Origin of the sequence: Klebsiella africana (assembly GCF_020526085.1) — a bacterium.
Lineage (GTDB): Bacteria > Pseudomonadota > Gammaproteobacteria > Enterobacterales > Enterobacteriaceae > Klebsiella > Klebsiella africana.
Genome location: NZ_CP084874.1, coordinates 624,058 through 735,718 on the forward strand (window position 1 = coordinate 624,058; position 111,661 = coordinate 735,718).

Sequence of the window (111,661 nt, forward strand, 5' to 3'; positions counted from 1 at the left end):
ATCGTCAACGGGCTGAATATCATTCGCTTCCGCCGGATGCAAAAGCGCGGTATCGATCCGTTTAAGGTTGAAAACGCAGTACAGGAAGAGAGCCCCTCCGCCCGATAGCGGAGGGGAAAGGCATTAGCTACGCAGGGCGTTCTTCGCCAGCTGTTCGTCTTCCGCCATGCAGGCCGCGGCGGTAAACAGGGCGTCGGTAGAGGAGTTCAGCGCGGTTTCGCAGGAGTCCTGCAGTACGCCGATAATAAACCCGACGGCAACCACCTGCATCGCCACATCGTTCGGGATCCCAAACATATTACAGGCCAGCGGGATCAGCAACAGTGAACCGCCCGCCACGCCGGAGGCGCCGCAGGCGCACAGCGAAGCGACCACGCTCAGCAGCAGCGCCGTCGGCAGATCCACCGGAATATTCAGCGTATGCACCGCCGCCAGCGTCAGCACGGTGATGGTGATTGCCGCGCCAGCCATATTGATCGTCGCTCCCAGTGGAATAGAGACCGAATAGGTATCGCGATCCAGATTTAGCTTTTCACACAGCGCCATATTTACCGGAATGTTGGCGGCGGAGCTGCGGGTGAAGAACGCGTAGACGCCGCTTTCGCGCAGGCAGGTCAGCACCAGCGGATAGGGGTTGCGGCGGATCTTCCAGAACACCAGCAGCGGGTTAATCACCAGCGCCACCAGCAGCATACAGCCCACCAGCACCAGCAGCAGTTGGGCGTAGCCCCACAGGGTTTCGAAACCGGTGGTCGCCAGGGTGGAAGAGACCAGGCCGAAGATCCCCAGCGGTGCAAAGCGGATCACTACTTTAACGATAAAGGTCACTGCGTGGGAGACATCGTTGATCAGGTTTTTGGTGGTGTCGTTACCATGACGCAGGGCGAAGCCAAGCCCCACCGCCCACACCAGAATGCCGATATAGTTGGCGTTCAGCAACGCGTCGATCGGGTTGGACACCATGCTCATCAGCAGGCCGCGCAGCACCTCAACAATCCCTGACGGCGGCGTGATGCTGTCGGCGGCGGTGGTCAAATGCAGTGATGAGGGAAAGACAAAACTGAACAACACTGCGGTCAGCGCCGCGCTAAAGGTGCCCAGCAGATAAAGAACCAGAATAGGCCGGATGCTGGTTTTTTGGCCATGCTGGTGGTTGGCGATCGAGGCCATGACAAGCATCAATACCAGCACCGGTGCCACCGCTTTTAACGCGCCGACGAACAGGGTTCCCAGCAGGCCGACGGCGATAGCCGCTGGCTTAGAGACCAGCGCCAACAGTACGCCAAGCACCAGGCCGATTAAAATTTGTTTTACCAGGCTGCCTTGCGCCAGGCGGGATAACCACCCCGATGGGGGAGTGCGTGTTGTCATAATTCATTCCTTCCAGTGATGTAGCAAGCCATCCCAGCCACGTATTATTTGTTACGTTTATGTCAGGATGTAAGTAGATGTTTGCATGGTCGAGTATACGGAAAGAATGGCGGTCGGGAAGCGCAAAATACTGCGATTTTAATCTGGATCTTGTTTTTTAACTATGTAGTAACATAACTGTGACATGAGCAGAAGTTGCCGTCGGCGATGGCCGACGGCGTGTGATGCAGATTACTCAGGCAGTTTACGCTGCTTGTCGTGCTGCTTGTTGACCCAGGCGTTAATTACCAGCGTGACGGCCAGGATACCCCCCACCACGCCCAGCGAGATGGCAACCGGGATATGGTAGAAGTCGACGATCAGCATCTTCACGCCAATAAACACCAGGATCACCGACAGACCGTATTTGAGCATCGAGAAGCGCTCAGCGACCCCCGCCAGCAGGAAGTACATGGCGCGCAGGCCGAGGATAGCGAACAGGTTCGAGGTCAGGACGATAAACGGATCGGTGGTCACCGCGAAGATTGCCGGGATACTGTCGACGGCGAAAATCACGTCGCTCAGTTCCACCAGAATCAGCACCAGCAGCAGCGGGGTGGCGAACAACACCCCGTTTTTACGGGTGAAGAAGCGCTCGCTCTCGATTTTATCGGTCATCCGCAGATGGCTGCGGATCCAGCGCACCAGCGGTTTATCGCCGATGCCGGAGTCATCTTCTTTCGCCAGCGCCATCTTCACGCCGGTAAACAGCAGGAAGGCGCCGAAGACATACAGCAGCCAGTCGAACTGCGAAATCAGCCAGCTGCCGGCGAAGATCATGATGGTACGCAGAACGATCGCGCCCAGCACGCCATACACCAGCACCCGGCGCTGCAGAGCAGGCGGTACGGCGAAATAGCTGAACAGCATCAACCAGACGAAGACGTTATCGACCGCTAGCGCTTTTTCAATTAAATAACCAGTGAGGAAAGCCAGCGCCTGCGGGTCAGCAACGGCCCGGCCCTGGGTTTGTACCAGATACCACCAGAAGGCGGCGTTGAACAGCAGAGAAAGCGTGACCCAGAGGATTGACCAGCCAGCGGCCTGTTTCATGGTCATGCTATGCGAACCGCGTCGTCCCTGAAGCAGCAGATCGATTGCCAACATGATCGCGACCACGACAGCGAATCCACCCCATAGCAACGGCGTGCCGACAGTATTCATTTGATATTCCTTACATAAAAACAAAACGGCTGACGTCGGAAGACGGCAGCCGCTGCGCTTTTATGCATAGACCTCGCCTTCCGGCAAGGTCTCACTTACAACAACCAAAGTACATCGCGATGGGCTTTGGTTATTGCCCGGCGACCGGATGCGGTATTGCACGCATCGTAATGACGATCAACCGGCAAGGAAGTTACTCCCCTTTGCAGGTAACAAAATATGTCACAGGGCGGTTTTCGTCAATGGCGGCCGGTCGGGCCTTTACACTCTTTTACGCCAGCGGCTGCGTATCGGCCGGGAAGATCACTCCGGTCTGGCGACGAATTTCGCTCGACAGTTTGGCGGTGATCCGGCTCACCGCCAGGCCCGGGTGATCCACATCCTGTGTCTCCACCAGCCGCGCAAAGGTCTCCGCCTCATACAGCATGGTATTAATGTGCTGGGGCTGCGTCAGGTCCTGGGCTTTACCGCCGCGCGGCACAAACGCCAGCTTCTGACATTCGGAGATTTTTTCGATCACTAACGCACCGTCTTCACCCTGAATTTCACTGGGGATCGCGGAATCGCTAACTTTGGAGTGATGCAGCGTCACGTCGAAGTCGCCATAGCTCAGCACCACGGTGCCCTGGGCGTCTACGCCGCTGTCCAGCAGGCTGGCGGTGGCAAGAACGGCCCGCGGCTCGCCCCACAGCGCCACAGCGGACGCCAGGCAATAGAAGCCGATATCCATAATTGAACCGTTAGAGAACGCTGGGTTAAAGGTGTTGGGGTTTTCGCCGTCGAGGTAGCGCTGATAGCGCGAGGAGTACTGACAGTAGTTGATGAAGGCTTTGCGTAGTTTGCCCACTTTAGCGAGCGTTTCTTTCAGTAGCAGAAAGTTAGGCAGACTGGCGGTTTTAAAGGCTTCAAACAGCACAACGTTATTTTCTTTCGCCAGCGCTATCGCCGCTTCGACTTCCTGCAGGTTCGACGCCAGCGGCTTTTCGCAAATGACATGCTTCTTGTGGCTCAGGAACAGCCGGGTCTGCGGGAAGTGCAGCGAGTTCGGGCTGGCAATATAGACCGCGTCAACGTCAGGGCTCTGTGCCAGTTCATCGAGTGAGGTAAACAGATGCTCGACCGGATAGTCATTGGCGAAGGCTTGCGCCTGTTCGAGGCTGCGGGAGTAGATGGCGGTAAGTTTATATTTGCCGGTTTCATGGGCGGCATCGACAAACTGCTTGGTGATCCAGTTTGTGCCAACAACTGCGAAACGTATCATAAACGTTGACGAACTCCATTAAAGGGAACCTGTCGTCACTCTATCATGCCGTCATGACAAAACCAGTGCGTCACTACGCAGAACGATTTAACGAAAGGTGCGTCAGCCACAGGCGGGTGTCGAACTCCAGCTGGTGGTATTGCGGCTCCATATGACAGCACAGCTGATAGAAGGCTTTGTTGTGATCCTTCTCTTTTAAATGCGCCAGTTCATGAACCACGATCATTCGCAGAAAGGCCTCCGGCGCGTCGCGAAACACCGTCGCTACGCGAATTTCCGCTTTAGCTTTCAGCTTGCCGCCCTGAACGCGGGAAATGGCGGTGTGCAGGCCGAGCGCATTGTTCAGCACGTGGATCTTACTGTCGTACATCACTTTATTGATCGGCGCCGCTCCGCGCAGAAAGCGGGCCTTCAGATCCTGAGTGTACTGATACAGCGCTTTATCGCTGTTAACGTCATGGCCCTGAGGATAACGCTTTTGCAGCACCTCGCCGAGGCGGTCTTGCTCGATTAAGGTCGTCACCTGCGACAACAGCGATTCAGGATAGCCATGGAGATAAGGTAATGTGCTCATGTAGCCCGTTTGCGTAATTAAGCGACAACAGCCGGGGATTCTAGCACCCTGTGCGGACAGGATGCCAGAAAGGCATCGTTACTCGATTATCGCGTCTTCATCCGCCCGGTAGCAGAAGAAATCAAACAGCGCCTCTTTGCGATGCAGCATACTATCCACGCAGGCCATGCCGACAAACGCCCCGGTAAACTCGCCGTAGCGGCTGTATTCATCGGAGAAATGCGATGTGTCGTAGACCGCTCCGATGGGGTGATAGTGCTCACCGTCGACAGACCATGAACACTGTACCTCTCGGCCATTAATAGCAATCGCGAGATAGATTTCTCCCTCGGCAAGGCGAATTTTCTGTGGATCGTCGTGACGCTCACCGTTATCCATGTAAATAATAGCCAGTTGCGCCGCGCCAGAGGTTTCATCCCAGGTTTTATGTAAAAACAGATAGTTCATGTTGTCGTAATAGAGCACCAGTCCAGCGCTGTGCTGATAAATCTCCGGGTTAAAATCCATCTTCGTACTGATGTTGGCGTATACCGAGGTCAGCTTTTTCGCCAGCAGACTGACTTTATTGAGCGAGCTCAGCGACTCCTGACCGCGTAGAGCAAGATAGCCTGCTTTACGCGTCAGGCTGGTAAAACGCTGGAAATGGATCCTCGGCGCATAAAACGCGTTATCCACCCTTGGCTCATCAAAATCATCAAGGTCCGCTTTTAGTGGAAACGGGTGCGGCGGCAGACGGGATCCTTCTACCTGATGCTGTGCGAGATGACCCCCAGCGGCCAGGCGCAGCCAGCCATCCTCGCTCCATTCCATCCTTTGGAGCGCCGTTTCGCGACCCAGAGGGCAGCGTAGCTCCTGGCGAAACGGACGACTGCAAAGGTGGGTTAGCCAGACTTCACCCGTTGGGGTCTCGACATAGCTACCGTGCCCGGCCTTTTGCAGGTAGGTTTCCGGATTGAAATAGTGGGGCTTGAGATGGCCTGTATCTTTGCGTTCGTTAAAATTCTCTGGCCAGGATGTGACGATTGGATTGAGCGGATCGCCTTGATAGGGGCCAGCGACCTCGGTGGCACGGGCCATGGTGACAGAATGCCCGTAACCGGTGCCGCCTTCGGCGACCATCAGGTAGTAATAGTCGCCGCGTCTCGTCAGATGCGGCGCTTCAATGCAGCCGCGGTCGGTACCGCCGTGCCAGATGCGCTGCGGGTAGCCGATGACGCTGTGCGTCTGCGGCGAATATTCCACCAGGCAGATCGCTCCCGGTTTTTCATAGCCTTCGCGAGTTTCCCACTCCAGTGAGACGATCCATTTTCTGCCATCGTGGTCGTGCAAAATTGAGGCATCGAATCCAGCTGAATGGAGATAAACGGGGGCGCTCCACGGGCCAGTGATCTCCTCGGCGGTAATAAGATAATTATCAACGTCAAAATAACGGGAGTTCATTGAATTCATAACGCCATAAATGACATAAAACAGCTTTTCTTCTTCGCACCAGGTCAGGCTTGGGGCCCAAATACCTTTGGCAGAAGGCAGTTTTTTTAAGTCTGGGTTATTATCATCGGTAAGCACATGGGTGAGCAATTGCCAATGTTTAAGATCCCTTGAATGATAAACCGGTAGTCCGGGAAACCATTCAAATGATGATACCGCCACATAATAATCATCGCCGCGGCGGCATATACAGGGGTCAGGATTAAAACCTCTAAAGACAGGATTCTGAATCATCGTATTTATCCTTAATGTTCAAAATATAGCAATAATTTTAAGTGGAGGATGACTCAGGAGATATATAGACTGTTTCTATTTATATAATAAACGTCCACTTATCTGGTGATGCTGCTCACAAAAAACGATTTATTTCTCCGCCCGACTGCCTACGGCATCGGTGCTTCTGATTTTGTGGCGGAAAGATTGCGGAGTATCGTTCATCATCTCTTTAAACTTGAGGCAGAAGTAGGCGCTGTCAGTGAAGCCGGCACTTTGCGAGATATCGCTGATCTTCAGGTCGGTGTTTGTCAGCAGATTGACAGCGATATTGAGTTTGCGCAGCAGCATGAATTTCTTAAAGCTGATGCCAAAGGCGGATTTAAAGGTGCGGGAAAACCAGGATTTTGACCACTGACAGCGTCGGGCGGCTTCCTCTGTTGTCATTTCAAAATTTTCATTGGCATTAATGACTTGTAGTAGTTCGATAAGTTCGCTCAGGTAGCGATGATGGGTTCGTTCGGTAACAGGAACGGAATCTTTAAGGCGATTAAAAGCATGCAGTAGTACGCTTTGCATCAGGGAACGGAACAGCGAATCGGAGAAGTCGCTGAACTCACTGCACCAGCTCAGCAGCAGCTCAAGGCGCTCAGCCTCCTCGCCGGAAAGATAAACTACCGCGCCGCAGTGGGCCGCAGGTAGCGACAGATCATATCCTTCCAGCCACTCTTTTTCGAATTGCATAAGATAACGCTTGTGGCTGGCAGCGGGCGGTAACGTCATTTCATGAATGAGTAGGGCAGGGACATATACCAGCGTGTTGTTTTTAATGGTAAATTTTTCGTCGCCAATGGAATAGCTTCCCCCTGATTCTCTGAACCACATCAGTTCGTCCATCATATGGAAATGTGGAACTACATTTATCCCATTGAAATCATTTATGTTATCTGCTCGCAGCGTAAAGAGTTCACCTGCGCCAACGGGGATCTTTTCGAAAACGGGAGATTCGTCACTCATCGGGTACACTCTTCTTATATTTAACAGGATAATTTATACATAACCGGATTGCCCTTAGCAATAACGTATGCATATCAAATCTACCAGTGCTCTTATTGCGGAGGCGCGATGAATACTGCCCGTATTAGTATCAAAGAAAAATTCAGCTATGGCTTAGGCGACACCGGTTGTAATTTAGTATGGCAAACAGTGATGTTGTTCATGGCCTGGTTTTATACTGACGTATTTGGTTTAAGCCCCGCGCATATGGGAACCATGTTTTTAGCCGTCAGAGTATTAGATGCGGTGACCGATGTATTAATGGGGGCGGTGGCTGATAGAACCCGCACTAAATATGGTCAATTCCGGCCCTATATTTTATGGTTTGCCATTCCGTTTGGCGTATTGTGCTGCTTAACGTTTTATACCCCGGATTTAGGTTATAGCGGTAAGTTAATTTATGCCTATGTTTCTTATACTTTATTATCGTTAGTGTATACCGCTATTAACGTCCCGTACTGCGCGATGATTAATAATATTTCCAATGACTCCCGCGAGCGAGTATCGCTGCAGTCGTGGCGGTTTGCGCTAAGTACCTTAGGCGGCCTGATTGTGTCGCTGACTGCGCTACCGTTGGTGGCCTGGCTGGGGAAAGGCAATCTGCAAAACGGGTATTTCTACACCATGATGCTGATGGGCGCCTTGAGCATCGTGCTGTTCTTTATCTGTTTTGGCCTGACTAAAGAGCGCTACTCTACAGACATTACGGCCAATAATCAGAGCAGCATCCTTGATGACCTGAAAACCCTGCTGGCGAACAAAGACTGGCGCATTTTATTTACGCTGAACGTGGTGAACCTGATCGCCGTGCTGTTCAAAGGCGGTACCACGCTCTACTACGTCAATAACATTATGGGGCGCGCGGATCTTGGCAGCTTGTTGCTGACCACCACGCTGGCTTCCGGAGTGGTGGGAGCCATGCTGTCGCCGTTCATATTTAAGAACATCGATAAAGTGAAGGGCTTCAAGCTGTCAATGGCGCTGGAGGCGGTGCTGTTAATCGCGATGTATTTCGTCCCGGCGGGCAACGTCGCCGCCATCTTCACGTTGGTGATAATCATCAATATCATTCAGCTGGCGGCAACACCGCTACAGTGGAGCATGCTCTCAGATATCATTGATGCGGAAGAAAAGCGCAGCGGCAAGAAGCTCAGCGGAATTGTCTTCTCAACCAACCTGTTTGCAATCAAATTAGGGATTGCCATCGGCGGCGCGCTGGTGGGTTATCTGCTGGCGTGGGGGGACTACGTCGGCGCCGCCTCCCAGCAATCGGCTTCAGCGCTGCAGATGATTAAATTGTTGTTCACTCTCTTCCCGGGCGTGCTGGTGGCGCTGTTGATAGTGATAATGAATCGCTACAGTCTGGATGATAAACGTCTGTCGCATATGGCGCAGGAAAGCGGGAGATAATCGACCGATCTCTATTCAACTGGGCGAAGTTTGCGTATAAACTCGCGGGTTTTAGTATTCCGGAGGCGGAGAGGCGATGAGCCAGGTAGAGTTAAACGGTGAGTTATTCACATTAGAGCGGTTCCCACCTAACGCTGAAGAAGAAGCGCTACAGGCATGGGAAGCGGCGGATGAATATCTGCTGCAACAGGTGAATGACGTCGACGGCCTGACGCTCATCTTCAATGACGGCTTCGGCGCGCTCGCCTGCGCGCTGGCGGCGCGCAACCCGGTCAGCATCAACGACTCCTTTATTTCTGAGCTGGCAACCCGCCACAACCTGCGGATGAACGGTATCGATGAAGAGAGCGTGCGCTTTCAGGATAGCCTGAGCCCGCTGCCGGCCTCGCCGGCGCTGGTGCTGATTAAGGTGCCAAAACAGCTGGCGCTGCTGGAACAGCAGCTGCGCGCGCTGCGCGAAGTGGTGACGCCGGAAACCCGCATTATCGCCGCGGCGAAAGCCCGTGACGTGCACAACTCGACGCTGGCGCTGTTTGAAAAAATCCTCGGCACCACCACCACCTCGCTGGCGTGGAAAAAAGCGCGTCTGATCCACTGCGTTTTCACCGCCCCTAAGCTTGCCGATGCACCGCAAACCTACAGCTGGAAGCTGGACGGTACGCCGTGGACCATCCATAACCACGCCAACGTTTTTGCCCGCAGCGGCCTGGATATCGGCGCGCGTTTCTTCCTGCAGCATTTACCGTCTAATTTAGAAGGCGAGATCGCCGATCTCGGCTGCGGCAACGGGGTGATTGGCCTGCAGGCGCTGGCGCAGAACCCGAACGCACGGGTCATGTTTACCGATGAGTCGCATATGGCGGTGGCTTCCAGCCGGTTGAACGTCGAGCGCAACCTGCCGGACGATATCGCACGCTGCGAATTTATGGTCAACAATTCGCTCTCCGGCATTGAGCCGGATCGCTTTACGGCGATCCTCTGCAATCCGCCGTTCCATCAGCAGCACGCCATTACCGACCATATTGCCTGGCAGATGTTTAACGATGCCCGCCGCAGCCTGAAATATGGTGGCGAGCTGTACGTCGTTGGCAATCGCCACCTCGACTACTTCCGTAAGCTGAAGCGCGCGTTTGGTAACTGCACGACGATTGCGACGAACAATAAGTTTGTCATTTTGAAAGCAACCAAGGTGCGTAAGCAGCGCTGATTCTTGTTGCTGTCTCCCCCGGCTCGCGGCTGTCGCCTTAGCCGGGCTACCGATGGTCTCGGCTCCCGGAAATAGTCAGAGAGATATCGCTAAATCGCCAGCGCCAGTTTTGTGCCCTGGGCAATCGCCCGGCGCGCATCCAGCTCTGCCGCCACGTCGCACCCGCCGATGAGATGCACCGTTTTCCCCGCCGCGCGCAGCGGATCCGCCAGCTCGCGGCGCGGCTCCTGACCGGCGCAGACAACCACATGATCCACCGCCAACAGCTGGCGCTCGCCACCGATCGTCACGTGTAACCCTTCATCATCGATCTTTTCATAGCTGATCGCCGGGATCATTTTCACGCCGCGCGCCAGCAGCGTCGCGCGGTGGATCCAACCGGTGGTTTTGCCGAGCCCTTCGCCCGGTTTGCTGGCTTTGCGCTGCAGCATCACAATCTGTCGTGGGCTTTTACTCAACTGCGGGCCTTCAGGACTCAACCCTCCCGCCGTTTGCAGGCTGGTATCGATACCCCATTCGCGGCAGAACTCGCCGATATCCTGGCTGGTGGCCACGCCCGACTGGCTTAAATACATCGCGGTGTCGAAGCCGATACCGCCGCAGCCGATAATCGCCACCTTCGCGCCAACCGGCGCTTTGTCGCGCAAGACATCCAGGTAGCTCAGCACCTTAGGATGATCGATCCCGGCGATCGCCGGCAGGCGCGGGGCGATACCGGTGGCGAGGATCGTCTCATCGAACGTCAGCAGATCGTCTGCCGTGACGCGGGTGTTCAGGCGCAGATCGACACCATGAAGATCGAGCATGGTGCGGTAGTAACGCAGCGCCTCGTGAAACTCCTCTTTGCCGGGGATCTGTTTGGCGATATTAAACTGTCCGCCGATCTCCGGGAGCGCATCGAACAGCGTGACCTGATGGCCGCGGGCGGCGGCGTTAACGGCGAAGGCCAGACCGGCTGGCCCGGCGCCGACCACCGCCAGCCGTTTAGGCGCGTTGGCAGGCAGGACCGGCATCAGGGTTTCATGACAGGCACGCGGGTTGACCAGACAGGAAGTGACTTTGCCGACGAAGATCCGATCGAGACACGCCTGATTGCAACCGATGCAGGTATTGATCTCCCCGGCGCGATCGCGCTGCGCTTTCGACATAAATTCGGCGTCGGCGAGGAACGGGCGGGCCATCGATACCATATCGGCATCGCCGCGGGCGAGAATATCCTCCGCGACCTGCGGATCGTTGATGCGGTTGGTGGTGATCAGCGGGATCGACACCGCGCCTTTCAGTTTGCGGGTGACCCAGCTAAAGGCGCCGCGCGGTACCGGCGTGGCGATGGTCGGAATGCGCGCTTCGTGCCAGCCGATCCCGGTGTTGATGATGGTCGCTCCCGCCGCTTCGATGGCTTGGGCCAGTTCGGTGACCTCCGCCAGCGTGCTGCCGCCGTTGACCAGATCGAGCATCGACAGGCGGTAGATGATAATGAAATCGTGGCCGGCGCGCTGGCGCACCGCCTTAACCACTTCAATGGCGAAACGCATGCGCCTGGCATAATCGCCGCCCCACTGGTCGTCGCGCTGGTTGGTGCGCGCGGCGAGAAATTCGTTAATCAGATAGCCCTCAGAGCCCATCACTTCGACACCGTCATAGCCCGCTTCGCGCGCCAGCTGGGCGCAGTGGGCAAAATCATCGATCAGCGTAAGGATCTCATCGTGGCTCAGTTCATGGGGCGTAAAACGGTTGATCGGCGCCTGTAGCGCCGAGGGGGCAACCAGCGCGGGCTGATAGCTGTAGCGCCCGGTATGGAGGATCTGCAGGGCGATTTTGCCGCCTTCCTGATGTACCGCGTCGGTGATCTGGCGATGATGCGCCAGATGGCTGGCATCGTTGAGCACTGCGCCGCCGGCCATGGTGACGCCAGAGGGTGCCGGGGCGATGCCGCCGGTGACGATAAGCGCCACGCCGTGGCGGGCGCGCTCGGCGTAAAAGGCCGCTAACCGCTGCGCGCCGTCGGGTAACTCTTCAAGACCGGTATGCATGGAGCCCATCAACACGCGGTTTTTGAGCGTTGTGAAGCCCAGCTCAAGCGGGGCGAAAAGCGACGGATAGCGGCTCATAGTGGCTTCCAATGTAAAATTATTGTTATGTGGTCGGATGAGTTACTAATTTAGCCGTCGCGAAGAAAAAGGGAAAAGGGGAGTGCGGTGATTGTGATGGGATTCAAAGAACAGTGCAGCATTGACCCTCACCCCGGCCCTCTCCCAAAGGGAGAGGGGGAAAGGCGGACCGGCACCGGTATGCAAGGCCAGCGCCGGGCGGTTCCCTCTCCCGCCGGGATAGGGTGAGGGAGAAGACGGGCCCCGATATTCAGGCCAGCGCCGGACGGTTCCCTCTCCCGCCGGGAGAGGGTGAGGGTGAGGGAGAAGACGGGCACCGATATTCAGGCCAGCGCCGGGCGGTTCCCTCTCCCGCCGGGATAGGGTGAGGGAGAAGACGGGCGCCGATATTCAGGCCAGCACCGAACGGTTCCCTCTCCCGCCGGGAGAGGGTGAGGGTGAGGGAGAAGACGGGCGCCGATATTCAGGCCAGCACCGGGCGGTTCCCTCTCCCGCCGGGAGAGGGTTAGGGTGAGGGAGAAGAAGGGCACCGATATTCAGGCCAGCGCCGAACGGTTCCCTCTCCCACCGGGAGAGGGTTAGGGTGAGGGGACTACGCGCTGGCGGCGCTCCAGGCCCGGCGCTTGCCACATCGACGTTGTCAGCCCGCTATCGACAAGGCCAAGCTGATCGGCGTACACCGTCTGCCATTTGCTCATCATCTCCTGATACAGCTCGCGATGCTGCGGATTAGGAGTGAACTCGCGGTGCCAGCTCACTAACCGTTCTCCGGTACTGGCCATATCGCCATACAGTCCGGCGCCGGTTCCGGCGGCGATGGCGCAGCCCAGCGCGGTGGCTTCGCGGACCAGCGGCACCCGCACCGGCAGGCCGGTGACGTCGCTGAGGATCTGGCTCCACAGCGCGCCTTTAGAGCCGCCGCCGGCAAACACCAGGCTGTCGAATGCCACGCCGGAGAACTGCGAGATCTGCGCCAGGTTGCAGGCGGAGACAATCGCCGCGTTCTCCTCCAGCGCGCGGAACAGGGTCGCTTTATTGCACTTTTCCGGATCGATGGAGAGGTTAATAAACGACGGCGCGGCGTGGTACCACTGCTTAAAGTGCATAGCGTCGGAAAAAATAGGCATCACGCCGTGGGAACCGGCGGGCACGCGGCTGGCCATCTCCTCCAGCAGCGAATAGGCATCGACGCCGAGCCGCTCGGCAATCAGTTTTTCTTCAGCGCAGAAGGCGTCGCGAAACCAGCGCATGGTCAGGCCGGTAAAGAAGCTGATCGATTCCGCCTGCGCCATGCCGGGAATGACATGAGGATTAACGCGAATGTTCATCTGCGGATCGGTACGCACCTGCGGCAGGTTGACCACCTGCTGCCAGAAAGTGCCGCCGAGTACCGCGGTTTGCCCGGCACGCACCACCCCAAGGCCCAGGCAGCCGAGCTGGACGTCGCCGCCGCCCATCACCACCGGCGTCCCGGCGCGCAGGCCGCTTTGCTGCGCCGCCGCTTCGGTGACGGCGCCCAGCAGGGTCCCGGTCTCTTTGACCGGCGACAGCATATCGGCGCGCAGCCCGGCCATATCCAGCAGCGCCGGGCGCCAGTCGCGGCTGAACAGATCGAGCATGCCGGTGGTGCCGGCGTTTGACGGGTCGACCGCCAGCTCGCCGGAAAGCTTCGCCGCCAGCCAGTCGCTGATCATGGTGATGGTTGCCGCTTTGCGGTAGATATCGGGGCGGTGGTGCGCCAGCCACAGCAGGCGCGGCATGGCGCTAAGCGCCAGGGTTTGTCCCGAGACCTCGTATACCTCGGATTCAAAACGATAGTCGTGGATCTCCTTAAGCTCCGCCACTTCGCGGCTGGCGCGGGCATCGACGTTGGCGCAGGCCCAAATGGCTTCGCCGTTGCGGTCATAGAGGACGATCCCTTCGCGCATCGAACAGCAGGCGACGGATTGAATATCGGCGGCAGAGAGCCGGGCGGCGTCGAGCGCCTGGCGAATGCACTGGCAGGCCAGCTGCCAGTTGGTGGTAAGGTCGAACTCCATCGAGCCGGGGACGTTATCGACGCTCAGGTGTTTCCATTCGGCCTGGCCTACCGCCAGCTGACGGCCATTAAGATCGAAAATGACCGCCCGAATGCTGCCGGTCCCGGCATCTAACGCTAACAGGTAACTCATGACATGCGCCTCGCTGTGGTCGCGCGGCGCCTGGCCGTCAGGAGGCCAGCGCGAGTACCGCGCGTGCTGTTGTCTCTTCCGTTACCAGGCCATTAATGCGCTTGCCAATCAGAGCGGCATAAATCGCCTGCGCTTTTTCTTCTCCCCCGGCGACGCCAACGATGGTCGGCAGCTGCGCCAGCTCATCAAGGGTCACGCCGAGGAGTTCCCGATGGATCTCCAGTCCTTCTACCGGCCTGCCGTCGGCCTGCAGGAAATAACCTAAAATGTCGCCGACCGCGCCTTTGCGGGCGTACATCAGCTGTTCGCCCTCGCTGATATAGCCGGAGCGCAGAATGGTCGCGTCGCGCCGCTGATCGATAGCGCCAATGCCGACTACCGCCGCGTCCGCCGCCGTCGCCGCGAGGATCACGTCGCGCACGCTCGACTCGCGGCGCAGGATCTCGGCGACCTCCGCCGAAGAAACCCGCAGCGGCGCCGGGATAATGCTGACGCTGCAGGCGGCATCCAGCTGGCCGATACCGGTCATATACGGGCCGACGCCGCCAGAGAGCGTCACCAGCCGCACCTGCTGCGAGCCGATAAAGCCGCTGAGATGCTGCAGGCAGCTCATGGTGGCTTCGCCGAAGCCGACCGCCAGTAGTTGACCCGGCTGCAGAATACCCATCAGCGACTGCGCCGCGCCGATCCCCAGCCGGGTATTCATCGGCGGGGTGTTGAGCGCCGGCAGCACGCGGGCAATCTTGAGGCCAAAGCGCTGCTGAAGTTCACTTTCCAGTGCCAGACAGCCCTCATAGCGCGAGTTGATCTGCACGCGGATCACCCCCGACTGACGGCCTTTCTCCAGCAGGCGGGAAATCTTCAGCCGTGGCAGCCCCAAACGCTCGCCGATGTCATTTTGCGTCAGGCCGTCGTGGTAGTAGCACCACGCCACCCGCGCCACCAGCTCTTCCTCGGCTAACGCCAGCCCGGCGTAGCGGTTCTCTTCCGTAATGCGTTTTTCGCTCATAAATTGAACTCTTATAAAAATTTAGATCATATGTTCGCTATTGCGCGGCCGGAAAGTGTGAGCCGACTGGCAAAACGGATCTTTCATCGCTGGCCTCTTTTTTCCTGAGGATCTAAAGCGCCAAACTGTGATCTTCGCACGGTTGTAAATATAGTTCACCGTCTACGCTTTTGAACATTATTAAATTCAAAAATCATTTGTTCAAACGAGGCGCGACGATGAAGCCACTGCTTGAAGCTCGCCACATCTGCAAACAGTTCTCCGGCGTTGCGGTGCTGAAGGGCATTGACTTCACGCTGCATGCGGGCCAGGTGCATGCCCTGATGGGGGGCAACGGCGCGGGTAAATCGACGCTGATGAAGATCATCGCCGGCGTTGAAACGCCGGACAGCGGTGAACTGACGCTTGGCGACCGCGCGTATGCGCGCCTCAGCCCGGCGCTGGCGCACCAGCTGGGCATCTATCTGGTGCCGCAGGAGCCGATGCTGTTTCCCAACCTCAGCGTGCGCGAGAACATTCTCTTTCGTCTGCCAAAGCGGGCAGATACCGCCGCGCGGTTGCAGGACAAACTGCAGCAGCTGAACTGCCAGATCAACCTCGATGCCAGCGCCAGCACGCTCGAAGTGGCCGATCAACAGATGGTCGAGATCCTGCGCGGGCTGATGCGCGAGGCGCGGATCCTGATCCTGGATGAACCCACCGCCTCCTTAACACCGGGTGAAACCGAGAGGCTCTTTAGCCAGATCCGCGCGTTACAGGCGCTGGACGTTGGGATCGTCTTTATCTCACACAAATTGCCCGAAATCCGCCAGCTTGCCAGCCATATTTCGGTGATGCGCGACGGCGCGGTGGTGCTGAGCGGCGAGACCGCGGCATACCGCGACGAGCAACTGATTAACGCGATGACGCCGGTCAGCCGCGACCATGCGCTGAGCGACACGCAAAAGCTGTGGCTGTCGCTACCGGGCAACCGCCGTACGCAACCGCAGGACTTTCCCGTGCTGCGGGTGGAAGATCTTACCGGCGAAGGTTTTATCGATCTCAATCTGGAGATCCGCGCCGGAGAGATCGTCGGTCTGGCCGGGCTGGTGGGATCCGGGCGTACCGAATTTGCCGAAACCTTATACGGCCTGCGTCCACCGCGCGCCGGGCGGATCTGGCTGGAGAATCGCGAGATCAGCCGCGATAGTACCCGCGCCAGGCTGGCCAGCGGGCTGGTCTATCTGCCGGAAGACCGCCAGGTCTCGGGACTGTTTCTTGATGCGCCGGTGCGCTGGAACACGGTGATGTTCAATCAGCCGTCGTGGTGGCAGCAGGGGAAACGGGAGGCGGCGGTGGTTGAGCGCTATCACCGGGCGCTGGGGATCAAGCTGGCCGATGGCGATCAGCCGGTGCGCACGCTCTCTGGCGGCAACCAGCAGAAGGTGCTGCTGGCGCGCTGTCTGGAAGCTAATCCGCTGCTGCTGATTGTCGATGAGCCGACGCGCGGCGTGGATGTCTCCGCCCGCGCCGATATCTATCAACTGCTAAAAAGCGTGGCCGCGCAAAACGTGGCGGTGCTGATGATCTCCAGCGATCTGGATGAGTTCGTCGATCTTGCCGACCGGGTGCTGGTGATGCATCAGGGCCGCTACAGCGGCGAACTGGCGCGGCAGGCGGTGACCGTCGATCGCATGATGACCCTGGCCTTCGGAGGACAGGCATGAAAACGTTACTCAAGAATCGCGAACTGAGCGCCTTCTTCGCCATCGTGGCGCTCTTTGTTGTGCTGGTGGCGCTCAATCCGGCCTATTTCAGCTTGCAGACCCTGGCGATGATTTTCGCCAGCTCGCAAATCCTCTGCCTGCTGGCATTGGGCGCGACGCTGGTGATGCTGACCCGCAATATTGACGTGTCGGTAGGTTCGACCGTCGGGCTGTGCGCCATCGCCGTCGGCGTGGCGCTGAACAACGGTTACGGGCTGGCGACGGCTATCGCCTTCGCGCTGGCGATTGGCGTGCTGGCCGGGGCGTTTAACGGCCTGCTGGTGGTGGGGCTGCGCATTCCGGCGATCGTCGCGACGCTCGGTACGCTGGGATTGTATCGCGGGGTGATGCTGCTGTGGACCGGCGGGAAATGGATCGAGGGTTTGCCCGACAGCCTGAAATCGCTCTCGGAGCCCGCGTTTATTGGCGTGTCGCCGCTGGGCTGGCTGGTGCTGGCGCTGCTGCTGGCGGGCGCCTGGTTGCTGTCGCGTACCGCCTTTGGTCGTGATTTTTACGCCGTTGGCGATAATCTCGCCGCCGCGCGCCAGCTGGGCGTGGCGGTCAACCGCACGCGGATGCTGGCCTTTACCCTTAACGGTATGCTGGCGGCCTGCGCCGGGATCGTCTTCGCCGCGCAGATTGGTTTTGTGCCTAATCAGACCGGCAGCGGCTTGGAGATGAAAGCCATCGCCGCCTGCGTACTGGGCGGGATCTCGCTGCTCGGCGGCACCGGTACGCTGCTCGGCGCGTTTCTCGGCGCCTTTTTCCTTACCCAAATCGACACCGTACTGGTGCTGTTCCGCCTTCCCGCCTGGTGGAATGACTTTATCGCCGGCCTGGTGCTGCTTGGCGTGCTGGTGCTCGATGGCCGCCTGCGTCAGGCGCTGGCCCGCCATCAGCGGGCGCTGAAGTACAGCCGTTTCCAGCCCGGTAACAAAGGAAGCAAACAGATTGCCCGCTTTCCCGAACGCAAAAGCAAAGAGGTGGCTTAAATGAAACTGAAGCTTAACTGGGAAAGCGCGCTGCTGGCGTTGCTGATCGTGGAGATCCTGCTGTTCGGCGCCTTGAATCCGCGCATGCTGGATCTCAATATGCTGCTCTTTAGCACCAGCGACTTTATCTGCATCGGCATCGTCGCGCTGCCGCTGACGCTGGTGATCATCAGCGGCGGGATCGATATTTCGCTGGGCTCGACCATCGGCCTGTGCGCCATCGCCCTCGGGGTGATGACCCAGGCGGGCTGGCCGCTGTGGCTGGCGGTATCGCTGACGTTGCTCTTGGGGCTGCTGTGCGGGTTATTCAACGCCGCGCTGATCCACTACACCGGCATCAGCCCACTGGTGATCACCCTCGGGACGCTGTATCTGTACGGCGGCGGCGCGCTGCTGCTTTCCGGTATGGCCGGCGCGACCGGTTACGAGGGGATTGGCGGTTTTCCCGATAGCTTCACCGCCTTCGCCAATTTAACCCTCGCCGGACTGCCGCTACCGCTGGTGCTGTTCGCGATTATCACCTTTTTCTTCTGGCTACTGGCCCATCGCGGGCGCTTTGGCCGCCACCTCTTTTTACTCGGGCAAAATCCGCGCGCCGCGCGCTATGCCGCGCTGTCGGTGAACGGCATCCCGTACGTGCTGTATGGCCTGGTTGGCGTCGCCTCGGCGGTCGCGGCGCTGGTGATGGTCTCCTATTTCGGCTCGGCGCGTTCGGATTTAGGCCGCGACCTGCTGATGCCAGCGCTGACCGCGGCGGTGCTCGGCGGGGCCAATATTTACGGCGGCTCGGGATCGATACTGGGTACCGCGCTGGCGGCATTGCTGGTGGGGTATCTGCAACAGGGTTTACAGATGGTCGGCATCCCCAACCAGGTGTCGAGCGCGCTGTCAGGGGCGCTGTTGGTTGTGGTGGTGATGGGGCGTTCGCTGAGCCTGCACCGTGAATGGGTGCGCGCGACCTGGCAGCGTCTTTTCTCGCATAAAACAATCGGAGCATAAAATGAAATTAAAACTGATCGTGCTGGCGCTGGCGATGAGCGTAGTCACCGCACAGGCGGCGGACCGCATCGCCTTTATTCCTAAGCTGGTCGGCGTCGGCTTCTTTACCAGCGGCGGCAACGGCGCGAAAGAGGCGGGGAAAGCGCTGGGCGTGGATGTTACCTATGACGGCCCGACCGAGCCCAGCGTCTCCGGCCAGGTGCAGCTTATCAACAACTTCGTCAACCAGGGCTACAACGCGATTATCGTCTCCGCCGTTTCGCCGGACGGCCTGTGTCCGGCGCTGAAGCGGGCGATGCAGCGCGGGGTGAAAGTCCTGACCTGGGATTCCGATACCAAGCCGGAGTGCCGCAGCATCTATATCAACCAGGGTACGCCGCAGCAGCTCGGCGGCCTGCTGGTCGAGATGGCGGAAAAGCAGGTCAGCAAACCTGCCGCCAAAGTGGCGTTTTTCTACTCCAGCCCGACGGTGACCGACCAGAACCAGTGGGTGAAGGAAGCCAAAGCCAAAATCGAAAAAGAACATCCGCAGTGGCAAATCGTCACCACCCAGTTTGGCTATAACGATGCCACCAAATCGCTGCAAACCGCCGAGGGGATCTTAAAAGCGTATCCGGATCTCGACGCCATTATCGCGCCGGATGCCAATGCGCTGCCGGCGGCGGCGCAGGCGGCGGAGAACCTCAAGCGTCAGGGCGTGGCGATCGTCGGCTTTAGTACACCGAACGTGATGCGCCCGTACGTTGAGCGCGGCACGGTAAAAGCGTTCGGCCTGTGGGATGTGGTTCAGCAGGGCAAAATTGCGGTTAACGTCGCCGATCGATTGTTGAAAAAGGGCGATCTTAACGTCGGCGATAGCGTTGAGGTGAAAGATATCGGCTCGCTGAAGGTTGAACCGAATAGCGTGCAGGGCTACCAGTATGAGGCGAAGGGCAACGGTATCGTGCTGCTGCCGGAGCGCGTGGTGTTCAGCAAAGAGAACATCAACAACTACGACTTCTGACGGAGGAAAAGATGGCTGATTTAGACGATATCAAAGAGGGTAAGGACTTCGGCATCGACCGCCCGCAGCAGAATACGCTGTATACCCTGAAAGGCTGCGGCTCGCTGGATTGGGGCATGCAGTCGCGGCTGGCGCGCATCTTTAATCCGCACAGCAACCGCACGGTGATGCTGGCCTTCGATCACGGTTACTTCCAGGGACCAACGACCGGGCTGGAGCGTATCGACCTGTCGATTGCGCCGCTGTTTGAGGAGACCGACGTGCTGATGTGTACCCGCGGCGTATTGCGCAGTCAGGTACCGGCGGCCACCAATAAACCGGTGGTGCTGCGCGCCTCCGGCGGCAATTCGATTTTGAGCGAACTCTCCAACGAATGCGTGGCGGTGGCGATGGAGGACGCCCTGCGTCTCAACGTATGCGCGGTGGCGGCGCAGGTCTATATCGGCAGCGAATACGAACATCAGTCGATCAATAACATCATCAAACTGGTGGATGCCGGCAATCGCTACGGTATGCCGGTCCTGGCGGTCACTGGCGTCGGCAAAGAGATGGCCCGCGACGCCCGCTACTTCTTGCTGGCCAGCCGGATTGCCGCCGAAATGGGGGCGCAGTTTGTGAAGACCTATTTCGTCGAGGAAGGCTTTGAAAAAGTCACCGCCAGCTGTCCGGTGCCGATCGTGATTGCCGGCGGTAAAAAACTGCCGGAGCAGGAGGCGCTGGACATGTGCTGGCGGGCGATCGACCAGGGGGCGTCAGGGGTGGATATGGGGCGCAATATCTTCCAGTCCAGCGCCCCGCGCGCGATGCTGAAGGCGGTGAAAAAGGTGGTGCATGAGAATCTGAACGCGCGCGAAGCGTATCAGTTCTGGCAGGAAGAAAAACAGGGAGAGCTGAAATGAACGTGACGCTGGTGGAGATCAATATTAAACCCGAGCGGGTGGATGAGTTTCTCGAGGTGTTTCGCGCCAACCACGAGGGCGCGCTGCGGGAGCCGGGCAATCTGCGCTTTGATGTCCTGCAGGACCCTGAGGTGAAGACCCGCTTTTTTATCTACGAAGCCTATAAAGACGATGAGGCAGTGCTGGCGCATAAGAAGACGCCGCACTATTTAGCCTGCGTCGAAAAGCTGGAGGAGATGATGTCGCAGCCGCGGCTGAAGCGCAGCTTTATCGGCCTGTTACCGCAGGTGTGAGGGTTTTCCTTCACCCTCTCAGAGGGAGAGGGTGAAGGACACTTTATTACGCTTCTTCGACCGAAACGCGCAGGGCCGCCAGCGCCTTACGCGCCGCCTTCAGCACCTGCTCACACTGCTCCAGGGTGAGGGTCAGCGGCGGTTCAACACGGATCGTCTTGGCGTTGTTTAACGTCCCGGCGACCAGCACCCGCTGTCTGAACATCTCGCTGGCAAAGTCGTAGCCAATCTCGTTATCGACAAACTCGATGGCCATCAGCATGCCTTTCCCGCGCACTTCATTCACCAGGTCAGGATACTCCTGCGCCAGCAGGCGGAACCCGTCCAGCAGCATATCGCCTTTCTGCGCCGCCTGCGCCGGCAGGTTTTGCGTCAACAGCACGTTGATCGTCGCCAGCGCCGCCGCACAGGCCAACGGGTTGCCGCCGAAGGTGGTGGTGTGCAGGAACGGGTTATCGAACAGCACCGAGAAGACCTCTTCTGTCGCCACCGTCGCGCCGATCGGCATCACACCGCCGCCGAGCGCTTTCGCCAGACACAGAATATCGGGCTGAACGTTCTCATGCTCGCAGGCGAACATTTTGCCGGTGCGACCCATGCCGGTCTGCACTTCGTCGAGGATCAGCAATGCGCCAAACTCGTCGCACAGCTTACGCACCGCCGGCAAATACCCCTGCGGCGGGAGGATCACGCCCCCTTCGCCCTGAATCGGCTCGAGGATCACTGCCGCCACGTCGTCGCCGGTTTTCTTGCACTCGCTCAGCATGGTGCGCATGGCGTTGATATCGCCGAACGGCACGTGGCGGAAGCCCGGCAGCAGCGGCATAAAGGGTTTGCGGAAGGTCGACTTGGCGGTGGCCGACAGCGCGCCCAGCGATTTACCGTGGAAGGCGCCGCTGGTGGCAATGAAGGTAAATTTACCGCGCGGCGACTGATAGGCTTTCGCCAGCTTGATGGCCGCCTCTACCGATTCGGTACCGCTATTGCAAAAGAAACTGTACTTTAGTTTGCCAGGCGTTAAGGCTGCCAGGGTTTTCGCCAGCATCGCGCGTAGCGGATCCAGCAGTTCCTGACTGTGAAGCGGTTGTTTCGCGAGTTGATTCTCGACGGCGGATACCACAACTGGATTACGGTGCCCTACATTGAAGATGCCAAACCCACCAAGGCAGTCGATAAATTCCTGTCCCTGGGTGTCGACAAGCGTATTTAACCCTCCCGCTTGCCACTCTACGGCTCCGTAATCCCCGCCGGCTGTAACCGATTTTCGATACTCTAAAAACCCCGGATTCACATGCTCTTTAAAGTATTCCCTGACCTCCTGGTTAAGTGCTTTCATTTCCTCATGATCAAGCGTGCGCTTTTCAATGAGATTCAGTGCGTGTGCGCTGCAGGCCAGAGCCGATGCGCTGGAAGGTAACCTGTTCAAAATGTGCTCCTGGGGCGGACGTATCACACGATACTGGATTAAGTATTGCAGGGATTACGCCAGTTCGGCAGAAGCGGTGAAAATCGGGATAAATGCAAAGCAAAAGACGAATTGTGTAAAATTTAATCTCATTGCGCCACTATTGGCACGTTTTATTCCTGAGCTGACGAGATTTTCTGCCTGGCAGCAATGAACGGGACGATCCGCCGTGGTGCGGGCTGCCCCAGCGCGGGGCAGCCGATGGTGAAAAAAGAGGCTTAGTCGAGCTGGGAGATCTCCATCGCTGCCCGGTCGATAATGCCGATGATCTGCTTGAGCTGGGCGGCACTGCTGGCCTGTTGGTTCACTTTCAGGTCGAGAACCGCTTTGAAATTCTCCAGCGCGCGCTTCATCTGCGGATCGCGGCGCAGCTCGCAGCCGACCATCCGCGCCTGCAGACGCTCCTGGATATGGGCCAGGTGCTCCTGGTTCTCCGCGTGCAGCTGTTTCCCTTCCTCGCTGATAACGATTTTTTTACGTCCGTTGTCATCTTCCACGCTGATAAGGCCCTGGTCCTGGAGCAGATCCAGCGTTGGGTAGATTACCCCCGGGCTGGGGCTGTAGTTCCCCTGGGTAAGCGTTTCGATCTCTTTGATCAGCTCATAGCCATGGCTGGCGTTGCGACTGAGGATATCCAGAATGATCAGCCGCAGTTCGCCGTGGCCAAAGAAACGCTGGCGACGTCCGCCGCCGCGGCGGCCATGGTCGCCGTGTTCGCTGGGGTCACCGTGGCGCCCGCGTGGCCCACGCCCCTCTTCATGATGATGTCGCATGGTTACCTCCTGCTGTTTTTGATATATCTAATTTATATCTAAAAAATGAATGTTCGCAATGCTGGTTGCTATTTATTTTTTAATATATTGATATATATGTAATTATTTTCTGGTTGTGGATTTTGATGCGGTTTGTTTTGACTATATCAAAAAAAGACTTGCATTCTTTTTAGTTGGCAATCATTATCATTTGCAGCAAGTTTAGATATATCTATTTACCGTTCACGAAGGCAATCGATGATGACAAAAACCAAAGCAGGCAAGTACCCGCAGCGTGTCCGCAATGAGCTGCGTTTCCGTGAGCTGACGGTGCTGCGCGTGGAGCGCGCAGGCGCGGCGTTCCAGCGTATCGTGCTGGGAGGCGAGGCGCTGGAAGGCTTCGCTTCTCACGGCTTTGACGACCATACGAAGCTTTTTTTCCCCGAGCCGGGCGCGGCATTTACCCCGCCGCAGGTGACCGAGGAGGGGATTGACTGGGGGGAAGGCGTGCGGCCTGCCACCCGCGACTATACGCCGCTGTACGATGCCGAACGCCACGAGCTGGCTTACGATTTCTATATCCACGATGGCGGTATCGCCAGCCGCTGGGCACTGGAAGCAAAAGTGGGCGATAAGCTGGTGATCGGCGGCCCGCGCGGCTCGCTGGTGGTACCGGAAGATTATGCCTGGCAGCTGTATGTTTGCGATGAGTCCGGGATGCCGGCGCTGCGCCGTCGTCTGCTGGGATTACGCCAGCTGCCGGCGAGGCCGCAGGTGACGGCCATCGTTACTATCGCCGATGCGTCGTATAAAGATTATCTGGCGGATCTCGACGGCTTTAACATCGAGTGGGTAGTGGGCCACAATCCGACCTTCGTCGCCGAGCGTCTGGCGCAGGTGAAGGTGCCGGCGGAGGATTATTTCATTTGGCTGACCGGCGAAGGCGCGGTGGTGAAATCGCTGCTGGCGCGCTTTGAAGACGAGAGCATCGATCAGCAGCTGGTGCGTTCCCAGGCGTACTGGCACAGCAAGTAAAAAGCCATCATGGTAAAACGCGGATAGCGGCTTGCGCCTTATCCGGGCTACCGGCTTTCAGTGGTGTTATGTCTCCCCGGTAAGCGCAGCGCCACCGGGTGAGACTTAGCGTTCCGCCAGCGCCTTGAACACCATCGCCACCGCGTGGGCGCCGGGGTCCATGTTGCCGAGCAGGCTGTCGCTGTTGAGATAGGACGCTCGTCCGGCGCCGGCTTTGCTCGACTGGCAGGTGCGATCCGCCCCGGCCTGCGCCGCAGCAAAAGCGGCCTGCAGGTTCTCCGGTTCGGCCAGCAGCGCCGCCAGCGCCGGCTGCAGAGCGTCGATCATCGTCCGGTCGCCTTCCTCGGCGCCGCCGTAAAATTTCATCTGCTCCAGACCGGCGTTCAGCGCCTCGGCCACGCTGGCGCCTTGCTCCAGCTTCTGCCCGGCAGCGGTGAAGAAGATCGACATCAATACCCCGCTGGAGCCGCCCATCACCACCGTCAGACGTTCGCCGATCAGCGCGAAGAGCGTTGGCAGATCGTTCAGCGGCAACTGCTGACGCTCGAGCCGCTCGGCAATCTCACGCGCCCCGGCGGCGAAGGTGGAGCCGGTATCGCCGTCACCTACTTTGGCATCCAGCGCGTTGAGATGTTCTTCAAGATCGATGAGGGCGCCGGTCACCTGCGCCACGTAATCGCCCACCAGTGGGTTGGCCGAGGGCGTAAAATCCACCCGGGCGCTGTCGAGGGTGGACGGCACGACGTTGATAGTCCGCGGCTGCACCGGCTTCTGCCAGCTGGCGGTTTCCACATCCGCCAGCAGCGCTTTCTCAATACTCTCCTCCAGCACGATGGTGGTCAGCGAGAAGCCTTTCATATCCAGCGCCGTCACCAGCGAGGCCGGGCCTATCAGCCAGTCAATGCGCGCCTGCAGCGGGGTGTTGGCCAGCTCGCGGGTCAGGATCGCCATCTCAGCCACCGACACGCCGCCGAGGTTATTGAGCATCACCGCCAGGCGGCCGGTTTCCGGTAGGGCGGCGGTCAGTTTTTCCACCATCAGGTTAACGATTTCCGCACTGTTTTGCGTGGCGATCGTCGAGGCGCCCGGCTCACCGTGGATGCCCATTCCCAGCTCGGCGTGACCGGCCTGATGGCGCGGCGCGCTGTCGGCTTCCTGCGGCAGGTGGCAGCTGGCCAGCGCCACCCCGATGCTGGCGGTATGGCTGGCGGCGTACTGCGCTTCACGCAGGACGGTGGCGAGGTTGAAGCCGCACTCGGCGAAATAGCCCGCCACTTTATGCACCAGAATGGTCCCGGCGATGCCGCGCGGCTGTTTGTTATCCGGCAGCGAAATATCGTCGCCGACGATCAGCATCTCCACGTTGTAGCCGAGTCGGCGCGCTTTCTCCGCCGCCAGACCGAAGTTAAGCCGATCGCCGGTGTAGTTTTTGACGATCAGCAGGCAGCCCGCCTCGCCGGTCACCGCCTGGATGGCGGTGAGCACCGCGTCGACGCTCGGCGAGGCGAACAGATCGCCGCAGACCGCGGCGGTCAGCATGCCTTTACCAATAAAGCCGACGTGCGCCGGTTCATGGCCGGCGCCGCCGCCAGAGATCACCGCCACGTTGTTTTTATTCAGATCGCGACGGACCACCACCCGGATTGCCGGGTCGCTCTCCAGACGGGCGAGGTTATTCCACGGGCTGGCGATAATGGTACCCTCAATCACATCGTTGACGAGGCTGGCGCGCTGGTTAAAAAAGAATTGAGACATAGTGGTTCCTGAAGAGTAAGCGAAAACTCACCCTCCGGAGGCAGGCCTCCGGAGCGGCAACGGTCAATGTTAATTTTAGTCACGGATAAGGCACTGGTTACGCATATCGAGCGCGATGGTCTCGCCGGGCTGCACGCTGTTCAGCGCCTCGCCCTGCTGGCACAGCCAGGCAATCCCCGCGGCGCGGGCGATAATCGCGCCGTGAGCCTGTTCGCTTCCATCGCGCAGGCCCAGGCCTTTAACGAAGCTGGCATCCAGCTGTAAGACGGTTGAGGGATAAATGTTGTCGGCAATAATAATTGTTGGCTCGCCGGGCGTCGGCACTCTCTCCTGAACGCCCTGCAGATGGCGCAGGGTGCGCTGCAAAATATCTTCGATATCGATATAGCGCGCCTGCAGGTAGGGGTCATCCAGCTGGCGATACTGCTGGCTGAGCTCCATCAACACCTGATGCCATGCCCATTCCGCCGAGCATTGTTCGGTGAGCAGACGATCGTTGGCGGCATCAAACAGATCGTCATCGTCGAGCAGGGTGTGGTGCCCGGCGAAGATCGCCGCGATATCGGCGTTAAATTTATTTTCCGCCAGCTCGGTCAGGGCGATAAGATCCGCCAGCGTCTCGTCGATGGCCTGGCGCAGGCGCTGCTGCTCGCGGGCGGCATCGGCGGCAGCCGGGCGGAGCGGCTGGATCAGGGCCAGCGGATAGCGCAGGGCAACGCCTTCGACGCGCTCGGGCGTTGCCGGAGCCGCTGCCGGTTGCGCCGCAGGCGATTCACCGAAGTTATCGGCGGCCAGCGCCTGAAACGCCACCAGCGCCGCATCGGCATCCGGACCGCGGGCCAGCAGGCGCAGTTTATCGTTGCGGCGGACCTGCAATAGCGCGATTTGGTTGAGGCTGTCCGGTTTGACGCACTTCCCGTTTTTCTCCAGCAGCAGATCGGCGTTAAAGCCCGCCAGCGCGGCGACCAGCTTTGACGCCGGACGCACGTGCAGGCCGTTGTGATTGTTAATAATAACTGAAACCGATTTTGTGTCGCCGTCGTCGGCAAGCATCGGCGCCGGCGCGGCGTCAGAAGTTGGCGAAGGTAAACCCAGCTGAACCCGCTTGGCCTCCAGGGCGCTCATGGCGTCGGCGATCACCTTATCGATCCCGGCGCCGGAGGCAGCGCTGACGGTGGCCGCCAGCGTCCCTTCCACCAGTGGCGCGGCGCACAGCCGCACCTTCGCGGCAATCGCCGGATCGAGCAGATCGAGGGCAGTTTCGGCGCTGAGCAACGCGCTGCCGATGTCCATCATCACCAGCACGTGATCGGTATCGGCCACGGATTCGATCGCTTCCATGACTTTAAGCGGATCGGTGCCGATCGGGCTGTCGGGATCGTCGATTCCGGCGGCGATCGCCAGCTTGCAGCCGTCGTTGATTAACATCTGCCGGGCCAGTTCTCCGACACCTTCGCCCAGCCGGGCGCTATGAGAAACAATAACCAGGTTTACCATCGCAATTTCCTTACTCTTTGGCGGCGGCGGCCAGCATCTGAACCATAAACAGCACCGAGGTCGCGCCGGGATCCTGATGTCCGATGCTGCGCTCGCCGAGATAGCTGGCGCGGCCTTTACGCGCCTGCATAGTGATGGTGGCGTGGGCCGCACGCTCGGCCACTTCGCAGGCGGCATCCAGCGCGGCAGCGATCGACAGGTGCTGCTCGCTGGACTGGCGCAGGGAGTCCACCACCGGCAGCCAGACGTCGCACATGGTTTTATCCCCTGGCTCCGCTTTGCCGCGGTTGACGACGCCGTCTGCACCTTCACGGATCATCAGGTACAGCTCGTCGAGCGTCAGGCTCTGGTGGGCTTGGGTCACCTGAGCGGCGCGAATAAAGAAGGTGCCGAACAGCGGGCCGCTGGCGCCGCCGACGTTGGAGAGCAGCGTCATGCCGGTGTTTTTGAGGATAAAGCCAATATCTTTATCGGCAATCGACGGCAGCTTTTCGACCACCTTGCTGAAGCCTCGGTGCATATTGAGGCCGTGGTCGGCATCGCCGATCTCTTTATCAAGACCGGTGAGAAAATCGCTCTCTTTGGTGAAAATATCGCCGCAGCGGTACAGCCAGTCGACGATTTGCGTTCTGTTCAGTGACATGTCGTGCTCCTTAGTTTCCCCAGTTCAGCGCCGGGGTATGAACCGGGGCGTCCCATAACGTCAGCGTCTCGTCATCCACTTTCAGCAGGGTGATCGAGAAGCCCGCCATATCCAGCGAAGTACAGTAGCTGCCGATGAGGTTGCGTTCGATGATGATGCCGGACGCTTCGCAGCGCTGGGCGAGGCGGTTATACACGCCATACAGTTCGGACAGCGGGGTGGCGCCGAGATTGTTGACCAGCGCGATAACCCGGTCGCCGTTTTGCAGCGCGGTTTTGCTCTGCTGCACTTCCTGCCATGCGCCTTTGACGGTATCCCACTGGCGCAGCGTGCGGCTGTAGGCGCCGTTTTCCAGCAGGGTATCGAACATCTCATCGACGGTTTGGTCCAGCGAGCTGAAGCGGCGGCGGTCGATGCCCGGCTCGCCGTGAATGCCGACGCCGAACTCCATCTCGTCATCTTTCAGCGTAAAGGAGGGCTGCCCGGCGGCAGGGACGGTACAGGCGCCGAGGGCGATACCAATCGAGTGGCCGTGATTGTTCAGGCGGCGGCCCAGTTCAGCGCAGGCTTCCAGCGAGTCGCCGCGTTCGGCGGCGGCGCCGACCAGTTTTTCGATCAGTACGGTATTGGCAACGCCGCGACGACCGGCGGTATAGAGGCTGTCTTTTACCGCCACGTCGTCGTCGACCACCACGGTGGTGACTTTAATGCCGCTCTCATGCAGCAGCTCGGTGGCGGTCTCAAAATTCAGGATGTCGCCGGTATAGTTTTTGATAATTAGCAAGACGCCTTCGCCGCCGTCAATTTGCATCGCGCATTCAAACATTTTGTCCGGCGTCGGCGAGGTGAAGATTTCCCCCGGACAGGCGCCGGAGAGCATGCCCTGGCCGATATAGCCGCAGTGCATCGGTTCATGTCCGCTGCCGCCGCCGGAGAGCAGGGCCACCTTGCCAGCCACCGGCGCGTCGGTGCGGGTCACATACAGCGGGTCCTGATGCAGGGTCAGCTGCGGATGGGCTTTAGCCAGCCCCTGTAATTGTTCATTCAGTACATCTTCAACACGGTTAATCAGCTTTTTCATTATTCAGTGCTCCGTTGGAGAAGGTTCGATGCGGCCTCTCTGCTGGCGGAGGCGGTCATCGCGTAGGGGTATCGTCTGACGGTGCAACGTGCCTGGCGATATGATGATTCTGGCTGAGCAGACGAAAAAAAGAATGTCCCAACGATCGGGTTTCATTACGAAACATTGCCTTCTTGTTTTGTTTCTTTATGGAACGTTTTTGCTGAGGATATGCTGAAAATGCGAGCTGGCGCGCTTTTTTTCTTCTGCCATAAGCGGCGGTCAGGATAGCTGGCGAAGCGGGTGGGAAAAAATTTTTTGCTGATTTTCTGCCGACTGCGGGAGAAAAGACGGTCAAACATAGAGGATTGCAAGGGCATTATGCGGCAAAGGAGCGGATCGGGATCGCAATCCTGACAGAGACTAGGGTTTTTTGTTCCAATATGGAACGTAAAAAATTAACCTGTGTTTCATATCAGAACAAAAAGGCGAAAGATTTTTTTGTTCCCGGCCGGCCCTACAGTGATCGCACTGCTCCGGTACGCTCCGTTCAGGCCGCGCTTCACTGGCCGGCGCGGATAACGCCAGGGCTCATCATGTCTACATGCGCACTTATTTGAGGGTGAAAGGAATGCTAAAAGTTATTCAATCTCCAGCCAAATATCTTCAGGGTCCTGATGCTGCTGTTCTGTTCGGTCAATATGCCAAAAACCTGGCGGAAAGCTTCTTCGTCATCGCCGACGATTTCGTAATGAAGCTGGCGGGAGAGAAAGTGGTGAATGGCCTGCAGAGCCACGATATTCGCTGCCATGCGGAACGGTTTAACGGTGAATGCAGCCATGCGGAAATTAACCGTCTGATGGCGATTTTGCAAAAACAGGGCTGCCGCGGGGTGGTCGGGATCGGCGGTGGTAAAACCCTCGATACCGCGAAGGCGATCGGTTACTACCAGAAGCTGCCGGTGGTGGTGATCCCGACCATCGCCTCGACCGATGCGCCAACCAGCGCACTGTCGGTGATCTACACCGAAGCGGGCGAGTTTGAAGAGTATCTGATCTATCCGAAAAACCCGGATATGGTGGTGATGGACACGGCGATTATCGCCAAAGCGCCGGTACGCCTGCTGGTCTCCGGCATGGGCGATGCGCTCTCCACCTGGTTCGAGGCCAAAGCTTGCTACGATGCGCGCGCCACCAGCATGGCCGGAGGACAGTCCACCGAGGCGGCGCTGAGCCTCGCCCGCCTGTGCTATGATACGCTGCTGGCGGAGGGCGAAAAGGCCCGTCTGGCGGCGCAGGCCGGGGTAGTGACCGAAGCGCTGGAGCGCATCATCGAGGCGAACACTTACCTCAGCGGCATTGGCTTTGAAAGCAGTGGCCTGGCCGCTGCCCACGCAATCCACAACGGTTTCACCATTCTTGAAGAGTGCCACCATCTGTATCACGGTGAGAAAGTGGCCTTCGGTACCCTGGCGCAGCTGGTGCTACAGAACAGCCCGATGGACGAGATTGAAACGGTGCTGGGCTTCTGCCAGCGCGTCGGCCTGCCGGTGACGCTCGCGCAGATGGGCGTCAAAGAGGGGATCGACGAGAAAATCGCCGCGGTGGCGAAAGCCACCTGCGCGGAAGGGGAAACCATCCACAATATGCCGTTTGCGGTGACCCCGGAGAGCGTCCATGCCGCTATCCTCACCGCCGATCTGTTAGGCCAGCAGTGGCTGGCGCGTTAATTCGCGGTGGCTAAACCGCTGGCGCAGGTCAGCGGTTTTTCTTTCTCCCCTCCGGCAGTCGCTGCCGGAGGGGTTCTCTATGGTACAACGCGGAAAAGGATATGACTGTTCAGACTCAGGAAACCGGGAAGGCGGTCTCTTCCGTCATCGCCCAGTCATGGCACCGCTGCAGCAAGTTTATGCAGCGCGAAACCTGGCAAACGCCGCACCAGGCCCAGGGCCTGACCTTCGACTCCATCTGTCGGCGTAAAACCGCGCTGCTGACCATTGGCCAGGCTGCGCTGGAAGACGCCTGGGAGTTTATGGACGGCCGCCCCTGCGCGCTGTTTATTCTTGATGAGTCCGCCTGCATCCTGAGCCGCTGCGGCGAGCCGCAAACCCTGGCCCAGCTGGCTGCCCTGGGATTTCGCGACGGCAGCTATTGTGCGGAGAGTATTATCGGCACCTGCGCGCTGTCGCTGGCCGCAATGCAGGGCCAGCCGATCAACACCGCCGGCGATCGGCATTTTAAGCAGGCGCTACAGCCGTGGAGTTTTTGCTCGACGCCGGTGTTTGATAACCACGGGCGGCTGTTCGGCTCTATTTCGCTTTGCTGTCTGGTCGAGCACCAGTCCAGCGCCGACCTCTCCCTGACGCTGGCCATCGCCCGCGAGGTGGGTAACTCCCTGCTCACCGACAGCTTGCTGGCGGAGTCCAACCGCCACCTCAACCAGATGTACGGCCTGCTGGAGAGCATGGACGATGGGGTGATGGCGTGGAACGAACAGGGCGTGCTGCAGTTTCTCAATGTTCAGGCGGCGAGACTGTTGCATCTTGATGCTCAGGCCAGCCAGGGGAAAAATATCGCCGATCTGGTGACCCTCCCGGCGCTTCTGCGCCGCGCCATCAAACACGCCCGCGGCCTGAATCACGTCGAAGTCACCTTTGAAAGTCAGCATCAGTTTGTCGACGCGGTGATCACCTTAAAACCGATTGTCGAGGCGCAAGGCAACAGCTTTATTCTGCTGCTGCATCCGGTGGAGCAGATGCGGCAGCTGATGACCAGCCAGCTCGGTAAAGTCAGCCACACCTTTGAACAGATGTCTGCTGACGATCCGGAAACCCGGCGCCTGATCCACTTTGGCCGCCAGGCGGCGCGCGGCGGCTTCCCGGTGCTGCTGTGCGGCGAAGAGGGGGTTGGGAAAGAGCTGCTGAGCCAGGCTATCCACAATGAAAGCGAACGGGCGGGCGGCCCCTATATCGCCGTCAACTGCCAGCTGTATGCCGACAGCGTGCTGGGCCAGGATTTTATGGGCAGCGCCCCTACCGACGATGAGAATGGCCGCCTGAGCCGCCTTGAGCTGGCCAACGGCGGCACTTTGTTTCTGGAAAAGATCGAGTATCTGGCGCCGGAGCTGCAGTCGGCTCTGCTGCAGGTGATTAAGCAGGGCGTGCTCACCCGCCTCGACGCCCGGCGCCTGATCCCGGTGGATGTGAAGGTGATTGCCACCACCACCGTCGATCTCGCCAACCTGGTGGAGCAGAACCGCTTTAGCCGCCAGCTGTACTATGCGCTGCACTCCTTTGAAATCGTCATCCCGCCGCTGCGCGCCCGACGCAACAGTATCCCGTCGCTGGTACATAACCGGCTGAAGAGCCTGGAGAAGCGTTTCTCTTCGCGGCTGAAAGTGGACGATGACGCGCTGGCGCAGCTGGTGGCCTACTCGTGGCCGGGGAATGATTTTGAGCTCAACAGCGTCATTGAGAATATCGCCATCAGCAGCGACAACGGCCATATACGCCTGAGTAATCTGCCGGAATATCTCTTTTCCGAGCGGCCGGGCGGGGATAGCGCGTCATCGCTGCTGCCGGCCAGCCTGACCTTTAGCGCCATCGAAAAGGAAGCTATTATTCACGCCGCCCGGGTGACCAGCGGGCGGGTGCAGGAGATGTCGCAGCTGCTCAATATCGGCCGTACCACCCTGTGGCGCAAAATGAAGCAGTACGATATTGACGCCAGCCAGTTCAAGCGCAAGCATCAGGCCTAGTCTCTTCGATTCGCGCCATGGAGAACAGGGCATCTGACAGGCGATTGCTGTAGCGTTTGAGCGCGTCGCGCAGCGGATGCGCGCGATCCATGGCCGTCAGCAGGCGTTCGAGCCGACGGGACTGGGTGCGCGCCACATGCAGCTGGGCAGAAGCGAGATTCTTCCCCGGGATCACGAACTGTTTTAACGGGCCGCTCTCGGCCATATTGCGGTCGATAAGCTGTTCCAGGGCGCTGATCTCCTCTTCGCCGATCGTCTGGCTCAGACGGGTCAGGCCCCGCGCATCGCTGGCCAGTTCAGCCCCCAACACGAACAGCGTTTGCTGAATCTGGTGCAGGCTTTCCCGCAGCCCGGCGTCGCGGGTGGTGGCGTAGCAGACACCCAGCTGGGATATCAGTTCATCGACGGTGCCGTAGGCCTCGACGCGAATATGGTCTTTCTCGATGCGGCTGCCGCCGTACAGGGCGGTGGTGCCTTTATCCCCGGTGCGGGTATAGATACGGTACATTCAGTTTCTCTCACTTAACGGCAGGACTTTAACCAGCTGCCCGGCGTTGGCGCCGAGCGTACGCAGATGAGCATCGCTATCGGTGACGTGTCCGGTAGCCAGCGGCGCGTCCGCCGGCAGCTGGGCATGAGTGAGGGCTATCTCGCCGGATGCGCTGAGCCCGATACCCACCCGCAGGGGCGAGCTTCTGGCCGCCAGGGCGCCCAGCGCAGCGGCGTCACCGCCTCCGTCATAGGTTATGGTCTGGCAGGGGACCCCCTGCTCCTCCAGCCCCCAGCACAGCTCATTGATGGCGCCGGCATGGTGGCCGCGCGGATCGTAAAACAGGCGTACGCCTGGCGGTGAAAGCGACATGACGGCCCCCTCGTTAACACTCAGAATGCCTGGCGGAAAATCGCGGCAATCTCCTGCTCGTTGCCTTTACGCGGGTTCGAGAACGCATTGCCGTCTTTCAGAGCCATCTCCGACATATACGGGAAGTCGGCCTCTTTTACGCCCAGATCGCGCAGATGCTGCGGAATACCGATATCCATCGACAGACGCGTGATCGCGGCGATGGCTTTTTCCGCTGCGTCGAGGGTGGACAGTCCGGTGATATTTTCGCCCATCAGTTCAGCGATATCGGCGAATTTCTCCGGGTTGGCGATCAGGTTGTAGCGGGCCACATGCGGCAGCAGGACAGCGTTGGCCACGCCGTGCGGCATGTCGTACAGGCCGCCCAGCTGGTGCGCCATGGCGTGCACGTAGCCGAGGTTGGCGTTATTGAAGGCCATCCCGGCCAGCAGAGAGGCGTAGGCCATGTTTTCCCGCGCCTGCAGATTGCTGCCGAGGGCCACGGCCTGGCGCAGGTTGCGGGCGATGAGGCGGATCGCCTGCATGGCGGCGGCGTCCGTCACCGGGTTAGCGTCTTTGGAGATATAGGCCTCTACGGCGTGGGTCAGGGCATCCATCCCGGTCGCCGCGGTCAGGGCGGCCGGTTTACCGATCATCAGCAGCGGATCGTTAATGGAGACCGACGGCAGGTTGCGCCAGCTGACGATCACAAACTTCACTTTGGTTTCGGTGTTGGTCAGGACGCAGTGGCGGGTGACCTCGCTGGCGGTGCCGGCGGTGGTGTTGACGGCGACGATGGGCGGCAGCGGGTTGGTCAGGGTCTCGATGCCGGCATACTGGTACAGATCGCCCTCATGGGTGGCTGCAATACCGATGCCTTTGCCGCAGTCGTGCGGGCTGCCGCCGCCCACGGTGACGATAATGTCGCACTGTTCGCGGCGAAACACGGCGAGGCCGTCACGCACGTTGGTGTCTTTTGGGTTCGGCTCGACGCCGTCAAAGATCGCTACCTCGATCCCGGCCTCCCGCAGATAATGCAGGGTTTTATCCACCGCGCCATCTTTAATGGCCCGTAGGCCTTTGTCGGTGACCAGCAGGGCTTTCTTTCCTCCCAGCAGCTGGCAGCGTTCGCCGACTACGGAAATGGCGTTGGGGCCAAAAAAGTTAACGTTTGGCACCAGATAATCAAACATACGATAGCTCATAATATACCTTCTCGCTTCAGGTTATAATGCGGAAAAACAATCCAGGGCGCACTGCGCTAATAATTGATCCTGCTCGACCGTACCGCCGCTAACGCCAACGGCGCCAATTACCTGCTCATTAAAAATAACTGGCAGGCCGCCGCCAAAAATAATAATTCTCTGTTGGTTGGTTAGCTGCAGACCATACAGAGATTGTCCCGGCTGGACCGCTGACGTAATTTCATGGGTACCTTGTTTTAGACTACAGGCGCTCCAGGCTTTATTCAGAGAAATATCGCAGCTGGAGACGAAGGCCTCGTCCATCCGCTGGATAAGCAGCGTATTGCCCCCGCGGTCGACCACGGAAAACACCACCGGAACGTTGATCTCATTAGCTTTTTGTTGCACCGCTGCCGCCATTTTCTGGGCGGCGGCCAGGGTGATTGTCTGAACTTGTTGACTCTTGTTCATCATGCTCTCCCACACCAGGATAATGCTGGTGTGAATAGTCAGTATGGGGTGATAGTCAAAAACGATCACCAGACGGTTGGCTTACTTTATTTTTGTCAGCGTTATTTTGTCGCCCGCCATGATTTAGTCAATAGGGTTAAAATAGCGTCGGTAAAACGTAATTAAGGGCGTTTTTTATTAATTGATTTATATCATTGCGGGCGATCACATTTTTTATTTTTGCCGCCGGAGTAAAGTTTCATAGTGAAACTGTCGGTAGATTTCGTGTGCCAAATTGAAACGAAATTAAATTTATTTTTTTCACCACTGGCTCATTTAAAGTTCCGCTATTGCCGGTAATGGCCGGGCGGCAACGACGCTGGCCCGGCGTATTCGCTACCGTCTGCGGATTTCACCTTTTGAGCCGATGAACAATGAAAAGATCAAAACGATTTGCAGTACTGGCCCAGCGCCCCGTCAATCAGGACGGGCTGATTGGCGAGTGGCCTGAAGAGGGACTGATCGCCATGGACAGCCCCTTTGACCCGGTCTCTTCAGTAAAAGTGGAAAACGGTCTGATCGTCGAACTGGACGGCAAGCGCCGGGACCAGTTTGACATGATCGACCGGTTTATCGCCGATTACGCGATCAACGTTGAGCGCACAGAGCAGGCAATGCGCCTGGAGGCGGTGGAAATAGCCCGCATGCTGGTGGATATTCACGTCAGCCGGGAGGAGATCATTGCCATCACCACCGCCATCACCCCGGCCAAAGCGGTCGAGGTGATGGCGCAGATGAACGTGGTGGAGATGATGATGGCGCTGCAGAAGATGCGTGCCCGCCGGACCCCCTCCAACCAGTGCCACGTCACCAATCTCAAAGATAATCCGGTGCAGATTGCCGCTGACGCCGCCGAAGCCGGGATCCGCGGCTTCTCAGAACAGGAGACCACGGTCGGTATCGCGCGCTACGCGCCGTTTAACGCCCTGGCGCTGTTGGTCGGTTCGCAGTGCGGCCGCCCCGGCGTGTTGACGCAATGCTCGGTGGAAGAGGCCACCGAGCTGGAGCTGGGCATGCGTGGCTTAACCAGCTACGCCGAGACGGTATCGGTCTACGGCACCGAGGCGGTATTTACCGACGGCGATGATACGCCGTGGTCAAAGGCGTTCCTCGCCTCGGCCTACGCCTCCCGCGGGTTGAAAATGCGCTACACCTCCGGCACCGGCTCCGAAGCGCTGATGGGCTATTCGGAGAGCAAGTCGATGCTCTACCTTGAATCGCGCTGCATCTTCATTACCAAAGGCGCCGGGGTTCAGGGACTGCAAAACGGCGCGGTGAGCTGCATCGGCATGACCGGCGCTGTGCCGTCAGGTATTCGGGCGGTGCTGGCGGAAAACCTGATCGCCTCTATGCTCGACCTCGAAGTGGCGTCCGCCAATGACCAGACTTTTTCCCACTCGGATATTCGCCGCACCGCGCGCACCCTGATGCAGATGCTGCCGGGCACCGACTTTATTTTCTCCGGCTACAGCGCGGTGCCGAACTACGACAACATGTTCGCCGGCTCGAACTTCGATGCGGAAGATTTTGATGATTACAACATTCTGCAGCGTGACCTGATGGTTGACGGTGGTCTGCGTCCGGTGACCGAGGCGGAAACCATCGCCATTCGCCAGAAAGCGGCGCGGGCGATCCAGGCCGTTTTCCGCGAGCTGGGGCTGCCGCCGATCGCCGACGAGGAGGTGGAGGCCGCCACCTACGCGCATGGCAGCAACGAGATGCCGCCGCGTAATGTGGTGGAGGATCTGAGCGCGGTGGAAGAGATGATGAAGCGCAACATCACCGGCCTCGATATTGTCGGCGCCCTGAGCCGCAGCGGCTTTGAGGATATCGCCAGCAATATTCTCAATATGCTTCGCCAGCGGGTCACCGGTGATTACCTGCAGACCTCGGCCATTCTCGATCGGCAGTTCGAGGTGGTGAGCGCGGTCAACGACATCAATGACTATCAGGGGCCGGGCACCGGCTATCGCATCTCTGCCGAACGCTGGGCGGAGATCAAAAATATTCCGGGCGTGGTTCAGCCCGATACCATTGAATAAGGCGGTATTCCTGTGCAACAGACAACCCAAATTCAGCCCTCTTTTACCCTGAAAACCCGCGAGGGCGGGGTGGCTTCTGCCGATGAACGTGCCGATGAAGTGGTGATCGGCGTCGGCCCTGCCTTCGATAAACACCAGCATCACACTCTGATCGATATGCCCCATGGCGCGATCCTCAAAGAGCTGATTGCTGGGGTGGAAGAAGAGGGGCTTCACGCCCGGGTGGTGCGCATTCTGCGCACGTCCGACGTCTCCTTTATGGCCTGGGATGCGGCCAACCTGAGCGGCTCGGGGATCGGCATCGGTATCCAGTCGAAGGGGACCACGGTCATCCATCAGCGCGATCTGCTGCCGCTCAGCAACCTGGAGCTGTTCTCCCAGGCGCCCCTGCTGACGCTGGAGACCTACCGGCAGATTGGCAAAAACGCCGCGCGCTATGCGCGCAAAGAGTCACCTTCGCCGGTACCGGTGGTGAACGACCAGATGGTGCGGCCGAAATTTATGGCCAAAGCCGCGCTATTTCATATCAAAGAGACCAAACATGTGGTGCAGGACGCCGAGCCCGTCACCCTGCACGTCGACTTAGTAAGGGAGTGACCATGAGCGAGAAAACCATGCGCGTGCAGGATTATCCGTTAGCCACCCGCTGCCCGGAGCATATCCTGACGCCTACCGGCAAACCATTGACCGATATTACCCTCGAGAAGGTGCTCTCTGGCGAGGTGGGCCCGCAGGATGTGCGGATCTCCCGTCAGACCCTTGAGTACCAGGCGCAGATTGCCGAGCAGATGCAGCGCCATGCGGTGGCGCGCAATTTCCGCCGCGCGGCGGAGCTTATCGCCATTCCTGACGAGCGCATTCTGGCTATCTATAACGCGCTGCGTCCGTTCCGCTCCTCGCAGGCGGAGCTGCTGGCGATCGCCGACGAGCTGGAGCACACCTGGCATGCGACAGTGAATGCCGCCTTTGTCCGGGAGTCAGCGGAAGTGTATCTGCAGCGGCATAAGCTGCGTAAAGGAAGCTAAGCGGAGGTCAGCATGCCGTTAATAGCCGGGATTGATATCGGCAACGCCACCACCGAGGTGGCGCTGGCGTCCGACGACCCGCAGGCGAGGACGTTTGTTGCCAGCGGGATCGTCGCGACGACGGGCATGAAAGGGACGCGGGACAATATCGCCGGGACCCTCGCCGCGCTGGAGCAGGCCCTGGCGAAAACACCGTGGTCGATGAGCGATGTCTCTCGCATTTATCTTAACGAAGCCGCACCGGTGATTGGCGATGTGGCGATGGAAACCATCACCGAGACCATTATCACCGAATCAACCATGATCGGTCATAACCCGCAGACGCCGGGCGGGGTGGGCGTTGGCGTGGGGACGACTATTGCCCTCGGGCGGCTGGCGACGCTGCCGGCGGCGCAGTATGCCGAGGGGTGGATCGCGCTGGTTGACGACGCCGTCGATTTCCTTGACGCCGTGTGGTGTCTCAATGAGGCGCTCGACCGGGGGATCAACGTGGTGGCGGCGATCCTCAAAAAAGACGACGGCGTGCTGGTGAATAACCGCCTGCGCAAAACCCTGCCGGTGGTGGATGAAGTGACGTTACTGGAGCAAGTCCCCGAGGGGGTCATGGCGGCGGTGGAGGTGGCCGCGCCGGGCCAGGTGGTGCGGATCCTGTCGAATCCCTACGGGATCGCCACCTTCTTCGGGCTAAGCCCGGAAGAGACTCAGTCCATCGTCCCCATTGCCCGCGCCCTGATTGGCAACCGTTCCGCGGTGGTGCTTAAGACCCCGCAGGGGGACGTGCAGTCGCGGGTGATCCCGGCGGGCAACCTCTACATTAGCGGCGAAAAACGCCGTGGAGAAGCCGATGTTGCCGAGGGCGCGGAGGCGATCATGCAGGCGATGAGCGCCTGCGCTCCGGTACGCGACATCCGCGGCGAACCGGGCACCCACGCCGGCGGCATGCTTGAGCGGGTGCGCAAGGTGATGGCGTCGCTGACCGGCCATGAGATGAGCGCGATATACATCCAGGATCTGCTGGCGGTGGATACGTTTATTCCGCGCAAGGTGCAGGGCGGGATGGCCGGCGAGTGTGCCATGGAGAATGCCGTCGGGATGGCGGCGATGGTGAAATCGGATCGTCTGCAAATGCAGGTTATTGCCCGCGAACTGAGCGCCCGACTGCAGACCGAGGTGGTGGTGGGCGGCGTGGAGGCCAACATGGCCATCGCCGGGGCGTTAACCACTCCCGGCTGTGCGGCGCCGCTGGCGATCCTCGACCTCGGCGCCGGCTCGACGGATGCGGCGATCGTCAACGCGGAGGGGCAGATAACGGCGGTCCATCTCGCCGGGGCGGGGAATATGGTCAGCCTGTTGATTAAAACCGAGCTGGGCCTTGAGGATCTTTCGCTGGCGGAAGCGATAAAAAAATACCCGCTGGCCAAAGTGGAAAGCCTGTTCAGTATTCGCCACGAGAATGGTGCGGTGGAGTTCTTCCAGGAAGCTCTTAGCCCGGCGGTGTTCGCCAAAGTGGTGTACATCAAAGAGGGCGAACTGGTGCCGATCGATAACGCCAGTCCGCTGGAAAAAATTCGTCTCGTGCGCCGGCAGGCAAAAGAGAAAGTGTTTGTCACCAACTGCCTGCGTGCGCTGCGCCAGGTTTCACCCGGCGGTTCCATTCGCGATATCGACTTTGTGGTGCTGGTGGGCGGCTCATCGCTGGACTTTGAGATCCCGCAGCTTATCACGGAAGCCCTGTCGCACTATGGCGTGGTCGCCGGGCAGGGCAATATTCGGGGAACAGAAGGGCCGCGCAATGCGGTCGCCACCGGGCTGGTACTGGCCGGTCATGTGAATTAAACGGGCGCTCGCGCCAGCCTCTCTCTAAACGTGTTATTTCAGGATGCCGATAATGAACCAGACTTCTACCTTAACCGGGCAGTGCGTGGCCGAGTTTCTTGGCACCGGACTGCTCATCTTCTTCGGGGCGGGCTGTGTCGCTGCGCTGCGGGTCGCCGGGGCCAGCTTTGGCCAGTGGGAAATCAGTATTATCTGGGGCCTGGGCGTCGCCATGGCCATCTACCTGACGGCCGGTGTCTCTGGCGCGCACCTTAATCCGGCGGTGACCATTGCTCTGTGGCTGTTCGCCTGTTTTGAACGTCGCAAGGTACTGCCGTTTATTATCGCGCAGATGGCCGGGGCATTCTGCGCCGCCGCGCTGGTGTACGGGCTGTATCGCCAGTTGTTTCTCGATCTTGAACAGAGTCAGCATATCGTGCGCGGCACTGTCGCCAGCCTTAACCTGTCCGGGGTCTTTTCCACGTACCCGCATCCGCATATCACTTTTATACAGGCGTTTGCCGTGGAGACCACCATCACGGCAATCCTGATGGCGATGATCATGGCCCTGACCGACGACGGCAACGGCATTCCGCGCGGGCCGCTGGCGCCGTTGCTGATTGGCTTGCTGATCGCTGTGATCGGCGCGTCGATGGGGCCGCTAACTGGCTTTGCGCTGAATCCGGCGCGCGATTTTGGCCCAAAACTGTTTACCAGTCTGGCCGGGTGGGGCTCGATCGCCTTTACCGGCGGGCTGGCGATCCCTTACTTTCTGGTGCCGCTGCTGGCGCCGGTGGTGGGGGCGATTATCGGGGCGTTTTTATACCGCAAGCTTATTGGCCACCATCTGCCGTGCGAATGCGGTATCGATGAGTAAAGTAGGACCCGCCGCAGCGCGGCGGGTTTCCCCGGTCTGACGCCGGGGAGCTGGGTTATTTTTTGATGACTGCGCTGAGATCGCCGAGTTTGGTGGCGGGGTTCTTATGGCACTGCTGCAGCATTTTCGGTACCGAAACGGTCTCGACTTCATGCCAGTCGACATAGTCGCCGCCGCTAAAGTCGGTGTTGCGATTCACCACCCAGAAGGCCACCGGGGTCATGCTTTTTGGGTTCATATCCATAAATTCCTGACAGGTCATATTCTGCGGCGTGGTTTCCTCAACCGCGAATGCCGGACTGGTCATCAGACAGAATGTGGTAGCCGCCACGGTCAATACGAGTGCTTTAGGTAAATTCATTTTCTTCTCCAGTGAAAAAATAAAACTTAAGCCTGAGCGTGCTTCATTTTATTGCGCAGGACCAGCAAGCCGATGGCGCTAAATATCATTTCAACGCCGATAAAAGCGGTAATAAATAACCAGCTTTGCTGCGGGTTCATGGCCAGCCACAGGCAAGCGATCAGTAAATCCAACAGGCCGATAAAAATATTCCAGCCAGCGCCGCTTTGTTTTCGGGTTTGACATCCGCTAACGATGCGGGAAATACCGCCGAGAACAAATAAAAAGCCAAATAAAATGGCCAGACTGCTCATACCGTTGAGGGGATTGACGACAACGCTCAGGCCGAGCACGATCCAGGCGATGGCGAAGATCAGCGCCACCAGGCGTGATTTCCAGTGTTGCTGGCGGAAGACAATCAGGCTATACAGCGAATAGAAGCCGCAGATCATCAACAACATGCCGGTTACTGTGGCGAGATACCAGCCGGCGACCAACGGCCAGGCCAGACAACAGGCTCCGCAGATAAACAGCAATACCGCCATCAGGCAGGCATGCCGTTTATATCGAATAAAGACGCGTGGACTAAACGCATTTAAGGTGTAATGGCTAAACATAAACATAATTGCTCCGCAGATCCCGGTTGGCGGCCTGATGCTGAATAAAAGGCGTGAAGGCTTATTCAGCAGGCCAAAAGAAAGGTCTGAGGGAAATAGTAGGCCGCGCTATCGGCAGGCGTAAATAAGAGCGCCGAAGTCACTTTATACGCCTGGTCTGACAGCTGTCAGACCAGGCCCGCAATATCGCTTCCGGGCTCTGATTCTCAATAACCACGATATTTTTTAAGCTGGCTGCGTTTGGTGATGCTTACCGATTTTAATCAGGAGTTAACAATGAAAAAAGTCATTCTGGCAAGCCTGCTGGCAACCATAATGGGTACCTCTCCGGTGTGGGCGGCAGACAGCGCGACGGCAGCGCCAACCGCGGCCGCCACGGCGCAGGTGCAGAAAGAAGCCGCCGATGTGCTGCAGGTGGCGGTGCAGGGCGCGAATGCGATGCGCGACGTCCAGTTCGCCCGTCTGGCGCTGTTCCATGGCCAGCCGGATAGCGCCAAAAAACTGACTGACGACGCCGCCGCGCTGCTGGCCGCCGATGATGCCAGCTGGGCGAAGTTCGTGAAAACCGACGCGACAGCCAAAATGATCGCCGATCGCTATGTGGTGATCAATGCGACCATCGCCTTGTCTGAAGACTATGTGGCCACGCCGGAAAAAGAGAGTGCCATTAAATCTGCCAACGAAAAACTGGCGAAAGGCGATCAGAAAGGAGCTATCGATACCCTGCGCCTGGCCGGTATTGGTGTGATTGAGAACCAGTACCTGATGCCGCTTAACCAGACCCGTAAGGCGGTGGCGCAGGCGCAAGACCTGCTGAAAGCCGGTAAATATTATGAAGCGAATCTGGTGCTGAAAGGCGCTGAAGAGGGCATTGTGGTGGATAGCGAGATGCTGGTGGCAGGCAACTGATCCTTGTTCCACCCTGAGAGAGCGCAGAGGAAGAAACTGACAAGGATGTCCCCTTAACGCTCGGGCAGGCGGACTGCCCGAGCGGAACGGCTAGCGGCCGATCAGGGCGTTGATTTCGTCGTCAATCTCACGCATAACGCCGGTAACGTGCTGTACCACCTCCAGACAGCTTGCCGGCGTTAGCGAGTCCGGCCGCTTCGCCTCAAAAGGGGCGCACAATTGTTGTAGCGCAGTAATCCCCAGAATTTGCGCAGAACCGTGCAGACGGTGCAGCGCCCGCAGAAAGATCTGCGGCTCATGCCGGGCGATTGCCTGTCCGGCAGCCTTTAAATCCGCGGCCGACGCATCGCGGAACGTCTCCAGCATCTCATTCATCAGCGCCTGGTCTCCCCCCGTATTTTCGGTCAGCACGCTGAGCTTCAGGTGCCGGGTAGCGTGAGGCGATGCGTGGCCCACCGCTAAACGGCTGAGCTCATGGCTCAGTGTCTGAACCGATACCGGCTTAAACAGACACATATTCATGCCGCTGGCCAGGCATGCCTCCCGCGACTGCGGCAGCGCGCTGGCGGTCACGCCCCAAATTACCAGGCCCGGATAGCGACGGCGTAACGAGGCCGCCAGCGCCAGGCCATCTTTCTTCGGCATATTAAGGTCCGTTATCAGCAGATCGTAATGTTTGCTGGCGAGCTTATTCTCCGCCTCTTCACCGTCGCAGGCTTCATCGACGCTATAGCCGATAGTGCTGAGCTGGCGCTTGAGCAGCAGCCGGTTGGTGGGATGGTCGTCCGCTATCAGTATCGCCAGCCCGGGCAGAACCTGCGGCCTGGCGGGCAACGCCTGCGGCGTATGAATCGTGCAGCGGCTCGCCTTGACCGGCAGGGTGATGGTGAAAGTCGTCCCTACACCGGGACGGCTGACCATCTCCAGGCGACCCTGCATCAGCGCCACCAGCTCTTTGCAAATGACCAGCCCCAGTCCGGAGCCGGTCTGCTGGCGTCCCTGGCGCGCCTGGGCATAGCGGTGGAAGAGGGTGGCCTGCTCTGCTTCACTGATCCCGCAGCCGCTATCGCTGACGATGAGAGTCAACTCCCCCTGCGTCTCATCCGCCTGCGCCAACCGGCAACTGACCTGAATCGCGCCCTCGGCGGTAAACTTCAGCGCATTGCCGATGAGATTATTGAGGATTTGCCGTAGCGCCTGCGGGTCGACCCACAGCATGGCCCCTTCCGACAGCGCGTTATGGTAGTGCAGATCGATGCCCTTTTGCTGCGCCAACGCATCGAAGGTGTGGCACTGCTGCGACACTAACTGTGCGACATCGCTCCACTGCGGGGTGACCTGATATTTTCCCGACTCAATCTTGTCGATATCGAGAATATTACCGATCAGCCCCAGCAGCGTTTGCGCCGTCGACCCCGCCAGCTCGATCGCCTCTTTACGCTGGCCGACGTTCAGCTCCGGTTTCGCCAGCAGCTCCAGAAAGCCGACGATGGCGCTCACCGGCGTGCGCAGCTCGTGACTCATGCTGGCCAGAAAGCGACTCTTTGCTTTTGTTGCCTGAATCGCTTTGTCTTTTTCCCGCTCCAGCGCGCAGGAGAGGGCCTCCTTCTGCGCCAGCTCCTCCTCCAGCCGCTGCTGGGAGTCTTTGCGTTTGCGCACTTCCCGGCACAGGGAAAGCCCCCAGCCGAGGCTGATGGCGATCAGCACCAGCGCGAAGGCGATCAACTGGTAAAACTGGCGGCTGTACTGGCTCCAGTTCTCTATCTGCTGGCTGGAGATTTTCGACCACTTCTCGGTCATTTGCAGAATATCCCGTGGCGGAATAGCCTGCAGCGCTTTGCTAAGAATGCCGGCCAGCACCGGTTCATCGCGCGGGATGGCCAGCCGAATGGCCGCGACGGGAAGACCGTCGATGCGGGTGTAGTGCAGATCCTGTGGATAGTAGTGGTCGATCATATAGCGGGCGGAAAGCTCCGACGCGACGGCGGCATCGACTTCACCTTCCTCCACCATCTTCATAGCAATCCCGACATTATCCGTCTCCACCCAGTTAACCTGCGGAAAGCGCGCTTTCAGGTCATGGGCGGCGATGGGCCCCACCGGCAGGGCGATCCGCACCGAGCGCCTCAGCAGCTGCTGATCGGGGGCACTGCCGCGGGCGACCAGCACAAAGGCCACGTTAATGAGCGGATCGCTGAGGGTGACATAAGCCTGAGATTGTGGATTGAGGGTGGCGGCGGGCATGATGGCCCAGTCCTCTTTCTCCATGCGCTTTACCAGATCGTGGCGGTTGCGCACCAGGATGGGGTCTATCTGCAGGCCGGTCTGTAACGAGAATATATTCAGCATATCGGCCATGATGCCGCGCAGTTCATCTTCGTTATCCACCAGGGTAAACGGCGGAAAATAGGGGTTCACCAGCAGGCGGATGCGACGATGCTTCTGCAGCCAGCGCTGCTCCTCGGCAGTAAAAGGCAGTGGGGTATTAAGAAACGACAGATCGCCGCGGTTGAGCCAGTTTTGCATGATCCGCATGGCGGTATCGCTGTCGATGGCGCGAATAAAACGATCGAGAAGTTGATGTAGTTCGGGCCGATCGTCGCGGGTGATGAAGCGATTGTGCTGTTCCTGCTGACGAAAATAGTGCGCGATGACCAGCGATTGCGAGAAATATTTGGAGATACAGTGGCCAGTGGTGATGTTGTTGCCAATGAAATACTGATTTTCACCGCTGACCACCGAAGCAAGCGCCTGGTAGTCGCTATCGTAAAGGGTGATTTTGGCGTTAGGAAACGCCTGCTGAATGATATCGAAAAAGGCGCATTCGCGGGTACAGGCCAGCGTGACGCGGCGATTGGTGGTCAGCGGCGGCAGGGGGGATCTCAGCGAGGTCACCAGCGTCGGCCAGGTTTTGATCAGCGGTGCGGTTCGCGTCAGGCCCGGGGCGAGCGCATCCCGGTGCGCCACCTGAGTGAGCAAGGTATCCACCTGGCGGTCGTCCAGGGCGGTGAGCGCCTGCTGCTCGGTGTCATACTGGCGGATAATTACCTTGAGCCCGAGGCTGTGCGCCATCAGCGCCAGATAGTCGGCGTTAATCCCCTGATAGCTTTCCTCGTCGCTGTCATAGACGATAGGCGTCATCTCGGGAAGCCAGGTACCGACGGTTAGCGTCGGCTGTGCCGCCAGCCGGGCTTTCTCCTTACCGCTGAGCGGTATGTCGATCGTGGCGACATGGGCATGGCTCTTTAGCTCCAGCTGTTTCATGGCAAACGCGGCAGGAGAGAGACTCAGCGCCAGTCCAAAAGCCATAGATAAAATAAGACGAACAACCATCGTATCACCCTATTTTATTGCGCTGAGCAAAGTCATATAGCTCAAGCAGGGAGCTGCAGCCTAATTTATCCATCAGACGGACCTTATAGGTACTTACCGTTTTATTGCTGATATTCATTTTGCTGCCGATGGTGGTGTAGTCGACGCCGCTGAGAATATAGCGGAACACCTTCATCTCCTGCGTTGACAGCGTATCCAGCCGGTCCTGGTCGGTGATGCCGTGGGTGCAGAAGCGTTCCAGTGAAAAGGGGAAATAGCTGTAGCCATTATTGGCCGCGTCGATTGCGGCGAGGATATTATTCATTCCCTCTTTTTTACTCACAAAACCATTTGCCCCGCAGTCGGCGCTGCGTTTGCCGTAGAACAGTTCATTCTTTGCGGAAATGATGATGATTTTTCCCTGGTAGCGGCGTTTGCGCAGCTGTTCCAGCACCTCAATACCGCTGAGTTCCGGAATATCGACGTCGACGATCAGCAGGTCAGGCTGCATGCTTTCCGCGGTCTGCACCGCGTGAACGCCGCTGTCGAGCTCTGCCGCGACGGTAATACCGTTGCTGTCGAGAAGGTTGCGAATGGCGATACGTGCCAATGGATGATCGTCAATGATTATCGCATTCATGGGGGCGTAAATCCTGATATGAAAAAAGAAGGGCGATGCCTGGTGCAGGTGCGGCGGGGGTTATTTTTATCGGTGCCGTAATAAGGTGTAATTGTAACACAAATCGTTTTCGGCTTGGGAAATATTGTGAAGCTGAGCCTGGCGAATATATTTGCATATCTGGATGACAGCTGTAGGAACAGGCGTTCGCTGACTTCAGCGCTGTCTGCTGTTAAAAAAAATGCAAACGATTAATCTGCCCCTTTTAAGGTGAGTTACCGGGTATATCGTCCGGTGACAACTGGCAGGTAAAATAATAACAATGGCAAAAGAAAAACGCGCCCTCTGGCAAAAATGGGTTTGGAAACATCTGATGGCAGGAATAACGGTACTGGCAATGAGTAGCGCCGCGGTGGGAAAAGACGCGTCGTCGGTTGAGGCGCGGACCCGGGATATGATGCGCTGTCAGGATTATCTGCAACTGGATCCGCGCACCTGGACGCCGATGGTGATTTGGCTGATGAACGATCCTTTTTCACTGGAGCCGCCGGAGTGGACTGACTTTCATGAAGCCGAGCTGGTGCTAACGCCGATCCTCACCGAAATCTGCCGCCAGGAGCCGGATGTCTGGCTCACCTCGCTGCGGGAGCGGCTCAATTCTTATCAGCAGGTGCGGTCGCTGAACTAAGCGACCGCGGTAAAACGGCAGAAAAAGTGACTAAATGCGCAGTTTACGGTCTTCTTCTGCGCAGAGAATTAGCAGCGGCCCGCTTGTTTTGACAGGGCATCGCAAGTCTTGCTCGCTGACGTCGGGTTGCTGCCGGCACAGATGGCATCTGAGACGGTGCTTCCGCCGCCCAGCGGGATCAGCCCGTAAAGCTTCGGCTCGGCGGCCTTCGTCACATAGCAGCGATGGCTGGTTTTGCCGATGGTGGCCACAAAGTTGGTTTTCACATCCTGCTGCCTCGCATCGGAAATTGTCACCTGCGAAGCATCGACATTAAAAGCAAACGCGGCGGCCTCTTTCATTTCATTTTCCGTCGCCATGGGGGGCTTAGCTACGCACCCCATTAATAACAGTGCCAGACAGGTACTGACTGATATATCCCGTATTTTCATCATTTCATCCTTTTTGTAAGTTAGCGGGTTATATATAAGAGCGGGGGGAGGAACGCGTTGATTTTGATCAGCTGGCGCAGGCTATGGTTATTTTTCGGAAATTGACCTGTGTTGTTACATTTATCGTGAGTAGTACGAATTCCAGCATTGCAGGAATGAAAGATATTTTAAGATAACATTGCGTAGTTAGACCGAAGTCAACAGGAGTGAGGCGGTTATGGAGTGGCCGAGATGCTCTGAGCAATATTTTGCTAAGGTAAAATGCTATCTGTTTTAGCGTAAGCGCAAATTTTCCCTGCGCTATGACGGACTTTTAATCCTCTTTATGGGATAGCGACAAAACGCTAAGCCATGCGCACCGCTCAGCAGTTTGTGGTGACATTTTAAAATTCAGGAACAAAAAAGCCACTCTTTCGAGTGGCTTAATTATATGATTTTAAAGCTAAAATTTGGTGGCCCTGTTGGGTTTGAACCAACGACCAAGCGATTATGAAAACGCTGTACCACCTTTATAAAACAATAACTTACATTTAAATCAGTAAGTTATGGTTTGAATATTGCTGATAGTTATTCATAGTTTGAGTCCTGAAGGGACAAAAAGGGGGCAGTATTTTAGTCATTTATACACCCGGTGGATCTTTTGACTCCCTCCGCTGCAATGAGTAAGCCTTCGTTAAATGCAATACTTTCTCGTGCTGAAGGTATGTTAGCGTATGCGTATAACATCATCCAAAACATGCGATCTCTGTGAGTTACAGCTTGAAATTGGCTTAGTAATTCTTTTCGCGTTGATAGGTTTTCGCTTGAGTTTATTAAATTAAGAATTTGTATTAAATTCCCTATTTCGCTGCTATATTTTATTTCAAGTTCTGAAATGGTATTTATACCTATCCTCAAAACATTAGGATGATATTGTCTTTTATCTTCTGGGTTGTTACTTTTATGATTCAATATTTCAATGTCATAGTTGTTGTTATATCTTTTTAAAATATATACTAGAAATGTTGATTCATTATTATTAACATGACATCCGGACTCTGGGTGGAAATAGCTGTATATTTTTTTATCAAGCTTACTGTTTAAATTCTCTGCGTAAATGTTTATAAGGCTTGAAAAATGCTGTTTCTTTATTTGCTCTATTTGTTCTTTATTGTATTTGATCGTAAATAAAAGAGTTAAGCATACAATTGCAGTACTAAAAAAGCCAAATAATGCACTGTATATCCCACCAATATAAGAGCCGAAATTTGACCAATCTTGAACCTGATGTGATATAGGCAATTCGCTGAATACCCAAGAGAAGATAATCACCGGTAGAAAAAGAGCAGCGATTAAAATTGTTACGGAAATTATTATGATTTTGCGAGTGTTCAAAATATTGTCCTCAGAGGATTCAATTTTATAGATTCTTCAAGATGTTCTGGAGCAAAGTGAGAATAACGCATTGTCATTTTTATATCTGTATGACCTAAAATTTGTTTTAAAACAAGAATATTACCGCTATTCATCATGAAATGACTTACGAAGGTATGACGTAAAACGTGAGAAAGTTGACCATCTGGCAGATTCAATTCAGCACGTTCTACGGCTTTCCGGAATGCTGAGTAACATGATTTAAAATAGCGTCCAGGTTTCTCTGGTTTGGGAAGTGAGTCATAAAACACCTGAATTATTGGCACAGTCCTGTTTCTATTACCCTTCGTTTTGAAAAAGCTGACTTTAAGATTTTTTATTTGTTTCGTTGTTACGGATTCAGCTTCATCCCAGCGAGCGCCAGTTATTAGACACAAGCAAGCTACCCAGTACGTGCTTTCATTCCTGCTTTTCATGCATTCGTTTAGCAAGCGCGTGATTTCTTCATTTTCAAGGTACGCCAGTTCAGCCTCTTCAGATTTGAAAGGGCGTATGTTAGCCAAAGGATTCTCAAGCTTCCAGTGTCCCTGGCGTTTTAGTTCGTTGAATACCGCCCGGAAATAGGCTAACTCAAGATTCATTGTGCGCGGGGAAACTTGCTTAACACGCTGCGTGCGCACTATTTCCCCGGAAAGGCGTTTTTTCCGGTAGGTGGAAAATAGGGTGGCGTTAAATTCATGCGCGCCGGGTTCGCCCATGCTTTCACAGGCAAACTCCATCGCCGCTTTTCGCTTCTCGCCATCGTCCAGGGTTACACCATGCTCATCAAACCACTGGTTAACCAGGTCGCGAAGCTTGCGGCGATCTTCCTTGCCTTCCAACCAGGGTTTATTATGAACGTTTTCAATAATATGGTTTTGGTAAGCTAGCGCCTCGCCTTTTGTGGAGAACGTTTTACGGATACGCTTTGCTGGTCTACCCTTTGGTTTGCCCTCAGGGTAGAAATCCAGTAGCCATTTATTGTTCTTTTTAGTAATGCTCATATTTATTTTACAATTATATTATCAAGTATTTCCTCATCTATAGGAAATTGGATTGAGTCACCATTAAAATTAAAAAACGCTCCATTGTCATTAATTCTTGTTAATTTTCCTATATCCTCATCATTATAAATGAAATCTAGATCATGAAGTAAATTGGGGAACATCTTTTGAATTTGACTAAAAGATAAACCAGAAAACTCTTTCTTTGAAAGTTTATACAGTGATGAACGTGTATTATTCTTTTCTGGAGGCGAGAAAAGTAAATTAGACCAATAAGATTTATCTCTATGGTTATCGGATTTTAAGCCTGATATCTCCTTTTGTAAGTTAAGAAGCATGCCATATATCAAACTTTCTTCTTTGTTAAGATCGATGCTATCTACTTTTGCAGGTTGGATTTGTAGAAGTTTAACAATAGAGTTTACATCATCCTCAGGTGCATTTTCTGTTTCATGAAGCATTTTGGAAATTGAAATTATTTCACTATTTACACTATCAACTCTCAGTGTAGAAGTATATTGAACATAACGAAAACCCGCGATGTCGAAAGGCGGTTTTTCGCGACCATCGGTTATCAGTATCGTTTTCTTGTTGAATGCTTGCCTGAGACCTAATTCATAAAATACATTGGCATTTTTTGAGCTTAAATCACATATGGCCATATCACAATCCATTATCTTCTTCAGAATGTCAAACATGATCATGTGTGAGGCTTTACTATCGTCAGCACGATACGGTTCGTAGCCTGCTGCAATGCAGGCCGGTTTGATTAAATATTCATACACTCTTTTGAAATGACCTGGTTCATAATCGGGGTGGTCAGCAATGGGCATAATAATAAAGCAAGTCTTGAGTTTTACCTCTTTTTTAGGGCTAGCATCGGGTTGTGATTTTTTTTCGGCTGTCATTTTAGTTTCCCTCGGAGATAATCAGTAACACTCTGCCAATAACATCAATATCTTCTAGCGCACAATCAAAAGCCATACCTACACCGCTAACTCGAACTTTTTTGATTGGGATGCGTGTTAGAGTTCTGATGCTTGTTTTTCCTTCGATATTTACTAACCATTCACCATCAAACACCTCTGCAAAGTTCTGATCGAGTATGTATTGTGCTTTTTCATCTTGTACACAAATTGGGTCCGAAGGGAGGGGAATCCCTGCTTTGAAAAATACTTTATCAAACATGACATAACCAGAGTCATAAAGTTGTCCGTCAACTAGTTTTTTTCTAGGCATTTTCATAATGTCTAGTTCATCACTTACAAATTTCTTCCCCTGGCCAGTCGCTAGCCATTCTAGGCTGACACCTGTTTCCGCCATACATTTCACCATTATGTCCGTGGGGAGTCCGCCACGTTTGTAGCGGTTAGACATTGAACTAGAAGCAATTCCTAGGTGGTCGGCTAACTGTAATTTTTGAGTAAACCCGTAGGCCTCAAGAACCCTGTTAAGAACAGGAGCGCTATCTGAATCTGGATTGATGCGGAATCTTGCCATTTTAAAAAGACATTTAGCATAATGAAAGTTATAAGTTGACACTTCACATAAAGCTATATGGCATCCTCCTAAATTTAGATGTTATTGAAGTTTTTTGAGCTTTGCCGAGCCAACATGAACAAAGGAGTTTGCCTTATGCGCCCTAACATTACAATCACCATCCCCACGCCTTACCTCCCAATTGACCCGCGTCTGGTGGTGCTGGTTGGTGCTGATCTGGTGGCGGCGGAGCAATACCGGCTGTATCAGGCCACTGACCGTCCGACGGAGAAAATCGCCGCGTAGCTGCTGGGTGAAACCATCGCGGGCCGTAAAGCCATTATCCCGCCATTTATGCCGGGCAAACGTATGGTGGTAACGCCGCTTAGCAACCTGCATATCTACACCCAGCGCAATACCCGTATGCGTAAAGGTGAATTTGTTGAAGACCGTAAGCAGTTCGAAAACAAATACCTGCGTAATGAAGGATATGCCGTTGAAGTGCCGGAATTGTATGCCGCCATTGATGAGTCGGCAGTGACTATCGGCAAGGTATTAGGGGGCTGATATGGGACTTTCACCCGCACAACGTCACAGCCAGCGGATTGCAATGCAACGTCAGCTGGATCGCCAGGAGTCGGTGAACTGGCAGAGCTGACGGCCAGCCATACCCATAGCGACACTGACCGGCCCACGAACAGCGCTGATATTGCGGCAACCGGCACCAGGGCCACCGGACTAAACAAAAAGTATTCCCCCGCTATCGCCAGGTAATCCGCCTGCAGTACAGTTGCTTTTGACGTTGCTCGATACCGACAGAACCACGCCCGCTTTACGCGGACTTTTTTACACCCATCACCAGAGCGCGTCAGCACCACCACAGCAGCCCAACGCCGCAAATAACGCGCCGCCACACGTCAAAGAGATCAAACGCGCCACGTGCCGCCAGCGCAGCCACACGCGGACAAAATAAGAATGTCTGCGACGAAAACGGCGCTACACCGCACCCGCCTGCGGTTTTTGGATCATAAACATTTTTCAGTTTTATTTTTCTACAAACGACACCGCCGGACCGCGCCACCGCTGGCGGTTTGCGGAAAACTGGCAACTGAAAAGATTGAAACGAATTTCAGTTTTTTTCAGCAAAAAGGATCTGCAAAGGATCTATAAGAAGTTGCAACTAACAGATATTTAAGAGAAAAATTATTTTTACGTGAGGTTGAGAGGATCTAAAGGGCGACCAAGGGAGGGCGGCGGCGCTATCAGAAATCCAGGGCTGGCGCGGGCTGCGAGGGAGGCACTCAAAGGTTTGTAACTGAAATCGACTGACGCTAATTTCCATTTTTTAAATGATGCCATCTACAAATTTTTATCTCCGGGGCTGGTGACAAAACGCGGAAAAGATAGGGAGAGGCCAGCATTGAACAACGGGGAAAGATTTATGGCGGGGGACAAAAAGGGGACATCTGCCACCAAAAACAAAAAAGCCACTCTTTCGAGTGGCTTAATTATATGATTTTAAAGCTAAAATTTGGTGGCCCCTGTTGGGTTTGAACCAACGACCAAGCGATTATGAGTCGCCTGCTCTAACCACTGAGCTAAGGGGCCGTGGCGAGGGATTATAAAGTAACTGACGGTTGCAATCCAGCGTAAAGCGCGCAGCTGCTGTTTTTATAAACAATGAATTTTCAATCCTTTATAATCATGTTTTAGCCATACAGCCGGAGAAAACATGATTAGCGATATCCTTGCGCCGGGCCTGCGCGTTGTCTTTTGCGGTATCAACCCGGGGAAGTCCTCCGCCCATACCGGCTTTCATTTTGCCCATCCTGGTAACCGCTTCTGGAAGGTTATCCATCAGGCCGGGTTTACCGATCGGCAGCTAAGGCCGGAAGAGGAGCTGCAGCTGCTGGATACGCGCTGCGGCATCACCATGCTGGTAGAGCGTCCGACGGTGCAGGCCAGCGAGGTCGCCCTACAGGAGCTGCGCAGCGGTGGCCGTGAGCTGGTGCGGAAAATTGAGGAGTATCAGCCGCAGGCGCTGGCGGTGCTCGGCAAGCAGGCCTTCGAGCTCGCCTTTAATCAGCGCGGCGCGAAGTGGGGGAAACAGGCTATGACCATCGGGACGACCCAGGTGTGGGTGCTGCCCAATCCCAGCGGCTTAAACCGGGCGACGCTCGATAAGCTGGTGGCGGCCTATCGTGAACTGGATGATGCCCTGGCGACCCGCGGCCAGTAGCGGAGAGAGGCGACTTTCCCCGAATGGCCACCTGAACGCCATAAAAAAAGCTCCCCGCAGGGAGCTTTTTAACAGGCTGTGGACGATGTCCCGCGACGATTAATCGTCGAGGAAGCTACGCAGCACTTCAGAACGGCTCGGGTGACGCAGTTTACGCAGCGCCTTCGCTTCGATCTGACGGATACGTTCGCGAGTAACGTCGAACTGTTTACCCACTTCTTCCAGCGTGTGGTCGGTGTTCATGTCGATACCGAAACGCATACGCAGCACTTTCGCTTCACGAGCGGTAAGGCCGGCCAGCACGTCGTGCGTTGCCGCACGCAGGCTCTCGGTGGTCGCGGAATCCAGCGGCAGCTCGAGGGTGGTATCCTCGATGAAATCCCCCAGATGCGAATCTTCATCATCGCCGATTGGCGTTTCCATGGAGATAGGCTCTTTGGCGATCTTCAGCACTTTACGGATTTTGTCTTCCGGCATCAGCATACGCTCAGCCAGCTCTTCCGGGGTCGGTTCACGGCCCATCTCCTGCAGCATCTGACGGGAGATACGGTTGAGCTTGTTAATGGTCTCAATCATATGCACCGGAATACGGATGGTGCGCGCCTGATCCGCGATAGAGCGGGTGATGGCCTGACGGATCCACCAGGTGGCGTAGGTCGAGAACTTGTAGCCGCGACGGTATTCGAACTTATCGACCGCTTTCATCAGACCGATGTTGCCTTCCTGAATCAGGTCGAGGAACTGCAGACCGCGGTTGGTGTATTTCTTGGCGATCGAGATAACCAGACGCAGGTTCGCTTCCACCATCTCTTTCTTCGCACGACGGGCTTTCGCTTCGCCAATGGACATGCGACGGTTGATATCTTTAACCTGCTCGATGGTCAGGCCGGTCTCTTCTTCGATCTGCTGCAGCTTCTGCAGGCCGCGCTGCACATCTTCTTTCACTTCCAGCAGCTTCTCGGACCACGGCTTGTTCATTGCCACCGCGGCGTTGAACCAGGTTTCGCTGGTTTCGTTGCCGGTGAACAGCGTGATGAAGTTTTTCTTCGGCATTTTGCACTGCTCAACGCACAGCTTCATGATGATACGTTCCTGAGTACGAACGCGATCCATCATGCTGCGCATGCTGTTGACCAGGTAATCGAACTGCTTCGGCACCAGGCGGAACTGCTTGAAGACTTCAGACAGCTTCAGGATCTCTTCCTGGGCGGCGGCATGGCTACGACCTTTGGCTTTGATGGTGTCGCGCGTCAGCTCGTACTGGGTACGCAGCTCGGCGAATTTCTCACGGGCCAGCTCTGGGTCGATGCTGTTGTCGTCATCGCTGTTGTCGTCGGCGTCTTCATCTTCGTCGTCGTCTTCGTCGTCATCCATCTCTTCCTGAGACAGCTCGGAGCCAACGTGGGTGGCAGTTGGCGCCATATCTTCTTCGGCGTTCGGATCGACGAAACCGGTGATCAGATCGGACAGACGGGCTTCTTCCGCTTCAACACGGTCGTACTGCTCAAGCAGGTAGGTGATCGCTTCCGGATATTCGGCAACGGAGCACTGCACCTGATTGATGCCGTCTTCGATGCGTTTGGCGATGTCAATTTCGCCTTCACGGGTCAGCAGCTCTACGGTACCCATTTCACGCATGTACATGCGCACCGGGTCGGTCGTGCGCCCGATTTCGGATTCCACGCTGGAGAGCACCTGCGCGGCGGCTTCGGCAGCATCTTCATCCGCGGTGTTTTCGGCAAGCATCAGATCATCGGCATCCGGTGCTTCTTCCATCACCTGAATGCCCATGTCGTTGATCATTTGGATGATGTCTTCGATCTGATCGGAATCGACGATATCTTCCGGCAGATGGTCATTGACCTCGGCATAGGTCAGATAGCCTTGCTCCTTACCACGTTGGACAAGAAGCTTCAGCTGTGACTGCGGGTTTTGCTCCATAAGACGGTATCCACACTTAATTCGTTTGATTGGTGTCGGCAGACGGGCTGTCGACATTTAAAGCGAGGGCGTACTTATATTATTGCCGCTGCGCCTCTGCGCGGCTGTCGGGGGCTTCCCGATCGATACTCGGCACTTAAGCCGTTAAATACTTTTCCTTCACGTTGTTCTGCATTTTCTTACTGCTTTGATACAACGTGAAGGATACTGTCTGTCATTTATTTCTTCGCCAGCTCCTGGCTGATGGTCCAGAGCTCCCGGCGTTCTTCACTGCTTAAACCGTGTGTGCGATCGCGAGCTATCAACTCTTCCTGTCGCAGTTCCAGCAGTGAATCAAACATATGGTTGAGCGAGTCGGTGAAGGTTTGTTCAGCGATGTCTTTATCTGCTATATCGTCCCACATCGACAGTTTTTCAAGGGTTGCGGCCTCTTTTGTGCCGCGATATTGCTCTAAAAGTTGCCCGGTTGTCAGACCAGGCTGCGCCAGACAGCTCTTCACCAGTTCGCTGAACAGGCTCAGTCCCGGCATTTTGCGCGAGTCCAGTCCCTCCAGCGGCGGGACTAACGGCGCCAGATCCGGGTTTTGCACCAGCAGTCCTATTAGTATACGCATGGTCGTGCGTTTTAGCTGCGGTGCGGGACGCGGCGCGCCATTTTCCGCCTGTTTTGGCATTAATCGTTCAAGCTGCGCGTCATCTAAAATGCCCAGCTTATTGCCCAACTCCTGACGCAAATAGATGCGCAGCGTTTCGCCCGGGACCTGGGTTATCAGCGGCAGCGCCAGCGTGCTCAGCTGTGCGCGCCCGTCCGGGGTACTCAGATCGACCTGCGGCAGCAGGCTGTTAAACAAGAACGTGGAGAGCGGCTGAGCCTGCTCCATCCGCGCCTCAAACGCCGCTTTGCCCTCTTTACGCACCAGCGTATCCGGGTCTTCGCCGTCAGGCAGAAACATAAAGCGTAGCTGGCGACCATCGGTCATGTACGGCAGCGCCGTCTCCAGCGCGCGCCAGGCGGCATCGCGGCCGGCCCGGTCGCCGTCGTAGCAGCAGATGACGTTATTCGTCACCCGAAACAGCAGCTGGATATGATCGGCCGTGGTCGAGGTGCCCAGCGAGGCTACGGCATAGTTAATGTCGTATTGTGCCAGCGCCACGACGTCCATATACCCTTCGACAACCAGCAAACGCGGTGGTTCGGGGTTATCCTGCTGCGCTTCATACAGGCCATATAGCTGGCGGCCTTTATGGAATATGTCGGTTTCCGGGGAGTTGAGATACTTCGGCAGGGCATCGCCCAGCACCCGTCCGCCAAACCCAATCACCCGGCCTCGCTTATCGCGGATGGGGAACATCACCCGTTCGCGGAAGCGGTCGTAACTGCGTCCCTGATCGTTGGTGACCAGCATGCCGGCATCAATAAGCGACTGGCGGTTTTCCTGATTGCCGCCAAAACGTTTTAAAACGTTATCCCAACCCGGGGGAGCATAGCCGATGGCAAAGCGCGTAATCACCTCGCTGCTTAACCCCCGTTTCGCCAGGTACTGGCGCGCAGGGTCGGCGGCGGGTTGCATCAGAGACTGTTGGTAAAACGCATTCAGACCATCCAGTAACTGGTAGAGGTTCTGCCGTTGATGGCGCTCTATCTGGCTGGGTCCGTTGCCTGCTTCATAAGGCACTTCGAGGTTGTGCATGGCGGCCAGCTCTTCGACCGTTTCCACGAACTCGAGCTTGTCGTAGTTCATCAGGAAGTCGATAGCATTGCCGTGCGCCCCGCAGCCGAAGCAGTGGTAAAACTGTTTTTCACCGTTGACGGTGAAAGAGGGGGTTTTTTCGTTATGGAACGGACAGCACGCGTGAAAATTTTTGCCCTGCTTTTTCAGCTTTACCCGCGCATCGATCAGATCGACGATGTCGGTTCTGGCAAGCAGATCGCTAATAAATACACGTGGAATTCGTCCAGCCATAAGCCCCGTTATTTCTGATGACTATAAACGAAAATAAGCCGCGCATTCCTTTCGGAAGCACGGCCTTACAACTACAACTCGGTCTGAATTGAGAGCGTCGCTCTCAACAGATTAGTACAGACGAGTACGGCGTGCGTTTTCGCGAGCCAGTTTCTTCGCGTGACGTTTCACTGCAGAAGCTTTAGCGCGCTTACGTTCGGTAGTCGGTTTTTCATAGAACTCACGACGACGAACTTCCGCCAGAACACCTGCTTTTTCGCAGGAACGCTTGAAGCGACGCAGAGCTACGTCGAACGGCTCGTTTTCACGTACTTTAATTACCGGCATGTGCCTCTCACCTTTGATTAATTCGGTTTGCCGCTGGCCGCAATGCCAGCTTATTTCAAAATGGTGCGGAATTTTACTGCAACTACTGCTGCTTTGTAAAGCACCGGCGCCTTTTTTGAAAGGGACTTTTATAAGGGTGAGGAGTATACACGAAGAGAGCACCAGGGGTGAGCAAAGTTTTACATCGCCGGTCATTGGACCTACACTGCGCGGTATTGAAGCGAGGTAAAACAACTCATGCGTGTACTGGGCATTGAAACATCCTGCGATGAAACCGGCATCGCGATTTATGACGACCAGCAAGGTCTGTTAGCCAACCAATTGTATAGTCAGGTGAAACTGCATGCGGATTACGGCGGCGTGGTGCCGGAGCTGGCATCGCGCGACCACGTGCGCAAAACGGTGCCGCTGATCCAGGCGGCGCTGAAAGAAGCCGGTCTGACGGCAAAAGATATCGACGCCGTTGCCTATACGGCGGGTCCTGGCCTGGTCGGCGCGCTGCTGGTCGGGGCGACCGTTGGCCGGTCGCTGGCCTTCGCCTGGAACGTGCCGGCGATCCCGGTACACCATATGGAAGGGCACTTGCTGGCGCCGATGCTGGAAGATAATCCGCCGGCGTTCCCGTTCGTCGCGCTGCTGGTTTCCGGCGGCCACACCCAGCTGATTAGCGTCACCGGTATTGGTCAGTATGAACTGCTGGGCGAGTCGATTGACGATGCGGCGGGCGAAGCCTTTGATAAAACCGCGAAACTGCTGGGGCTGGATTATCCCGGCGGGCCGATGCTGTCGAAAATGGCGTCCCAGGGTACTGAAGGCCGCTTCGTCTTCCCGCGGCCGATGACCGACCGCCCGGGGCTCGATTTCAGCTTCTCAGGCCTGAAAACTTTCGCCGCCAACACCATTCGCAATAATGGCGACGATGAGCAAACCCGCGCCGACATCGCCCGCGCGTTTGAGGATGCGGTCGTCGATACGCTGATGATTAAATGTCGCCGCGCGCTGGAGCAAACCGGCTTTAAGCGTCTGGTGATGGCGGGTGGCGTGAGCGCCAACCGTACCCTGCGGGCGAAGCTGGCGGAGATGATGCAAAAACGCGGCGGCGAGGTGTTCTACGCCCGCCCTGAGTTCTGTACCGATAACGGCGCGATGATCGCCTACGCCGGCATGGTGCGTCTGCAAACCGGCGCCAAAGCCGAGCTCGGCGTGACGGTTCGCCCGCGCTGGCCGCTGGCCGAGCTGCCTGCCGCCTAACGCATCCTGAAACAGGCCGACGTCACGTCGGCCTGCCTTCCTGACTACTCCATACTTTTACACAGCGAGCAGATGGCTCCCTGATGCTTGTGCGAGTGCATCACATCCGGGCGCTCGTACTCTTCCTCACAGCTAACGCATTGATACACGGTGGTAGAGGCGTTCCCCGCCGCGTCATAGCGCGGCTCGGCGATGCCGTCATCCACCTGCTTAATATAGTAGCGCCCGCGGGTAAGGATCCCCATCAGCGGGGTCATGACAAAGGCGACGACCAGTGCAATCAGCGGCGAGAACGGCGCCAGCGTCGCCCCCAGCAGGCCGAAGAAGGCGCAGATCGACAGCCCGGCGGCCAGACCAAAGGAGACCACGCCCACCGGGTTAATGTTGTAGATCATGCCGCGGCGATACTCCGGCTGCGCGGGGGCCAGCTTGAGCAAGCCTTTATTAAAGGTGATGTCGGTCGCCACCACCACGACCCAGGCGATGGCGAAGTTGGAGTAAAAGCCGAGGATCCACGACAGGGCGCTGAACATATCGCCCTCCATCAGCGCCAGGGCAATCGCCAGGTTGACCACCACAAAAATAATCCGTCCCGGATAGCGTTTGGTGGTGCGAGTCCAGGCGCTGGTCCACGCCAGCGAGCCGGAGTAGGCATTGGTGACGTTAATTTTGATCTGCGAGATCACCACCAGCACCACCGCCAGCGTCAGGGCCAGCCAGCCGGGCACCAGGTTATCGAAGACGCTGACGAACTGCTGCACCGGTTCGGTATTGTGCACCGCCGGGAAACGGGTCAACAGATAGAAGCCGAGGAAGGCGCCAATGATCTGTTTGATCGCCCCTAACACCACCCAGCCCGGGCCGGCGGAAAAGACCGCCAGCCACCAGCTTTTACGGTTCTCCGCGGTCTTAGGCGGCATAAAGCGCAGGTAATCAATTTGCTCGCCAATCTGCATGATCAGCGACAGGCATACCCCGGCGCCGAGCATGATAGCGGTGATATCCACCGTCGACGCGTTGTTTTTACCGGCGAAATGCAGGAAGCCGTCCACCAGCTGCGGATCTTTGACAATCAGCCACACCACCGGCACCACCATCAGCACCAGCCACAGCGGCGTGGTCCACACCTGCAGGCGGGTCAGGGCTTTCATGCCATAGACCACCAGCGGGAGCACCATCAGGGTGGCGATCAGATATCCCATCCACAGCGGGATCCCGAGGCCCACCAGCAGCCCCTGGGCCATGATCGAGCCTTCGAGGGCGAAGAAGATAAAGGTGAAGCCGGCAAAAATAATGCTGGTGATCACCGAGCCGAAATAGCCGAAGCCGGCGCTGCGGGTGATCAGGTCAAGGTCAATGTTGTAGCGCGCGGCGGTGATCGCCAGCGGAATACCGGTGAGGAAGATCACCAGCGCCGCCACCAGGATCGAATAGATGGCGTTGCTGGTGCCCCACGCCATACCGATGCTGGCACCGATGGAAAAGTCGGCCAGATAGGCGATGCCGCCCAGCGCGGTGACCGCGACGACGCCCGGTCCCCAGCGGCGAAAGCTCAGCGGGGCGTAACGTAAGGTGTAATCTTCTAAGGTTTCCCGGGAGCCGGAAGTCCGCGTCGTCGCGGGTAATTCAGGGTTGAGATCCAGTGATGACATAGTCATTCCTTAATGGTTAGGCATGACTTGAATTAGCAAACCTTATGCCATATTGCAGGGCAGGCGTGGCGCGGAGGTGGGGGCAGGGTGATATAGAGATAGAGCAGAGGCTGCACCATCCGGACGCGCCTGCGCCCGGCTGGTGCAACAGGCCTATTTGCCGAGCATGCCTTTGTCTTCGAGGAAGGCGATAATGGTGCTCAGGCCGTCGCCCTGCTTCAGATTGGTGAAGGTCCATGGACGATCGCCGCGCATACGCTGGGTATCGCTCGCCATCACCTCCAGCGACGCGCCCACATAGGGGGCAAGGTCGGTTTTATTGATCACCAGAAAATCGGATTTGGTAATCCCCGGTCCGCCTTTGCGCGGGATCTTCTCCCCTTCGGCCACATCGATGACGTAGATGGTCAGATCCGCCAGCTCCGGGCTGAAGGTGGCGCTCAGGTTGTCGCCGCCGCTTTCCACGAAGATAAGGTCGAGGTTACCGAATTTTTCACTCAGCGCTTCTACGGCGGCGAGGTTCATCGAGGCATCTTCGCGGATCGCCGTATGCGGGCAGCCGCCGGTTTCCACACCGACGATGCGTTCAGGCGCCAGCGCGCCCGCTTCGGTGAGGATGCGCTGATCTTCTTTGGTGTAGATGTCGTTAGTGACTACCGCCAGCTGCCAGGTATCGCGCATCGCTTTGCACAGCGCTTCCAGCAAAGCGGTTTTACCGGAGCCGACCGGGCCGCCGACGCCGACGCGCAGCGGGTGTTTATAAGAGTTCATGGCTTCTCCTAGGAACGGAATAATCGGGAGTATTGGGTTTCATGCCGGGCAGAGGCGATAGCGGCGAGCGGGGTGGCCGATCCGATATCGCCGTCCGGCGTGTCCAGCGCGTGGGGCATCTGGGCCGCGTAGTAATCACAAAGACGTAAAATCAGCTGCTGGGCGGCCTGCTGGCCGAAGGGCACCAGCTTGACGCCGGCCATCACAGCGCTCTCAATCCAGCTGTAGCCCAGGCTGAGGGCCATCTCGGGCAGCGCAATGCGCCAGCGAACGCCGAGCCAGGCCATCCCGGCGAGCTGGCTTTGCTGGCACAGCGTGCGCCACGGCGACGGACAGTCCGGCTGCCAGTCGCTCAGCAGACGGGCAAACGCCGCACCGCGGTTGCGCTCCTCCTCCCGTAGCTCACGGGTCTCCCGGCAGGCCAGCAGATAGGCGGTCCAGCGCTGAGCCGCGGCGATATCGTCTTGTTCGCAGGTGCGGTACAGGCGGGCGAACAGCGGCAGGTCAACGGTAAAAAAGCCCGCCGTCATCTGCCGCCGCTGCCAGCGCTCGAAGGCCGCGACGTCCGGTACCCAGCCGGCTTCCACGGCCCACTCCAGCCCCTGGGACCAGCTGTAACCCCCTACCGGCAGGTTGCTGCTGGCCAGCTGCATCAGCCGCAGGCGTTGTTCCGCTGTCGACATGCTAGTGGCTGTGAGCGTGGTGGTCATGATGAGCATGATGATGACCGTGGCTTTCGCTGGCGTAAGCCCCGGCTTCCGGCTCGAACGGCAGCTGGCCAAAGGTCACCGTCAGGCCGAACTGGCGCAGCATATCGTCCAGCACGTGATCGTGATGGTAGCGCAGCTCGCCCGGCATGATCTGCAGCGGCACGTGACGGTTGCCGAGGTGGTAGCAGGCCTTCGCCAACATAAACGGATCGTCGCAGCGCACTACCGACACCCCTTCATCAGCGGCAATCACCTGCACAAACTCGGTGCCTTCTTCGTTGCTGAGCACATCGCCGCCGCGTAGCAGCAGGCCGCGGGGCAGCAGCAGGCCGGCTTCCCGGCCATCGTTGAGGGTGACCTTCACCCGGCTTTTGACGCGAACATCAATCGGCAGCGTAACGCTGGCGGTCGCGGCGGCGGGGGTCTCGAGACGTTGAGTTAAATAAAGCATCCGCTCTCCTTAGAACAGAAAATATCGTTGCGCCATCGGCAGAACGTCTGCCGGCTCGCTGGTGATAAGTTCGCCATCCACCCGCACCTCATAGGTCTGGGCGTCGACGGTGATGTTGGGCTGCAGGCTGTTATGCACCATGTCGGCTTTCTGCACCGTACGACAGCCTTTCACTACGGCGATCGCGCTGCGCAGGTTCAGCCGCTCGGCAACGCCATTGGCTGCCGCCGCCTGCGACAGGAAGGTGAGGCGGCAGTGATGGCGGGCGCTGCCCAGCGCGCCAAACATCGGGCGGTAGTGCACCGGCTGCGGGGTCGGAATAGAGGCATTGATATCGCCCATCGGCGCGATGGCGATCATGCCGCCTTTGATCACGGTGGCCGGTTTCACGCCGAAGAAGGCTGGCGACCAGACCACGAGGTCAGCCAGCTTACCCACCTCAATGGATCCGACTTCGTGCGCGATGCCGTGGGTCAGCGCCGGGTTGATGGTGTATTTGGCGATGTAGCGCTTCACGCGGAAGTTATCGTTATCCCCGGTCTCCTCCGCCAGCGCGCCGCGCTGCACCTTCATGCGGTGCGCCACCTGCCAGGTGCGGAGAATCACTTCCCCGACGCGGCCCATGGCCTGCGAATCGGAGGAGGTGAGCGAGAAAGCGCCGAGGTCGTGCAGCACGTCTTCCGCGGCGATGGTTTCCCGGCGAATGCGCGACTCGGCAAAGGCCACGTCCTCGGCAATGTCCGGGTCCAGATGGTGGCAGACCATCAGCATATCGAGATGTTCATCGATGGTGTTGAGGGTGTAGGGCAGCGTTGGGTTGGTGGACGACGGCAAAATGTTTGGATGGGCGCAGGCGGTGATGATGTCCGGCGCATGGCCGCCGCCGGCCCCTTCGGTATGGAAGGTGTGAATGGTGCGCCCGCCGATGGCGGCGAGGGTGTCTTCCACAAAACCGGATTCATTCAGGGTGTCGCTGTGCAGGGCGACCTGAATGTCCATTTCATCGGCGACGGTTAATGCACAGTCGATCGCCGCCGGGGTGGCGCCCCAGTCCTCATGAATTTTCAGGCCAATGACGCCCGCCGCCACCTGCTCGCGCAGGGCGTCCGGCTGAGAAACGTTGCCCTTGCCCAGCAGGCCGATATTGACCGGCAGGCTGTCGGCCGCCTGCAGCATGCGTGAGATATACCACGGGCCTGGGGTACAAGTGGTCGCGTGGGTGCCTGCGGCCGGGCCGGTGCCGCCGCCGACCATGGTGGTCACGCCGGAGACCAGCGCCTCTTCCGCCTGCTGCGGACAGATCCAGTGAATATGGGTATCGATCCCGCCGGCGGTGACAATTTTTCCTTCGGCGGCAATTACTTCCGTCGCGGCGCCGATGGGGATGGTGACGTTGGGCTGGATGTCGGGGTTGCCGGCTTTGCCGATGGCGAAGATCCGGCCGTCCTTCACGCCGATATCGGCCTTGACGATCCCCCAGTGGTCGACGATCAGCGCGTTAGTGAGCACCAGGTCGACACAGTCGGCGGCGAGCATTTGCCCCTGGCCCATGCCGTCGCGGATCACTTTGCCGCCGCCGAATTTGACCTCTTCCCCGTAGGTGGTCAAATCATCTTCCACCTCGATCCACAGCTCGGTATCGGCCAGGCGCACCTTGTCGCCGACGGTGGGGCCGAACATATCGGCATAGGCCTGGCGTGAAATATTACTCATCGTTTGCCTCCAGAGGGCCCATGATCGCGCCGCGGAAGCCGAAGACGGCGCGGTGACCGGCGAAGGCCACCAGCTCGACCTCGCGTTTCTGGCCGGGTTCAAAGCGTACCGCCGTGCCGGCCGGGATATTCAGGCGATAGCCAGTGACCTGCTGACGGTCGAACTTCAGCGCCGGGTTGACCTCGGCGAAATGATAATGCGAACCGACCTGAATCGGCCGATCGCCGTGGTTCTCAACGACCACGCGACAGGTCGCCCGGCCGGTATTCAGGGCTATCTGACCGGGCTTAACGTGATATTCACCGGGGATCATGGCGCTACCTCAGATAATCGGGTTGTGAACGGTGACCAGCTTCGAGCCGTCCGGAAAGGTGGCTTCGACCTGGATATCCGGGATCATTTCCGGGACGCCCTCCATCACCTGCTCGCGGGTCAGGACGTGACGGCCTTCCTCCATCAGCGAGGCCACGCTTTTGCCGTCGCGAGCGCCTTCCATAATAAAGGCGCTGATCAGGGCTACGGACTCCGGATAGTTGAGCTTCAGGCCGCGGGCCAGACGACGTTCCGCTACCAGCGCGGCGGTAAACAGCAATAGCTTGTCTTTTTCTCGGGGGGTCAGTTCCATAACGTTCTCTTAAGTCAGCCAGATTCGGGGAAGTACGGGGGATTTGCCAGTGAGATGAGGGCGCAGAAACTGCCAGACGTCGCGCATCACCTGTTGGCAAATCAGATTATCGTCACTGAGGAAACGTACCGTCAGCAGGCGGTCGGTCAGGCTGGCGCCGGCGTAGAGACCGAGCGGCGCCAGCGCGTCGCGCACCCCGTCGAGCAGGGCATCGGTAGCTGGATAACACAGCAACGTGCCGACCCAGGGACGTTCGGCGACGCTGGATAGCTCTCCTTCCTTTAAGAGCAGGCGCTCGACCAGCAGCGGCGCATCATCCACCCATACCTCCAGTCGGTTACTGAGGGTGCCATGGCTGAAGGTTTCGCCAATCACCGGGCGGCCAAGGCAGAGCAGATCCCAGGCCAGCAGCCTGCTGGAGGCGCAAAGATGAAAGGTGGTGAATAGCTGGGCATTCGCTCCGGGAAAGAAAATGGCATCCTGCGGGAGCCACTCCAGGGTCGCCTGCGGGGCAACGGTCAACTGCTGACGCATCAGCGCTTGCGCGCCGCTGCTGCGGTAAAACTTGCTGGCGCCAGGCATGGTGATCAGCGTATGGCAGCCGGGGGCAAGATGAGCGCTAATTGTCAGTTCATCACCGCCGACGATGCCGCCGGGCGGGTGAAGCAGATAGAGGTGACAGGTCTCTTCTTCCGGGTAAAACGGGCGCTGGACGGTCAGCGGGCCGACGTGCTGGGCGCTGGCGAGAACGGTCTTGCCGCCGGCCTGCTGAAAGCGCAGATCCAGCGTGGCCTGCCAGCCTTTTTTGAGTGGTGGTAACACGGTGCCGTGCAATGTTGCGCCCCTGCAAAATCAAGATAAAACAGCAGCAATGAGTATTGATCGGTGGGTGATTATCCCGGTCATATGAAACGCTTATGTCATCCGTAACCCGGTGCGTCGTGACGGGCGCGAGGGGAAAGCGGCATAACCGCTCCGAATTATTCACCCGGATTATATTTGTCGTCAATATCCTGATCCGCTGCCTGGTCGCGGCGGAAAAGGCGGCGGATCGGGTTGCGCCGCGCCGCCAGCCGCCAGCGCAACTTTTGCCTTTCCATACCGCTAACGCATTGTTACAAAAGGGGGATGTGGCGATGATCGCCTTTGATGGCGAGGAGGCGTAAAAGAGCGGGTGAAAGGTGCGATTCGCGCAGGGGAGTCGCCCGGCTGGCGGAGCCGGGAGGGGAGATTACTTCTGCTCTGGCGTTTTTTTCTTCTTCACGCGGGTCCAGATTTTGCTCTCCTGGCGGCGCCACAGGCGCTGAATGTTGTCGTGATGGCGCAGGAGGATCAGGCAGGAGAGCATCGACACCGGAAAGGTGTACTGCGGTTTGAACCACCAGACGTAGAACGGGGCGATCAGCGCACTGACGATAGCGCCCAGGGAAGAGTAGCCGCTGAGCAGGATGGTCAGCAGCCAGGTCCCGGCCATCACCCCGGTCAGATCGAGACCGATGGGGGCGATAGCGCCGAAGGCCGTGGCAACGCCTTTACCACCGCGGAAATGAAAGAAGATAGGCCAGATATGGCCTACGCAGGCGGCAATCGCCACTAAACCCAGCCAGAACGGCGTAAGGCCCAGCGCCCAGGCGCCCCACACCGGGAGCATGCCCTTCAGCACATCAAAAATAAGTACCGCTACGGCCGCCCCTTTTCCGCCAATTCGTAGTACGTTAGTGGCCCCGGGGTTGCCTGAGCCGCTGTCACGTGGGTCGGGCAGGCCAGCAAGGCGACATACCAGAATGGCGCTGGAAATGGAGCCGCAGAGGTAGGCGAGGAGTACCAGTCCAGGCGCGATTGCACTCATAACGCTGTTCCGTTTTGAAAATGTCGTTGTATTCTCTGCATCTGTGGATAATACGCATAATTCGCCGGAAGTGGTATCCGGTTTAGCTAAAAAGCAGGCAGGGCGTGATGGATATTGTATTTATAGAGCAACTTTCGGTAATCACCACTATTGGTGTTTATGACTGGGAACAAACCATTGAGCAGAAGCTGGTGTTCGATATCGAAATTGCATGGGATAACCGCAAGGCCGCTGCCAGCGATGATGTCAGCGACTGCCTCAGCTATGCTGATATCAGCGAGCGCGTGATCGCGCATGTGGAGGGGGGAAAATTCGCGTTAGTAGAGCGGGTGGCGGAAGAGGTGGCCGACCTGCTGCTGGAAACATTCCAGTCGCCCTGGGTACGCATAAAAGTCAGCAAACCTGGCGCTGTGGCCCGCGCGGCAAACGTCGGGGTGATTATTGAACGTGGCCTTAATCTGAAACAAAACTTTTCAAGTCATACTTGTTAAACAAATTGCGTTTATACCGGTCATAGCATCCGGTCATCAGGCAATTTTACTGGCGATGTCCTTCCAGAACGGTGGGTAAATCCGCGTGTACTTCCTCTACGCTGCGGATTTGGCGCGCTCTGGTAGCCGGGTTGTGCCTGTTGAACGATACCGTGTTCCTGGTTTTTTTCATTTTACTTTTTTAAAGGGTTTAATTGGATGAGCGATATACACTCGCTGCTGGTGGCGGCAATATTGGGTGTGGTTGAGGGTTTGACAGAGTTTTTACCTGTTTCCAGTACCGGTCATATGATTATTGTTGGTCACCTGCTGGGGTTTGAAGGTGATACCGCAAATACCTTTGAAGTGGTGATTCAGTTAGGTTCGATACTCGCCGTGGTGGTGATGTTCTGGCGTCGCCTGTTCGGCCTGATCGGCATCCATTTCGGGAAACCGCCGGCGCATGAAGGCCAGGGCAGCGGCCGTTTGTCGCTTATCCATATCCTTCTCGGTATGATCCCCGCGGTGGTGATGGGGCTGATTTTCCATGACACCATTAAATCCTTGTTTAACCCGGTGAACGTGATGTACGCCCTGATTGTCGGCGGCATATTGCTGATTGCGGCGGAAGTGCTGAAGCCGAAACAGCCGCGCGCGGTCGGGATTGACGATATGACCTATCGTCAGGCGTTCGTCATCGGCTGCTTTCAGTGCCTGGCGCTGTGGCCAGGCTTCTCCCGCTCGGGGGCGACTATCTCCGGCGGCATGCTGATGGGTGTCAGCCGCTATGCGGCCTCGGAGTTCTCTTTCCTGCTGGCGGTACCGATGATGATGGGCGCCACCGTGCTGGACGTCTACAAGAGCATCGGCTTCCTGAACATGGGCGATGTCCCGATGTTTGCCGTCGGCTTCGTGATGGCGTTTATCGTGGCGCTGATTGCGATTAAAACCTTCCTGCAGCTGATCAAACGGATCTCGTTCATTCCGTTCGCTATCTACCGCTTTATCGTCGCGGCAGCGGTGTACGTGGTCTTCTTCTAAGGCCTGCGCCCTCAGCCTTGCGGCTGGGGGCAACGCTGTTCCTTCCACTGTGCTACCGCCGCAATTCTCCGCCGCGTCAGCTCCTCGCGAATTTCCGCTCCTTTAAAGCCCGCCGCCACGACCTCTTTAGTGGAGACCGATTGCGCCACTTCCCAGGCCTCCAGCAGCAGGCGCCCCTGCGGGTAATCGCTGGCCTCGAAACCGGTGCGTCCGCGGACGTCGGCTTCGCTGGTGAGCGCGATCTGCTGCACGCGCTGCGGTTTGCGCCACGCGTCAATGCTGTCGAAGAGTTTGACGAGGGTTTTCGGCTGCAGGATCGGCAGGGTGTGGATCAGATCATGGTACTCCGCCACTAGTTTCGCGAGATCGCGGATATCGTTCGGCACCCGCAGACGCACGCAGAGCTGCTCCACCAGCTTGACTCCCGCCGGACCATGGCCGTGGTGACGCGGCCAGAGCGCCTTCGGCGTCAGCCCTTTGCCGAGGTCATGGCACAAGGTGGCGAAGCGCACATCGACGTCCGGCGACAGCATCGCGGCCATCGTGACGGTCATCAGGGTGTGCAGGCCGGTGTCGATTTCCGGGTGCCACTTCGCCGGGGCCGGCACGCCGTACAGGGCGTCAATCTCCGGGAACAGCACCTTGAGGGCCTGACAGTCGCGCAGCGTCTGGAAAAAGACCTGCGGGTTGCGAGTAGTTAATGCGCTTTCCGTCTCTTTCCACACCCGCTCCGGCGTTAGATGCGCCAGCTCGCCGTCCTCAACCATCGCGGCCATCAGGGTCTGAGTCTCTTCGGCAATGCGAAAGCCGAGGTGGGCGTAGCGGGCGGCAAAGCGCGCCACGCGCAGCACGCGCAGCGGATCTTCACTAAACGCGGGAGAGACATGGCGCAGCAGACGCTGGCGGAGATCGTTCTGTCCGCCGTAGGGGTCGATAATTGCGCCGTCGGCATCCTGGGCGAGGGCGTTGACCGTCAGGTCGCGGCGCAGCAGATCGGCTTCGAGGGTGACGTCAGGGGCGGCATAGCAGGTAAAACCGGTATAGCCCGCGCCGGATTTGCGCTCGGTGCGGGCCAGAGCATACTCTTCCCGGCTTTGCGGATGGAGGAACACGGGAAAGTCGCGGCCTACCTGTTGATAGCCCGCGTCAAGCATCTGTTGCGGGGTGGCGCCCACCACCACCCAGTCTCGGTCTTTGACCGGCAGCCCTAACAGCGCGTCACGCACCGCACCACCGACCAGATAACTCTTCACGCCTGATTCTCCCGTATCTGTTTTTCGCAAGATGATACGTAAGTCTGGCAGAGAAGACGAATTAGTTCATCCACCGATCTTTACGTTTGCGGCTTGGCACCAGATGCGGCAATACCAGACCGAGCAGCAGACCGACGCCCAGCACACCGCCGCCGTACATAAACCACTGCATGATAATGGTACGCTGTTTATCATCAAGCTGCAGATTTGCCGCATTCACCTTCTTCTGCGCGACAACCAGCTCGTTTTTCAACTTTTGGTTCTCGTCCTTCAGCGCGTTAATCACGCTGTCGCTGCCGGCGACTTTCTTCTGCATATCCGCCGTGCGCTGGTTCCAGGTGGCGTCGATGTTATTCAGTTTATCGGTCAGCGTTTTGACCTGGTTTTCCAGATCCGGGACGCGGGTGCGCAGGCTGGGCTCGTTGCTCAGCTCTTTCAGCGGGATCCAGGCGGTACGGCCATTACTGTCGCGAATTTGCGCGTAACTGGTGCTGTCGTTCGTTTGCAGTACCGACACTTCTTCCCCGGCGTTGATGGTGCCGACCAGACGATAATTATCGCCCGGGCCGCTGCGAACCCAGGTGTTCAGCTCATCGGAAACGTAGCGCTTTTCTTCTGCGTGAACCGCCGTGGCGGCGCTAAGCGCGAGCAAAGTAAAAGTAATCAGGCGTAATTTTGGCATCAGGTCATCGTTTGGTCATAAAAAGTGGAACGATAGTAGAGGCATCGCCAGAGCGACGCAAAGTTTTCCGCCACAATCGGAATCATCCAGGAGGTGGCCCGGCAAAAAGCGCGTTGCATGGCGATTCGCCGCAAAATACTATCTACTGACAAAAAATATCGTCGTAAGTTCGCCGCAATTTGTCGGCGCAGCACAGAAGCGGAAGAATTCAGTCATGGCTCAAGAAATCGAACTCAAGTTTATCGTCGCTCAGGATGGGGTAGAGACGCTGCGCGAGCAGCTCAATGCGCTCGAGGCGAAACATACGCCCGCGGGCCAGTTACTGAACATTTACTACGAAACCGCCGATAACTGGCTGCGTCGTCACGATATGGGGCTGCGCATCCGCGGCGATCAGGGGCGTTATGAGATGACGCTGAAAATCGCTGGCCGGGTGGTCGGCGGCCTGCACCAGCGCCCGGAATACAATATTCCTCTCGATAAACCGGCGCTGGCGCTTGAGCGCCTGCCGGCGGAGGTCTGGCCGCAAGGGGAACTTCCGGCCGCGCTGGCGGAGCATGTCCAGCCGCTGTTCAGCACCGATTTTGCCCGTGAACGTTGGGTGATCCAGGAAGGAAAGAGTGAGATTGAGATTGCCCTCGATCGCGGCGAAGTGAAGGCGGGCGAACATCAGGAGCCGATCTGCGAGCTGGAGCTGGAACTGCTCGCCGGGGAGACCGCCGATCTGCTGCGCCTTGCGCACCGTCTGCTGGAGAGCGGCGTCCTGCGTCAGGGGAGCCTGAGCAAAGCCGCGCGCGGGTATCATCTGGCGCAAGGTAACAATGAGCGTCCGGTGACCCGGCTGTCGGTGCTGCCGGTGGCGGCGAAGGCCAGCGTGGAGCAGGGGCTGGAGGCGGCGCTGGAGAGTGCCCTGGCGCACTGGCTGTATCACGACGAGATCTGGCTGCGCGGCAACGCGAAAGCCAAAGTGGAAATTCTGCTGGCCATAGCCCGCGTGCGCCATGCCCTCGTGCTGTTCGGCGGCATCGTGCCGCGTAAGGCGACCACCCACCTCCGCGCGTTGCTGAACGACGCCGACGCCGTTCTGCTGGCTGCGGACACCGCCGACGAAGCGTTATTCCGCACCGAGGTCGTCGGCGCCAAACTGGCCCTGACCGAATGGCTGGTCCAGCGCGGCTGGCGTCCGTTCCTCAACGAGGCGGGAGAGAAAAAAATAGCCGGCTCGTTCAAACGGTTTGCCGATATAAACCTCTCCCGGGCGGCGGCCGAGCTGCGTAGCGCCGTGCAGCATCTGGCGGTCGAAGATGCCGCCGACCAGTTGCCGAAGCTGGCGCGCGACATCGACAGCGTCCAGCTGCTGGCGGGCGCCTATGGCGACGCCGTCGCGCCGTGGCTGGAGAACTGGCAGGAGCTTCAGCGTGCGATAGAACATGACGACCGCAGCGTCTTTGAATATTTCCGTCGCCAGGCGCTGGCTGCGGAGCCGTTCTGGCTGCATAGTGGAAAACGATAATTACAGGCCAGGGAGCCCCTATGATGCCGCTTTCTTCGCAGTTACAGCAGCACTGGCAGACGGTCGCTGACCGCCTGCCAGCGGATTTTCCCGTCGACGAACTGAGCCCGCAGGCCCGGTCGGTGATGGTGTTCAGTGATTTTGTCGAGCAGAGTGTTATCGCCCAGCCGGGCTGGCTGAACGAGCTTGCGGACTCCGCGCCGGAGGCGGAAGAATGGCGGCATTATGAGGCGTGGCTGCAGGATCGCCTGCAGGCCGTCACTGACGAAGCGGGGTTGATGCGGGAGCTGCGTCTCTTCCGCCGCCAGATGATGGTCCGCATCGCCTGGGCGCAGGCGCTGTCGCTGGTGAGCGAAGAAGAGACGCTGCAGCAGCTGAGCGCCCTGGCGGAGACCCTGATTGTCGCCGCCCGCGACTGGCTGTATGCCGCCTGCTGTAAGGAGTGGGGAACGCCCTGCAATGCCGAGGGCCAGCCGCAGCCGCTGCTGATCCTCGGGATGGGAAAGCTGGGCGGCGGCGAACTGAACTTCTCTTCCGATATCGATCTGATTTTTGCCTGGCCTGAACATGGCGCCACCCGCGGCGGCCGTCGCGAGCTGGATAATGCCCAGTTCTTTACCCGCCTGGGGCAGCGGCTGATCAAGGCGCTGGATCAGCCGACGCAGGACGGCTTTGTTTATCGGGTGGATATGCGCCTGCGGCCCTTTGGTGACAGCGGGCCGCTGGTGCTCAGCTTTGCGGCGCTGGAGGATTATTACCAGGAGCAGGGCCGGGACTGGGAACGCTACGCGATGGTGAAAGCGCGGATCATGGGCGATAACGACGGCGCCTACGCCAGCGAACTGCGCGCGATGCTCCGTCCCTTCGTCTTCCGCCGCTATATCGACTTCAGCGTGATCCAGTCGCTGCGTAACATGAAAGGCATGATCGCCCGTGAAGTGCGACGTCGCGGGCTGAAAGACAACATCAAGCTCGGCGCCGGCGGGATCCGTGAAATTGAGTTTATCGTTCAGGTCTTTCAGCTGATCCGCGGCGGTCGTGAACCTGCGCTGCAGCAGCGCGCCCTGCTGCCGACGCTGGCGGCGATTGATGAGCTACATCTGTTGCCGGAAGGCGACGCGGCGCTGCTGCGCGCGGCCTATCTGTTCCTGCGCCGGCTGGAAAACCTGCTGCAGAGCATCAACGATGAGCAGACCCAGACTCTGCCGCAGGATGAACTCAACCGCGCCAGGCTGGCGTGGGGGATGCATACCGATAACTGGGAGACGCTGAGCGCGCAGTTGGATAACCATATGGCCAACGTGCGGCGGGTGTTCAATGAGCTGATTGGCGATGATGAGGCCCAGTCCCCGGATGAGCAACTGGCGGAGTACTGGCGCGAGCTGTGGCAGGATGCGCTGGAAGAAGATGACGCCAGCCCGGCGCTGGCGCATTTAAACGATACCGATCGCCGCAGCGTGCTGGCGCTGATTGCCGATTTCCGCAAAGAGCTGGATCGGCGCACCATCGGCCCGCGTGGCCGCCAGGTGCTGGATCAGCTGATGCCGCATCTGCTGAGCGAAATCTGCTCGCGCGCCGATGCGCCGCTGCCTCTGGCGCGGATCACGCCGCTGTTGACCGGGATCGTCACTCGCACCACCTATCTTGAACTGCTGAGCGAATTCCCCGGCGCGCTGAAACACCTGATTACGCTCTGCGCGGCATCGCCGATGGTCGCCAGCCAGCTGGCGCGCCACCCGCTGCTGCTGGATGAGCTGCTGGATCCCAACACCCTCTATCAGCCGACGGCGACCGATGCCTATCGCGACGAGCTGCGCCAGTATCTGCTGCGCGTGCCGGAAGAGGATGAAGAGCAGCAGCTGGAGGCGTTGCGCCAGTTCAAGCAGGCGCAGCAGCTGCATATCGCCGCGGCGGATATCGCTGGCACCCTGCCGGTGATGAAGGTTAGCGATCACTTAACCTGGCTTGCCGAAGCGATCCTCGATGCGGTGGTGCAGCAGGCATGGGGGCAGATGGTAGCCCGCTACGGCCAGCCGACCCACCTGCACGATCGCCAGGGGCGCGGCTTCGCCGTCGTCGGCTACGGTAAGCTCGGCGGCTGGGAGCTGGGCTACAGCTCCGATCTCGACCTGGTGTTCCTCCATGACTGCCCGGCGGAGGTGATGACCGACGGCGAGCGGGAGATTGACGGCCGTCAGTTCTATCTGCGGCTGGCCCAGCGGATCATGCACCTGTTCAGCACCCGCACCTCGTCCGGTATTCTCTACGAAGTGGACGCCCGGCTGCGCCCTTCTGGCGCGGCGGGGATGCTGGTCACCACCGCTGACGCGTTTGCCGACTATCAGCAGAACGAGGCCTGGACGTGGGAGCATCAGGCGCTGGTGCGCGCCCGTGTGGTCTATGGCGACCCGGCGCTGCAGGCGCGCTTTGACGCCATTCGTCGCGATATCCTGACCACCCCGCGGGAGGGTGCAACCCTGCAGACCGAGGTTCGCGAGATGCGCGAGAAGATGCGCGCCCACCTTGGCAACAAGCATGCCGATCGTTTTGATATCAAAGCCGATGCCGGTGGGATCACGGATATTGAATTTATTACCCAGTATCTGGTCCTACGCTATGCCAGCGACAAGCCGAAGCTGACCCGCTGGTCTGATAACGTGCGTATTCTCGAGCTGCTGGCGCAGAACGACATCATGGATGAGGAGGAAGCGCGTGCCTTAACGCACGCGTACACTACCTTGCGTGATGCGCTCCATCATCTGGCCCTGCAGGAGCTGCCGGGACACGTGGCGCCAGAGGCCTTCAGCCGGGAGCGTGAACAGGTCAGCGCCAGCTGGCAGAAGTGGCTGATGGCTTAACTATAAAATCGGGTGTGCTATTATCGCGCGCAAAGTTTGCGTCTCGCAGGAGAGAGTCATGAAAGTAACGCTGCCGGAGTTTGAACGTGCAGGAGTGTTGGTGGTGGGTGATGTGATGCTGGACCGCTACTGGTACGGCCCCACCAGTCGTATTTCCCCGGAAGCCCCGGTGCCGGTGGTGAAGGTGGAAAATATCGAAGAACGTCCTGGCGGCGCGGCAAACGTAGCGATGAACATCGCCTCCCTGGGGGCAACGTCGCGCCTGGTGGGATTGACCGGAATTGATGACGCCGCCCGTGCGCTGAGCCAGGCGCTGGCTAACGTCAATGTGAAGTGCGACTTCGTCTCCGTCCCGACTCACCCGACCATCACCAAACTGCGGGTGCTGTCGCGCAACCAGCAGCTGATCCGCCTCGACTTTGAAGAGGGCTTCTCCGGCGTCGATCCGCAGCCGATGCACGAGCGCATTCAGCAGGCGCTGGGCTCTATTGGCGCGCTGGTCCTTTCGGACTACGCCAAAGGGGCGCTGAGCAGTGTCCAGACCATGATCCGGCTCGCACGTGAAGCGGGCGTGCCGGTGCTGATCGATCCGAAAGGCACCGATTTCGAACGCTACCGCGGCGCGACGTTGCTCACCCCGAACCTCTCTGAGTTTGAAGCGGTGGTAGGCAAGTGTCAGGATGAAGCGGAGATCGTTGAGCGCGGCATGAAGCTCATCGCCGAATTCGAACTGTCGGCGCTGCTGGTGACGCGCTCTGAGCAGGGGATGACGCTGCTGCAGCCGGGACGTCCGCCGCTGCATATGCCGACCCAGGCCCAGGAAGTGTACGACGTGACCGGCGCCGGCGACACGGTGATTGGCGTGCTGGCGGCAACCCTGGCGTCCGGCAACACCCTGGAAGAGGCCTGCTATTTCGCTAACGCCGCGGCGGGCGTGGTGGTCGGTAAGCTGGGTACCTCCACGGTTTCCCCTGTCGAGCTGGAAAACGCGGTCCGTGGCCGGGCTGAGACCGGCTTCGGAGTGATGAGCGAAGAGGAACTCAAACAGGCGGTTGCGGCAGCGCGCAAGCGCGGCGAGAAAGTGGTGATGACCAACGGCGTCTTCGACATTCTGCATGCAGGCCATGTCTCCTATCTGGCGAATGCGCGCAAGCTGGGCGACCGTCTGATCGTGGCGGTTAACAGCGATGCCTCCACCAAACGTCTGAAAGGCGAAACCCGTCCGGTGAACCCGCTGGAACAGCGGATGATCGTGCTGGGGGCGCTGGAGGCCGTCGACTGGGTGGTCTCCTTCGAAGAAGATACCCCGCAGCGCCTGATCGCTGGCATCCTGCCGGACCTGCTGGTGAAAGGCGGCGACTATAAACCGGAACAGATCGCCGGCAGCGAAGAGGTCTGGGCGAACGGTGGGGAAGTGCTGGTGCTCAACTTTGAAGATGGTTGCTCGACCACCAATATTATTAAGAAAATACAAAAAGATAGCGAAAAATAACCTTTTCGTTATTCACCCGCCTGGGCGGTGAAGCTCTACGGCCTGCGATAGCGATATCGCGGGCCGTTTTTATTTAATGATGTGGAAAATGATTTGGCGCAATAAATAATCAGATTGAGCGCATTTTTCGTACAAAACGCGCTAGGGTAAGGATAAATACTGAAGTGAGTAAAAGGCATATGACTGATCAGAACATCCACCGCTGAAGGAGTATGCGCATGAACCATAACGATATGTATTCAATGAAGAATTTTGATTTCCTGGCGCGGAGTTTCGCCAGAATGCACGCCCAAGGCCAGCCAGTTGATCTTCAGGCCATTGTCGGCAATATGGATGAAGAACATCGTGAATGGTTTTGCCAGCGCTATGAACTGTACTGTCGCCAGGTGAGTAACCAGGTGGAAGCCGCGCACTAAGCCAAACGCCAAACGGGCCCCTGAGGGCCCGTTTTTTTACTGCTGCTCTTCGCTGCCAGGCGTCGGCGCCGGGCGGTTTTCGAGGTCATTCAGACGCTGCTCCAGCAACGCCAGTTTTTCGCGGGTCCGCAGCAGCACCTGGGTCTGCACATCAAACTCTTCGCGGCTAACCAGATCCAGACGGGTCAGCTGCGACTGCAGCGCCTGACGGATTTTCTTCTCAACATCCTCACCCAGATCGCGAAGTCCTTTTGGCATCGACTCATGGACCTGGCGGGCGATTTGTTCAATTTTTTTCGGGTCAATCATGGTGGTTTCCTGCTCGGGTCGGATGATTGATCATTGTAGTGCGAACCTGGCCGCCTATAAACCAGAAATGTTTGAAGCTTATGCATTGCCGAGGATAGTCAATAGCGTTATAGTTATCTCGCTTATTCTCAGGGCGGGGCGAAATTCCCCACCGGCGGTAAATCAACCATCGCGTTGAAAGCCCGCGAGCGCTTCCCGTGACCACGGGAAGGTCAGCAGATCCGGTGTAATTCCGGGGCCGACGGTTAAAGTCCGGATGGGAGAGAGTAACGACACAGTCGGGCCAGAGCCCGCTCGCGTTGACTTTTGCCGCTAAACCGGCACTCCTAAGACTGCCCTGATTCTGGTAACCATAATTTTAATGAGGTTTTTTTACCATGAATCAGACGCTCCTTTCTTCTTTTGGTACCGCTTTTGAACGTGTGGAACACGCTTTGGACGCCCTGCGCGAAGGTCGCGGTGTGATGGTGCTTGACGATGAAGACCGTGAAAACGAAGGTGATATGATCTTCGCCGCCGAAACCATGACCGTTGAGCAGATGGCGCTGACCATTCGTCACGGCAGCGGCATTGTGTGCCTGTGCCTGACCGAAGATCGCCGCAAACAGCTGGATCTGCCGATGATGGTGGAAAACAACACCAGCGCCTACGGCACCGGCTTTACCGTGACCATCGAAGCGGCCGAAGGTGTGACCACCGGCGTCTCAGCTGCTGACCGCGTTACCACTGTGCGCGCGGCGATTGCCGATGGCGCGAAACCTTCCGATCTCAACCGTCCCGGCCACGTTTTCCCACTGCGTGCGCAGCCGGGTGGCGTACTGACCCGCGGCGGCCACACTGAAGCCACTATCGACCTCGTGACCCTCGCAGGCTTTAAACCAGCGGGTGTGCTGTGTGAGCTGACCAACGACGATGGCACCATGGCGCGCGCGCCGGAATGCATCGCGTTTGCTAAGCAGCACAATATGGCGATCGTCACGATTGAAGATCTGGTGGCCTACCGTCGCGAACATGAGCGTAAAGCCAGCTAATTAGCGGTTTTTGACGCCAGCGAACACAGCCCACCTTGTCGTGGGCTGTGTTGTTTTTGCGCCTCAACCAATGCCCATCGTCTGGAGCACCACCAGGCTTAACCCCATCACCGACATTCCGCACAGGACGCCATAGCTCGGGTTGCTCTGCGGGTCGATCTCTTTTGCCAGCGGCATCAGTTCATCGACCGACAGCGCCACCATAATTCCGGCCACGGCAGCCATGATCGCCCCCATGACCAGCGGTGAGACCAGGCTCCCCAGAATCAGCCACGCCAGCACGCCGCCCAAAATCTCCGCCATGCCGGAAAGCCCGGCCCAGAGCACCGCCTTGCTGCGCGAGCCTGTGGCGGCATACACCGGTCCGGCAACCGCCAGTCCTTCAGGAATATTGTGCAGGGCGACGGCAAGGGCGACCCCCATGCCAAGCTCCAGGTTGTTGCTGGCCGTGACATAGGTGGCGATCCCTTCCGGGAAGTTATGCAGGCTGATCCCCAGCGTCAGAAGAATTGCGGTGCGACGTAAATTGCGCGGGCGCGGCGTGGCGGAAGTCATCAGATCCTGCGGGTGAGCGTGCGGCAGCAGACGGTCGAGGCCAAAATAGCCCAGCAAACCGATAACAAACATGCCGTAACCGATCAGCGGCGAAATCTGCTCGGTAGCCAGCGCCGCCGGCAGCATTTCCATCAAGGAAATCAATAGCATGATCCCGGCGGCAAAGCCGAGAGAGAAGCCAAGTAGCCGATTAGAAGGTTTTTGGCCAATCACACCGAATATGGCACCAATAAATGTTGCGCTGCCAGCTAACAGTGTCAATATTAAGGGGGATGACATCACTTCTCTCCCGGTAATAATAAGTGCATACGCGTATATTGCCTGAGGACGTGCGTGGACGACACGCCTCTTTACCGCTAATTACATTCAAATTTTCTGACGATCATCATCATGGTTATCTGAGTTTATCCTGGCGCAAAAGCGCGTAATGTGAACACATTATATTGACTCACTAAGGATATCATCATGTCCCGTACCCGAATGCCCGCGTTGTTTCTCGGCCATGGTAGCCCAATGAACGTGCTGGAAGACAACATTTATACCCGTGCCTGGGCACACCTGGGCGAAACTCTGCCGCGTCCGAAAGCGATCGTGGTGGTCTCTGCGCACTGGTTCACGCGCGGTACGGGCGTAACGGCGATGGAGGCCCCGAAGACCATTCATGACTTCGGCGGTTTTCCGCAGGCGCTGTATGACACGCATTACCCGGCACCGGGTTCCCCGGCGCTGGCGCAACGGTTGGTTGACCTGCTCTCGCCGGTGCCGGTCACTCTCGATAGAGAAGCCTGGGGATTTGATCATGGCTCGTGGGGCGTGCTGATTAAAATGTATCCGCAGGCGGATATTCCGATGGTCCAGCTCAGCATCGACAGCACCAAACCGCCGGCCTGGCATCTCGAAATGGGGCGGAAGCTGGCCTCGCTGCGCGATGAAGGCATTATGCTGGTGGCCAGCGGCAACGTGGTACATAACCTGCGCACCGCCCGCTGGCATGGCGAGAACACGCCGTATCCTTGGGCAGAGTCCTTCAATAACTACGTCAAGGCGAATCTGCAGTGGCAGGGGCCGGACGATCAGCACCCGCTGGTCAACTATCTGGCGCACGAGGGGGGCTCGCTCTCCAACCCAACGGCAGATCATTTCCTGCCGCTGCTGTACGTGCTGGGGGCGTGGGATGGCGTTGAAGCGATCACGATCCCGGTGGATGGTATCGAGATGGGCTCGCTAAGTATGCTGTCGGTGGTGGTTGGCGCCTGATAAGATTGCGCTCCGGCGACGGTACCGTCCGTCACCGGAGCGCGACATTATTCGACGAAAATGTGCGGATAGAAGCGCGACAGATCCTGGGTGATCAGCGCCCGGTCTTCGCGAATACCGATCCCGGCTGGCTGGTCGTTAATCAGCCAGCTGCCAATCAGCGTATAGCTATCGCCAAACTTCGGCAGCGGGTAAAACGCCTGCACGATGGTGCCTTCTTCCCCGTACGGGCCTTCTACTGCTTCCACCACTTTGCCATTTTCAACGATCGACACGTTAGCGCCTTCGCGGGAGAAGATCGGTTTAATGACGTACTTCTCCATCTCCGGGTGAGCATCTTCGCTGAAGTAGGCCGCCAGCAGATTAGGGTGATTGGGAAACATCTCCCACAGCATCGGCAGCAGCGCCTTGTTGGAGATAATGCTTTTCCACGCCGGCTCCAGCCAGCGGACGCCAGCGTCTTCCAGCTTGGTGGAGAACATCTCCCGCAGCATAAACTCCCACGGATAGAGCTTGAACAGATTGCCAATCACCTGATCCTGCAGATCGGTAAACTGGCCTTTTTCGCCCAGACCGATATCTTCGATATAGAGGAATTCCGTCGCCAGGCCTGCTTCGGCGGCGCAGTCCTGCAGATACTGTACGGTACCGCGATCTTCAACGGTATCGCGGCAGCAGGCCATATGCAGCAGCTGGAAGCCAAACTGCTCGCGTAGCTCGCCGAAGCGTTCGATCAGCTTTTCCTGCAAACTGTTGAACTGATCGCTGCCCGCCGGCAGCTTGCCGGCGTTGAGCTGATCTTCCAGCCAGATCCACTGGAAGAAGGCTGCTTCATACAGCGAGGTCGGCGTGTCGGCGTTGTTCTCCAGCAGCTTCGGCTCGCCGACGCCATCCCAGGCCAGGTCGAGACGCGAGTAGAGCGACGGCTGGTTGGTTTTCCATGACTGACGCACAAAACCCCAGGTGTGTTTAGGGATGCGGAATTTGGTCATCAGCTCATCGCTGGCGATCACTTTTTCCACCACCTGGAGGCACATCTGATGTAGCTCAGCGGTGACCGCTTCGAGCTTTTCCACCTGCGCGAGGGTCAGTTTGTAATACGCCTCTTCGCTCCAGTAGGGCTCGCCGTACATGGTATGGAAGTTGAAACCGTATTCGGTCGCTTTCTCGCGCCAGTCCGGGCGCTCGGTAATACTGACTCTTTCCATGTTGCTTAGCCGCCCATTGAGCGAGAAGAGGACGTTGAGCCTGCGGCGCTACGCTGCATAGTCGACTGTTTCGCTACCGACTCGCCAAAGCCGCCGCGGGTGACGGTGGTGGTGGTGGCTGGCTTCGGCGCCATCGCGGTTTTCGGCACGTTCATGGTGCGGCCCGGCTGGGCGGCGCCATAGCTCTTGCCGCTGGCGTCAGTGTACTGACCGTAGGCCGGGCTGGCCGGGTTTTTCGAGCTGAACAGCGGCTGCTGTTGCGCCATGCCACCGCCCATCAGGCGGCCCATCATGTAGCCGGCCATCAGCGGCATCCAGAAGCTGCCGCTGCTTTGCGCCTGCGCCTGGTTTTCCGGGGCGACGCCCGCCTGGGCTGGCGTCTGCTGGCACTGGCCTTCGCCAAACTCGGCGACGCAGTCTTCGCGGGTGGCATACTTCGGCGCGGTGCGCTCAGCCTCTTTTACCGCGTTGGTGTAGGCCGTGGTGCATTCGGCTGCTTTGCCCGGGTTGGCGGCGGAGCAGTCATCGGCGTTCTGGTACAGCGACACCGTTTCGTCGCTTTTTTCGCAACCGGCGAGCATAAAGACCGCGGTGACGGCCAGCGCGACCGGCGTCAGATGGCGTGCGCTCCAGCTTTTGCGGAACGACGAATGATTAATATTTTTTGTCCGTTTCATATTTGTCTTCCAGGACCCAGTGGTATGGCGTGTGTTAACGCTCAGGATAGAGGATGAGTGGTGGAAAATGAAGCGAAGAGGGGCGCTAAGCGAGGGATCTTTACGTTGCCTTACGTTTAACGCATCGCCTGCCCGACGGACAGGCGATGTGCATCACAGTATGAGAATTACTGACGGAACGGATTGCTGCCGCTGCTCTGGGTGGTCCGTGCAGACGCCGGCTTCACCGCAGCGGTAGTGTTGCCGTAGCCATCAGCGGTGGCATCCTGTTGCGGATTTTCCGGCGCAACGCTATCTGCGGAGGTAGAGATGGGTTTACCCAGCGTGTTGTTCAGGGCGACCAGATCCTGCTCGTTCAGAGTACCTAACGCCGACTTGATGTTCAGCTCGTTGATCAGGTAGTTGTAACGCGCATTAGAGAGCTGCTGCTTGGCATTGTACAGCGTGGTAGTGGCGTCGAGGACGTCAACGATGGTACGCGTACCCACCGAGTAGCCTGCTTCCATAGCATCCAGGGAGCTTTGCGCAGAGACTACCGCCTGTTTGTAGGCGTTGATGCTGCTGATGGAGGCATTCACGTTGTTAAATGACGAGCGTACGGTCTGCACGACGCTGCGGTGAGCGCTTTCCAGCTGCTCGCTGGCGCCGACGAAGTTGTACTGCGCCTGTTTGACCTGCGAGGTCACCGCGCCGCCCTGATACAGTGGCAGAGAGAAGTTCAGGCCGATTTGGTTCTGCCCGACGTCGCTGTCGTTGTAGGCGAGCGGGGTATTGGTTTTCGAACCGTTATATCGCGTATTCGAAACGCCGGTAGAAGCGGAAAGGTTCAGGGTCGGCAAATGGCCGTCCTGCGCCTGACGAATCTGCTCGCGGGCCAGGTCCTGGCTCAGACGCGCCTGCAGCAGCGACAGGTTGCGGTTCTCCGCTTCCTTCAGCAGGGCGTTGACCGCCTGCGGCTTATTGGTCTTGAAGCCGTTCACGTTCAGGGAAGCGAGCTCCGGATAGTAGTTACCGGTGACCTGGCGCAGCTCTTCGACAGCGTTGTCGAGATCGTTACGCGCGGTGACTTCGTTCGCCAGCACGGCGTCGTATTGTGAACGGGCGTTTTGCACGTCGGTGATCGCCACCAGGCCTACGTTAAAGCGCTGCGTGGTTTGATCCAACTGGCGGTAAATGGCCTGTTTCTGCGCTTCGGTATAGGAGAGCGTGTCGATGGCAGCCAGCACTTTAAAATAGGCCGTCGCGGTATTCAGAATCAGCGTTTGCTGATCGGTCTGATACGTGACATCCTGAATCCCTGCCGTTTTTTCCTGCAGCGTCAGGGCGCGCCATTTCGACATATCAAACAGAACCTGCGTTAACTGCAGCGAACCGCTGGTGACGTTAGAGTTGACGCCGTTGCTGTCGCGATAGCCATTGGTATAGGTATAATCCGCTCCCAGCCCAAGCTGAGGCAGTAATGGACTGCGCGCTTCGTTGATCTTTTCGAACGCGGCGTCACGATCGGCTGCCGATTTACGCAGATCGGGGTTGCTGATGCGTGCCTGCTGGTAAACCTGAAGCAGGTTTTCCGCCTGGCTCATGGCGCTGAACCCGGTCAGGCTCAGGCCGATAAGAATGGGGAGCAATTTCTTCATTTGCATTCCTTGTTGTGAAGCATTTAGCGCTGGTCTAATTCTAAGAAAAATTCCGCTGATTGTATCGATTCTGCCGCCGTAAAAAGTTGGCGTTACGTGCCATCCGGCGGTAATTTGCACCAATCTAACATACGGACCGTAAAACGGTAGCCAAACGGTTTGGAAATCCCTATTTTCAGATTCGCAGGACATGACAATGAACAAACCCACGCAGCAGGGAATTACCTTCTCCAAAAATGATGTAGAAATTATTGCACGCGAAACGCTATATCGTGGTTTTTTTTCGCTCGATTTATACCGTTTTCGCCACCGCCTGTTCAACGGCGGCATGAGCGGCGAAATCACCCGTGAAATTTTTGAGCGCGGGCACGCCGCCGTCTTGCTACCCTTTGACCCGGTGCGCGACGAAGTGGTGCTCGTCGAACAAATTCGTATTGCCGCCTATGATACCAGCGAGAGCCCGTGGCTGCTCGAAATGGTCGCTGGCATGATCGAAGCAGGGGAAACGGTGGAAGACGTTGCCCGTCGGGAAGCACTGGAGGAGGCCGGGCTTGAAGTTGGGCGGACGAAACCAATATTAAGCTATCTGGCCAGTCCTGGCGGCACCAGTGAACGGTTATCGATCCTGGTGGGTGAAGTTGATGCATCGACGGCAAAAGGCATTCACGGCCTGGCCGAGGAAAACGAGGATATTCGGGTGCATGTGGTGAGCCGGGAGCAGGCTTACCAGTGGATAGAAGAGGGGAAAATCGACAACGCAGCCTCTGTCATCGCCTTGCAATGGCTGCAATTGCATTATCACAATTTACGAAACGAGTGGACAAAATGAAGCGTTATACACCTGACTTCCCGGAGATGATGCGCCTGTGCGAGACCAACTTCGCGCAGTTGCGCCGCCTGTTGCCGCGAACGGATGCAGCGGGTGATAAGGTAAGCTATCAGGTGGGAAGCGCGCAGTATCGGTTAACGATAGTTGAATCGACCCGCTACACTACTCTGGTGGCGATAGAACAGACCCTGCCAGCGGTGAGCTACTGGAGCCTGCCGTCGATGACCGTTCGCCTCTACCATGATGCCATGGTGGCCGAAGTGTGTTCGAGTCAGCAGATCTTTCGCTTCAAAGCGCGGTATGATTATCCTAATAAAAAGTTGCATCAACGCGACGAAAAGCATCAAATTAACCAGTTTCTGGCCGACTGGCTGCGTTACTGTTTAGCACATGGAGCGATGGCGATTCCGGTTTGTTAGCGTCGTTAAACCTAAGGACACCATTTGGAAAGCCTGTTAAACCTACCTCTGGCTGGTGAGGCCAGAGTCAGGATCTTACAAATTACTGATACTCACCTGTTTGCTGAAAAACATGAAACGTTGTTAGGCATTAATACCTGGGAAAGTTATCAGGCCGTACTGTCGGCTATTCATGCCTCACAGCGTCCATGCGATTTAATTGTCGCAACAGGCGATCTGGCGCAGGACCACTCTTCCGCGGCCTATCAGCATTTTGCTGAGGGTATCGCGAGTTTTGCTGCACCCTGCGTCTGGCTACCAGGCAACCATGATTTCCAGCCGGCGATGTACAGCACGCTGCAGGAGTCGGGTATTTCCCCGGCCAAGCGCGTGTTTCTCGGCGACCACTGGCAGATCCTGCTACTCGACAGCCAGGTGTTTGGCGTTCCCCATGGGGAACTGAGCGACTTCCAGCTAGAGTGGCTTGAACAGAAACTGGCGGAAGCGCCGGAGCGCTATACCTTACTCCTGTTACATCACCATCCGCTACCGGCCGGCTGTAGCTGGCTGGATCAACATAGCTTGCGCAACGCCGGTGCGCTGGACAGCGCGCTGAGCGCCTGGCCGCGGGTGAAGCACCTGCTGTGCGGCCATATTCATCAGGAGCTTGACCTGGACTGGAATGGTCGGCGCATGATGGCGACGCCGTCGACCTGCGTCCAGTTCAAACCGCACTGCGCCAACTTCACCCTTGATACGGTGTCGCCGGGCTGGCGCTGGCTGGAGCTGCATCCTGACGGGACGCTGACCACCGAAGTGTGCCGGCTGGAAGGCGCCGAGTTCCACCCGGATATTGCTTCAGAAGGCTACTGATGGCGACGCTCCTTTATCTGCACGGCTTTAACAGCTCTCCGCGCTCGGCGAAGGCGATGGCGTTAAAGACCTGGCTGTCGCAGCACTATCCCGACATCACCATGGTGGTGCCGGAGCTGCCGCCTTATCCGGCGGAAACGGCGGAGTTGCTGGAGTCCATTGTGCTGGAGCACGGCGGCGAACCGCTGGGGGTCGTAGGGTCGTCGCTGGGCGGCTACTACGCGACCTGGCTGTCGCAGTGCTTTATGCTGCCGGCGGTGGTGGTTAACCCGGCGGTGCGGCCGTTTGAACTACTAAACAATTTTCTCGGCCACAATGAGAATCCATACACCGGGCAACAATATGTGCTAGAGTCTCGCCATATTTACGATCTCAAAGTCATGCAAATCGACCCGCTCGAAGCGCCGGATTTACTCTGGTTGCTGCAGCAGACCGGGGATGAAGTGCTTGATTACCGCCAGGCCGTTCATTACTACGCCTCCTGCCGGCAGACGGTGGAGGAGGGCGGTAATCACGCATTTGTCGGCTTTGACGATCATTTCACCCAGATTATCGAATTTCTCGGCCTGCGCTAAACGGCCCTGAACGACCTACGAATACACACCATGACGCAATCTTCATATAATGCTGATGCCATTGAGGTACTCACCGGGCTTGAGCCGGTGCGCCGCCGTCCGGGCATGTATACCGACACCACCCGTCCTAACCATCTTGGTCAGGAAGTTATTGATAACAGTGTGGATGAAGCGCTGGCAGGCCACGCCAAACGCGTGGAAGTTATCCTTCATGCCGACCAGTCTCTCGAAGTGATCGACGACGGGCGCGGGATGCCGGTCGACATCCACCCGGAAGAGGGGGTGCCGGCGGTTGAGCTTATCCTCTGCCGGCTGCATGCGGGTGGTAAGTTTTCCAATAAAAACTACCAGTTTTCCGGCGGCCTGCACGGGGTGGGGATCTCGGTGGTCAACGCCCTGTCAAAACGGGTGGAAGTTAACGTGCGCCGCGATGGTCAGGTCTACAGCATCGCTTTTGAAAACGGTGAGAAAGTAGAAGACCTGCACGTCACTGGCACCTGCGGCAAACGCAACACCGGGACCAGCGTCCATTTCTGGCCGGACGAAAGTTTCTTCGACAGCCCGCGCTTTTCCGTTTCACGTCTGACCCACCTGTTAAAAGCGAAAGCGGTGCTGTGCCCGGGCGTGGAAATTGTTTTCCGCGACCAGGTTAACAACAGCGAACAGAGCTGGTGCTATGCCGATGGCCTTAACGACTACCTGAGCGAAGCGGTGAATGGCCTGCCGCTGCTGCCGGAAAAACCGTTTGTCGGCACTTTCTCCGGCGAGACGGAGGCAGTGGACTGGGCGCTGCTGTGGCTGCCGGAAGGGGGCGAACTGCTGACCGAAAGCTACGTCAACCTGATCCCGACCATGCAGGGGGGGACGCACGTCAACGGCCTGCGCCAGGGGCTGCTGGACGCAATGCGTGAGTTCTGCGAGTACCGTAATATCCTGCCGCGCGGCGTGAAGCTGTCAGCGGAAGATATCTGGGATCGCTGCGCCTACGTGCTGTCGGTGAAGATGCAGGATCCGCAGTTCGCCGGACAGACCAAAGAGCGTCTGTCGTCGCGCCAGTGCGCGGCGTTCGTCTCCGGCGTGGTGAAAGATGCCTTCAGCCTGTGGCTGAACCAGAACGTACAGGCTGCAGAGCAACTGGCAGAAATGGCTATTGCCAGCGCCCAACGTCGTCTGCGCGCCGCCAAAAAAGTGGTACGTAAAAAGCTGACCAGCGGTCCGGCGCTGCCGGGGAAACTGGCGGATTGTACCGCCCAGGACCTGAATCGCACCGAACTGTTCCTCGTCGAAGGGGACTCGGCGGGCGGCTCAGCCAAGCAGGCGCGCGATCGCGAATATCAGGCGATCATGCCGCTGAAAGGCAAGATCCTTAATACCTGGGAAGTCTCTTCCGATGAAGTGTTAGCTTCGCAAGAAGTGCACGACATTTCGGTGGCGATTGGTATTGACCCGGATAGCGATGATTTAAGCCAGCTGCGCTACGGCAAAATTTGTATTCTGGCGGATGCTGACTCCGATGGCCTGCACATTGCCACCCTGCTGTGCGCGCTGTTCGTAAGACATTTCCGTACCCTGGTGAAAGAGGGGCACGTCTACGTGGCGCTGCCGCCGCTGTACCGTATCGATCTTGGTAAAGAGGTCTACTACGCGCTGACGGAAGAAGAAAAAACTGGCGTGCTGGAGCAGCTGAAGCGCAAGAAGGGCAAGCCAAACGTCCAGCGCTTTAAAGGTCTCGGTGAGATGAACCCGATGCAGCTACGGGAAACCACCCTTGACCCGAATACCCGCCGCCTGGTGCAGCTGGTGATAAGCGATGAGGACGAGCAGCAGACCACGGCGATGATGGATATGCTGCTGGCCAAGAAGCGTTCCGAAGACCGTCGCAACTGGCTGCAGGAGAAGGGCGATATGGCGGATCTGGACGTATAAGTCCGGACGAGCGCCAAACGTAAAAGGGAGCCTTTGGCTCCCTTTTTCATTGCAATACTGAATCGGCGGACTTAAACGCCAGCCTGCAGGATACGGATGGTGGTTTCCAGCACATCGCCTTTGACCGCTTCCGACCAGGCTTTCATGTGTGGCGTCTGCAGGTGTGCTTCAAGATGGGCGACGCTTTCCCACAGCTCCACCATGACGATAGAGTCGGGGGCCGTGGTCTGGAAGCTGACGCCGGCGGCATGATCTACCATGGGCGCATAGCCGTGACAGCCGGCCTCCTGCAAAACGGTCGGAATGATTTTCGCGAACTGATCGAGAACCGCCTGGCGGTGGTGTTGGCCCGGGCGGGTACGGATTTCTGCAATCACTGTTAACATGGTTAACTCAACTCCTTCTGTGTGGATCTCGTCATACTCCAGGTTCGAATAACTCGAAATATGTAGAGCTAGACCTCTAGTTAACCAAAAATTTCCGCCAGATGCTTGCGATATTCTGCGATATACCGTGGGACATCGGGCATTTTAATCACGTCGTTGGCGATAAAGGTCGGCAACGCCTCCATGCCGAGGAACTGATTGGCTTTATGGAACGGCAGGTAAACGCCGTCAACGCCGACGCCGTGGAAGAACTGCTCTTTGTCGGTGAAGGCTTCCATCGGCGCGTTCCAGGTCAGAGAAAGCATATATTTTTTCCCCTGCACCAGGCCGCCGGAGCCATATTTTTTGCTGGCGTCGGAGCGGGTACGGCCATCGCTGGCGTACAGCGAGCCGTGGCCTTCGGTAAAGACATCATCCATATATTTCTTCACCGTCCACGGAGCGCCCATCCACCAGCCCGGCATCTGCCAGATCACCACATCGGCCCACAGGAAATTCTGCACTTCTTCTTTTACGTCGTACTCGCTTTCGGCGCGAACGCTTTTAACATCGTGTCCGGCGTCGCGTAGATAACTCTCCGCGACCTCGGTCAGGGTGTCGTTCAGCTGGCCATTAGAGTGTGCGAACTTTTTCGCCCCATTGATAATCAGGATGTTGCTCATTTTTTACCCTCACATATGAAAATTTGCCACCGATCTTACCCCGCGAAGCGGGGCAGTAAAATGAGCAAAATGTGCAAAGTCTTTTGCCAAATGTGCAATAATCTCGCTACCAGTACACGCGGGCTTCGAAGCCGCCGTCGCGCGCGTTGGCGAAAACAACCTGCATGCCGTGCAGCGAGGCGATGCGCCGGACGATCGACAAGCCCAGGCCGCTGCCCGGCGCCTCCTGCCCCGGCGGGCGATAAAAACGCTCGCCAATGCGTGAGAGCGCCTGCGGGCTAATGCCTGCGCCGTTATCGCGCACCCGGAACTCGCGGGCGTTGAGCGTGATATCGACTTGACTGCCGCGCGGGCTATAGCGCACCGCGTTATCCAGCAGGTTGCGCACCAGCAGACTGAGCAGCAGCGGCTGGCCGGTGCGGACGATATTGCTGGCATTGAGATGCAGGCGTAGCTCAATGCCGGATTGCTGTGCCGGGTGGTACATTTCCATCACCGCTGACTGTAACAGGTCATCAAGCGCGATCTTCTGCACGTCGTCCAGCTGGGCGAACGAATCCAGCCGCGACAGCGTCAGCAGTTGATCCACCAGCCGGGTGGCGCGATCGATCCCCTGGTGAAGCTGGGCCAGCGCTTTCTCACGCCCTTCTGCATCGTCCATAGAGAGCTGGGCGACTTCAGTCTGTACCTTCAGCGCTGCCAGCGGGCTGCGTAACTCATGGGCGGCATCCGAGGTAAAGCGACGCTCGCGCAGCATGGCGTCATGGGTGCGCTGGAACAGCTGGTTCAGAGCCTCGACCAGCGGGCGGACTTCGGAGGGGATCTTCTCCACACTGAGCGATTCCGCTGAGTCTGGTGCGCGCAGGCGCAGCGTACGCGCCAGATTTTTCAACGGCGCCAGTTCGCGGCTTAATAACACGATAAGTAGTACGAACATCAGCGGCAGAGCGATCATCCACGGGGTCAGCTGCGAGGTCACGATATCCATTGCCATTTCGCGCCGGTAATCCCACTCCTGACCGACGGCGATGCGGTGGCGGCCATCGGCGGTGGTTAACCACAGGAAACGCCACTCGTCATCGTCGTCACGCAGATAGCCATTGCTGAACCCCTCGCGCTGCGAATTCCACTGAATATCTTCTCCGTTCTCACCGTCGTTAAGCACCATGTTGCCGTCGCGGGTGAAGATGGCGAACGCCAGCGCGTCGTCGTCGATGTGACCGTGGCGTACTTTTTTCTTTTCTCCGAGCGAGGGTGGGGCGCGAAGTTCATCGAAATGCATGGCGCTCAGGCGGCGGGCGAACAGCAACTGCTGGGTATCAAACAGCTTATCCAGTTTTTTGCTGGTTTGCTGCCAGGCGATCACGCTGGCCACTCCCCAGGCGGCCGCGGTGAGCACAGCAAAAAGCAGCGTCAGGCGCAGGCGCAGGCTCAGGCGGACAAGTCGTTTCATGCATCACCCAGGGTATAGCCGATGCCGTGGACGGTGCGGATAAAGTCGCTGCCGAGCTTGCGGCGCAGGTGATGGACGTGAACTTCCACGGCGTTGCTGGAGACCTCGTCGTCCCAGGTGTAGAGCTTTTCTTCGATAAGCTTACGCGGCAGTACGCGACCAGCATTTCGCAGCAGCAGTTCCAGCAGGGCGAACTCTTTCGGCTTTAGCACCAGGCTCTCGCCGTCGAGGCTGGCGGTTAAGCGGTTCGGGTCGAGGCTCACCTTGCCGTGGCGCAGCTCGCTGCTGCTCTGGCCGTGAGCGCGGCGGATCAACGCTTCGAGGCGCGCCGCCACCTCAATCAGGGCGAAAGGTTTGCACAGGTAGTCATCTGCGCCCAGGCGCAGGCCCTCCACTCTCTGGTTAAGGGCATCGCGGGCGGTGAGGATCAGCACCGGCTCATGGCGGCCTTTGTCGCGCCATTCGCGCAGAATATCGAGGCCATCGATGCCGGGCAGGGTGAGGTCAAGGATTGCGGCGTCGTAGGGGGCGCTGTATAGGGCGTTCTTGCCCTCCAGCCCGGCGGTAAACCAGTCAATGCTAAAGCCCATTTTGCTCAGCCCGACCTTGATGCCGTCGCCGATAAGCTTGTCATCTTCCACCAGTAATATGCGCATGTTTCCCTCCAACGATCCTGTTTCCTTGCGCAGTAAACCGCGTTGAAGCGGGGAATGTACAGCATTAAAATTTCTTTTTTCCGCTTAAGAAGTCGTTAAGTTTTGTCGGGCGTAATAGGAGCCATACCAACACAAAAGGGAGAATATAAGATGAAAAAAATTGCTGCGATGACCGCGATTATTGCTTTGGTTTCCATGCCGGTACTGGCCGCCGGGCAGGGGGGATTCACCGGACCGTCTACTACCACTACCACCCAGGCCGGCGGCTTCACCGGGCCGAGCGGCGCGGTGACCACCGTGGCAAACGCCAAGTCGCTGCGTGATGACACCTGGGTGACCCTGCGCGGTAAAATCGTCGAGCGCATCTCTGATGACCTTTATAAATTCCAGGATGCTTCCGGGGTGATCAATGTCGATATCGACCACAAGCGCTGGAACGGCGTGACCGTTGGCCCGCAGGACACAGTAGAAATTCAGGGGGAAGTCGATAAGGACTGGAACTCGGTAGAAATCGACGTTAAACAGATCCGTAAAATCGCGCCATAAGTCTCCGTCGGATAAGCGCAAGATCGGTCAGGAACCGCGATCCTCGCTCTGTCAGAGTATGTCGCGAGGAGGAGACGATGAACGATATTAAGGCCAGCCCGGCGTATGTCGGGCGCTTCCAGCGCGTCTGTAGGTACATTGCGCGCCATCTTGATGAGCCGCTGTCGCTGGAGACGCTGAGCGCGATAGCGCACAGTTCGCCTTACCATTTTCACCGGCAATTTAGCGCTTATACCGGCATTCCATTGTACCGGTATATTCAGTGGTTGCGTCTGCGACGCGCCTGTTGGCGCCTGGCGTTTAACCCCCGCGATAAAGTCATCGATATTGCCCTTGATGCCGGCTTTCAGAATGCGGAGTCGTTCAGTCGTGCCTTCCGTACCGCGTTTGACCAAAGCCCGACCCAATTCCGTCAACAACCGGACTGGGCCGAGTGGCATCGACGCGTACCGAAACATACGCTACAGGAGCAAACGTCGATGGACGTCAACATTCTTTCGTTCCCCACCACCCGGATAGCCGTACTGCAACATCGCGGCAGCCCGGACCTTGTCAACGCCACCGCCGCGCGTTTTATCGCCTGGCGTAAGACGAGCGGATTATCGCCCGTCGCCACCAGCGATACCTGGGGGATCGCCTGGGACGATCCGCAGACTACCCCGCAGGAGGCATTTCGTTTTGATATCTGCGGTACGGTCGCTGGGCCGGTCGGTGAAAACGCCTTTGGCGTGATTAACGGCGAAATCCCCAGCGGACGCTGCGCCGTCGTGCGCCATCACGGCTCGCTGGACACGCTGGCGAACAGCGTTTGGTTTCTCTATCGCGACTGGTTACCCGCTTCAGGCGAGACGTTACGGGATTTTCCGGTGTACTTCCGTTACCTCAATTTTGTCCATGAGGTGGCTGAGCATGAACTGCAAACCGATATTTATCTGCCGCTGGCCTGATTAAGCGTGACGGAATCCTCAGCCGATCTCACGGCCTGTGACTCAGGGCGTGAGATCGGGTATTATCGCGGGTAGTTTTGCCGTCCGAACGGTCGGTACCCAGATTGAGGATCCACGATTAATGAGCGATATGGCAGAGCGCCTTGCGCTGCATGAATTTACGGAAAATGCTTACCTGAACTACTCCATGTACGTGATCATGGACAGGGCATTACCGTTTATTGGCGATGGCTTAAAACCGGTCCAGCGTCGCATCGTCTATGCGATGTCCGAGCTGGGGCTGAATGCCAGCGCCAAATTCAAAAAGTCCGCCCGCACCGTCGGCGACGTACTGGGTAAATATCACCCGCACGGCGACAGCGCCTGCTATGAAGCGATGGTGCTGATGGCGCAGCCGTTCTCTTACCGCTACCCGCTGGTAGACGGCCAGGGGAACTGGGGGGCGCCGGACGATCCGAAATCCTTCGCGGCGATGCGTTACACCGAGTCCCGCCTGTCGAAATACGCCGAACTGCTGCTCAGCGAACTGGGGCAGGGCACCGTCGATTGGGTACCAAACTTTGACGGTACGCTGCAGGAGCCGAAAATGCTGCCTGCGCGCCTGCCGAACATCCTGCTGAACGGCACCACTGGCATCGCGGTGGGCATGGCGACCGATATTCCGCCGCACAACCTGCGTGAAGTGGCGAAAGCGGCGATTACGCTGATTGAGCAGCCGAAAACGACCCTCGACGAACTGCTGGATATCGTTCAGGGGCCGGATTTCCCGACCGAGGCGGAGATCATCACCTCGCGGGCGGAAATTCGCAAAATCTACCAGAACGGACGCGGCTCAGTGCGCATGCGCGCGGTGTGGAGTAAAGAGGACGGCGCGGTGGTGATCAGCGCGCTGCCGCATCAGGTCTCCGGCGCCAAAGTGCTGGAGCAGATTGCGGCACAGATGCGCAATAAAAAGCTGCCGATGGTTGACGATCTGCGCGACGAATCGGACCACGAAAACCCGACCCGTCTGGTGATTGTCCCGCGCTCCAACCGGGTGGATATGGAACAGGTGATGAACCACCTGTTCGCCACCACCGATCTGGAGAAGAGCTACCGCATCAACCTCAATATGATTGGCCTCGACGGACGCCCGGCGGTGAAAAACCTGCTGGAGATCCTCAGCGAGTGGCTGGTGTTCCGTCGCGATACCGTGCGTCGCCGTCTGAATCATCGGTTAGAGAAAGTGCTGAAGCGCCTGCATATCCTTGAAGGTTTGCTGGTGGCGTTTCTCAATATCGATGAAGTGATTGAGATCATCCGCACCGAAGATGAACCGAAGCCAGCCCTGATGTCGCGTTTTGGCATCAGCGAAACCCAGGCGGAAGCGATTCTCGAATTAAAGCTGCGCCACCTCGCCAAACTGGAAGAGATGAAGATCCGCGGCGAGCAGAGCGAGCTGGAAAAAGAGCGCGACCAGCTGCAGGCGATTCTGGCGTCTGAACGTAAGATGAACAACCTGCTGAAAAAAGAGCTGCAGGCCGATGCCGATGCCTTCGGCGACGACCGTCGCTCGCCGCTTCACGAGCGTGAAGAAGCGAAAGCGATGAGCGAGCATGACATGCTGCCGTCTGAGCCGGTGACTATCGTCCTGTCGCAGATGGGCTGGGTGCGCAGTGCCAAAGGGCACGACATTGACGCCCAGGGCTTGAGCTATAAGGCGGGCGACAGCTGGAAAGCCTCGGCGAAGGGCAAGAGCAACCAGCCGGTGGTGTTTATCGATACCACCGGGCGCAGTTATGCCATCGATCCGATTACCCTGCCTTCTGCGCGTGGCCAGGGAGAGCCGCTGACCGGTAAGCTGACGCTGCCGCCGGGCGCGACTGTGGAACATATGCTGATGGAAGGCGACGATCAGAAACTGCTGATGGCCTCCGACGCCGGCTACGGTTTTGTCTGCACCTTCAACGATCTGGTGGCGCGCAACCGTGCCGGTAAAGCGCTGATCACCCTGCCTGACAACGCCCACGTGATGCCGCCGTTGGTGATTGAGGATGAGTCCGATATGCTGCTGGCCATCACCGCCGCCGGGCGGATGCTGATGTTCCCGGTTAGCGATCTGCCGCAGCTGTCGAAGGGCAAGGGCAACAAAATCATCAACATTCCTGCGGCGGAAGCCGCCGCCGGCCAGGACGGTCTGGCACATCTGTTTGTCCTGCCGCCGCAGAGTACGCTGACCATTCACGTCGGTAAACGGAAGATCAAACTGCGTCCGGAAGAGCTGCAAAAAGTCACCGGCGAGCGCGGCCGCCGCGGTTCGCTGATGCGCGGGCTGCAGAAGATTGACCGTGTGGAAATTGACTCGCCGCGCCGCGCCGCGGCAGGCGATAGCGAAGAGTAAGCGCGTCTCCTCCCGTCTTTGACGGGAGGAGACGAAAAAATGCCGCAAAATCGTTGTTTATTCAGGCGTTGCGATTAACAATGTCCATCATCAGGGACCCAGGAAGAACGGTCCCGGCCTGCGCAGAACTTGTGAGCCTGCCTTCTGCCAGCAGCGAATAATTCTAAGCGGTTTGGGTTTTAGAGGTAGCTATGCTATTCATTTTTCGAGTAATTTTCGTGGTCATTTATTGCATCGTAGTGTGCGTACTTGGCTGTCTGTACTGCTTGTTCAGCCCGCGTAATCCAAAACACGTTGCCACTTTTGGCCATCTGTTTGGCCGTTTATCTCCGGTATTTGGCCTCAAGGTAGAGCTACGCAAACCTGCCGACGCGGAAAGCTATGGCAACGCGATCTACATCGCTAACCACCAGAACAACTATGATATGGTGACGGCGTCGAATATCGTGCAGGCTCCGACGGTCACCGTCGGTAAAAAGAGCCTGCTGTGGATCCCGTTCTTTGGCCAACTGTACTGGCTGACCGGTAATCTGCTGATTGACCGTAATAATCGAACCAAAGCGCACGGCACCATTGCCGAGGTCGTCAACGCCTTTAAAAAGCGTAAAATTTCGTTCTGGATGTTCCCGGAAGGGACCCGCAGCCGCGGCCGCGGCCTACTGCCGTTTAAAACCGGCGCCTTTCACGCGGCTATTGCCGCCGGGGTACCCATTATTCCGGTGTGTGTCTCGAATACATCGAATAAAATAAAGCTCAATCGCTGGAATAACGGTCTGGTGATTGTGGAAATGCTGCCGCCGGTGGATACCACTCAGTTCGGTAAAGACAACGTGCGCGCGCTGGCGACGCATTGCCGCGAACTGATGGCCGCCAAAATTGCTGAGCTGGACAACGAAGTGGCTGAGCGCGAAGCGGCCGGAAAGCAATAAAACAGGAAACGCCGCCAACGCGTGCGTATTGCTGGCGGGAAACGAATTCCCTTTTTCATTTGTCAGTATGTCATGGAGTTAATATGTCACTCAGTCGGCGTCAGTTTATTAAGGCTTCCGGCGTAGCGCTGTGCGCTGGCGCCGCGCCGCTGAAGGCCCATGCCGCCGGCCAGCAGCCTGCGCTGCCGGTTCCGCCGCTGCTGGAATCCCGTCGCGGCCAGCCGCTATTCCTGACGCTGCAGCGTTCGCACTGGTCATTTACCCCTGGCACCCGCACCCCTGTCTGGGGGATCAATGGCCGCTATATGGGGCCAACGATCCGCGTCTGGAACGGGGACGACGTCAAGCTTATCTACAGCAACCGGCTGACGGAGAACGTGGCGATGACCATCCGCGGTCTGCAGGTGCCTGGCCCGCTGATTGGCGGCGCGGCGCGCATGATGTCGCCGAACGCCGACTGGGCGCCAGTGCTGCCTATCCGCCAGAGCGCGGCGACGCTGTGGTATCAGGCCAACACGCCGAACCGAATGGCGAAACAGGTTTACAACGGTCTGGCGGGTATGTGGCTGGTGGAAGACGAGGTCAGCAAGAATCTACCGATCCCCAATCATTACGGCGTTGATGACTTTCCGGTGATTATTCAGGACAAACGCCTGGATAACTTCGGCACGCCGGAGTATAGCGAACCTGGAAGTGGCGGCTTTGTTGGCGACACACTGTTGGTTAACGGTGTGCAGAGCCCGTATGTCGAAGTGTCGCGCGGCTGGGTGCGTCTGCGACTGCTGAACGCCTCCAATTCCCGGCGCTATCAGCTGCAGATGAGTGATGGCCGGCTGCTGCATGTCATTTCCGGCGACCAGGGGTTCCTGCCGGCGCCGGTTTCGCTCAAGCAGCTGTCGCTGGCCCCAGGGGAACGGCGTGAAATTCTGGTCGATATGACCAACGGTGATGAAGTGTCCATTACCTGTGGCGAAGCGGCGAGCATTGTCGACCGTATCCGCGGCTTTTTTGAACCGTCCAGCATTCTGGTTTCCACGCTGGTGCTGACGCTACGCCCGACCGGACTGCTGCCGCTGGTGACCGACAGTCTGCCGGTGCGTCTGCTACCGACCGAGTTGCTCTCCGGCACGCCAATCCGCAGCCGGGATATCACTCTCGGTGACGATCCGGGCATCAACGGCCAGCTATGGGATCCGCAGCGTATCGATATCACGGCGCAGCAGGGGACCTGGGAGCGCTGGACGGTGCGTGCCGACCGCCCGCAGTCGTTCCATATTGAAGGGGTGATGTTCCAGATCCGAAACGTCAACGGCTCGTCTCCTTTCCCGGAAGATCGCGGCTGGAAGGACACCGTGTGGGTCGATGGGCAGGTTGAGCTGCTGGTCTACTACGCCCAACCGTCGTGGCCGCACTTCCCGTTCCAGTATCTGAGCCAGACGCTGGAGCTTGCCGATCGCGGTTCGATTGGCCAGATGCTGGTGAATCCCGCGCCGTAATCTCTTTGACCCTGGCCGGCGCACGGTCAGGGTTTGAGAAAATCCTCCTTCATTTCCACTATCATTCCGGCTTATAATCCACGCCCTTTTGGTTATTTTTTTATCATTTTCCCCGGAAGCAATATGAGCGCAATATCCCTGATCCAACCGGATCGTGACCTTTTTTCCTGGCCGCAATACTGGGCTGCCTGTTTTGGCCCTGCGCCCTTTTTACCGATGTCGCGTGAAGAGATGGATCAACTTGGCTGGGATAGCTGCGACATTATTCTGGTCACCGGCGACGCCTACGTCGACCACCCGAGCTTCGGGATGGCTATCTGCGGCCGCATGCTGGAAGCGCAGGGTTTCCGGGTAGGGATCATCTCCCAGCCGGACTGGAACAGCAAAGACGACTTTATGCGTCTGGGCAAACCGAACCTGTTCTTCGGCGTGACCGCCGGCAACATGGACTCCATGATCAACCGTTACACCGCCGACCGTAAGCTGCGTCATGACGATGCCTATACGGCGGGTAACGTGGCGGGCAAACGTCCGGACCGCGCCACCCTCGTCTACACCCAGCGCTGTAAAGAGGCGTGGAAAGATGTGCCGGTGATCCTCGGCGGCATCGAAGCCAGCCTGCGCCGTACCGCCCACTATGATTACTGGTCCGACACTGTGCGCCGCTCGGTGCTGGTGGACGCTAAAGCCGATATGCTGATGTTCGGCAACGGCGAGCGCCCGCTGGTGGAAGTGGCCCATCGCCTGGCGATGGGTGAAACCATCGATCAGATCCGCGATGTGCGCAATACCGCCATCATGGTAAAAGAGGCGCTACCGGGCTGGAGCGGCGTGGATTCCACCCGTCTGGATACGCCCGGTAAAATTGACCCCATCCCCCATCCGTATGGTGAGGATCTGCCGTGCGCCGATAACAAACCGGTCGCGCCGAAAAAACAGGAAGCGAAAAGCATTACCGTGCAGCCGCCGCGGCCCAAACCATGGGAAAAAACCTATGTGCTGCTGCCCTCCTTCGAGAAGGTGAAAGGCGATAAAGTCCTGTACGCTCACGCCTCGCGTATTTTGCACCACGAAACCAACCCTGGCTGCGCCCGGGCGCTGATGCAAAAGCATGGCGAGCGCTATATCTGGATCAACCCGCCGGCAATCCCGCTCTCCACCGAAGAGATGGACAGCGTCTTCGCGCTGCCATACAAGCGTGTGCCGCATCCTTCCTACGGCGATGCGCGTATCCCGGCGTATGAGATGATTCGCTTCTCAATCAATATTATGCGCGGCTGCTTCGGCGGCTGTTCGTTCTGCTCGATCACCGAGCACGAGGGACGCATTATCCAGAGCCGTTCTGAGGATTCGATCATTAATGAGATCGAGGCCATTCGCGACACCGTGCCCGGCTTTACCGGCGTGATCTCCGATCTCGGCGGGCCAACGGCCAACATGTATATGCTGCGCTGTAAATCGCCACGCGCTGAGCAGACCTGCCGCCGTCTCTCCTGCGTCTATCCGGATATTTGCCCGCACATGGATACCAACCATGAGCCGACGATCAATCTTTATCGCCGTGCCCGTGAGCTGAAGGGCATCAAGAAGATCCTCATTGCCTCCGGGGTACGCTATGACATCGCGGTCGAAGATCCGCGCTATATCAAAGAGCTGGCGACTCACCACGTCGGCGGCTATCTGAAGATCGCCCCGGAGCATACCGAAGAGGGGCCGCTGTCGAAGATGATGAAGCCGGGGATGGGCAGCTACGACCGCTTTAAAGAGCTGTTCGACACCTATTCAAAGCAGGCGGGTAAAGAGCAGTATCTGATCCCGTACTTTATCTCCGCCCACCCGGGGACCCGTGATGAAGATATGGTGAACCTGGCGCTGTGGCTGAAGAAGCACCGCTTCCGTCTCGATCAGGTGCAGAACTTCTATCCGTCGCCGCTGGCGAACTCGACCACCATGTATTACACCGGCAAGAACCCGCTGGGTAAAATTGGTTATAAGAGCGAAGAGGTGGTAGTGCCGAAGGGCGATAAACAGCGCCGTCTGCATAAAGCGCTGCTGCGCTACCACGATCCGGCAAACTGGCCGCTGATCCGTCAGGCGCTGGAGGCGATGGGCAAGAAGCACCTGATTGGCTCCCGTCGCGACTGCCTGGTGCCGGCGCCAACCCTGGACGAAATGCGCGAAGCACGTCGCCAGAACCGCCATACGCGTCCGGCGCTAACCAAGCACACACCGATTGTGCATCAGCGTTCTAACGGTGGAGCAACGGCGAAAAAGCCCGTCAAACGCGGTAAAGTCGCCGGGCGTTAAGCCTGACGTTGTGCCCGGTAGCGCTTCGCTGACCGGGCCAGTTGGAGAGCCGGACGCGCGTCAGCGCTGTCCGGTTTTTTTACGTATTAGCCGCCAAACTGATCCGGGTCAGGGCCGAGACGTTTACCCTGGTCCAGCTTCGCGATTGCTCCCAGCTCATCTTTGTCGAGACGGAAGTCCCAGACGTCAAAGTTTTCCGCGATACGCGACGGCGTCACGGATTTCGGGATCACCACCAGACCGCTATCAAGATGCCAGCGAATGACGATTTGCGCCGGCGTTTTGCCGTACTTATCGGCGAGCTGGTGGATGACTTTTTGATCGAAGACGCCTTCGCCGCCCTGGGCCAGCGGGCTCCAGGATTCGGTCTGGATCTTGTGGGTGGCGTTCCAGGCGTGTAGCTGACGCTGCTGCATAAGTGGATGGAGTTCTATCTGATTGATCACCGGGGCGACGCCGGTTTCATCAATCAGCTTCTGCAGATGCGGGACCTGGAAGTTGCACACGCCAATGCTTTTGGTCAGCCCCTGCTGCTGCAGCTCGATCAATGCCTGCCAGGCGTCGACGTAATGGCCGATCGCCGGCACCGGCCAGTGAATTAAATAGAGATCCACATAGTCCAGCTTCAGCTTGCTGAGGCTCTCTTTCAGCGCTTCGTGCGGCCGTTTTTGATCGTCGTTCCACAGCTTGGTGGTGATGAACAGCTCATCGCGATTAACGCCTGCGCTATGCAGCGCGTTGCCGACGCCGGTCTCATTTTGGTACGCGGCGGCGGTGTCAAAAGAGCGATAACCGACTTCCAGCGCCTTATGAATGGCGGAGACGACTTCCTCGTTGCCAGCTTTCCACACGCCGAGACCCAGCTGCGGCATCAGGTTGCCGTCGTGTAGTTTTATAACGGTTGGATGTGTCATGCCTTCCTCCTGTTAATGAACTCGGCGGGGTAGAATCCGCCGAGGGGTAGCATTAAGTCTGGACGAAATAGCTAAAAACGGTAGTAAAAACACCTCTCCCTGACGTTTGTTTAACGTAAGGAGAGGTGAATCTGGCGGGGATAACTTAGCGGGCTGCCTCGTAGATACGACGGCTGACGTCCAGCGTGATATCCTGATGTTCGCCCAGTTTGGTCATGCCGTGCTCTTCCAGTTTCGCCAGCAGCGCCGGGATAGAGCTGCCGTCGAGACCGTAATCGGAAAGACGGGTCGGCACGCCCATCTGCTCGAAGAACTGACGCGTTGCGGCGATGGCGGCATCGATACGTTGGTCGTCAGAGCCTTCGGTAATATTCCACACGCGCTCGGCATACTGCAGCAGTTTCTCGCGCTTGGCATCGCGTTTCTCATTCCACAGCGCCGGCAGTACGATAGCCAGCGTCTGGGCGTGATCCAGGCCGTGCATCGCCGTCAGCTCGTGGCCGAGCATATGCGTCGCCCAGTCCTGTGGCACGCCTGCGCCGATCAGGCCGTTCAGCGCCTGCGTCGCCGCCCACATAATGTTGGCGCGCACGTTATAGTTCTCCGGTTCCTGCAGGGCTTTCGGGCCATCCTCGATCAGGGTCAGGAGAATGCCTTCGGCGAAACGGTCCTGGATTTTGCCGTCCACCGGGTAGGTGACGTACTGCTCGACGGTATGGACGAAGGCGTCAACCACACCGTTCGCGACCTGGCGCGGCGGCAGGGTGTAGGTATAAACCGGATCGAGGATTGCGAACTGCGGCTGGACGTGCGAAGACATAAACGCGCGTTTGTCGCCGGTGGTTTTCCGCGAAATGACCGCGCCTTTGTTGGATTCAGAACCGGTCGCCGGCAGAGTCAGTACCGAGCCCATTGGAATGGCGCTGGCAATTTTGCTGCCATAGGTTTCCAGAATTTCCCACGGATCGATAGCGGCGTCGTAGTGGGCTGCCGCAGCGATAAACTTGGTGCCATCCAGCACCGAACCGCCACCGACCGCCAACAGAAAGGTGACCTTTTCGTCGCGGGCGAGTTTCACCGCATTCATCAGGGTTTCGTAAGACGGGTTCGGCTCGATACCGCCAAATTCAAGGACATCCAGACCATTCAGGGCGGTGAGGACCTGATCCAGGACGCCTGTTTTTTTCACGCTGCCGCCGCCGTAGGTCACCAGAACGCGGGCTTCTGCCGGGATCTGTTCACGCAGCTTTTCAATCGCGCCTTTGCCAAACAGAATGCGGGTTGGGGTATGCAGGTCGAAATTATTCATTGCTTGAGTCCTCCAAAGAGTAAAACCGCCGGCAGGGACGATACCGCTGCCAGATGACGTTTATTGTGGTCCTGGCGCCGTTGACCCTCAATGCACATTTCTGCCGATGTCTTGCCTATTTCTCCATATGGCTGGAGAATTTGCAGCGGCCTGCGCACAATGTACAGGTGAAGAAACATCGGGAGAGACGCTGGCAATGCAACACGCAGAGATATGTCGGACATTGACGGATAAAGTTAATCAATTGAAAGATAAGCACGAAAGGTTAAGTTCGCTGCTGCCTGACGTTCGCTTGCTGTATGGGACGCAGCCGGGAGCCCGGACGCCGGTGATGTATCAGCCGGGGATCGTTTTTCTCTTTTCCGGCCATAAAATTGGTTATATCAATGAACGAACTTTTCGCTACGATACAAATGAATATTTGCTGCTGACCGTACCGCTGCCCTTCGAGTGCGAAACCTTTGCCACCCCGGAGGTGCCCCTCGCCGGGATGCGCCTGAACGTTGATATCCTGCAGCTGCAAGAGCTGCTGATGGATATTGGTGAAGATCCGCTGTTTCAGCCCGCGGTCGCCTCCAGTGGGATAAACTCGGCGGTACTCTCGGAGGATATTCTGTGCGCTGCCGAACGGCTGCTCGATGTGATGGAGCGGCCGCTGGATGCCCGTATTCTTGGCAAGCAGATCATCCGCGAAATTCTCTATTATGTGCTGATGGGGCCCTGCGGTGGCGCGCTGCTGGCACTGGTCAGCCGGCAGACCCACTTCAGCCTGATAAGCCGCGTGCTCAAGCATATCGAAAGCCAGTACACCGAAAACCTCAGCGTCGATCGGCTGGCGGCGGAAGCGAATATGAGCGTGTCAGCGTTTCACCATAATTTTAAAGCGGTGACCAGCACTTCTCCTTTGCAGTATCTGAAAAACTACCGTTTGCACAAAGCGCGGATGCTGATGATCCATGACGGCATGAAGGCCAGCGCGGCGGCGATGCGGGTGGGATATGAAAGCCCTTCGCAGTTCAGCCGCGAGTTTAAGCGCTACTTCGGTTTGACGCCGGGAGAAGACGCCGCGCGTATTCGCACGATGCAGGGAATGTAATATCAGGAAGGGCAAGCCGGGCGGGCGCAGGCCCCCCGGCTGATAAGCGTCAGGCGCTGCAATATTTCTTTTTAATGACCACGAACAGCGTGCCGAGCAGGCCCGCCAGCAGCAGGACAATTGGCAGGATCATCAGGCAGGTCATCACCTGATCTTCATGGCGCTTCACAAAGGGGATCATGCTCAGCGCATAGCCAAGACCCGTCACCACACAGACCCACAGCAGGGCGCTCAGCCAGTTGAAGAACTGGAAGCGGCGGTTCGGCAGGCCAGAAATCCCGGCCATGGTTGGCAGCAGGGTGCGGACAAACGCCAGAAAACGGCCCGCGAGCAGTGCCAGCAGGCCGTGGCGGTCAAACATGCAGGTGGCGCGCTGATGGTATTTGTGCGGCAGATGCGCCAGCCAGCCTTTCACCGTTTGCGTATTGCCCAGCCAGCGCCCTTGCACATAGCTCAGCCAGCAGCCGAGGCTGGCGGCGGCAGTCAGAATGGCGATAGTGGGCACAAAGTCCATGACGCCTTTAGCAATCAGCGCGCCGGCGAGCAGCAGCAGGCTGTCTCCCGGTAAAAAGGAGGCGGGCAGCAGCCCGTTTTCCAGAAACAGGGTCGCGAACATAACCAGATATACAACGCCCACAACGTGAGGGTTCGCCAATGCGGCAAAATCATGTTGCCACAGCGCGGCGACAATCTCTTGAATGACAACCATGGACTTTCCTAAGTGGTACCGTATTGTTGACTAGTGTACTCCTGAAGAGGCCCGAGCACCTTGATCCCGGGCGCAACAAAAGCGGCCGCTTTGCTAAAAAGCGTCCGCTATTGTTGCCACTGACTGTCACTTTACACGATACGCGCGAAGCCTGCTGCTAAATCCGCCTGCAGATCGTCAACATTTTCGAGGCCAATGTGCAGGCGGATCAGCGTGCCGCTGAAGTCGACTTCAGCATCCGGTCGAATGTGGGCGATTTGCTCCGGCTGGTTGGCCAGAATCAGCGACTCAAAGCCACCCCACGAGTAGGCCATGCTGAACAGGCTGAAATTGTCGAGGTACTCCGCCAGTTCGGCATCATTGAGGCGCTTGTTGAGTACAAACGAGAACAGGCCGCTGCTGCCGGTGAAATCACGTTTCCAGAACTCATGACCTTTACTGCCGGGCAGGGCGGGGTGGTTTACCCGCGCCACCTGCGGGTGCTGCGCCAGCCACTCGGCGATGCGCAGGCTGCTTTCATGGTGCTGACGCAGGCGCACGCCCAAGGTGCGCAGGCCGCGGCTGGTCATATAGGCGGTATCGGCGTCCAGCATTTGCCCCATCAGGTAGGCATTCTCACGCAGCTGCGGCCAACAGCGCGCGTTCGCCACCGCGGTGCCGACCATGGCGTCGGAATGGCCGATCAGATATTTGGTGCCTGCCTGAATGGAAATATCGATGCCAAAATCCAGCGCTTTAAACAGGATCCCCGCCGCCCAGGTGTTATCGATCATGATAATCGCTTCCGGGGCGACCTCACGCACGGCGGCGACAATCGCCGGCACATCGTGCACTTCCATGGTGATCGAGCCGGGCGATTCAAGGAACACCACGCGGGTCTCAGGGCGAACCAGACGGGCAATATCGGCGCCGATTAAGGGATCGAACCAGCTGGTGGTGACGCCGAGTTTGGCGAGAATTTTGGTACAAAAGTCCTGGCTTGGCTCATAGGCGGTATTGGTCATCAGCACATGATCGCCTTGCTCGACAAACGCCAGAATGGTGTTGGCCACCGCCGCGGCGCCGCAGGGGAAGAGGGCGCAGCCGGCGCCACCTTCCAGCTCGCACATCGCTTCCTGCAGCGAGAAGTGGGTCAGGGTGCCGCGGCGCCCGTAAAACAGCTCGCCGTTAGCCCGGTTACGGGTGGCGTGTTTTTTGGCCTCGACGGTGTCGAAAACCAGCGATGACGCGCGCTGGATAACGCTGTTCACTGAGCCCTGGGTGTACTTTTTGCTCCGCCCGGCGTTGACCAGCGCGGTATCAAGATGTTTATCAGCCATGTTGATGAACCTGTTTTTATACGTCTGGACGTCTAAACTAACATGAATCTTCTTTTCTGTACCAGCGCACCGCCGATACAGGCGAAAATTTTACCAGGCCCGCGGTTAGCCGCTTTTTTACTGCGTAAGCGCAAGGAAAATAAACGTGATTTGCTGCACAGTGTAAATACTAATGAGAACCACTATCAATTCGATGCCGTTTTGATATTATTGTGGGCAGATTTTGTGATTATCGTCGTGGAGATAGAGCGTGGGTAATAATTTGATGCAGGCGGATCTCTCCGTTTGGGGTATGTATCATCATGCCGATATTGTCGTTAAGGTGGTGATGATTGGCCTGATTCTGGCGTCGGTCGTCACATGGGCCATCTTCTTCGGTAAAGGGGCGGAAATCCTCGCCAGCAAGCGTCGCCTCAAACGTGAACAGCAGCAGTTGGCGGAAGCCCGCTCTCTCGATCAGGCCAGCGATATTGCCAGCGCCTTTGAGGCGAAAAGCCTCACCACCCTGCTTATCAATGAAGCGCAGAACGAACTCGAACTCTCTGCCGGTGCCGAAGACAATGAAGGCATCAAGGAACGAACCGGTTTTCGCCTTGAGCGTCGCGTTGCGGCGGTCGGTCGCCATATGGGGCGCGGCAACGGCTATCTGGCGACCATCGGCGCCATTTCCCCGTTTGTGGGCCTGTTTGGGACCGTCTGGGGCATCATGAACAGTTTTATCGGTATCGCCCAGACCCAGACCACCAATCTTGCGGTAGTGGCCCCGGGCATCGCGGAAGCGCTGCTGGCGACGGCCATCGGCCTGTTCGCCGCTATCCCGGCGGTGGTCATCTATAACATTTTCGCCCGCATGATCGGCAGCTACAAGGCTTCGCTCGGCGACGTCGCCGCTCAGGTACTCCTGCTGCAAAGCCGTGACCTGGACCTCAGCGCCAGCGGCGTGAAGCCGGTGCGCAGCGCGCAGAAATTACGGGTAGGTTGATCGGCTATGGCGATGCGTCTTAATGAAAATCTGGACGATAACGGCGAAATGCATGAGATCAACGTGACGCCGTTTATCGATGTCATGCTGGTTCTGCTGATTATCTTCATGGTGGCCGCGCCGCTGGCGACGGTCGACGTGAAGGTCAATCTGCCGGCCTCCTCCAGCCAGCCGCAACCGCGACCGGAAAAACCCATCTACCTGTCGGTGAAGGCGGATAAGAGCATGTTCCTCGGCAACGACCCGGTTACCGAAGCGAATATGATTAACGCCCTGGATAGCCTGACTGCTGGCAAAAAAGATACCACCGTCTTCTTTCGCGCGGATAAAACCGTTGATTACGAGACGATGATGAAAGTGATGGATACCCTGCATCAGGCGGGTTATCTCAAGATCGGGCTGGTGGGCGAAGAGACCGTCAAAGCCAAATAACCCGATTTTTTTCCTGAAAAGGCTGGCCGCGCGCCGGCCTTTTTTATGGCCGTTTGCCCGCGAAGTGTTGGCCTGGCGTTGCCATCACGTTATCTGTCTGGGATATAATGTCGCTTCTTATTGTTAACTGACAGGATCTTATGGAACGCTTTCTGGAAAATGCTATGTACGCCTCGCGCTGGCTGCTGGCGCCGGTTTATTTTGGCCTCTCGCTCGGTCTGATTGCGCTGACCATCAAATTTTTTCAGGAGATCTTCCACATACTGCCGCATATTTTTAGCGTCAGTGAGTCGGATATGATTCTGACCCTGCTGTCGCTGGTGGATATGACCCTGGTGGGCGGTTTGCTGGTGATGGTGATGTTCTCTGGATATGAAAATTTTGTCTCGCAGCTGGATATTAATGAGGGTAAAGAAAAACTCAGCTGGCTGGGCAAAATGGACGCGACTTCGCTGAAAAATAAGGTTGCCGCCTCCATCGTGGCGATCTCCTCTATTCACCTGCTGCGGGTGTTTATGGATGCGAAAAACGTCCCGGACAATAAGCTGATGTGGTACGTGATTATCCACCTGACCTTCGTGCTGTCGGCCTTTGTGATGGGCTACCTTGATCGTCTGACCAAAGTGAAACACTGATCCCTTCTCTCCCGGCGGTGTTAGCCGCTGGGCTGTTTCTCCCCGTTTCATGCTTTTCTGGGCTGGCGTATGCCCGAGCTTCTGCTTTGCTTAAAGGGCGCTTAACAACGGAGGCAGGGTGATGACGCGATTAACGGCCAAAGATTTCCCGCAGCAGTTGCTCGAGTATTATGACTACTATGCCCACGGCAAAATCAGTAAACGCGAGTTTCTCCGGCTGGCGGGGAAATATACTGTCGGCGGGATGACCGCGCTGGCGCTGTTTAATCTGCTGAAGCCCGACTATGCCCTGGCAGAGCAGGTACCGTTCACCGACCCGGATATCCGCCCGGAGTATATTCATTATCCCTCTCCTGACGGTCACGGCGAAGTGCGGGCTTACCTGGTGACGCCGACAAAAATAGCCGACAAAGCGCCCGCCGTTGTGGTGGTACACGAGAACCGCGGCCTGAATCCCTATATTGAAGACGTAGCCCGACGGGTAGCGAAAGCGGGGTACATCGCGCTGGCGCCGGATGGCCTGAGCGCCGTCGGCGGCTATCCGGGGAATGATGATGAAGGCCGAGCGCTACAGCAGAAAGTCGATCCCGTGAAACTGATGAATGATTTTTTTGCGGCGGTCGCGTTTATGGCGAAGCATCCACAGGCGACGGGGAAGGTTGGTATCACCGGGTTTTGTTACGGCGGCGGCGTCAGCAACGCGGCGGCGGTGGCGATCCCGGAGCTAGCCTGTGCGGTGCCGTTTTACGGTCGCCAGCCGCCGCTGAACGAGGTCGATAAAATTAAAGCGCCGCTGCTGCTGCACCATGCCGGCCTCGATAGCGGCATTAATGAAGGCTGGCCCGCCTATGAGCAGGCGTTGAAGGAACACCATAAAGTCTACGAGGCCTATTTCTATCAGGGCGTGAATCACGGCTTTCATAATGATTCCACGCCGCGCTACGATCGGGCTGCGGCTGATCTGGCCTGGCAACGCACGCTGGCATGGTTTGAGAAGTATTTACGCTAGTGCAAACGTCATAAATAGCGCTACCGCTCGCTCAAAAAAACGCTATATAATTTGTTATATAACGATTGGGAGGGCGCGATGGAAAATCATTTTGGTAAAGGGTTAATGGCGGGGCTACAGGCATCCTATGCTGACACCGCCGCGCATGCGGCGAATTTTTGCGCCGACTATAAACGCGGGTTTGTGCTCGGCTACTCGCACCGCATGTTTGAAAAAACCGGTGACCGTCAGCTCAGCGCGTGGGAGGCGGGGATCCTGACCCGTCGCTATGGCCTTGACAGAGATATGGTGATGGATTTCTTCAAAGAAGGTGGGTCGGGTATGGCGATGCGCTATTTTCTGGCGGGCTATCGGCTGGAAAGCTAAACAGGACGGCTTCGCAGGCGGAACCGTCCTGTGGTGGGAACCCTTTCCCGTCAGCGGGAAGGGGTGAAGACCTTACGCCTGGCGCTTATCTTCCGTTTGGGTGTCAAAGTCGCGGGCATCATGGCGCTCATGCAGCTGCTCATTGAGCGGGCCATTGGTGCGGTTGACGATACGTCCGCGCTTGACGGCCGGGCGGTTGCCGACATCCTGCGCCCAGCGCAGTACGTTTTTATAGCTCCCCGCGTCGAGGAACTCCGCCGCGTTATAGACATTGCCCAGCACTACGTTGCCATACCACGGCCAGACAGCCATATCAGCGATAGTGTACTCCTCGCCGGCCACATAGCGACCGCGGGCGAGCTGTTTGTCCAGCACGTCGAGCTGGCGTTTGGCTTCCATCGTAAAGCGGTCGATCGCGTACTCGATCTTCACTGGCGCATAGTTATAGAAGTGGCCAAAGCCGCCGCCGAGGAACGGCGCTGCGCCCTGCAGCCAGAACAGCCAGTTGAGGGTTTCGGTGCGACCGGCAGGATCTTTCGGCAGGAAGAAACCAAATTTTTCCGCTAAATACAGGAGAATGCTGCCTGACTCAAATACCCGGGTCGGCGGCGTGGTGGAATGGTCGCTGAGGGCCGGGATCTTCGAGTTCGGGTTGATCTCGACAAAGCCGCTGGAAAACTGATCCCCTTCGCCAATGCGTATCAGCCAGGCGTCGTATTCCGCGCCGCTGACGCCCAGCGCCAGCAGCTCCTCCAGCATGATGGTCACCTTCTGGCCGTTGGGCGTGCCGAGTGAGTAAAGCTGGAGCGGATGGGTTCCCACCGGCAGGACGCGTTCATGAGTCGCGCCGGAAACGGGACGGTTGATGTTGGCGAACGCGCCGCCGCTGTTTTGCTTCCATTCCCACACTTTTGGTGGCTGGTAGTTTTGCTCTGACATGCTGGTTTGCCTTTTTCGTGGATGTACAAAAAGTGTAGCAGGTGACCTCAGGCCATAATCCGCGCGGCCCACACGCTGACATCATCGCCGCTGCCGAGATCCGGCTGCACCAGGCCGTTGACCATAAAGGTCGGGGAGACATGGATACCGTTCTGACGGGCGTATTTACTGTGCCACTTGATCACGTCCTGCAGCTCCGGGCGGGCAAAGGCAGCCCCCAGCAGCACGTGACTGTAGCGTTCAATGCGCTCAATGATTTGCTGCGGCGTGGCGTTCATGTTCGGCCCGCTGCAGTGATCGGTAAACTCAAACTCTTCCCGATGGTCTGCCACGGCCTGCATCACCTTATGCGCCTGCTCTCTGCCATGCGGCAGGGTGGACGCGGCGAGGATGCAGCGGACAATCACCCCGGAGAACAGATGCCACGGCTGCGACTGCAGGCGTATCTTGATGGTTACGTTATCGGCGCCGACCTCATCGAGCAGATCGTCGAGTTTATTAAACGCGCGGACAGAGTAGGGGCAGGTGGGCTCAAGGAACACCTCAAACGTCCGCGGGCCGTGTCCCCAGACCAGCGGTTGGGCATTCAGATGCGAGGGTGTGCTCATTGTCGACTCCTGATGTTGCGTTGTTTTTTTGTTATATCACCGATAACGATATCACTTTTGTTTCCGGCTGCAGGGTTATTTTCCTTAACGGCACGATTAGCGAAACGAATGAGTGGTATCATCGTTACACCTCTGTCTGGTAAGTGCCTGCGGCAGGATAAGAAGAGGGAGTTTTGTTTCGCCAACTGCCCGGGCTGCATTAATTTGAGGTCAGGCTAAATGAGCAAAGGATCGACAAGCAGTGACGCCCCGTTTGGGACATTGTTAGGCTACGCGCCCGGCGGCGTAGCGATTTATTCATCGAATTACAGTAGCTTAAATCCGCAGGACTACCCGGATGACGCGACGTTTCGCAGCTACATCGGCAATGAGTATATGGGGCATAAATGGCAGTGCGTGGAGTTTGCGCGCCGCTTTCTGTTCCTGACCTACGGCTTTGTCTTCACCGATGTGGGGATGGCCTATGAAATCTTCTCCCTGCGTTTCCTGCGCGAAGTGGTCAATGACAACATTCTGCCGCTGCAGGCCTTCGCCAACGGCTCCCGCCGTCCGCCGATCGCTGGTTCGCTGCTGATCTGGCAGAAGGGCGGCGAGTTTAAGCACACCGGCCACGTTGCGGTGATCACCCAGCTTGTCGGCAATAAGGTGCGTATCGCCGAGCAGAACGTCATTCACTCGCCGCTGCCGCAGGGCCAGCAGTGGACCCGCGAGTTGACCCTCGAGGTCAACGACGGCCAGTACACTATCAAAGATACCTTTGCCGATACCGAAATTTTAGGCTGGATGATCCAGACCGCCGATACCGAACACAGCCTGCCGCAGCCGGTGCTGCCGGGCGAGGCGATGGCGATCAAAGGCGCGCGGCTGCCAAACAACGGCCAGTTCCGCGGTAAATGGCTGAACGAGAAAGACCCGCTGCAGAAAGCCTACGTGGCGGCCAACGGCCATTTCATCAACCAGGATCCCTATCAGTATTTCACCATCAGCGAAAGTGCCGAACAGGAGCTGATTAAAGCCACCAACGAGCTGCACCTG

General features: G+C 57.7%; 108 protein-coding genes, 1 tRNA gene, 3 pseudogenes and 1 riboswitch (2 of these 113 running past the window's edge). Of the genes and pseudogenes, 51 read left to right on the top strand and 61 right to left on the bottom strand.

Annotated elements, in window-relative coordinates; genetic code table 11:
• Positions 1–108 carry the 3' end of a YgjV family protein gene (locus LGL98_RS03060; RefSeq protein ID WP_136031169.1) on the top strand. It extends 447 nt beyond the left edge of the window, so the window shows 108 of its 555 coding nt (coding positions 448–555); the start codon falls outside the window, past its left edge; it ends in the stop codon at positions 106–108.
• Positions 109–123: 15 nt separating this feature from the next.
• Here LGL98_RS03060 and sstT read toward each other — a convergent pair whose 3' ends face one another.
• From sstT to LGL98_RS03090, 6 genes are all read right to left on the bottom strand, one after another.
• Positions 124–1,371: a serine/threonine transporter SstT gene (gene sstT, locus LGL98_RS03065; protein ID WP_136031171.1), complete on the bottom strand. Its 1,248-nt coding sequence runs from the start codon at positions 1,369–1,371 to the stop codon at positions 124–126.
• A 231-nt stretch (positions 1,372–1,602) separates the two neighbouring features.
• On the bottom strand, positions 1,603–2,574 hold the full coding sequence (locus LGL98_RS03070; RefSeq protein WP_136031173.1) for a TerC family protein: 972 nt from the start codon (positions 2,572–2,574) through the stop codon (positions 1,603–1,605).
• 271 nt (positions 2,575–2,845) lie between these two features.
• Positions 2,846–3,835 (bottom strand): Gfo/Idh/MocA family protein, encoded by a 990-nt coding sequence (locus tag LGL98_RS03075; protein ID WP_136031175.1) that lies wholly within the window; start codon positions 3,833–3,835, stop codon positions 2,846–2,848.
• 73 nt (positions 3,836–3,908) lie between these two features.
• Positions 3,909–4,409: a M48 metallopeptidase family protein gene (locus LGL98_RS03080; RefSeq protein WP_008806575.1), complete on the bottom strand. Its 501-nt coding sequence runs from the start codon at positions 4,407–4,409 to the stop codon at positions 3,909–3,911.
• Between the two features lie 78 nt (positions 4,410–4,487).
• Positions 4,488–6,131, bottom strand: a complete 1,644-nt coding sequence (locus tag LGL98_RS03085) for a glycoside hydrolase family 43 protein (protein WP_136031177.1) — start codon at positions 6,129–6,131, stop codon at positions 4,488–4,490.
• Positions 6,132–6,260: 129 nt separating this feature from the next.
• Positions 6,261–7,127, bottom strand: a complete 867-nt coding sequence (locus LGL98_RS03090) for a helix-turn-helix domain-containing protein (protein WP_012540503.1) — start codon at positions 7,125–7,127, stop codon at positions 6,261–6,263.
• A 108-nt stretch (positions 7,128–7,235) separates the two neighbouring features.
• On the opposite strand from LGL98_RS03090, the gene LGL98_RS03095 reads away from it, so the two are divergent.
• Both LGL98_RS03095 and rlmG read left to right on the top strand, forming a co-directional pair.
• Positions 7,236–8,576: an MFS transporter gene (locus tag LGL98_RS03095; protein ID WP_136031179.1), complete on the top strand. Its 1,341-nt coding sequence runs from the start codon at positions 7,236–7,238 to the stop codon at positions 8,574–8,576.
• A gap of 76 nt (positions 8,577–8,652) precedes the next feature.
• The gene (rlmG, locus tag LGL98_RS03100) at positions 8,653–9,783 is read left to right on the top strand and encodes a 23S rRNA (guanine(1835)-N(2))-methyltransferase RlmG (RefSeq protein ID WP_136031180.1); all 1,131 of its coding nucleotides are present in this window, start codon (positions 8,653–8,655) and stop codon (positions 9,781–9,783) included.
• Positions 9,784–9,872: 89 nt separating this feature from the next.
• Here rlmG and LGL98_RS03105 read toward each other — a convergent pair whose 3' ends face one another.
• The 3 genes from LGL98_RS03105 to lsrR form a co-directional block, all read right to left on the bottom strand.
• Complete coding sequence (locus LGL98_RS03105; protein WP_136031182.1) at positions 9,873–11,894, bottom strand: NADPH-dependent 2,4-dienoyl-CoA reductase; 2,022 nt, start codon at positions 11,892–11,894, stop codon at positions 9,873–9,875.
• A 578-nt stretch (positions 11,895–12,472) separates the two neighbouring features.
• Entirely contained in the window at positions 12,473–14,065 is a 1,593-nt protein-coding gene (gene lsrK, locus LGL98_RS03110; protein ID WP_136031184.1) for an autoinducer-2 kinase, read from the bottom strand.
• A 37-nt stretch (positions 14,066–14,102) separates the two neighbouring features.
• Positions 14,103–15,074 carry a transcriptional regulator LsrR gene (gene lsrR / locus LGL98_RS03115; protein WP_004150933.1) on the bottom strand — a complete coding sequence of 324 codons (972 nt, stop codon included), beginning with the start codon at positions 15,072–15,074 and terminating at the stop codon, positions 14,103–14,105.
• A 218-nt stretch (positions 15,075–15,292) separates the two neighbouring features.
• On the opposite strand from lsrR, the gene lsrA reads away from it, so the two are divergent.
• Genes lsrA through lsrG form a run of 6 tightly spaced genes read left to right on the top strand, consistent with a single transcriptional unit; the run spans position 15,293 to position 21,005 of the window.
• Complete coding sequence (gene lsrA, locus LGL98_RS03120) at positions 15,293–16,780, top strand: autoinducer 2 ABC transporter ATP-binding protein LsrA (RefSeq protein ID WP_136031187.1); 1,488 nt, start codon at positions 15,293–15,295, stop codon at positions 16,778–16,780.
• A complete protein-coding gene (lsrC, locus tag LGL98_RS03125) occupies positions 16,777–17,811 on the top strand; it encodes an autoinducer 2 ABC transporter permease LsrC (protein WP_136031189.1) in 1,035 nt (344 codons plus the stop codon). The genes lsrA and lsrC overlap by 4 nt, the downstream gene beginning before the upstream one ends.
• On the top strand, positions 17,812–18,810 hold the full coding sequence (gene lsrD / locus LGL98_RS03130) for an autoinducer 2 ABC transporter permease LsrD (RefSeq protein ID WP_135714693.1): 999 nt from the start codon (positions 17,812–17,814) through the stop codon (positions 18,808–18,810).
• A 1-nt stretch (position 18,811) separates the two neighbouring features.
• Complete coding sequence (lsrB, locus tag LGL98_RS03135; RefSeq protein WP_004144833.1) at positions 18,812–19,813, top strand: autoinducer 2 ABC transporter substrate-binding protein LsrB; 1,002 nt, start codon at positions 18,812–18,814, stop codon at positions 19,811–19,813.
• Positions 19,814–19,824: 11 nt separating this feature from the next.
• Positions 19,825–20,712 (top strand): 3-hydroxy-5-phosphonooxypentane-2,4-dione thiolase, encoded by an 888-nt coding sequence (lsrF, locus tag LGL98_RS03140; protein WP_136031191.1) that lies wholly within the window; start codon positions 19,825–19,827, stop codon positions 20,710–20,712.
• A complete protein-coding gene (gene lsrG / locus LGL98_RS03145; RefSeq protein ID WP_136031193.1) occupies positions 20,709–21,005 on the top strand; it encodes a (4S)-4-hydroxy-5-phosphonooxypentane-2,3-dione isomerase in 297 nt (98 codons plus the stop codon). The genes lsrF and lsrG overlap by 4 nt, the downstream gene beginning before the upstream one ends.
• A 46-nt stretch (positions 21,006–21,051) precedes the next feature.
• Here the strand turns inward: lsrG and ygjG are convergent, their stop codons facing one another.
• Both ygjG and LGL98_RS03155 read right to left on the bottom strand, forming a co-directional pair.
• Entirely contained in the window at positions 21,052–22,431 is a 1,380-nt protein-coding gene (ygjG, locus tag LGL98_RS03150) for a putrescine aminotransferase (RefSeq protein ID WP_012540512.1), read from the bottom strand.
• 257 nt (positions 22,432–22,688) lie between these two features.
• Positions 22,689–23,243, bottom strand: coding sequence for a PadR family transcriptional regulator (locus tag LGL98_RS03155; protein ID WP_008806562.1), 555 nt, complete (start codon positions 23,241–23,243; stop codon positions 22,689–22,691).
• A 237-nt stretch (positions 23,244–23,480) separates the two neighbouring features.
• Between LGL98_RS03155 and LGL98_RS03160 the strand changes: the two genes are divergently transcribed.
• Positions 23,481–24,257, top strand: a complete 777-nt coding sequence (locus LGL98_RS03160; protein ID WP_168435274.1) for a siderophore-interacting protein — start codon at positions 23,481–23,483, stop codon at positions 24,255–24,257.
• Positions 24,258–24,362: 105 nt separating this feature from the next.
• Here LGL98_RS03160 and LGL98_RS03165 read toward each other — a convergent pair whose 3' ends face one another.
• From LGL98_RS03165 to LGL98_RS03185, 5 genes are all read right to left on the bottom strand, one after another.
• Entirely contained in the window at positions 24,363–26,012 is a 1,650-nt protein-coding gene (locus tag LGL98_RS03165) for a glycerone kinase (protein ID WP_136031195.1), read from the bottom strand.
• A 75-nt stretch (positions 26,013–26,087) separates the two neighbouring features.
• Positions 26,088–27,509 (bottom strand): dihydroxyacetone kinase phosphoryl donor subunit DhaM, encoded by a 1,422-nt coding sequence (gene dhaM, locus LGL98_RS03170; RefSeq protein WP_136031196.1) that lies wholly within the window; start codon positions 27,507–27,509, stop codon positions 26,088–26,090.
• A 10-nt stretch (positions 27,510–27,519) separates the two neighbouring features.
• Positions 27,520–28,152 carry a dihydroxyacetone kinase subunit DhaL gene (dhaL, locus tag LGL98_RS03175; protein ID WP_004181378.1) on the bottom strand — a complete coding sequence of 211 codons (633 nt, stop codon included), beginning with the start codon at positions 28,150–28,152 and terminating at the stop codon, positions 27,520–27,522.
• Positions 28,153–28,162: 10 nt separating this feature from the next.
• Positions 28,163–29,233: a dihydroxyacetone kinase subunit DhaK gene (dhaK, locus tag LGL98_RS03180; RefSeq protein WP_136031198.1), complete on the bottom strand. Its 1,071-nt coding sequence runs from the start codon at positions 29,231–29,233 to the stop codon at positions 28,163–28,165.
• Between the two features lie 155 nt (positions 29,234–29,388).
• Complete coding sequence (locus LGL98_RS03185) at positions 29,389–29,574, bottom strand: hypothetical protein (RefSeq protein ID WP_136031200.1); 186 nt, start codon at positions 29,572–29,574, stop codon at positions 29,389–29,391.
• 269 nt (positions 29,575–29,843) lie between these two features.
• Between LGL98_RS03185 and LGL98_RS03190 the strand changes: the two genes are divergently transcribed.
• Positions 29,844–30,941: a glycerol dehydrogenase gene (locus LGL98_RS03190; RefSeq protein ID WP_002917681.1), complete on the top strand. Its 1,098-nt coding sequence runs from the start codon at positions 29,844–29,846 to the stop codon at positions 30,939–30,941.
• 101 nt (positions 30,942–31,042) lie between these two features.
• On the top strand, positions 31,043–32,968 hold the full coding sequence (gene dhaR / locus LGL98_RS03195) for a dihydroxyacetone kinase operon transcriptional regulator DhaR (RefSeq protein WP_009309659.1): 1,926 nt from the start codon (positions 31,043–31,045) through the stop codon (positions 32,966–32,968).
• On the opposite strand, the gene LGL98_RS03200 is transcribed toward dhaR, so the two are convergent.
• Genes LGL98_RS03200 through LGL98_RS03215 form a run of 4 tightly spaced genes read right to left on the bottom strand, consistent with a single transcriptional unit; the run spans position 32,946 to position 35,464 of the window.
• Positions 32,946–33,476 (bottom strand): cob(I)yrinic acid a,c-diamide adenosyltransferase, encoded by a 531-nt coding sequence (locus LGL98_RS03200; RefSeq protein WP_032433645.1) that lies wholly within the window; start codon positions 33,474–33,476, stop codon positions 32,946–32,948. The genes dhaR and LGL98_RS03200 overlap by 23 nt on opposite strands.
• Positions 33,477–33,830, bottom strand: a complete 354-nt coding sequence (locus tag LGL98_RS03205; protein ID WP_009484688.1) for a glycerol dehydratase reactivase beta/small subunit family protein — start codon at positions 33,828–33,830, stop codon at positions 33,477–33,479. It lies immediately after the preceding gene.
• A 20-nt stretch (positions 33,831–33,850) separates the two neighbouring features.
• Positions 33,851–35,014, bottom strand: coding sequence for a 1,3-propanediol dehydrogenase (gene dhaT, locus LGL98_RS03210; RefSeq protein WP_064175355.1), 1,164 nt, complete (start codon positions 35,012–35,014; stop codon positions 33,851–33,853).
• Positions 35,015–35,035: 21 nt separating this feature from the next.
• Entirely contained in the window at positions 35,036–35,464 is a 429-nt protein-coding gene (locus LGL98_RS03215; protein ID WP_025710565.1) for a GlcG/HbpS family heme-binding protein, read from the bottom strand.
• A gap of 413 nt (positions 35,465–35,877) precedes the next feature.
• Here LGL98_RS03215 and LGL98_RS03220 point away from each other — a divergent pair, with 413 nt between their 5' ends.
• Genes LGL98_RS03220 through LGL98_RS03240 form a run of 5 tightly spaced genes read left to right on the top strand, consistent with a single transcriptional unit; the run spans position 35,878 to position 41,262 of the window.
• Positions 35,878–37,545, top strand: a complete 1,668-nt coding sequence (locus tag LGL98_RS03220; RefSeq protein WP_136031202.1) for a propanediol/glycerol family dehydratase large subunit — start codon at positions 35,878–35,880, stop codon at positions 37,543–37,545.
• A gap of 12 nt (positions 37,546–37,557) precedes the next feature.
• The gene (locus tag LGL98_RS03225) at positions 37,558–38,142 is read left to right on the top strand and encodes a propanediol/glycerol family dehydratase medium subunit (protein WP_002917672.1); all 585 of its coding nucleotides are present in this window, start codon (positions 37,558–37,560) and stop codon (positions 38,140–38,142) included.
• Between the two features lie 2 nt (positions 38,143–38,144).
• Positions 38,145–38,570, top strand: coding sequence for a glycerol dehydratase small subunit DhaB3 (locus LGL98_RS03230; RefSeq protein WP_136031204.1), 426 nt, complete (start codon positions 38,145–38,147; stop codon positions 38,568–38,570).
• 12 nt (positions 38,571–38,582) lie between these two features.
• The gene (locus LGL98_RS03235; protein WP_136031206.1) at positions 38,583–40,406 is read left to right on the top strand and encodes a diol dehydratase reactivase subunit alpha; all 1,824 of its coding nucleotides are present in this window, start codon (positions 38,583–38,585) and stop codon (positions 40,404–40,406) included.
• Positions 40,407–40,458: 52 nt separating this feature from the next.
• Positions 40,459–41,262 carry an MIP/aquaporin family protein gene (locus LGL98_RS03240; protein WP_136031208.1) on the top strand — a complete coding sequence of 268 codons (804 nt, stop codon included), beginning with the start codon at positions 40,459–40,461 and terminating at the stop codon, positions 41,260–41,262.
• A 55-nt stretch (positions 41,263–41,317) separates the two neighbouring features.
• On the opposite strand, the gene hdeB is transcribed toward LGL98_RS03240, so the two are convergent.
• Together hdeB and LGL98_RS03250 are read right to left on the bottom strand one after the other, a co-directional pair.
• Entirely contained in the window at positions 41,318–41,623 is a 306-nt protein-coding gene (hdeB, locus tag LGL98_RS03245) for an acid-activated periplasmic chaperone HdeB (protein WP_136031210.1), read from the bottom strand.
• A gap of 26 nt (positions 41,624–41,649) precedes the next feature.
• Positions 41,650–42,225 (bottom strand): HdeD family acid-resistance protein, encoded by a 576-nt coding sequence (locus LGL98_RS03250; RefSeq protein WP_136031212.1) that lies wholly within the window; start codon positions 42,223–42,225, stop codon positions 41,650–41,652.
• Between the two features lie 240 nt (positions 42,226–42,465).
• Here LGL98_RS03250 and LGL98_RS03255 point away from each other — a divergent pair, with 240 nt between their 5' ends.
• Positions 42,466–43,128, top strand: coding sequence for a YfdX family protein (locus LGL98_RS03255; protein ID WP_168435280.1), 663 nt, complete (start codon positions 42,466–42,468; stop codon positions 43,126–43,128).
• A 90-nt stretch (positions 43,129–43,218) separates the two neighbouring features.
• On the opposite strand, the gene LGL98_RS03260 is transcribed toward LGL98_RS03255, so the two are convergent.
• Entirely contained in the window at positions 43,219–46,461 is a 3,243-nt protein-coding gene (locus tag LGL98_RS03260; protein ID WP_136031216.1) for an ATP-binding protein, read from the bottom strand.
• Positions 46,462–46,465: 4 nt separating this feature from the next.
• Positions 46,466–47,080 carry an acid-sensing system DNA-binding response regulator EvgA gene (gene evgA / locus LGL98_RS03265; RefSeq protein ID WP_136031218.1) on the bottom strand — a complete coding sequence of 205 codons (615 nt, stop codon included), beginning with the start codon at positions 47,078–47,080 and terminating at the stop codon, positions 46,466–46,468.
• Positions 47,081–47,381: 301 nt separating this feature from the next.
• Here evgA and LGL98_RS03270 point away from each other — a divergent pair, with 301 nt between their 5' ends.
• Positions 47,382–47,747 (top strand): HdeA/HdeB family chaperone, encoded by a 366-nt coding sequence (locus LGL98_RS03270; protein WP_168435275.1) that lies wholly within the window; start codon positions 47,382–47,384, stop codon positions 47,745–47,747.
• Between the two features lie 68 nt (positions 47,748–47,815).
• Here LGL98_RS03270 and LGL98_RS03275 read toward each other — a convergent pair whose 3' ends face one another.
• The 5 genes from LGL98_RS03275 to LGL98_RS03295 all read right to left on the bottom strand — a co-directional run bounded on the left by LGL98_RS03275 (position 47,816) and on the right by LGL98_RS03295 (position 52,074).
• Positions 47,816–48,088, bottom strand: a complete 273-nt coding sequence (locus tag LGL98_RS03275; protein WP_136031222.1) for a hypothetical protein — start codon at positions 48,086–48,088, stop codon at positions 47,816–47,818.
• Positions 48,089–48,790: 702 nt separating this feature from the next.
• A complete protein-coding gene (locus tag LGL98_RS03280) occupies positions 48,791–49,552 on the bottom strand; it encodes a hypothetical protein (RefSeq protein WP_203033603.1) in 762 nt (253 codons plus the stop codon).
• A complete protein-coding gene (locus LGL98_RS03285; protein ID WP_136031357.1) occupies positions 49,549–50,574 on the bottom strand; it encodes a phage integrase in 1,026 nt (341 codons plus the stop codon). Before LGL98_RS03285 ends, LGL98_RS03280 begins: the two co-directional genes overlap by 4 nt.
• A 2-nt stretch (positions 50,575–50,576) precedes the next feature.
• Entirely contained in the window at positions 50,577–51,482 is a 906-nt protein-coding gene (locus tag LGL98_RS03290) for a hypothetical protein (protein ID WP_136031359.1), read from the bottom strand.
• A 1-nt stretch (position 51,483) separates the two neighbouring features.
• A complete protein-coding gene (locus LGL98_RS03295) occupies positions 51,484–52,074 on the bottom strand; it encodes a phage repressor protein CI (protein WP_136031361.1) in 591 nt (196 codons plus the stop codon).
• 183 nt (positions 52,075–52,257) lie between these two features.
• Between LGL98_RS03295 and LGL98_RS03300 the strand changes: the two are divergent.
• Together LGL98_RS03300 and LGL98_RS03305 are read left to right on the top strand one after the other, a co-directional pair.
• A pseudogene (locus LGL98_RS03300) lies at positions 52,258–52,620 on the top strand (P2 family phage major capsid protein); the annotation flags it as partial.
• 408 nt (positions 52,621–53,028) lie between these two features.
• Positions 53,029–53,223 carry a hypothetical protein gene (locus LGL98_RS03305; RefSeq protein ID WP_136031362.1) on the top strand — a complete coding sequence of 65 codons (195 nt, stop codon included), beginning with the start codon at positions 53,029–53,031 and terminating at the stop codon, positions 53,221–53,223.
• A 362-nt stretch (positions 53,224–53,585) separates the two neighbouring features.
• Here LGL98_RS03305 and LGL98_RS03310 read toward each other — a convergent pair.
• Positions 53,586–53,661, bottom strand: a tRNA-Ile gene (locus tag LGL98_RS03310).
• 124 nt (positions 53,662–53,785) lie between these two features.
• On the opposite strand from LGL98_RS03310, the gene mug reads away from it, so the two are divergent.
• Complete coding sequence (mug, locus tag LGL98_RS03315) at positions 53,786–54,292, top strand: G/U mismatch-specific DNA glycosylase (RefSeq protein WP_002917636.1); 507 nt, start codon at positions 53,786–53,788, stop codon at positions 54,290–54,292.
• A gap of 99 nt (positions 54,293–54,391) precedes the next feature.
• Here the strand turns inward: mug and rpoD are convergent, their stop codons facing one another.
• The 3 genes from rpoD to rpsU form a co-directional block, all read right to left on the bottom strand.
• Complete coding sequence (gene rpoD / locus LGL98_RS03320; protein WP_136031364.1) at positions 54,392–56,233, bottom strand: RNA polymerase sigma factor RpoD; 1,842 nt, start codon at positions 56,231–56,233, stop codon at positions 54,392–54,394.
• Positions 56,234–56,451: 218 nt separating this feature from the next.
• Positions 56,452–58,197: a DNA primase gene (gene dnaG, locus LGL98_RS03325; protein WP_004149864.1), complete on the bottom strand. Its 1,746-nt coding sequence runs from the start codon at positions 58,195–58,197 to the stop codon at positions 56,452–56,454.
• Between the two features lie 111 nt (positions 58,198–58,308).
• A complete protein-coding gene (rpsU, locus tag LGL98_RS03330) occupies positions 58,309–58,524 on the bottom strand; it encodes a 30S ribosomal protein S21 (protein WP_001144069.1) in 216 nt (71 codons plus the stop codon).
• A 237-nt stretch (positions 58,525–58,761) separates the two neighbouring features.
• On the opposite strand from rpsU, the gene tsaD reads away from it, so the two are divergent.
• Positions 58,762–59,775, top strand: a complete 1,014-nt coding sequence (gene tsaD / locus LGL98_RS03335) for a tRNA (adenosine(37)-N6)-threonylcarbamoyltransferase complex transferase subunit TsaD (RefSeq protein ID WP_136031366.1) — start codon at positions 58,762–58,764, stop codon at positions 59,773–59,775.
• A 44-nt stretch (positions 59,776–59,819) separates the two neighbouring features.
• Here tsaD and LGL98_RS03340 read toward each other — a convergent pair whose 3' ends face one another.
• From LGL98_RS03340 to LGL98_RS03375, 8 genes are all read right to left on the bottom strand, one after another.
• The gene (locus LGL98_RS03340) at positions 59,820–61,427 is read right to left on the bottom strand and encodes a purine-cytosine permease family protein (protein ID WP_136031368.1); all 1,608 of its coding nucleotides are present in this window, start codon (positions 61,425–61,427) and stop codon (positions 59,820–59,822) included.
• A 153-nt stretch (positions 61,428–61,580) separates the two neighbouring features.
• Positions 61,581–62,198 carry an urease accessory protein UreG gene (gene ureG / locus LGL98_RS03345; protein ID WP_002916877.1) on the bottom strand — a complete coding sequence of 206 codons (618 nt, stop codon included), beginning with the start codon at positions 62,196–62,198 and terminating at the stop codon, positions 61,581–61,583.
• Positions 62,199–62,206: 8 nt separating this feature from the next.
• Complete coding sequence (locus LGL98_RS03350) at positions 62,207–62,881, bottom strand: urease accessory protein UreF (RefSeq protein ID WP_136031461.1); 675 nt, start codon at positions 62,879–62,881, stop codon at positions 62,207–62,209.
• 1 nt (position 62,882) lies between these two features.
• Positions 62,883–63,359 carry an urease accessory protein UreE gene (ureE, locus tag LGL98_RS03355; RefSeq protein WP_109234201.1) on the bottom strand — a complete coding sequence of 159 codons (477 nt, stop codon included), beginning with the start codon at positions 63,357–63,359 and terminating at the stop codon, positions 62,883–62,885.
• Positions 63,360–63,368: 9 nt separating this feature from the next.
• Positions 63,369–65,072: an urease subunit alpha gene (gene ureC, locus LGL98_RS03360; RefSeq protein WP_015958999.1), complete on the bottom strand. Its 1,704-nt coding sequence runs from the start codon at positions 65,070–65,072 to the stop codon at positions 63,369–63,371.
• Positions 65,065–65,385 (bottom strand): urease subunit beta, encoded by a 321-nt coding sequence (locus tag LGL98_RS03365; RefSeq protein WP_136031370.1) that lies wholly within the window; start codon positions 65,383–65,385, stop codon positions 65,065–65,067. The genes ureC and LGL98_RS03365 overlap by 8 nt, the downstream gene beginning before the upstream one ends.
• Before the next feature lie 9 nt (positions 65,386–65,394).
• Positions 65,395–65,697: an urease subunit gamma gene (locus LGL98_RS03370; RefSeq protein ID WP_002916871.1), complete on the bottom strand. Its 303-nt coding sequence runs from the start codon at positions 65,695–65,697 to the stop codon at positions 65,395–65,397.
• Positions 65,698–65,706: 9 nt separating this feature from the next.
• On the bottom strand, positions 65,707–66,531 hold the full coding sequence (locus LGL98_RS03375; RefSeq protein WP_136031372.1) for an urease accessory protein UreD: 825 nt from the start codon (positions 66,529–66,531) through the stop codon (positions 65,707–65,709).
• On the opposite strand from LGL98_RS03375, the pseudogene LGL98_RS03380 reads away from it, so the two are divergent.
• Positions 66,521–66,604 (top strand): annotated as a pseudogene (locus LGL98_RS03380) (short-chain dehydrogenase); the annotation flags it as partial. The gene LGL98_RS03375 and the pseudogene LGL98_RS03380 overlap by 11 nt on opposite strands.
• Before the next feature lie 73 nt (positions 66,605–66,677).
• On the opposite strand, the gene LGL98_RS03385 reads toward LGL98_RS03380, so the two are convergent.
• On the bottom strand, positions 66,678–66,797 hold the full coding sequence (locus LGL98_RS03385; RefSeq protein WP_168435284.1) for a hypothetical protein: 120 nt from the start codon (positions 66,795–66,797) through the stop codon (positions 66,678–66,680).
• 131 nt (positions 66,798–66,928) lie between these two features.
• The gene (plsY, locus tag LGL98_RS03390) at positions 66,929–67,546 is read right to left on the bottom strand and encodes a glycerol-3-phosphate 1-O-acyltransferase PlsY (protein ID WP_025710515.1); all 618 of its coding nucleotides are present in this window, start codon (positions 67,544–67,546) and stop codon (positions 66,929–66,931) included.
• Between the two features lie 107 nt (positions 67,547–67,653).
• Between plsY and folB the strand changes: the two genes are divergently transcribed.
• Together folB and bacA are read left to right on the top strand one after the other, a co-directional pair.
• Positions 67,654–68,037: a bifunctional dihydroneopterin aldolase/7,8-dihydroneopterin epimerase gene (gene folB, locus LGL98_RS03395; RefSeq protein ID WP_032733826.1), complete on the top strand. Its 384-nt coding sequence runs from the start codon at positions 67,654–67,656 to the stop codon at positions 68,035–68,037.
• A 198-nt stretch (positions 68,038–68,235) separates the two neighbouring features.
• On the top strand, positions 68,236–69,057 hold the full coding sequence (bacA, locus tag LGL98_RS03400) for an undecaprenyl-diphosphate phosphatase (protein ID WP_110924707.1): 822 nt from the start codon (positions 68,236–68,238) through the stop codon (positions 69,055–69,057).
• Between the two features lie 11 nt (positions 69,058–69,068).
• Here the strand turns inward: bacA and LGL98_RS03405 are convergent, their stop codons facing one another.
• Both LGL98_RS03405 and LGL98_RS03410 read right to left on the bottom strand, forming a co-directional pair.
• Positions 69,069–70,310, bottom strand: a complete 1,242-nt coding sequence (locus LGL98_RS03405; protein ID WP_136031374.1) for a multifunctional CCA addition/repair protein — start codon at positions 70,308–70,310, stop codon at positions 69,069–69,071.
• A 61-nt stretch (positions 70,311–70,371) separates the two neighbouring features.
• Positions 70,372–70,992 carry a TIGR04211 family SH3 domain-containing protein gene (locus LGL98_RS03410; RefSeq protein WP_002916862.1) on the bottom strand — a complete coding sequence of 207 codons (621 nt, stop codon included), beginning with the start codon at positions 70,990–70,992 and terminating at the stop codon, positions 70,372–70,374.
• A gap of 214 nt (positions 70,993–71,206) precedes the next feature.
• Here LGL98_RS03410 and LGL98_RS03415 point away from each other — a divergent pair, with 214 nt between their 5' ends.
• The 3 genes from LGL98_RS03415 to hldE are packed head-to-tail and all read left to right on the top strand — an operon-like array spanning position 71,207 to position 76,855.
• On the top strand, positions 71,207–72,505 hold the full coding sequence (locus tag LGL98_RS03415; RefSeq protein ID WP_136031376.1) for a CYTH domain-containing protein: 1,299 nt from the start codon (positions 71,207–71,209) through the stop codon (positions 72,503–72,505).
• A gap of 20 nt (positions 72,506–72,525) precedes the next feature.
• Complete coding sequence (glnE, locus tag LGL98_RS03420) at positions 72,526–75,363, top strand: bifunctional [glutamate--ammonia ligase]-adenylyl-L-tyrosine phosphorylase/[glutamate--ammonia-ligase] adenylyltransferase (RefSeq protein WP_168435285.1); 2,838 nt, start codon at positions 72,526–72,528, stop codon at positions 75,361–75,363.
• Positions 75,364–75,421: 58 nt separating this feature from the next.
• Positions 75,422–76,855: a bifunctional D-glycero-beta-D-manno-heptose-7-phosphate kinase/D-glycero-beta-D-manno-heptose 1-phosphate adenylyltransferase HldE gene (hldE, locus tag LGL98_RS03425; protein WP_136031378.1), complete on the top strand. Its 1,434-nt coding sequence runs from the start codon at positions 75,422–75,424 to the stop codon at positions 76,853–76,855.
• Positions 76,856–76,935: 80 nt separating this feature from the next.
• Here the strand turns inward: hldE and LGL98_RS03430 are convergent.
• Positions 76,936–77,082 (bottom strand): annotated as a pseudogene (locus tag LGL98_RS03430) (hypothetical protein); the annotation flags it as partial.
• On the opposite strand from LGL98_RS03430, the gene glgS reads away from it, so the two are divergent.
• On the top strand, positions 77,074–77,271 hold the full coding sequence (gene glgS, locus LGL98_RS03435; RefSeq protein WP_042928986.1) for a cell surface composition regulator GlgS: 198 nt from the start codon (positions 77,074–77,076) through the stop codon (positions 77,269–77,271). The pseudogene LGL98_RS03430 and the gene glgS overlap by 9 nt on opposite strands.
• Before the next feature lie 36 nt (positions 77,272–77,307).
• On the opposite strand, the gene ubiK is transcribed toward glgS, so the two are convergent.
• Positions 77,308–77,580: a ubiquinone biosynthesis accessory factor UbiK gene (ubiK, locus tag LGL98_RS03440; protein ID WP_136031381.1), complete on the bottom strand. Its 273-nt coding sequence runs from the start codon at positions 77,578–77,580 to the stop codon at positions 77,308–77,310.
• Between the two features lie 120 nt (positions 77,581–77,700).
• Positions 77,701–77,852: riboswitch (FMN riboswitch) on the top strand.
• Positions 77,853–77,957: 105 nt separating this feature from the next.
• On the opposite strand from ubiK, the gene ribB reads away from it, so the two are divergent.
• Positions 77,958–78,611 (top strand): 3,4-dihydroxy-2-butanone-4-phosphate synthase, encoded by a 654-nt coding sequence (gene ribB / locus LGL98_RS03445; RefSeq protein WP_117126490.1) that lies wholly within the window; start codon positions 77,958–77,960, stop codon positions 78,609–78,611.
• Between the two features lie 63 nt (positions 78,612–78,674).
• Here ribB and zupT read toward each other — a convergent pair whose 3' ends face one another.
• Positions 78,675–79,445, bottom strand: a complete 771-nt coding sequence (zupT, locus tag LGL98_RS03450; RefSeq protein ID WP_136031383.1) for a zinc transporter ZupT — start codon at positions 79,443–79,445, stop codon at positions 78,675–78,677.
• A gap of 186 nt (positions 79,446–79,631) precedes the next feature.
• On the opposite strand from zupT, the gene ygiD reads away from it, so the two are divergent.
• Complete coding sequence (gene ygiD, locus LGL98_RS03455) at positions 79,632–80,423, top strand: 4,5-DOPA-extradiol-dioxygenase (RefSeq protein WP_136031385.1); 792 nt, start codon at positions 79,632–79,634, stop codon at positions 80,421–80,423.
• Positions 80,424–80,470: 47 nt separating this feature from the next.
• On the opposite strand, the gene LGL98_RS03460 is transcribed toward ygiD, so the two are convergent.
• The 3 genes from LGL98_RS03460 to tolC form a co-directional block, all read right to left on the bottom strand.
• Positions 80,471–81,631: a glutathionylspermidine synthase family protein gene (locus LGL98_RS03460; protein WP_136031387.1), complete on the bottom strand. Its 1,161-nt coding sequence runs from the start codon at positions 81,629–81,631 to the stop codon at positions 80,471–80,473.
• 5 nt (positions 81,632–81,636) lie between these two features.
• Entirely contained in the window at positions 81,637–82,308 is a 672-nt protein-coding gene (locus LGL98_RS03465; protein WP_002916849.1) for a DUF1190 family protein, read from the bottom strand.
• A 167-nt stretch (positions 82,309–82,475) separates the two neighbouring features.
• On the bottom strand, positions 82,476–83,945 hold the full coding sequence (gene tolC, locus LGL98_RS03470; RefSeq protein ID WP_136031389.1) for an outer membrane channel protein TolC: 1,470 nt from the start codon (positions 83,943–83,945) through the stop codon (positions 82,476–82,478).
• Positions 83,946–84,141: 196 nt separating this feature from the next.
• Here tolC and nudF point away from each other — a divergent pair, with 196 nt between their 5' ends.
• The 5 genes from nudF to parE are packed head-to-tail and all read left to right on the top strand — an operon-like array spanning position 84,142 to position 88,546.
• Entirely contained in the window at positions 84,142–84,774 is a 633-nt protein-coding gene (gene nudF, locus LGL98_RS03475) for an ADP-ribose diphosphatase (RefSeq protein ID WP_136031391.1), read from the top strand.
• Positions 84,771–85,193: a DUF1249 family protein gene (locus LGL98_RS03480; RefSeq protein WP_136031393.1), complete on the top strand. Its 423-nt coding sequence runs from the start codon at positions 84,771–84,773 to the stop codon at positions 85,191–85,193. The genes nudF and LGL98_RS03480 overlap by 4 nt, the downstream gene beginning before the upstream one ends.
• Positions 85,194–85,217: 24 nt before the next feature.
• Positions 85,218–86,045, top strand: a complete 828-nt coding sequence (gene cpdA, locus LGL98_RS03485; protein WP_136031395.1) for a 3',5'-cyclic-AMP phosphodiesterase — start codon at positions 85,218–85,220, stop codon at positions 86,043–86,045.
• Complete coding sequence (gene yqiA, locus LGL98_RS03490; protein ID WP_136031396.1) at positions 86,045–86,620, top strand: esterase YqiA; 576 nt, start codon at positions 86,045–86,047, stop codon at positions 86,618–86,620. The genes cpdA and yqiA overlap by 1 nt, the downstream gene beginning before the upstream one ends.
• A gap of 30 nt (positions 86,621–86,650) precedes the next feature.
• Entirely contained in the window at positions 86,651–88,546 is a 1,896-nt protein-coding gene (gene parE, locus LGL98_RS03495) for a DNA topoisomerase IV subunit B (protein ID WP_136031398.1), read from the top strand.
• 71 nt (positions 88,547–88,617) lie between these two features.
• Here the strand turns inward: parE and LGL98_RS03500 are convergent, their stop codons facing one another.
• From LGL98_RS03500 to qseB, 4 genes are all read right to left on the bottom strand, one after another.
• Positions 88,618–88,932 (bottom strand): putative quinol monooxygenase, encoded by a 315-nt coding sequence (locus LGL98_RS03500; RefSeq protein WP_136031400.1) that lies wholly within the window; start codon positions 88,930–88,932, stop codon positions 88,618–88,620.
• 80 nt (positions 88,933–89,012) lie between these two features.
• Positions 89,013–89,594, bottom strand: a complete 582-nt coding sequence (locus LGL98_RS03505) for an NAD(P)H-dependent oxidoreductase (RefSeq protein WP_025710499.1) — start codon at positions 89,592–89,594, stop codon at positions 89,013–89,015.
• 106 nt (positions 89,595–89,700) lie between these two features.
• Positions 89,701–91,047 (bottom strand): quorum sensing histidine kinase QseC, encoded by a 1,347-nt coding sequence (gene qseC / locus LGL98_RS03510; RefSeq protein ID WP_136031403.1) that lies wholly within the window; start codon positions 91,045–91,047, stop codon positions 89,701–89,703.
• Positions 91,044–91,703 (bottom strand): quorum sensing response regulator transcription factor QseB, encoded by a 660-nt coding sequence (qseB, locus tag LGL98_RS03515; protein ID WP_136031405.1) that lies wholly within the window; start codon positions 91,701–91,703, stop codon positions 91,044–91,046. Before qseB ends, qseC begins: the two co-directional genes overlap by 4 nt.
• A gap of 150 nt (positions 91,704–91,853) precedes the next feature.
• Here qseB and LGL98_RS03520 point away from each other — a divergent pair, with 150 nt between their 5' ends.
• From LGL98_RS03520 to LGL98_RS03545, 6 genes are all read left to right on the top strand, one after another.
• Positions 91,854–92,249, top strand: coding sequence for a YgiW/YdeI family stress tolerance OB fold protein (locus LGL98_RS03520; RefSeq protein ID WP_002916833.1), 396 nt, complete (start codon positions 91,854–91,856; stop codon positions 92,247–92,249).
• A gap of 77 nt (positions 92,250–92,326) precedes the next feature.
• The gene (locus LGL98_RS03525) at positions 92,327–93,196 is read left to right on the top strand and encodes an AraC family transcriptional regulator (protein ID WP_136031406.1); all 870 of its coding nucleotides are present in this window, start codon (positions 92,327–92,329) and stop codon (positions 93,194–93,196) included.
• A gap of 121 nt (positions 93,197–93,317) precedes the next feature.
• On the top strand, positions 93,318–95,576 hold the full coding sequence (gene parC / locus LGL98_RS03530) for a DNA topoisomerase IV subunit A (protein WP_136031409.1): 2,259 nt from the start codon (positions 93,318–93,320) through the stop codon (positions 95,574–95,576).
• Positions 95,577–95,767: 191 nt separating this feature from the next.
• Positions 95,768–96,505, top strand: coding sequence for a 1-acylglycerol-3-phosphate O-acyltransferase (gene plsC / locus LGL98_RS03535; RefSeq protein ID WP_119620999.1), 738 nt, complete (start codon positions 95,768–95,770; stop codon positions 96,503–96,505).
• Between the two features lie 83 nt (positions 96,506–96,588).
• Positions 96,589–98,001, top strand: coding sequence for a cell division protein FtsP (gene ftsP, locus LGL98_RS03540; RefSeq protein ID WP_136031411.1), 1,413 nt, complete (start codon positions 96,589–96,591; stop codon positions 97,999–98,001).
• 33 nt (positions 98,002–98,034) lie between these two features.
• Positions 98,035–100,308: a YgiQ family radical SAM protein gene (locus LGL98_RS03545; protein WP_168435286.1), complete on the top strand. Its 2,274-nt coding sequence runs from the start codon at positions 98,035–98,037 to the stop codon at positions 100,306–100,308.
• An 86-nt stretch (positions 100,309–100,394) separates the two neighbouring features.
• Here the strand turns inward: LGL98_RS03545 and dkgA are convergent, their stop codons facing one another.
• Both dkgA and yqhD read right to left on the bottom strand, forming a co-directional pair.
• Positions 100,395–101,222 (bottom strand): 2,5-didehydrogluconate reductase DkgA, encoded by an 828-nt coding sequence (gene dkgA, locus LGL98_RS03550; RefSeq protein WP_080897356.1) that lies wholly within the window; start codon positions 101,220–101,222, stop codon positions 100,395–100,397.
• Between the two features lie 145 nt (positions 101,223–101,367).
• A complete protein-coding gene (gene yqhD / locus LGL98_RS03555; RefSeq protein ID WP_136031415.1) occupies positions 101,368–102,531 on the bottom strand; it encodes an alcohol dehydrogenase in 1,164 nt (387 codons plus the stop codon).
• Between the two features lie 196 nt (positions 102,532–102,727).
• Between yqhD and LGL98_RS03560 the strand changes: the two genes are divergently transcribed.
• Positions 102,728–103,627, top strand: a complete 900-nt coding sequence (locus tag LGL98_RS03560) for an AraC family transcriptional regulator (RefSeq protein ID WP_136031416.1) — start codon at positions 102,728–102,730, stop codon at positions 103,625–103,627.
• Between the two features lie 49 nt (positions 103,628–103,676).
• On the opposite strand, the gene yghB is transcribed toward LGL98_RS03560, so the two are convergent.
• Positions 103,677–104,336 (bottom strand): DedA family general envelope maintenance protein YghB, encoded by a 660-nt coding sequence (gene yghB / locus LGL98_RS03565; protein ID WP_025710489.1) that lies wholly within the window; start codon positions 104,334–104,336, stop codon positions 103,677–103,679.
• Positions 104,337–104,467: 131 nt separating this feature from the next.
• Positions 104,468–105,655: a cystathionine beta-lyase gene (metC, locus tag LGL98_RS03570; protein ID WP_117126493.1), complete on the bottom strand. Its 1,188-nt coding sequence runs from the start codon at positions 105,653–105,655 to the stop codon at positions 104,468–104,470.
• A gap of 250 nt (positions 105,656–105,905) precedes the next feature.
• On the opposite strand from metC, the gene exbB reads away from it, so the two are divergent.
• The 5 genes from exbB (at position 105,906) to LGL98_RS03595 (ending at position 109,079) form a co-directional block, all read left to right on the top strand.
• Positions 105,906–106,637, top strand: coding sequence for a tol-pal system-associated acyl-CoA thioesterase (gene exbB, locus LGL98_RS03575; RefSeq protein ID WP_117126495.1), 732 nt, complete (start codon positions 105,906–105,908; stop codon positions 106,635–106,637).
• A gap of 6 nt (positions 106,638–106,643) precedes the next feature.
• Positions 106,644–107,069 carry a TonB system transport protein ExbD gene (exbD, locus tag LGL98_RS03580; RefSeq protein WP_002916785.1) on the top strand — a complete coding sequence of 142 codons (426 nt, stop codon included), beginning with the start codon at positions 106,644–106,646 and terminating at the stop codon, positions 107,067–107,069.
• A gap of 140 nt (positions 107,070–107,209) precedes the next feature.
• Positions 107,210–107,704, top strand: coding sequence for a TIGR00645 family protein (locus tag LGL98_RS03585; protein WP_004105804.1), 495 nt, complete (start codon positions 107,210–107,212; stop codon positions 107,702–107,704).
• Positions 107,705–107,825: 121 nt separating this feature from the next.
• Entirely contained in the window at positions 107,826–108,713 is an 888-nt protein-coding gene (yghX, locus tag LGL98_RS03590) for a YghX family hydrolase (protein ID WP_136031418.1), read from the top strand.
• A 78-nt stretch (positions 108,714–108,791) separates the two neighbouring features.
• The gene (locus LGL98_RS03595) at positions 108,792–109,079 is read left to right on the top strand and encodes a DUF2623 domain-containing protein (protein ID WP_002916743.1); all 288 of its coding nucleotides are present in this window, start codon (positions 108,792–108,794) and stop codon (positions 109,077–109,079) included.
• Between the two features lie 72 nt (positions 109,080–109,151).
• Here the strand turns inward: LGL98_RS03595 and yghU are convergent, their stop codons facing one another.
• Both yghU and LGL98_RS03605 read right to left on the bottom strand, forming a co-directional pair.
• The gene (yghU, locus tag LGL98_RS03600) at positions 109,152–110,018 is read right to left on the bottom strand and encodes a glutathione-dependent disulfide-bond oxidoreductase (protein WP_136031420.1); all 867 of its coding nucleotides are present in this window, start codon (positions 110,016–110,018) and stop codon (positions 109,152–109,154) included.
• 47 nt (positions 110,019–110,065) lie between these two features.
• Positions 110,066–110,626: a DsbA family protein gene (locus LGL98_RS03605; RefSeq protein ID WP_004150918.1), complete on the bottom strand. Its 561-nt coding sequence runs from the start codon at positions 110,624–110,626 to the stop codon at positions 110,066–110,068.
• Positions 110,627–110,646: 20 nt separating this feature from the next.
• Between LGL98_RS03605 and LGL98_RS03610 the strand changes: the two genes are divergently transcribed.
• Entirely contained in the window at positions 110,647–110,769 is a 123-nt protein-coding gene (locus LGL98_RS03610; protein ID WP_004217169.1) for a hypothetical protein, read from the top strand.
• 76 nt (positions 110,770–110,845) lie between these two features.
• Positions 110,846–111,661, top strand: partial view of a bifunctional glutathionylspermidine amidase/synthase gene (gene gss / locus LGL98_RS03615; RefSeq protein WP_136031422.1) — the 5' portion only. The gene runs 1,050 nt beyond the window's last position; 816 of the gene's 1,866 nt are visible here — the first part of the coding sequence; its start codon is at positions 110,846–110,848; its stop codon lies off the right edge, out of view.

Excerpts from the sequence above, each read along its gene's own strand:
- sstT (WP_136031171.1), bottom strand. The coding sequence starts at position 1,371 with ATGACAACACGCACTCCCCCATCGGGGTGGTTATCCCGCCTGGCGCAA.
- LGL98_RS03070 (WP_136031173.1), bottom strand. The coding sequence starts at position 2,574 with ATGAATACTGTCGGCACGCCGTTGCTATGGGGTGGATTCGCTGTCGTG.
- LGL98_RS03075 (WP_136031175.1), bottom strand. The coding sequence starts at position 3,835 with ATGATACGTTTCGCAGTTGTTGGCACAAACTGGATCACCAAGCAGTTT.
- LGL98_RS03080 (WP_008806575.1), bottom strand. The coding sequence starts at position 4,409 with ATGAGCACATTACCTTATCTCCATGGCTATCCTGAATCGCTGTTGTCG.
- LGL98_RS03085 (WP_136031177.1), bottom strand. The coding sequence starts at position 6,131 with ATGATTCAGAATCCTGTCTTTAGAGGTTTTAATCCTGACCCCTGTATA.
- LGL98_RS03090 (WP_012540503.1), bottom strand. The coding sequence starts at position 7,127 with ATGAGTGACGAATCTCCCGTTTTCGAAAAGATCCCCGTTGGCGCAGGT.
- LGL98_RS03095 (WP_136031179.1), top strand. The coding sequence starts at position 7,236 with ATGAATACTGCCCGTATTAGTATCAAAGAAAAATTCAGCTATGGCTTA.
- rlmG (WP_136031180.1), top strand. The coding sequence starts at position 8,653 with ATGAGCCAGGTAGAGTTAAACGGTGAGTTATTCACATTAGAGCGGTTC.
- LGL98_RS03105 (WP_136031182.1), bottom strand. The coding sequence starts at position 11,894 with ATGAGCCGCTATCCGTCGCTTTTCGCCCCGCTTGAGCTGGGCTTCACA.
- lsrK (WP_136031184.1), bottom strand. The coding sequence starts at position 14,065 with ATGAGTTACCTGTTAGCGTTAGATGCCGGGACCGGCAGCATTCGGGCG.
- lsrR (WP_004150933.1), bottom strand. The coding sequence starts at position 15,074 with ATGAGCGAAAAACGCATTACGGAAGAGAACCGCTACGCCGGGCTGGCG.
- lsrA (WP_136031187.1), top strand. The coding sequence starts at position 15,293 with ATGAAGCCACTGCTTGAAGCTCGCCACATCTGCAAACAGTTCTCCGGC.
- lsrC (WP_136031189.1), top strand. The coding sequence starts at position 16,777 with ATGAAAACGTTACTCAAGAATCGCGAACTGAGCGCCTTCTTCGCCATC.
- lsrD (WP_135714693.1), top strand. The coding sequence starts at position 17,812 with ATGAAACTGAAGCTTAACTGGGAAAGCGCGCTGCTGGCGTTGCTGATC.
- lsrB (WP_004144833.1), top strand. The coding sequence starts at position 18,812 with ATGAAATTAAAACTGATCGTGCTGGCGCTGGCGATGAGCGTAGTCACC.
- lsrF (WP_136031191.1), top strand. The coding sequence starts at position 19,825 with ATGGCTGATTTAGACGATATCAAAGAGGGTAAGGACTTCGGCATCGAC.
- lsrG (WP_136031193.1), top strand. The coding sequence starts at position 20,709 with ATGAACGTGACGCTGGTGGAGATCAATATTAAACCCGAGCGGGTGGAT.
- LGL98_RS03155 (WP_008806562.1), bottom strand. The coding sequence starts at position 23,243 with ATGCGACATCATCATGAAGAGGGGCGTGGGCCACGCGGGCGCCACGGT.
- LGL98_RS03160 (WP_168435274.1), top strand. The coding sequence starts at position 23,481 with ATGATGACAAAAACCAAAGCAGGCAAGTACCCGCAGCGTGTCCGCAAT.
- LGL98_RS03165 (WP_136031195.1), bottom strand. The coding sequence starts at position 26,012 with ATGTCTCAATTCTTTTTTAACCAGCGCGCCAGCCTCGTCAACGATGTG.
- dhaM (WP_136031196.1), bottom strand. The coding sequence starts at position 27,509 with ATGGTAAACCTGGTTATTGTTTCTCATAGCGCCCGGCTGGGCGAAGGT.
- dhaL (WP_004181378.1), bottom strand. The coding sequence starts at position 28,152 with ATGTCACTGAACAGAACGCAAATCGTCGACTGGCTGTACCGCTGCGGC.
- dhaK (WP_136031198.1), bottom strand. The coding sequence starts at position 29,233 with ATGAAAAAGCTGATTAACCGTGTTGAAGATGTACTGAATGAACAATTA.
- LGL98_RS03185 (WP_136031200.1), bottom strand. The coding sequence starts at position 29,574 with ATGTTTGACCGTCTTTTCTCCCGCAGTCGGCAGAAAATCAGCAAAAAA.
- LGL98_RS03190 (WP_002917681.1), top strand. The coding sequence starts at position 29,844 with ATGCTAAAAGTTATTCAATCTCCAGCCAAATATCTTCAGGGTCCTGAT.
- dhaR (WP_009309659.1), top strand. The coding sequence starts at position 31,043 with ATGACTGTTCAGACTCAGGAAACCGGGAAGGCGGTCTCTTCCGTCATC.
- LGL98_RS03200 (WP_032433645.1), bottom strand. The coding sequence starts at position 33,476 with ATGTACCGTATCTATACCCGCACCGGGGATAAAGGCACCACCGCCCTG.
- LGL98_RS03205 (WP_009484688.1), bottom strand. The coding sequence starts at position 33,830 with ATGTCGCTTTCACCGCCAGGCGTACGCCTGTTTTACGATCCGCGCGGC.
- dhaT (WP_064175355.1), bottom strand. The coding sequence starts at position 35,014 with ATGAGCTATCGTATGTTTGATTATCTGGTGCCAAACGTTAACTTTTTT.
- LGL98_RS03215 (WP_025710565.1), bottom strand. The coding sequence starts at position 35,464 with ATGAACAAGAGTCAACAAGTTCAGACAATCACCCTGGCCGCCGCCCAG.
- LGL98_RS03220 (WP_136031202.1), top strand. The coding sequence starts at position 35,878 with ATGAAAAGATCAAAACGATTTGCAGTACTGGCCCAGCGCCCCGTCAAT.
- LGL98_RS03230 (WP_136031204.1), top strand. The coding sequence starts at position 38,145 with ATGAGCGAGAAAACCATGCGCGTGCAGGATTATCCGTTAGCCACCCGC.
- LGL98_RS03235 (WP_136031206.1), top strand. The coding sequence starts at position 38,583 with ATGCCGTTAATAGCCGGGATTGATATCGGCAACGCCACCACCGAGGTG.
- LGL98_RS03240 (WP_136031208.1), top strand. The coding sequence starts at position 40,459 with ATGAACCAGACTTCTACCTTAACCGGGCAGTGCGTGGCCGAGTTTCTT.
- hdeB (WP_136031210.1), bottom strand. The coding sequence starts at position 41,623 with ATGAATTTACCTAAAGCACTCGTATTGACCGTGGCGGCTACCACATTC.
- LGL98_RS03250 (WP_136031212.1), bottom strand. The coding sequence starts at position 42,225 with ATGTTTATGTTTAGCCATTACACCTTAAATGCGTTTAGTCCACGCGTC.
- LGL98_RS03255 (WP_168435280.1), top strand. The coding sequence starts at position 42,466 with ATGCTTACCGATTTTAATCAGGAGTTAACAATGAAAAAAGTCATTCTG.
- LGL98_RS03260 (WP_136031216.1), bottom strand. The coding sequence starts at position 46,461 with ATGGTTGTTCGTCTTATTTTATCTATGGCTTTTGGACTGGCGCTGAGT.
- evgA (WP_136031218.1), bottom strand. The coding sequence starts at position 47,080 with ATGAATGCGATAATCATTGACGATCATCCATTGGCACGTATCGCCATT.
- LGL98_RS03270 (WP_168435275.1), top strand. The coding sequence starts at position 47,382 with ATGGCAAAAGAAAAACGCGCCCTCTGGCAAAAATGGGTTTGGAAACAT.
- LGL98_RS03275 (WP_136031222.1), bottom strand. The coding sequence starts at position 48,088 with ATGAAAGAGGCCGCCGCGTTTGCTTTTAATGTCGATGCTTCGCAGGTG.
- LGL98_RS03285 (WP_136031357.1), bottom strand. The coding sequence starts at position 50,574 with ATGAGCATTACTAAAAAGAACAATAAATGGCTACTGGATTTCTACCCT.
- LGL98_RS03290 (WP_136031359.1), bottom strand. The coding sequence starts at position 51,482 with ATGACAGCCGAAAAAAAATCACAACCCGATGCTAGCCCTAAAAAAGAG.
- LGL98_RS03295 (WP_136031361.1), bottom strand. The coding sequence starts at position 52,074 with ATGGCAAGATTCCGCATCAATCCAGATTCAGATAGCGCTCCTGTTCTT.
- LGL98_RS03305 (WP_136031362.1), top strand. The coding sequence starts at position 53,029 with ATGTCTGCGACGAAAACGGCGCTACACCGCACCCGCCTGCGGTTTTTG.
- mug (WP_002917636.1), top strand. The coding sequence starts at position 53,786 with ATGATTAGCGATATCCTTGCGCCGGGCCTGCGCGTTGTCTTTTGCGGT.
- rpoD (WP_136031364.1), bottom strand. The coding sequence starts at position 56,233 with ATGGAGCAAAACCCGCAGTCACAGCTGAAGCTTCTTGTCCAACGTGGT.
- dnaG (WP_004149864.1), bottom strand. The coding sequence starts at position 58,197 with ATGGCTGGACGAATTCCACGTGTATTTATTAGCGATCTGCTTGCCAGA.
- rpsU (WP_001144069.1), bottom strand. The coding sequence starts at position 58,524 with ATGCCGGTAATTAAAGTACGTGAAAACGAGCCGTTCGACGTAGCTCTG.
- tsaD (WP_136031366.1), top strand. The coding sequence starts at position 58,762 with ATGCGTGTACTGGGCATTGAAACATCCTGCGATGAAACCGGCATCGCG.
- LGL98_RS03340 (WP_136031368.1), bottom strand. The coding sequence starts at position 61,427 with ATGTCATCACTGGATCTCAACCCTGAATTACCCGCGACGACGCGGACT.
- ureG (WP_002916877.1), bottom strand. The coding sequence starts at position 62,198 with ATGAACTCTTATAAACACCCGCTGCGCGTCGGCGTCGGCGGCCCGGTC.
- LGL98_RS03350 (WP_136031461.1), bottom strand. The coding sequence starts at position 62,881 with ATGTCGACAGCGGAACAACGCCTGCGGCTGATGCAGCTGGCCAGCAGC.
- ureE (WP_109234201.1), bottom strand. The coding sequence starts at position 63,359 with ATGCTTTATTTAACTCAACGTCTCGAGACCCCCGCCGCCGCGACCGCC.
- ureC (WP_015958999.1), bottom strand. The coding sequence starts at position 65,072 with ATGAGTAATATTTCACGCCAGGCCTATGCCGATATGTTCGGCCCCACC.
- LGL98_RS03365 (WP_136031370.1), bottom strand. The coding sequence starts at position 65,385 with ATGATCCCCGGTGAATATCACGTTAAGCCCGGTCAGATAGCCCTGAAT.
- LGL98_RS03370 (WP_002916871.1), bottom strand. The coding sequence starts at position 65,697 with ATGGAACTGACCCCCCGAGAAAAAGACAAGCTATTGCTGTTTACCGCC.
- LGL98_RS03385 (WP_168435284.1), bottom strand. The coding sequence starts at position 66,797 with ATGGAAAGGCAAAAGTTGCGCTGGCGGCTGGCGGCGCGGCGCAACCCG.
- plsY (WP_025710515.1), bottom strand. The coding sequence starts at position 67,546 with ATGAGTGCAATCGCGCCTGGACTGGTACTCCTCGCCTACCTCTGCGGC.
- folB (WP_032733826.1), top strand. The coding sequence starts at position 67,654 with ATGGATATTGTATTTATAGAGCAACTTTCGGTAATCACCACTATTGGT.
- bacA (WP_110924707.1), top strand. The coding sequence starts at position 68,236 with ATGAGCGATATACACTCGCTGCTGGTGGCGGCAATATTGGGTGTGGTT.
- LGL98_RS03410 (WP_002916862.1), bottom strand. The coding sequence starts at position 70,992 with ATGCCAAAATTACGCCTGATTACTTTTACTTTGCTCGCGCTTAGCGCC.
- LGL98_RS03415 (WP_136031376.1), top strand. The coding sequence starts at position 71,207 with ATGGCTCAAGAAATCGAACTCAAGTTTATCGTCGCTCAGGATGGGGTA.
- glnE (WP_168435285.1), top strand. The coding sequence starts at position 72,526 with ATGATGCCGCTTTCTTCGCAGTTACAGCAGCACTGGCAGACGGTCGCT.
- hldE (WP_136031378.1), top strand. The coding sequence starts at position 75,422 with ATGAAAGTAACGCTGCCGGAGTTTGAACGTGCAGGAGTGTTGGTGGTG.
- glgS (WP_042928986.1), top strand. The coding sequence starts at position 77,074 with ATGAACCATAACGATATGTATTCAATGAAGAATTTTGATTTCCTGGCG.
- ubiK (WP_136031381.1), bottom strand. The coding sequence starts at position 77,580 with ATGATTGACCCGAAAAAAATTGAACAAATCGCCCGCCAGGTCCATGAG.
- ribB (WP_117126490.1), top strand. The coding sequence starts at position 77,958 with ATGAATCAGACGCTCCTTTCTTCTTTTGGTACCGCTTTTGAACGTGTG.
- zupT (WP_136031383.1), bottom strand. The coding sequence starts at position 79,445 with ATGTCATCCCCCTTAATATTGACACTGTTAGCTGGCAGCGCAACATTT.
- ygiD (WP_136031385.1), top strand. The coding sequence starts at position 79,632 with ATGTCCCGTACCCGAATGCCCGCGTTGTTTCTCGGCCATGGTAGCCCA.
- LGL98_RS03460 (WP_136031387.1), bottom strand. The coding sequence starts at position 81,631 with ATGGAAAGAGTCAGTATTACCGAGCGCCCGGACTGGCGCGAGAAAGCG.
- LGL98_RS03465 (WP_002916849.1), bottom strand. The coding sequence starts at position 82,308 with ATGAAACGGACAAAAAATATTAATCATTCGTCGTTCCGCAAAAGCTGG.
- tolC (WP_136031389.1), bottom strand. The coding sequence starts at position 83,945 with ATGAAGAAATTGCTCCCCATTCTTATCGGCCTGAGCCTGACCGGGTTC.
- nudF (WP_136031391.1), top strand. The coding sequence starts at position 84,142 with ATGAACAAACCCACGCAGCAGGGAATTACCTTCTCCAAAAATGATGTA.
- LGL98_RS03480 (WP_136031393.1), top strand. The coding sequence starts at position 84,771 with ATGAAGCGTTATACACCTGACTTCCCGGAGATGATGCGCCTGTGCGAG.
- yqiA (WP_136031396.1), top strand. The coding sequence starts at position 86,045 with ATGGCGACGCTCCTTTATCTGCACGGCTTTAACAGCTCTCCGCGCTCG.
- parE (WP_136031398.1), top strand. The coding sequence starts at position 86,651 with ATGACGCAATCTTCATATAATGCTGATGCCATTGAGGTACTCACCGGG.
- LGL98_RS03500 (WP_136031400.1), bottom strand. The coding sequence starts at position 88,932 with ATGTTAACAGTGATTGCAGAAATCCGTACCCGCCCGGGCCAACACCAC.
- LGL98_RS03505 (WP_025710499.1), bottom strand. The coding sequence starts at position 89,594 with ATGAGCAACATCCTGATTATCAATGGGGCGAAAAAGTTCGCACACTCT.
- qseC (WP_136031403.1), bottom strand. The coding sequence starts at position 91,047 with ATGAAACGACTTGTCCGCCTGAGCCTGCGCCTGCGCCTGACGCTGCTT.
- qseB (WP_136031405.1), bottom strand. The coding sequence starts at position 91,703 with ATGCGCATATTACTGGTGGAAGATGACAAGCTTATCGGCGACGGCATC.
- LGL98_RS03520 (WP_002916833.1), top strand. The coding sequence starts at position 91,854 with ATGAAAAAAATTGCTGCGATGACCGCGATTATTGCTTTGGTTTCCATG.
- LGL98_RS03525 (WP_136031406.1), top strand. The coding sequence starts at position 92,327 with ATGAACGATATTAAGGCCAGCCCGGCGTATGTCGGGCGCTTCCAGCGC.
- parC (WP_136031409.1), top strand. The coding sequence starts at position 93,318 with ATGAGCGATATGGCAGAGCGCCTTGCGCTGCATGAATTTACGGAAAAT.
- plsC (WP_119620999.1), top strand. The coding sequence starts at position 95,768 with ATGCTATTCATTTTTCGAGTAATTTTCGTGGTCATTTATTGCATCGTA.
- ftsP (WP_136031411.1), top strand. The coding sequence starts at position 96,589 with ATGTCACTCAGTCGGCGTCAGTTTATTAAGGCTTCCGGCGTAGCGCTG.
- dkgA (WP_080897356.1), bottom strand. The coding sequence starts at position 101,222 with ATGACACATCCAACCGTTATAAAACTACACGACGGCAACCTGATGCCG.
- yqhD (WP_136031415.1), bottom strand. The coding sequence starts at position 102,531 with ATGAATAATTTCGACCTGCATACCCCAACCCGCATTCTGTTTGGCAAA.
- LGL98_RS03560 (WP_136031416.1), top strand. The coding sequence starts at position 102,728 with ATGCAACACGCAGAGATATGTCGGACATTGACGGATAAAGTTAATCAA.
- yghB (WP_025710489.1), bottom strand. The coding sequence starts at position 104,336 with ATGGTTGTCATTCAAGAGATTGTCGCCGCGCTGTGGCAACATGATTTT.
- metC (WP_117126493.1), bottom strand. The coding sequence starts at position 105,655 with ATGGCTGATAAACATCTTGATACCGCGCTGGTCAACGCCGGGCGGAGC.
- exbD (WP_002916785.1), top strand. The coding sequence starts at position 106,644 with ATGGCGATGCGTCTTAATGAAAATCTGGACGATAACGGCGAAATGCAT.
- LGL98_RS03585 (WP_004105804.1), top strand. The coding sequence starts at position 107,210 with ATGGAACGCTTTCTGGAAAATGCTATGTACGCCTCGCGCTGGCTGCTG.
- yghX (WP_136031418.1), top strand. The coding sequence starts at position 107,826 with ATGACGCGATTAACGGCCAAAGATTTCCCGCAGCAGTTGCTCGAGTAT.
- LGL98_RS03595 (WP_002916743.1), top strand. The coding sequence starts at position 108,792 with ATGGAAAATCATTTTGGTAAAGGGTTAATGGCGGGGCTACAGGCATCC.
- yghU (WP_136031420.1), bottom strand. The coding sequence starts at position 110,018 with ATGTCAGAGCAAAACTACCAGCCACCAAAAGTGTGGGAATGGAAGCAA.
- LGL98_RS03605 (WP_004150918.1), bottom strand. The coding sequence starts at position 110,626 with ATGAGCACACCCTCGCATCTGAATGCCCAACCGCTGGTCTGGGGACAC.